At 57.5% G+C, this 110,786-nt stretch carries 117 protein-coding genes and 2 pseudogenes (1 of these 119 running past the window's edge); 64 read left to right on the forward strand and 55 right to left on the reverse strand.

From position 1 onward, the window contains the following. Positions 1-249: 249 nt before the first annotated feature. Positions 250-675, forward strand: a complete 426-nt coding sequence (locus CWM61_RS21255) for a VOC family protein (RefSeq protein WP_100631873.1) — start codon at positions 250-252, stop codon at positions 673-675. Between the two features lie 38 nt (positions 676-713). Here CWM61_RS21255 and CWM61_RS21260 read toward each other — a convergent pair whose 3' ends face one another. Next, positions 714-1,172 carry a VOC family protein gene (locus CWM61_RS21260; protein WP_100631874.1) on the reverse strand — a complete coding sequence of 153 codons (459 nt, stop codon included), beginning with the start codon at positions 1,170-1,172 and terminating at the stop codon, positions 714-716. A gap of 181 nt (positions 1,173-1,353) precedes the next feature. Between CWM61_RS21260 and CWM61_RS21265 the strand changes: the two genes are divergently transcribed. The 5 genes from CWM61_RS21265 (at position 1,354) to CWM61_RS21285 (ending at position 4,860) form a co-directional block, all read left to right on the forward strand. Then, on the forward strand, positions 1,354-2,541 hold the full coding sequence (locus CWM61_RS21265; RefSeq protein WP_100631875.1) for an MFS transporter: 1,188 nt from the start codon (positions 1,354-1,356) through the stop codon (positions 2,539-2,541). Positions 2,542-2,757: 216 nt separating this feature from the next. Further along, positions 2,758-3,048 carry a hypothetical protein gene (locus tag CWM61_RS21270; RefSeq protein WP_008804940.1) on the forward strand — a complete coding sequence of 97 codons (291 nt, stop codon included), beginning with the start codon at positions 2,758-2,760 and terminating at the stop codon, positions 3,046-3,048. Between the two features lie 202 nt (positions 3,049-3,250). Next, complete coding sequence (gene tam / locus CWM61_RS21275; RefSeq protein ID WP_074385896.1) at positions 3,251-4,012, forward strand: trans-aconitate 2-methyltransferase; 762 nt, start codon at positions 3,251-3,253, stop codon at positions 4,010-4,012. A 156-nt stretch (positions 4,013-4,168) separates the two neighbouring features. Continuing rightward, positions 4,169-4,489, forward strand: coding sequence for a carboxymuconolactone decarboxylase family protein (locus CWM61_RS21280; RefSeq protein ID WP_061154637.1), 321 nt, complete (start codon positions 4,169-4,171; stop codon positions 4,487-4,489). Further along, complete coding sequence (locus tag CWM61_RS21285; protein WP_074385897.1) at positions 4,480-4,860, forward strand: tautomerase family protein; 381 nt, start codon at positions 4,480-4,482, stop codon at positions 4,858-4,860. Before CWM61_RS21280 ends, CWM61_RS21285 begins: the two co-directional genes overlap by 10 nt. A 48-nt stretch (positions 4,861-4,908) precedes the next feature. Here CWM61_RS21285 and CWM61_RS21290 read toward each other — a convergent pair whose 3' ends face one another. Genes CWM61_RS21290 through CWM61_RS21300 form a run of 3 tightly spaced genes read right to left on the reverse strand, consistent with a single transcriptional unit; the run spans position 4,909 to position 6,325 of the window. Further along, a complete protein-coding gene (locus tag CWM61_RS21290; protein ID WP_012968258.1) occupies positions 4,909-5,391 on the reverse strand; it encodes an Hcp family type VI secretion system effector in 483 nt (160 codons plus the stop codon). 18 nt (positions 5,392-5,409) lie between these two features. Beyond that, positions 5,410-5,604: a hypothetical protein gene (locus CWM61_RS21295; protein ID WP_004184000.1), complete on the reverse strand. Its 195-nt coding sequence runs from the start codon at positions 5,602-5,604 to the stop codon at positions 5,410-5,412. A 4-nt stretch (positions 5,605-5,608) separates the two neighbouring features. Continuing rightward, positions 5,609-6,325, reverse strand: a complete 717-nt coding sequence (locus CWM61_RS21300; RefSeq protein WP_100631876.1) for a hypothetical protein — start codon at positions 6,323-6,325, stop codon at positions 5,609-5,611. 175 nt (positions 6,326-6,500) lie between these two features. On the opposite strand from CWM61_RS21300, the pseudogene CWM61_RS21305 reads away from it, so the two are divergent. After that, positions 6,501-6,686: pseudogene (locus CWM61_RS21305) on the forward strand (tautomerase family protein); the annotation flags it as partial. Between the two features lie 198 nt (positions 6,687-6,884). Here the strand turns inward: CWM61_RS21305 and CWM61_RS21315 are convergent. From CWM61_RS21315 to sad, 7 genes are all read right to left on the reverse strand, one after another. Continuing rightward, positions 6,885-7,331: a GNAT family N-acetyltransferase gene (locus tag CWM61_RS21315; RefSeq protein ID WP_074385899.1), complete on the reverse strand. Its 447-nt coding sequence runs from the start codon at positions 7,329-7,331 to the stop codon at positions 6,885-6,887. A gap of 255 nt (positions 7,332-7,586) precedes the next feature. After that, complete coding sequence (locus CWM61_RS21320; protein ID WP_100631877.1) at positions 7,587-9,038, reverse strand: tagaturonate reductase; 1,452 nt, start codon at positions 9,036-9,038, stop codon at positions 7,587-7,589. 113 nt (positions 9,039-9,151) lie between these two features. Further along, entirely contained in the window at positions 9,152-9,682 is a 531-nt protein-coding gene (locus CWM61_RS21325) for a GNAT family N-acetyltransferase (protein WP_100631878.1), read from the reverse strand. 77 nt (positions 9,683-9,759) lie between these two features. After that, on the reverse strand, positions 9,760-11,184 hold the full coding sequence (locus tag CWM61_RS21330) for a GGDEF domain-containing protein (RefSeq protein ID WP_008804947.1): 1,425 nt from the start codon (positions 11,182-11,184) through the stop codon (positions 9,760-9,762). 114 nt (positions 11,185-11,298) lie between these two features. After that, entirely contained in the window at positions 11,299-11,667 is a 369-nt protein-coding gene (locus CWM61_RS21335) for a DUF4186 domain-containing protein (RefSeq protein ID WP_008804948.1), read from the reverse strand. Further along, positions 11,667-12,593 (reverse strand): glutaminase B, encoded by a 927-nt coding sequence (glsB, locus tag CWM61_RS21340; RefSeq protein WP_074385903.1) that lies wholly within the window; start codon positions 12,591-12,593, stop codon positions 11,667-11,669. The genes CWM61_RS21335 and glsB overlap by 1 nt, the downstream gene beginning before the upstream one ends. 80 nt (positions 12,594-12,673) lie before the next feature. Continuing rightward, positions 12,674-14,059 (reverse strand): succinate-semialdehyde dehydrogenase, encoded by a 1,386-nt coding sequence (sad, locus tag CWM61_RS21345; RefSeq protein ID WP_100631879.1) that lies wholly within the window; start codon positions 14,057-14,059, stop codon positions 12,674-12,676. Between the two features lie 106 nt (positions 14,060-14,165). On the opposite strand from sad, the gene ptrR reads away from it, so the two are divergent. Continuing rightward, positions 14,166-15,044: a putrescine utilization regulator PtrR gene (gene ptrR, locus CWM61_RS21350; RefSeq protein ID WP_023289635.1), complete on the forward strand. Its 879-nt coding sequence runs from the start codon at positions 14,166-14,168 to the stop codon at positions 15,042-15,044. Here ptrR and CWM61_RS21355 read toward each other — a convergent pair. Next, complete coding sequence (locus tag CWM61_RS21355; protein ID WP_074385904.1) at positions 14,998-15,480, reverse strand: GNAT family N-acetyltransferase; 483 nt, start codon at positions 15,478-15,480, stop codon at positions 14,998-15,000. The two genes, ptrR and CWM61_RS21355, sit on opposite strands and share 47 nt — an antisense overlap. Before the next feature lie 145 nt (positions 15,481-15,625). On the opposite strand from CWM61_RS21355, the gene CWM61_RS21360 reads away from it, so the two are divergent. Next, entirely contained in the window at positions 15,626-16,570 is a 945-nt protein-coding gene (locus CWM61_RS21360; protein ID WP_046619722.1) for an L-lactate dehydrogenase, read from the forward strand. Positions 16,571-16,584: 14 nt separating this feature from the next. Here CWM61_RS21360 and CWM61_RS21365 read toward each other — a convergent pair whose 3' ends face one another. From CWM61_RS21365 to dtnK, 3 genes are read right to left on the reverse strand one after another with little or no spacing between them, the layout of a single operon-like run. After that, positions 16,585-17,346, reverse strand: a complete 762-nt coding sequence (locus tag CWM61_RS21365) for a DeoR/GlpR family DNA-binding transcription regulator (RefSeq protein WP_012968265.1) — start codon at positions 17,344-17,346, stop codon at positions 16,585-16,587. A gap of 1 nt (position 17,347) precedes the next feature. Continuing rightward, the gene (locus CWM61_RS21370) at positions 17,348-18,334 is read right to left on the reverse strand and encodes a D-threonate 4-phosphate dehydrogenase (protein ID WP_100631880.1); all 987 of its coding nucleotides are present in this window, start codon (positions 18,332-18,334) and stop codon (positions 17,348-17,350) included. Next, positions 18,327-19,562: a D-threonate kinase gene (gene dtnK, locus CWM61_RS21375; RefSeq protein WP_100631881.1), complete on the reverse strand. Its 1,236-nt coding sequence runs from the start codon at positions 19,560-19,562 to the stop codon at positions 18,327-18,329. The genes CWM61_RS21370 and dtnK overlap by 8 nt, the downstream gene beginning before the upstream one ends. Before the next feature lie 175 nt (positions 19,563-19,737). On the opposite strand from dtnK, the gene CWM61_RS21380 reads away from it, so the two are divergent. The 6 genes from CWM61_RS21380 (at position 19,738) to CWM61_RS21405 (ending at position 25,584) form a co-directional block, all read left to right on the forward strand. Further along, positions 19,738-20,886, forward strand: coding sequence for an iron-containing alcohol dehydrogenase (locus CWM61_RS21380; RefSeq protein ID WP_100631882.1), 1,149 nt, complete (start codon positions 19,738-19,740; stop codon positions 20,884-20,886). 13 nt (positions 20,887-20,899) lie between these two features. After that, positions 20,900-21,784, forward strand: a complete 885-nt coding sequence (locus tag CWM61_RS21385) for a dihydrodipicolinate synthase family protein (RefSeq protein WP_100631883.1) — start codon at positions 20,900-20,902, stop codon at positions 21,782-21,784. 76 nt (positions 21,785-21,860) lie between these two features. Continuing rightward, complete coding sequence (locus tag CWM61_RS21390) at positions 21,861-23,270, forward strand: sodium:solute symporter family protein (protein WP_100631884.1); 1,410 nt, start codon at positions 21,861-21,863, stop codon at positions 23,268-23,270. Positions 23,271-23,273: 3 nt separating this feature from the next. Continuing rightward, on the forward strand, positions 23,274-24,440 hold the full coding sequence (locus tag CWM61_RS21395; protein ID WP_074385911.1) for a sialidase family protein: 1,167 nt from the start codon (positions 23,274-23,276) through the stop codon (positions 24,438-24,440). After that, entirely contained in the window at positions 24,437-24,910 is a 474-nt protein-coding gene (locus CWM61_RS21400) for a YhcH/YjgK/YiaL family protein (RefSeq protein WP_074385912.1), read from the forward strand. The genes CWM61_RS21395 and CWM61_RS21400 overlap by 4 nt, the downstream gene beginning before the upstream one ends. Next, a complete protein-coding gene (locus tag CWM61_RS21405; RefSeq protein WP_074385913.1) occupies positions 24,907-25,584 on the forward strand; it encodes an SDR family NAD(P)-dependent oxidoreductase in 678 nt (225 codons plus the stop codon). Before CWM61_RS21400 ends, CWM61_RS21405 begins: the two co-directional genes overlap by 4 nt. A gap of 71 nt (positions 25,585-25,655) precedes the next feature. On the opposite strand, the gene CWM61_RS21410 is transcribed toward CWM61_RS21405, so the two are convergent. Next, on the reverse strand, positions 25,656-26,447 hold the full coding sequence (locus CWM61_RS21410; protein ID WP_100631885.1) for a PhzF family phenazine biosynthesis protein: 792 nt from the start codon (positions 26,445-26,447) through the stop codon (positions 25,656-25,658). A 201-nt stretch (positions 26,448-26,648) separates the two neighbouring features. Here CWM61_RS21410 and CWM61_RS21415 point away from each other — a divergent pair, with 201 nt between their 5' ends. Next, positions 26,649-27,848, forward strand: a complete 1,200-nt coding sequence (locus tag CWM61_RS21415; protein ID WP_008804962.1) for a sugar transporter — start codon at positions 26,649-26,651, stop codon at positions 27,846-27,848. Between the two features lie 70 nt (positions 27,849-27,918). Here CWM61_RS21415 and CWM61_RS21420 read toward each other — a convergent pair whose 3' ends face one another. Next, the gene (locus CWM61_RS21420) at positions 27,919-28,587 is read right to left on the reverse strand and encodes a MarC family NAAT transporter (protein ID WP_002904403.1); all 669 of its coding nucleotides are present in this window, start codon (positions 28,585-28,587) and stop codon (positions 27,919-27,921) included. A gap of 261 nt (positions 28,588-28,848) precedes the next feature. On the opposite strand from CWM61_RS21420, the gene marR reads away from it, so the two are divergent. Genes marR through marB form a run of 3 tightly spaced genes read left to right on the forward strand, consistent with a single transcriptional unit; the run spans position 28,849 to position 29,936 of the window. Beyond that, positions 28,849-29,283 carry a multiple antibiotic resistance transcriptional regulator MarR gene (marR, locus tag CWM61_RS21425; RefSeq protein ID WP_008804963.1) on the forward strand — a complete coding sequence of 145 codons (435 nt, stop codon included), beginning with the start codon at positions 28,849-28,851 and terminating at the stop codon, positions 29,281-29,283. A gap of 19 nt (positions 29,284-29,302) precedes the next feature. Next, on the forward strand, positions 29,303-29,677 hold the full coding sequence (gene marA, locus CWM61_RS21430; protein WP_002904397.1) for an MDR efflux pump AcrAB transcriptional activator MarA: 375 nt from the start codon (positions 29,303-29,305) through the stop codon (positions 29,675-29,677). A 40-nt stretch (positions 29,678-29,717) separates the two neighbouring features. Next, positions 29,718-29,936, forward strand: coding sequence for a multiple antibiotic resistance protein MarB (gene marB / locus CWM61_RS21435; RefSeq protein ID WP_038422522.1), 219 nt, complete (start codon positions 29,718-29,720; stop codon positions 29,934-29,936). Positions 29,937-29,983: 47 nt separating this feature from the next. Here marB and eamA read toward each other — a convergent pair whose 3' ends face one another. Then, complete coding sequence (gene eamA, locus CWM61_RS21440) at positions 29,984-30,883, reverse strand: O-acetylserine/cysteine exporter (protein WP_100631886.1); 900 nt, start codon at positions 30,881-30,883, stop codon at positions 29,984-29,986. Between the two features lie 194 nt (positions 30,884-31,077). Between eamA and ydeE the strand changes: the two genes are divergently transcribed. Both ydeE and CWM61_RS21450 read left to right on the forward strand, forming a co-directional pair. Further along, positions 31,078-32,271 carry an efflux MFS transporter YdeE gene (gene ydeE / locus CWM61_RS21445; RefSeq protein WP_100631887.1) on the forward strand — a complete coding sequence of 398 codons (1,194 nt, stop codon included), beginning with the start codon at positions 31,078-31,080 and terminating at the stop codon, positions 32,269-32,271. Between the two features lie 129 nt (positions 32,272-32,400). Then, positions 32,401-32,883 carry a helix-turn-helix domain-containing protein gene (locus CWM61_RS21450; protein ID WP_100631888.1) on the forward strand — a complete coding sequence of 161 codons (483 nt, stop codon included), beginning with the start codon at positions 32,401-32,403 and terminating at the stop codon, positions 32,881-32,883. 35 nt (positions 32,884-32,918) lie between these two features. Here CWM61_RS21450 and urtE read toward each other — a convergent pair whose 3' ends face one another. The 7 genes from urtE to CWM61_RS21485 form a co-directional block, all read right to left on the reverse strand. Beyond that, the gene (gene urtE, locus CWM61_RS21455; RefSeq protein ID WP_016160988.1) at positions 32,919-33,617 is read right to left on the reverse strand and encodes an urea ABC transporter ATP-binding subunit UrtE; all 699 of its coding nucleotides are present in this window, start codon (positions 33,615-33,617) and stop codon (positions 32,919-32,921) included. 9 nt (positions 33,618-33,626) lie between these two features. Next, positions 33,627-34,424, reverse strand: a complete 798-nt coding sequence (gene urtD, locus CWM61_RS21460) for an urea ABC transporter ATP-binding protein UrtD (protein ID WP_002904321.1) — start codon at positions 34,422-34,424, stop codon at positions 33,627-33,629. Beyond that, a complete protein-coding gene (gene urtC, locus CWM61_RS21465) occupies positions 34,424-35,497 on the reverse strand; it encodes an urea ABC transporter permease subunit UrtC (RefSeq protein ID WP_008804969.1) in 1,074 nt (357 codons plus the stop codon). The genes urtD and urtC overlap by 1 nt, the downstream gene beginning before the upstream one ends. Next, on the reverse strand, positions 35,497-37,071 hold the full coding sequence (gene urtB, locus CWM61_RS21470; RefSeq protein WP_061154657.1) for an urea ABC transporter permease subunit UrtB: 1,575 nt from the start codon (positions 37,069-37,071) through the stop codon (positions 35,497-35,499). Before urtB ends, urtC begins: the two co-directional genes overlap by 1 nt. A 61-nt stretch (positions 37,072-37,132) precedes the next feature. Then, the gene (gene urtA, locus CWM61_RS21475) at positions 37,133-38,404 is read right to left on the reverse strand and encodes an urea ABC transporter substrate-binding protein (protein WP_012968272.1); all 1,272 of its coding nucleotides are present in this window, start codon (positions 38,402-38,404) and stop codon (positions 37,133-37,135) included. A 170-nt stretch (positions 38,405-38,574) separates the two neighbouring features. Then, positions 38,575-39,678 (reverse strand): cobalamin-independent methionine synthase II family protein, encoded by a 1,104-nt coding sequence (locus CWM61_RS21480; protein ID WP_074385918.1) that lies wholly within the window; start codon positions 39,676-39,678, stop codon positions 38,575-38,577. A gap of 148 nt (positions 39,679-39,826) precedes the next feature. Then, positions 39,827-40,225: a rhodanese-like domain-containing protein gene (locus CWM61_RS21485; protein WP_074385919.1), complete on the reverse strand. Its 399-nt coding sequence runs from the start codon at positions 40,223-40,225 to the stop codon at positions 39,827-39,829. A gap of 67 nt (positions 40,226-40,292) precedes the next feature. Between CWM61_RS21485 and ftrA the strand changes: the two genes are divergently transcribed. Both ftrA and CWM61_RS21495 read left to right on the forward strand, forming a co-directional pair. Continuing rightward, a complete protein-coding gene (ftrA, locus tag CWM61_RS21490; protein WP_100631889.1) occupies positions 40,293-41,390 on the forward strand; it encodes a transcriptional regulator FtrA in 1,098 nt (365 codons plus the stop codon). After that, positions 41,359-41,574 carry a DUF4177 domain-containing protein gene (locus CWM61_RS21495; protein WP_004205985.1) on the forward strand — a complete coding sequence of 72 codons (216 nt, stop codon included), beginning with the start codon at positions 41,359-41,361 and terminating at the stop codon, positions 41,572-41,574. The genes ftrA and CWM61_RS21495 overlap by 32 nt, the downstream gene beginning before the upstream one ends. Before the next feature lie 52 nt (positions 41,575-41,626). Here the strand turns inward: CWM61_RS21495 and CWM61_RS21500 are convergent, their stop codons facing one another. Beyond that, entirely contained in the window at positions 41,627-42,067 is a 441-nt protein-coding gene (locus CWM61_RS21500) for a GNAT family N-acetyltransferase (protein ID WP_061154661.1), read from the reverse strand. Positions 42,068-42,332: 265 nt separating this feature from the next. Continuing rightward, entirely contained in the window at positions 42,333-43,397 is a 1,065-nt protein-coding gene (locus tag CWM61_RS21505) for a LacI family DNA-binding transcriptional regulator (RefSeq protein ID WP_100631890.1), read from the reverse strand. A 196-nt stretch (positions 43,398-43,593) separates the two neighbouring features. Between CWM61_RS21505 and CWM61_RS21510 the strand changes: the two genes are divergently transcribed. Further along, the gene (locus CWM61_RS21510) at positions 43,594-46,701 is read left to right on the forward strand and encodes a beta-galactosidase (RefSeq protein ID WP_100631891.1); all 3,108 of its coding nucleotides are present in this window, start codon (positions 43,594-43,596) and stop codon (positions 46,699-46,701) included. A 54-nt stretch (positions 46,702-46,755) separates the two neighbouring features. After that, positions 46,756-48,021, forward strand: coding sequence for an MFS transporter (locus CWM61_RS21515; RefSeq protein WP_008804978.1), 1,266 nt, complete (start codon positions 46,756-46,758; stop codon positions 48,019-48,021). Positions 48,022-48,051: 30 nt separating this feature from the next. On the opposite strand, the gene CWM61_RS21520 is transcribed toward CWM61_RS21515, so the two are convergent. Then, complete coding sequence (locus CWM61_RS21520; RefSeq protein ID WP_100631892.1) at positions 48,052-49,140, reverse strand: AAA family ATPase; 1,089 nt, start codon at positions 49,138-49,140, stop codon at positions 48,052-48,054. A gap of 87 nt (positions 49,141-49,227) precedes the next feature. Beyond that, entirely contained in the window at positions 49,228-49,488 is a 261-nt protein-coding gene (locus CWM61_RS21525; protein ID WP_100631893.1) for a hypothetical protein, read from the reverse strand. A gap of 294 nt (positions 49,489-49,782) precedes the next feature. Between CWM61_RS21525 and blaLEN the strand changes: the two genes are divergently transcribed. Next, complete coding sequence (blaLEN, locus tag CWM61_RS21530) at positions 49,783-50,643, forward strand: LEN family class A beta-lactamase (protein WP_100631894.1); 861 nt, start codon at positions 49,783-49,785, stop codon at positions 50,641-50,643. A gap of 18 nt (positions 50,644-50,661) precedes the next feature. Here the strand turns inward: blaLEN and CWM61_RS21535 are convergent, their stop codons facing one another. Beyond that, positions 50,662-51,423: a DeoR/GlpR family DNA-binding transcription regulator gene (locus CWM61_RS21535; protein ID WP_074385925.1), complete on the reverse strand. Its 762-nt coding sequence runs from the start codon at positions 51,421-51,423 to the stop codon at positions 50,662-50,664. Positions 51,424-51,683: 260 nt separating this feature from the next. Between CWM61_RS21535 and ltnD the strand changes: the two genes are divergently transcribed. Genes ltnD through CWM61_RS21560 form a run of 5 tightly spaced genes read left to right on the forward strand, consistent with a single transcriptional unit; the run spans position 51,684 to position 56,685 of the window. Beyond that, positions 51,684-52,586, forward strand: coding sequence for an L-threonate dehydrogenase (gene ltnD, locus CWM61_RS21540; protein ID WP_100631895.1), 903 nt, complete (start codon positions 51,684-51,686; stop codon positions 52,584-52,586). An 11-nt stretch (positions 52,587-52,597) separates the two neighbouring features. After that, entirely contained in the window at positions 52,598-53,863 is a 1,266-nt protein-coding gene (otnK, locus tag CWM61_RS21545) for a 3-oxo-tetronate kinase (protein ID WP_100631896.1), read from the forward strand. After that, positions 53,856-54,476, forward strand: a complete 621-nt coding sequence (locus tag CWM61_RS21550) for an aldolase (protein WP_012541792.1) — start codon at positions 53,856-53,858, stop codon at positions 54,474-54,476. Before otnK ends, CWM61_RS21550 begins: the two co-directional genes overlap by 8 nt. Positions 54,477-54,480: 4 nt before the next feature. Continuing rightward, positions 54,481-55,263, forward strand: a complete 783-nt coding sequence (locus tag CWM61_RS21555; RefSeq protein WP_100631897.1) for an HPr family phosphocarrier protein — start codon at positions 54,481-54,483, stop codon at positions 55,261-55,263. Positions 55,264-55,320: 57 nt separating this feature from the next. Further along, on the forward strand, positions 55,321-56,685 hold the full coding sequence (locus CWM61_RS21560; RefSeq protein WP_100631898.1) for a GntP family transporter: 1,365 nt from the start codon (positions 55,321-55,323) through the stop codon (positions 56,683-56,685). Positions 56,686-56,728: 43 nt separating this feature from the next. Here CWM61_RS21560 and CWM61_RS21565 read toward each other — a convergent pair whose 3' ends face one another. Further along, positions 56,729-57,631: a helix-turn-helix domain-containing protein gene (locus CWM61_RS21565; RefSeq protein WP_074385928.1), complete on the reverse strand. Its 903-nt coding sequence runs from the start codon at positions 57,629-57,631 to the stop codon at positions 56,729-56,731. A 311-nt stretch (positions 57,632-57,942) separates the two neighbouring features. Here CWM61_RS21565 and kbvR point away from each other — a divergent pair, with 311 nt between their 5' ends. Beyond that, positions 57,943-58,554, forward strand: coding sequence for a LuxR family transcriptional regulator KbvR (gene kbvR, locus CWM61_RS21570; RefSeq protein ID WP_100631899.1), 612 nt, complete (start codon positions 57,943-57,945; stop codon positions 58,552-58,554). Positions 58,555-58,582: 28 nt separating this feature from the next. Here kbvR and CWM61_RS29425 read toward each other — a convergent pair whose 3' ends face one another. Next, positions 58,583-58,702, reverse strand: a complete 120-nt coding sequence (locus CWM61_RS29425; protein WP_165785294.1) for a small membrane protein — start codon at positions 58,700-58,702, stop codon at positions 58,583-58,585. 403 nt (positions 58,703-59,105) lie between these two features. On the opposite strand from CWM61_RS29425, the gene CWM61_RS21575 reads away from it, so the two are divergent. Continuing rightward, positions 59,106-60,323 (forward strand): diguanylate phosphodiesterase, encoded by a 1,218-nt coding sequence (locus tag CWM61_RS21575; protein ID WP_074385930.1) that lies wholly within the window; start codon positions 59,106-59,108, stop codon positions 60,321-60,323. 20 nt (positions 60,324-60,343) lie between these two features. Here CWM61_RS21575 and CWM61_RS21580 read toward each other — a convergent pair whose 3' ends face one another. The 3 genes and pseudogenes from CWM61_RS21580 to CWM61_RS29430 all read right to left on the reverse strand — a co-directional run. Further along, a complete protein-coding gene (locus CWM61_RS21580) occupies positions 60,344-60,856 on the reverse strand; it encodes a 2-oxo-tetronate isomerase (RefSeq protein ID WP_100631900.1) in 513 nt (170 codons plus the stop codon). 167 nt (positions 60,857-61,023) lie between these two features. Beyond that, positions 61,024-61,497 carry an Hsp20 family protein gene (locus CWM61_RS21585; RefSeq protein ID WP_100631901.1) on the reverse strand — a complete coding sequence of 158 codons (474 nt, stop codon included), beginning with the start codon at positions 61,495-61,497 and terminating at the stop codon, positions 61,024-61,026. Between the two features lie 444 nt (positions 61,498-61,941). Beyond that, positions 61,942-62,034 (reverse strand): annotated as a pseudogene (locus CWM61_RS29430) (hypothetical protein); the annotation flags it as partial. Between CWM61_RS29430 and CWM61_RS30075 the strand changes: the two are divergent. Both CWM61_RS30075 and CWM61_RS21600 read left to right on the forward strand, forming a co-directional pair. Next, positions 61,994-62,089 carry a YnaM/YnfT family protein gene (locus CWM61_RS30075; protein ID WP_272482055.1) on the forward strand — a complete coding sequence of 32 codons (96 nt, stop codon included), beginning with the start codon at positions 61,994-61,996 and terminating at the stop codon, positions 62,087-62,089. The pseudogene CWM61_RS29430 and the gene CWM61_RS30075 overlap by 41 nt on opposite strands. A gap of 427 nt (positions 62,090-62,516) precedes the next feature. Further along, positions 62,517-63,146 (forward strand): helix-turn-helix transcriptional regulator, encoded by a 630-nt coding sequence (locus CWM61_RS21600; RefSeq protein WP_074385934.1) that lies wholly within the window; start codon positions 62,517-62,519, stop codon positions 63,144-63,146. On the opposite strand, the gene CWM61_RS30215 is transcribed toward CWM61_RS21600, so the two are convergent. Next, complete coding sequence (locus CWM61_RS30215; protein WP_012541799.1) at positions 63,143-63,265, reverse strand: small membrane protein; 123 nt, start codon at positions 63,263-63,265, stop codon at positions 63,143-63,145. The genes CWM61_RS21600 and CWM61_RS30215 overlap by 4 nt on opposite strands. Positions 63,266-63,609: 344 nt before the next feature. Then, positions 63,610-64,149, reverse strand: coding sequence for a GNAT family N-acetyltransferase (locus CWM61_RS21605; RefSeq protein ID WP_074385935.1), 540 nt, complete (start codon positions 64,147-64,149; stop codon positions 63,610-63,612). Between the two features lie 219 nt (positions 64,150-64,368). Here CWM61_RS21605 and CWM61_RS21610 point away from each other — a divergent pair, with 219 nt between their 5' ends. Next, positions 64,369-65,262 carry a LysR family transcriptional regulator gene (locus CWM61_RS21610; RefSeq protein WP_100631902.1) on the forward strand — a complete coding sequence of 298 codons (894 nt, stop codon included), beginning with the start codon at positions 64,369-64,371 and terminating at the stop codon, positions 65,260-65,262. Between the two features lie 4 nt (positions 65,263-65,266). On the opposite strand, the gene CWM61_RS21615 is transcribed toward CWM61_RS21610, so the two are convergent. The 4 genes from CWM61_RS21615 to CWM61_RS21635 all read right to left on the reverse strand — a co-directional run bounded on the left by CWM61_RS21615 (position 65,267) and on the right by CWM61_RS21635 (position 69,300). Next, a complete protein-coding gene (locus CWM61_RS21615; RefSeq protein WP_100631903.1) occupies positions 65,267-65,860 on the reverse strand; it encodes a LysE family translocator in 594 nt (197 codons plus the stop codon). A 145-nt stretch (positions 65,861-66,005) separates the two neighbouring features. Continuing rightward, on the reverse strand, positions 66,006-66,695 hold the full coding sequence (locus CWM61_RS21620; RefSeq protein ID WP_100631904.1) for a VIT family protein: 690 nt from the start codon (positions 66,693-66,695) through the stop codon (positions 66,006-66,008). Between the two features lie 53 nt (positions 66,696-66,748). Then, positions 66,749-67,330 carry a cytochrome b/b6 domain-containing protein gene (locus CWM61_RS21625; RefSeq protein ID WP_100631926.1) on the reverse strand — a complete coding sequence of 194 codons (582 nt, stop codon included), beginning with the start codon at positions 67,328-67,330 and terminating at the stop codon, positions 66,749-66,751. 1,058 nt (positions 67,331-68,388) lie between these two features. Continuing rightward, entirely contained in the window at positions 68,389-69,300 is a 912-nt protein-coding gene (locus CWM61_RS21635; protein WP_100631906.1) for a LysR family transcriptional regulator, read from the reverse strand. A 101-nt stretch (positions 69,301-69,401) separates the two neighbouring features. Between CWM61_RS21635 and CWM61_RS21640 the strand changes: the two genes are divergently transcribed. The 3 genes from CWM61_RS21640 to CWM61_RS21650 all read left to right on the forward strand — a co-directional run bounded on the left by CWM61_RS21640 (position 69,402) and on the right by CWM61_RS21650 (position 71,720). Beyond that, positions 69,402-69,806 carry a carboxymuconolactone decarboxylase family protein gene (locus tag CWM61_RS21640; RefSeq protein ID WP_061154682.1) on the forward strand — a complete coding sequence of 135 codons (405 nt, stop codon included), beginning with the start codon at positions 69,402-69,404 and terminating at the stop codon, positions 69,804-69,806. Between the two features lie 293 nt (positions 69,807-70,099). Further along, positions 70,100-70,732: a histidine phosphatase family protein gene (locus CWM61_RS21645; RefSeq protein ID WP_077268392.1), complete on the forward strand. Its 633-nt coding sequence runs from the start codon at positions 70,100-70,102 to the stop codon at positions 70,730-70,732. Between the two features lie 67 nt (positions 70,733-70,799). Beyond that, positions 70,800-71,720 carry a LysR family transcriptional regulator gene (locus tag CWM61_RS21650; protein ID WP_100631907.1) on the forward strand — a complete coding sequence of 307 codons (921 nt, stop codon included), beginning with the start codon at positions 70,800-70,802 and terminating at the stop codon, positions 71,718-71,720. Here the strand turns inward: CWM61_RS21650 and CWM61_RS21655 are convergent. Next, complete coding sequence (locus CWM61_RS21655; protein WP_100631908.1) at positions 71,717-73,411, reverse strand: thiamine pyrophosphate-binding protein; 1,695 nt, start codon at positions 73,409-73,411, stop codon at positions 71,717-71,719. The two genes, CWM61_RS21650 and CWM61_RS21655, sit on opposite strands and share 4 nt — an antisense overlap. 293 nt (positions 73,412-73,704) lie before the next feature. Between CWM61_RS21655 and CWM61_RS21660 the strand changes: the two genes are divergently transcribed. Next, positions 73,705-74,175 carry a GNAT family N-acetyltransferase gene (locus CWM61_RS21660; RefSeq protein WP_050887873.1) on the forward strand — a complete coding sequence of 157 codons (471 nt, stop codon included), beginning with the start codon at positions 73,705-73,707 and terminating at the stop codon, positions 74,173-74,175. A 155-nt stretch (positions 74,176-74,330) separates the two neighbouring features. On the opposite strand, the gene dcp is transcribed toward CWM61_RS21660, so the two are convergent. Next, positions 74,331-76,376, reverse strand: a complete 2,046-nt coding sequence (gene dcp / locus CWM61_RS21665; protein ID WP_100631909.1) for a peptidyl-dipeptidase Dcp — start codon at positions 76,374-76,376, stop codon at positions 74,331-74,333. A gap of 130 nt (positions 76,377-76,506) precedes the next feature. On the opposite strand from dcp, the gene ydfG reads away from it, so the two are divergent. Both ydfG and CWM61_RS21675 read left to right on the forward strand, forming a co-directional pair. Next, entirely contained in the window at positions 76,507-77,256 is a 750-nt protein-coding gene (gene ydfG / locus CWM61_RS21670; RefSeq protein WP_061154691.1) for a bifunctional NADP-dependent 3-hydroxy acid dehydrogenase/3-hydroxypropionate dehydrogenase YdfG, read from the forward strand. 91 nt (positions 77,257-77,347) lie between these two features. Beyond that, positions 77,348-78,034, forward strand: coding sequence for a GntR family transcriptional regulator (locus CWM61_RS21675; RefSeq protein WP_008805006.1), 687 nt, complete (start codon positions 77,348-77,350; stop codon positions 78,032-78,034). A gap of 51 nt (positions 78,035-78,085) precedes the next feature. Here CWM61_RS21675 and CWM61_RS21680 read toward each other — a convergent pair whose 3' ends face one another. The 4 genes from CWM61_RS21680 to CWM61_RS21695 form a co-directional block, all read right to left on the reverse strand. Continuing rightward, positions 78,086-78,517, reverse strand: a complete 432-nt coding sequence (locus CWM61_RS21680; RefSeq protein WP_008805007.1) for a universal stress protein — start codon at positions 78,515-78,517, stop codon at positions 78,086-78,088. A 268-nt stretch (positions 78,518-78,785) separates the two neighbouring features. Next, positions 78,786-80,249: a mannitol dehydrogenase family protein gene (locus CWM61_RS21685; protein WP_100631910.1), complete on the reverse strand. Its 1,464-nt coding sequence runs from the start codon at positions 80,247-80,249 to the stop codon at positions 78,786-78,788. Between the two features lie 286 nt (positions 80,250-80,535). Beyond that, on the reverse strand, positions 80,536-81,819 hold the full coding sequence (locus tag CWM61_RS21690) for an MFS transporter (RefSeq protein WP_023322553.1): 1,284 nt from the start codon (positions 81,817-81,819) through the stop codon (positions 80,536-80,538). Positions 81,820-81,933: 114 nt separating this feature from the next. Then, on the reverse strand, positions 81,934-82,296 hold the full coding sequence (locus tag CWM61_RS21695) for a YnfA family protein (protein ID WP_162493261.1): 363 nt from the start codon (positions 82,294-82,296) through the stop codon (positions 81,934-81,936). Positions 82,297-82,404: 108 nt separating this feature from the next. On the opposite strand from CWM61_RS21695, the gene CWM61_RS21700 reads away from it, so the two are divergent. Next, positions 82,405-82,746 (forward strand): DUF1283 family protein, encoded by a 342-nt coding sequence (locus tag CWM61_RS21700; RefSeq protein WP_004206035.1) that lies wholly within the window; start codon positions 82,405-82,407, stop codon positions 82,744-82,746. Between the two features lie 78 nt (positions 82,747-82,824). Further along, positions 82,825-83,385, forward strand: a complete 561-nt coding sequence (gene speG / locus CWM61_RS21705; RefSeq protein WP_008805012.1) for a spermidine N1-acetyltransferase — start codon at positions 82,825-82,827, stop codon at positions 83,383-83,385. On the opposite strand, the gene CWM61_RS21710 is transcribed toward speG, so the two are convergent. Further along, a complete protein-coding gene (locus CWM61_RS21710; protein ID WP_049165718.1) occupies positions 83,379-84,089 on the reverse strand; it encodes a YnfC family lipoprotein in 711 nt (236 codons plus the stop codon). The genes speG and CWM61_RS21710 overlap by 7 nt on opposite strands. A gap of 101 nt (positions 84,090-84,190) precedes the next feature. Here CWM61_RS21710 and CWM61_RS21715 point away from each other — a divergent pair, with 101 nt between their 5' ends. From CWM61_RS21715 to clcB, 6 genes are all read left to right on the forward strand, one after another. Next, entirely contained in the window at positions 84,191-84,460 is a 270-nt protein-coding gene (locus CWM61_RS21715) for a DUF1161 domain-containing protein (RefSeq protein WP_008805014.1), read from the forward strand. Positions 84,461-84,610: 150 nt separating this feature from the next. Then, complete coding sequence (gene ynfE, locus CWM61_RS21720; RefSeq protein ID WP_100631911.1) at positions 84,611-87,046, forward strand: selenate/tellurate reductase subunit YnfE; 2,436 nt, start codon at positions 84,611-84,613, stop codon at positions 87,044-87,046. Between the two features lie 10 nt (positions 87,047-87,056). Beyond that, positions 87,057-87,674, forward strand: coding sequence for a DMSO/selenate family reductase complex B subunit (locus CWM61_RS21725; RefSeq protein WP_008805016.1), 618 nt, complete (start codon positions 87,057-87,059; stop codon positions 87,672-87,674). Between the two features lies 1 nt (position 87,675). Then, entirely contained in the window at positions 87,676-88,533 is an 858-nt protein-coding gene (locus CWM61_RS21730) for a dimethyl sulfoxide reductase anchor subunit family protein (RefSeq protein ID WP_074385947.1), read from the forward strand. Positions 88,534-88,574: 41 nt separating this feature from the next. Next, on the forward strand, positions 88,575-89,183 hold the full coding sequence (dmsD, locus tag CWM61_RS21735) for a Tat proofreading chaperone DmsD (RefSeq protein ID WP_074385948.1): 609 nt from the start codon (positions 88,575-88,577) through the stop codon (positions 89,181-89,183). A 133-nt stretch (positions 89,184-89,316) separates the two neighbouring features. After that, positions 89,317-90,612, forward strand: coding sequence for a voltage-gated ClC-type chloride channel ClcB (gene clcB / locus CWM61_RS21740; protein WP_074385949.1), 1,296 nt, complete (start codon positions 89,317-89,319; stop codon positions 90,610-90,612). Here clcB and bioD read toward each other — a convergent pair. From bioD to CWM61_RS21755, 3 genes are all read right to left on the reverse strand, one after another. Next, positions 90,565-91,260, reverse strand: a complete 696-nt coding sequence (bioD, locus tag CWM61_RS21745) for a dethiobiotin synthase (RefSeq protein WP_012541855.1) — start codon at positions 91,258-91,260, stop codon at positions 90,565-90,567. The genes clcB and bioD overlap by 48 nt on opposite strands. Before the next feature lie 127 nt (positions 91,261-91,387). Continuing rightward, the gene (mlc, locus tag CWM61_RS21750) at positions 91,388-92,608 is read right to left on the reverse strand and encodes a sugar metabolism global transcriptional regulator Mlc (protein ID WP_044649713.1); all 1,221 of its coding nucleotides are present in this window, start codon (positions 92,606-92,608) and stop codon (positions 91,388-91,390) included. A 124-nt stretch (positions 92,609-92,732) separates the two neighbouring features. Then, complete coding sequence (locus tag CWM61_RS21755; RefSeq protein WP_100631912.1) at positions 92,733-93,635, reverse strand: LysR family transcriptional regulator; 903 nt, start codon at positions 93,633-93,635, stop codon at positions 92,733-92,735. A 130-nt stretch (positions 93,636-93,765) separates the two neighbouring features. On the opposite strand from CWM61_RS21755, the gene CWM61_RS21760 reads away from it, so the two are divergent. Beyond that, on the forward strand, positions 93,766-95,016 hold the full coding sequence (locus tag CWM61_RS21760; protein ID WP_008805023.1) for an MFS transporter: 1,251 nt from the start codon (positions 93,766-93,768) through the stop codon (positions 95,014-95,016). Positions 95,017-95,046: 30 nt separating this feature from the next. Here CWM61_RS21760 and CWM61_RS29965 read toward each other — a convergent pair whose 3' ends face one another. Further along, positions 95,047-95,139: a KPN_01571 family protein gene (locus CWM61_RS29965; protein ID WP_004206050.1), complete on the reverse strand. Its 93-nt coding sequence runs from the start codon at positions 95,137-95,139 to the stop codon at positions 95,047-95,049. A gap of 226 nt (positions 95,140-95,365) precedes the next feature. Between CWM61_RS29965 and CWM61_RS21765 the strand changes: the two genes are divergently transcribed. The 3 genes from CWM61_RS21765 to CWM61_RS21775 all read left to right on the forward strand — a co-directional run bounded on the left by CWM61_RS21765 (position 95,366) and on the right by CWM61_RS21775 (position 99,199). After that, complete coding sequence (locus tag CWM61_RS21765; protein ID WP_100631913.1) at positions 95,366-96,853, forward strand: carboxypeptidase M32; 1,488 nt, start codon at positions 95,366-95,368, stop codon at positions 96,851-96,853. A gap of 175 nt (positions 96,854-97,028) precedes the next feature. Beyond that, entirely contained in the window at positions 97,029-97,448 is a 420-nt protein-coding gene (gene asr / locus CWM61_RS21770; protein ID WP_043875352.1) for an acid resistance repetitive basic protein Asr, read from the forward strand. Positions 97,449-98,386: 938 nt separating this feature from the next. Beyond that, the gene (locus CWM61_RS21775) at positions 98,387-99,199 is read left to right on the forward strand and encodes a trypsin-like serine peptidase (RefSeq protein ID WP_165785295.1); all 813 of its coding nucleotides are present in this window, start codon (positions 98,387-98,389) and stop codon (positions 99,197-99,199) included. Here the strand turns inward: CWM61_RS21775 and CWM61_RS21780 are convergent, their stop codons facing one another. Next, positions 99,200-101,356, reverse strand: a complete 2,157-nt coding sequence (locus CWM61_RS21780; RefSeq protein WP_100631914.1) for a putative bifunctional diguanylate cyclase/phosphodiesterase — start codon at positions 101,354-101,356, stop codon at positions 99,200-99,202. On the opposite strand from CWM61_RS21780, the gene CWM61_RS30220 reads away from it, so the two are divergent. Further along, on the forward strand, positions 101,316-101,405 hold the full coding sequence (locus tag CWM61_RS30220) for an ArsR family transcriptional regulator (protein ID WP_407028635.1): 90 nt from the start codon (positions 101,316-101,318) through the stop codon (positions 101,403-101,405). The genes CWM61_RS21780 and CWM61_RS30220 overlap by 41 nt on opposite strands. A gap of 56 nt (positions 101,406-101,461) precedes the next feature. Here the strand turns inward: CWM61_RS30220 and kpnF are convergent, their stop codons facing one another. Next, entirely contained in the window at positions 101,462-101,791 is a 330-nt protein-coding gene (kpnF, locus tag CWM61_RS21785) for a multidrug efflux SMR transporter subunit KpnF (protein WP_061154707.1), read from the reverse strand. Further along, on the reverse strand, positions 101,778-102,140 hold the full coding sequence (gene kpnE, locus CWM61_RS21790) for a multidrug efflux SMR transporter subunit KpnE (RefSeq protein ID WP_100631915.1): 363 nt from the start codon (positions 102,138-102,140) through the stop codon (positions 101,778-101,780). Before kpnE ends, kpnF begins: the two co-directional genes overlap by 14 nt. Positions 102,141-102,581: 441 nt before the next feature. On the opposite strand from kpnE, the gene CWM61_RS21795 reads away from it, so the two are divergent. The 9 genes from CWM61_RS21795 to mdcH form a co-directional block, all read left to right on the forward strand. Beyond that, positions 102,582-103,616: an AI-2E family transporter gene (locus CWM61_RS21795; protein ID WP_008805030.1), complete on the forward strand. Its 1,035-nt coding sequence runs from the start codon at positions 102,582-102,584 to the stop codon at positions 103,614-103,616. Between the two features lie 225 nt (positions 103,617-103,841). Continuing rightward, on the forward strand, positions 103,842-105,497 hold the full coding sequence (mdcA, locus tag CWM61_RS21800; protein WP_100631916.1) for a malonate decarboxylase subunit alpha: 1,656 nt from the start codon (positions 103,842-103,844) through the stop codon (positions 105,495-105,497). Then, positions 105,497-106,339, forward strand: coding sequence for a triphosphoribosyl-dephospho-CoA synthase (locus CWM61_RS21805; protein ID WP_100631917.1), 843 nt, complete (start codon positions 105,497-105,499; stop codon positions 106,337-106,339). Before mdcA ends, CWM61_RS21805 begins: the two co-directional genes overlap by 1 nt. Before the next feature lie 17 nt (positions 106,340-106,356). After that, on the forward strand, positions 106,357-106,656 hold the full coding sequence (mdcC, locus tag CWM61_RS21810; RefSeq protein WP_012541865.1) for a malonate decarboxylase acyl carrier protein: 300 nt from the start codon (positions 106,357-106,359) through the stop codon (positions 106,654-106,656). Further along, complete coding sequence (locus tag CWM61_RS21815; protein WP_100631918.1) at positions 106,649-107,482, forward strand: biotin-independent malonate decarboxylase subunit beta; 834 nt, start codon at positions 106,649-106,651, stop codon at positions 107,480-107,482. Before mdcC ends, CWM61_RS21815 begins: the two co-directional genes overlap by 8 nt. Further along, positions 107,482-108,282, forward strand: a complete 801-nt coding sequence (gene mdcE, locus CWM61_RS21820) for a biotin-independent malonate decarboxylase subunit gamma (protein WP_100631919.1) — start codon at positions 107,482-107,484, stop codon at positions 108,280-108,282. The genes CWM61_RS21815 and mdcE overlap by 1 nt, the downstream gene beginning before the upstream one ends. 136 nt (positions 108,283-108,418) lie before the next feature. Next, positions 108,419-109,378, forward strand: a complete 960-nt coding sequence (locus CWM61_RS21825) for an AEC family transporter (RefSeq protein ID WP_012541868.1) — start codon at positions 108,419-108,421, stop codon at positions 109,376-109,378. Between the two features lie 3 nt (positions 109,379-109,381). Beyond that, positions 109,382-109,999, forward strand: coding sequence for a malonate decarboxylase holo-ACP synthase (locus tag CWM61_RS21830; protein ID WP_100631920.1), 618 nt, complete (start codon positions 109,382-109,384; stop codon positions 109,997-109,999). Then, a protein-coding gene (mdcH, locus tag CWM61_RS21835) for a malonate decarboxylase subunit epsilon (protein ID WP_100631921.1) crosses the window boundary here: on the forward strand, positions 109,999-110,786 show its 5' portion. The gene runs 115 nt beyond the window's last position; the window shows 788 of its 903 coding nt (coding positions 1-788); the start codon lies at positions 109,999-110,001; the stop codon falls past the right edge of the window. Before CWM61_RS21830 ends, mdcH begins: the two co-directional genes overlap by 1 nt.

Genomic DNA, 110,786 nt, shown 5'->3' on the forward strand with positions numbered 1-110,786 from the left:
TTCGGTCCGTAGGCCCGCGCAAGCGCAGCGCCGCCGGGCGCCAGGTCGCGGCTATGATGCCGTTTTTTTGCCGGGTGGCGGCTACGCCTGACCCGGCCTACAGGGCTGCGCTTTCAGCGCTAAAGCGATTCTTCGGTCCGTAGGCCCGCGCAAGCGCAGCGCCGCCGGGCGCCAGGTCGCGGCTATGATGCCGCTTTTTTGCCGGGTGGCGGCTACGCCTGACCCGGCCCACGCCTTACGGGAGTCATTATGTCGTTCTGTCATATGCGCATCGCCAGACCGGTCAGTGAACTGGACGCCGCCGCCAGCATGTATTGCGCCGGGCTGGGGCTTCAGCAGCTCGGCAGTTTTACCGATCATGAAGGATTCAGCGGGATAATGCTCGGCGCGCCCGCCGCGGACTGGCATCTGGAATTCACCCACTGTCGCCACCATCCCGTCACTCCCTCGCCAGGAGATGAAGATTTGCTGGTGCTGTATTACCCACAGCAGGCGGAATGGGAAGCACAGTGCGCCGCCATGGACGCCGCCGGATTTCTGCGCGTCACGGCGTTTAACCCTTACTGGGAGGTCAATGGCGTCACTTTCGTCGACCGGGACGGCTATCGCACCGTATTGCAAAACCGCGCCTGGGGAGAAGTGCGAAGCGCTTCCGATCACGAGGAGAATCAATAACCTCTCCTGTGTGTCCTGCGCAGTGCCCGGCGTGGACGTTAACGCTCTTCCGCCCGCAGCCACGGCGTCACCGTGAGCCCGGCCAGCAGCCCTTCCGGACTGAGCAATCGGGTGACCGTCTGTCCCCACGGTTCGTCGCGCGCAGCGACGAGCAGGCGGTATCCTTGCTGCTGTAGCCGCGCCGTCGCCGCAGCCAGGTCGCGGACCTCAAACTCAATCCATGCCTGCGGCACCGGCTCCGTCTCCGGCCACTGGTCCTGACCAAAGCAGGACTGCGCCGCCTGCGCCAGCGGCCACAGCGCGAAATGTTTCACCCCACCGATGGCATCCTGCTCGCTGAGGAGATACGCCTCGTTACCCGGCATCGGCTTCAGCGGCAACCCCAACGCCTGACAATAGAAGTCACGGCTTTGCGACGTGCTGCGGGTGATGGGACCGAAGCCCGCAATGAACAAAACGTCAATATCAGCGAAATTATCAGCGAAATCGTGGGACATGTTCTCTCCTGAACGCGGCGGTAAGATAACGCCATCATGCCCGTACGCAGGCGCCAGCGGCAAACCCTATTAATGGCGGGCGCATGCACGAACATCCGTAACGGATAAAACGCCATCGCGACTCGCCAGCGCCCTCGCGGCGCGCTATGCTAAACATCCCTTGTATTAAACACTTATCCCTATGAGCACTTCCGTCAGCACCACGCAACTCAATTTGCGCATCATTTCGATTGTTGTCTTCACCTGTATCTGCTATCTCTCCATCGGCCTGCCGCTGGCCGTACTGCCGGGGTACATTCACTATCAGCTGGGCTACAGCACCTTTGTTGCCGGGATTGTGATCAGCCTGCAATACATTTCAACGCTGATCAGTCGACCGCACGCCGGGCGCTATACCGATATCTGGGGCCCGAAAAAAGTGGTCAGTCTCGGGATCATCTGCTGTCTGCTGAGCGGCGCATTTACCCTGCTGGCGGTGCTGCTGCAGGCGACGCCGATGATGGCCATCGCCGCGCTGCTGGCGGGCCGGGTGTTTCTTGGCGTCGGGGAGAGCTTTACCGCGACCGGCGCCACGCTCTGGGGGATCAAAACCGTCGGCGCGATCCATACCTCGCGGGTGATCTCCTGGAATGGCGTGGCGACCTATGTCGCCATGGCGATCGGGGCGCCGCTGGGGGTCACCCTTAACCACTATTTCGGCATTAGCGGATTTGCCACGGTGGTGGTGGTGGTGGCCGCCATCGGCCTGCTGTTCGCCCGCACCCGCCAGGATGTCAGCGTGACCGCTGGGGTCAGAGCGCCCTTTCACGCGGTGGTACGAAAAATTTGGCCTTATGGCCTGGGGCTGGCCTTTGGTACCGTTGGCTTCGGCGTTATCGCCACCTTCATCACCCTCTATTTTGCGGCGCACAGCTGGCAGGGCGCGGCGTTTACCCTCTCCCTGTTCAGCGTCGGCTTTATCTGCGTCCGCCTGGTGCTGGGAAATACCATTACCCGCTATGGCGGGGTCCCGGTCTCGCTGGTCTGCTTTGTGATCGAGTGTCTTGGCCTGCAGCTGATCTGGCTGGCGCCGTCAGCCTGGGTGGCCGGCGTCGGCGCCTTTCTCACCGGTTCGGGTTTTTCCCTGGTCTTCCCGGCGTTAGGGGTCGAGGCAGTCAAACAGGTGGAAGAGCAAAACCAGGGAACCGCCCTCGGCACCTACTCGGCGTTTCTTGACCTGGCGCTGGGACTCACCGGGCCGCTGGCCGGATGGGTCGCCGGCTTCTACGACCTTGCCACGCTATATCTGTTGGCGGCGATTGTCGTGGTGTTCGCTTTCCTGCTCATTTTACGCGTCCAGCGACAACAGCGAGCCGTCTCAAGGACGTAATCAGGCCTGGCCCGCGGGTCGCCGCGGGCAAAAAACGAATCGGCAATTGACGACGATTCGGCTTCCGTGCAAACATCCTCCTCAGCGTCTGACAACAGATGCAAGGACGGTAGCGGAGAACAACAGAGATCGCACAACGATCCAGCCCGGCGCCGTAGTCCAATCCGAATCACTGACCCACACGGTGAATTCCTGATTCTGGCGGGAAACACAGACATGCACCAAAGTTTTAATCAGCGCGTTCATTTCTATTACTGCGTCCTGGTCGCGCTGAAGATGCACGGAAAGTCGAAAAAATCGGGCGGTATCAGAGGAAAGAATAACTTTCTGCTGAAATGGCTGCGCAGGGCGCAGGATAACAACATTTTCCCACCCGATATCACCAGCGAAATTGAATGGCTGCGGGGAAAAATCATTCAGGCCGGTTACGACACCGATCTCGAACCGATGCTGGATTTTGTTTACGCCACCGCCAGCCGCGCTGAAGCGCTCAAGAACGCCGAATAAGTCACTGCGCCCGCAACGGGCGCAGTGACTGTCCATCCCACCGCCTCCCTGAGCGTACCGACCAGACGCGAAAACCCCACTGATGTTTATTCTTTTTGTGACACTGTCACGAAATGGGTTACCGCTGGTCACATTCGGCGGCTGACAGTCGGCCTGTGGCGTTCTATGCTTTGCCCAGTCTTCCCTCACACAGGAACGCGCTATGGCTGACTGGAACCCTTCTTTGTATTTGCAATTTGACGCTGAACGTACCCGCCCCGCGGCCGATCTGCTCTCGCGTATTGCCCATCTGCAGGTTGAACACGTCGTCGACCTTGGCTGCGGGCCGGGAAACAGCACCCGCCTGCTGCGCGCCGCCTGGCCGCTGGCGGCAATCACCGGTATCGATAACTCCCCGGCCATGCTGGCGCAGGCGGCACAGGCCTTACCCGACTGTGAGTTCATCGACGCCGATATTGCCCGCTGGCGGCCTGCGCAACCGGTAGACGTGATCTATGCGAACGCCTCTCTGCAGTGGCTGGCGGATCATGAGACGCTGTTTCCGCATCTGGTGGCGCAGCTGGCAGACAACGGAACGCTGGCCGTGCAAATGCCGGATAACTGGCAGGAACCCTCGCATACCCTGATGCGCCAGGTCGCCAACGAACAAGGATTACCGGACCGCGGACGCCAGCCCTTACTCCCGCCGGACGCCTGGTACGATATGCTGACGCGCCAGGGTTGCGAAGTTGATATCTGGCGCACCACCTATTTTCATCCCCTCGCTTCCCATCAGGCGATAAGCGACTGGCTGCAGGGGACCGGATTGCGTCCCTATCTGGCCGGCCTGGACGAGCAGTCCAGAAACGCGTTTCTGACACGCTATGTCGAACTACTGGCTGAACACTATCCGTTACAGTGTAACGGAAAGGTGCTCCTGCGATTCCCCAGACTGTTTATCGTGGCGCGAAAAATAGTCGTCTGAGCGGAATGAGCGCTTAAGCGTGGTAATGGGTATGGAAAACAGGGCGAAAAATCGTCCTGCTTATCAGGATGAAACATCCTGAACATTGCGATATTCAACCTCTTTCCCGGCATGCGACAGTGATTGCCATCTCAACACCCAATAACGGGAGTCACTGTGGAAAATAACGCTGTTAATCGCAACACCCTGGCCGCCATTGCGCCAAAACTGGCCGAACTGACCGAAACGGTACTGTTTGGTGATATCTGGGCACGCCGCGATCTGTCGCCCCGCGAACGGAGCCTGATCACCCTTTCTGCCCTGACGGCGTTGGGTAAAACCCAGCAGCTGCCGTGGCATATCGCTCTCGGCTATCAAAATGGTCTGAGCCAGGCCGAAATCGTCGAGCTGTTTACCCATCTGGCGTTCTATGCCGGCTGGCCGGCGGCGGCCAGCGCCCTGACCTGTCTGAATGAGCAGGAGACACCATGCCCCTGACCCGCATATCGCTTGGCACGGCCTGGCGTCCCACGGAGTTTGCTCAATTGTCGGCGCTCTTTCATGAGTGTCTGGTGGCGGAGTTCGACGTGCCGTCAGCAGATAAATTTCAGTTTATAGAACAGACCGCCGACGAGCAGCGCATTTATGACCGGTACTACCTCAGCGATGGACGCAGCGCCCGCTTCGTGCTGTTTCATATTTTCGCCGGGAAACCGCGCAGCCGGGCGCAGAAACAGGGGCTTTATCGTCGACTCTGTGCGCGGTTAGACGATGAGATGGCGGTCAGCCCGCAGGACGTGATGGTGGTTATCCAGTTTAACCAGCAGGAGGACTGGAGTTTTAGCGCAGGGAAGATGGCGGATGAATAACGCCGGCGGCGCCGCAAGAGGCACCGCGTTTCAGGACTATATCATTTGCTACCAGGCACAACAGCGATCGTTCCATGAATCACGATACATGATGTTCCCTTCTGTGTATCTCCAGGTGATCGTCTCATAACGGAAATCAATGTCTTCAAGGTGAGTACTTGTCATTCCGGCCGGATGTAAATTTGGTGTGATTGCCGTAATCTTAATATTCGCCATCGCTATGTTAAAATATTCAATTTCCAGTCCCGCCTCATTTATTCTGTACATTTTTAGCGTTGCCGATTTTAATGTTCGACCTTCACAAAGAGCCCTAAATAACAAAGGTGTTGTTCTGTCAAACTCTTTTTGAATTTTAACCGGTGTATGAAGACGGGTTCCCGTCAGCTTTCCTGTATTATTATCGGTAGGTAACCAAACATGATGATTCACTGCGCGCAATTCGATGGAACCTGTGCGTGTGGGCATCAGGCAAGAACCTATAATAGGCGAATCATTCTCATCAGTTAACCATAAATATGCTGGATTTGACATTACCCCTCCTCTTTCATATCAGTTTTTAACTTTAAACCAAACAACAACGTGAAACCCAATGATTAATAAAATAAAAAGTCCTATTAAGTTAATGGCAATGTCAGGAAAAAGAGAGACTGCAATCATGCTAAATACAATGATTAATAATACAATACCCCACCCCCATAAAAAAAGAATGAACTCTTCCTTTAACCATCTTTTCAAGAAACCCATTCATTCACCTCATTAATTTAATAAGTAATTCAGCAAGTTCATCATCAGAAATAATCATCGGATTTAAATAAGGAACTCCTGTGAGGACAGGTTCGATGAGAAAGTACATCATCTCCAGATGGTTGACATATAAGGCATTGTAATAAAATGAATTATGCATTTTCAAATTGTCAGCGCTCTTTGCGGCATCCTGAATCAATCCATACACGTTCAATACCACTGCGGTAGCAGTTACACTCCCTTTAAGGACTAATGACCTTGCCCTGTTGATACGCCCATATACAACAGTATTAAACCTGGAAGTCTGGCAAATCATGGTTGCTACTGCCATGATTAAAATCCGATTAGTTAATCCTGCTGATGATATGTAAACTCCCGCCCCGACAAGCTTCTTGAGAATATATTGAGCTTTTTCTTCTTTTTTATTTTGAAAGTAGGTTTCTATATATATTTTAACCATTTGGAAAATGATATCACGGTTTTTAACTAACTGCGCCAGCCCTGCAATAAATCTTGTGTCCTCTTGCTTTAACTTAGAGCAAACATCCTGATAATTATCCATTAAGCAGGAAGTATAATACGAAGCACGGGTTATACCATTTCCCATTTGATTCAGTGTATCAATAACATTCTTTTTCACTCCAGAAAATGCTTCATCAAATTTCATGGCCAGAATACGCTCTGCCTCGATAGAGGTAATAATGAAATCCCTATAATACATAATCAGATCCTTCCTTTATTAGATCATTCATTGTTCCTGCACATATTTCTTATGATCATTTGGCCTTTCAATATACTTATAAAATGATGGCCTTGATAGTATTATTGACTTTACTCTTTTTTGTTTAAATTCACTCGCACCCTGCCCGGTTAAAAATATCTCAGTTAGCTATTACTTCGTGCTGTTTCATATTTTCGCCGGGAAACCGCGCAGCCGGGCGCAGAAACAGGGGCTTTATCGTCGACTCTGTGCGCGGTTAGACGATGAGATGGCGGTCAGCCCGCAGGACGTGATGGTGGTTATCCAGTTTAACCAGCGGGAGGACTGGAGTTTTAGCGCAGGGAAGATGGCGGATGAATAACGCCAGCGGCGCCGCAAGAGGCGCCGCGTTTCAGGCTACCAGGCGAGATGATGCACCAGTGAGAGATCCCAGGCCGTAGCCAATAGTGAAAGAAACATAATCAGATTGACCACTGTGTCGAGACGTTTTTCCATCGTTGCTTCTCCTGAGCCGGTTTCCCCTGTTATAGCGGGAAAAGCTTAACAACCTCTTACCGCTTCAGGACCCAAGCGTGATCCTGTAGCGCACATAATCGTCAGCCGGGGTAAACTCATCATACAGATGACGGGCTGGATTATCATGGCGCGTATGCCAGTACAACCGCGACCAGCCTTTGTCTGCCCCTTCGGTTTGCAGCGACTTAATGATTGTTCTGGCAATGCCTTGTCCACGGAAGGCAGGATCGACAAACAGATCCTCCAGATAGCAGATTGGCGTGGTGACCCAGGTTCCCTCGTGAAGAATGCAGATGGCGAACCCCACCACCGTATCATCGACCACAGCCACCCTGCCCAGCACCGGGGAGTTCATGTCCAGCATTCGCTGCCAGGTGCATTCGGTCACCTCTTCCGGCTGCGGGCTGCCATAGAAGCGGGTATAGCCTTCCCAGAGATTAAGCCATTCGGCTTTGTCGTGCGGCCGTATTTCCCGGATATCGATGACCATGCGAGTTTCCTTACAGATGAATGTATTAGCCTGCGAACATTGGCAGGGAAAATGGGTTCAAACCATTATTTTCCTGTGCAGCCACATGTTCAAGCGGCATAGCGGCAATTCTCTCCTTGCAGGGGGCGATTTGGCACTAAAAGGCTTTTTTGCAGCGGAGTGACCGACCGGCTCGATAGCCGTGATAAAAAAGCATGTTGTAACTAATGAAGGGGCTTTAAAACCCGGCCGCAGCCGGGTCAATGACGTCCGCTATCAGCACAAGGGCTGTACAGCATCACGCATACCGCGGGACAGGATAGCATCGAGGTCGGCAGTCACCTGCTCCACCAGCCCCGGGATCTGGCTCAAGTCCTGTTCCCAGTGAGCCTCTACGCTGAGTACCGCACTCACCAGCTCGCGGGTGCTCATCTGGCGATCCCGATGCCGGGCCCACAGCGTCTGGTATCGCGTCAACCATTCGGCATCATCCTGTACCGGATAGCGTTCACCCTCCCGCTCTCCCCGGTAGAAGGCGATCAGTGCTGCCAGCGCAAAAGTCAGCCGCGGCGGCAGTTGCCCACTCTTTTGCTGCCCTGCCAGCAGCTGCGGCAGAATGCGGGTGCGGTATTTGGTCATACCGTTGAGCGCAATCGAGAGCAGCTGATGTTTAATATACGGGTTACGGAAGCGCCCGGTCACGGCGCTGGCAAATGATTCAAGCTCATCGCGCGGCAGATCCAGCACCGGAATAATCTCGTCATAAATCGCTTTTTCGACAAACGCGCAAATCTCCGCATCGTTCATCGCCTCACCCACGGTGTCGATCCCGGCCTGGAAGGCCACCGGCACCAGCGCGGTATGCGCCCCATTGAGGATCGCCACTTTGCGCTCTTTATACGGCTTGATATCGTCCACAATGCGCACATTCAGCGGCAGTTTATCGAGACGCAGCTCGGCCGCCAGCGAGGCAGGCCCCTGGATCACAAACAGGTAGAAATGCTCGGCGGTATCAAGGAAGGCATCTTTATAGCCAGTCTGTGCCTCAAGGGCCGCCACTTCATCACGCGGATAGCCGGTTACGATGCGATCCACCAGCGTCGAACAGAAGGTGTTCGCTGAGGTCAGCCAGCGGATAAACGCCTGCGGCAGCTGCCAATCGGCAGCATAGCGCAGCACCAGCGCCTGCAGCGCCTCGCCGTTATAATCGATCAGTTCGCAGGGAATAATCACCCATCCCTTGTCGGCCGCACCGGCGAAATGTTGGTAGCGCTCAAACAACAGGCGCGTCAGTTTCGCCGGATAACTGACCGGCGGCGCGTCGTCAAAACGATCCCCTGCATGGTAGCTGATGCCCGCCTCAGTGGTATTGGAGAAGACAAACCGCATCTCCGGGTTATGCGCCAGACGTAAAAAAGCGTCGAAGTCAGCGTAAGCGCTGATCTCCCGGTTGACCGAGCGGATCAGACGCGCGTCGCTCACCGCCTCACCCTTCTCGTTCAGACCGCGAATAATGGTGGTGTAAAGGCCGTCCTGGGTGCTCAGTGAAGGCGGGAAATCCGTCGCAATAGGACGGACGACCACAATGCCCGCATTCAGGTCGGTATGCTCGTTGAGGAGATCTATCTGCCAGTCAACGAATGCGCGCAGGAAGTTGCCTTCACCAAACTGGATGATACGGTCAGGGTACTGCGCGCCGGGGAAATCACGACGGTTTAATGTTTTCACAATGGGTTCCCTCTAATAGTAGTCATACAACCTGAGTAATTGGTCCAATAAGTTATCAGGTTTTTCTACCAGTGAAACCCCGTTTTGATCAAAGCATTCTGCAATAGCGGCCGTCAGGGCAAAAACTTATAGAACAGTGAGGTGGCGGTCATCTCTCCGTCAGGCATCAGCGCATAGCGCGGGATTTCCCCCACTTTTTCCCAGCCACAGCGGACATAGAACTGCTCCGCCCCGCTACCGGTTGCCGTGTCCAGCACCAGCACCGACTTCCCTTGCCGCCGGGCGGTTTGCTCCAGCTCGGCCATCAGCGCGTTGGCAATCCCCTGGCGGCGGGCATTTTGGTGAACCAAAAGTTTGGCGACATCCGCGCGATGGGGCTGGTTTTCCGGTTGGCGGGTGATAAGTTGCACGGTACCGACGGGTCGTTCATCCGCGTCGAGGGCCACCAGTACGATGCGCTCCCCGGCGGCCACGCTGTCGGCGGTGTGTTGCCAGAAAGTGGTGGCCGTCTGCGCGCTAAAGGGCAGCATAAAACTTACCGAGGCGCCGCCGTTGACGCAGCTTGCCAGGATATCGCTTAATGCCGGGAGGTGGTGCAGAATATCGTCACGCGACAGCGTGCGCAGTGAAAAGGATGTGGTCATGGAAGCTCCCTGTAATTGACCACATCACTATGTTTTTAACCAAAAATTAACACAAGCGGATTCCGTATAGGATTTTCTTATGGTGCGCTTTCGGTTAGCGCTGGCATACAGATGCGGTTGCGACCGGTCTGTTTGGCTTTGACCATCTCCTCGTCTGCCGCCATCAGCAATTGGTTAAACAGCTCGGTGATGCGAGCGTGCCCCACCTCGCGCGTCTCCAGCCCCATACTGATGGTCAGATGGATTGGATTCTGCCCGAGGCCGAAGGGTTGCGACTCCACCCCGTGGCGGATTTTTTCCGCCAGTAAATAGCCCTGCTGGGTACTGTCGACAACCGCCGCCACCGCAAACTCTTCACCGCCAATGCGGGCAACCATCCCCTGCTCGTCCACCAGTTGCCGAACCTGTTGGGCAAACTGGGTCAATACGCAATCGCCACCTTCATGGCCCAGAGCATCATTCACCCGTTTGAAGCCATCGATATCCAGCACCATCACCGTCAGCAGCTTATCGGCGGGCAATGCCTGACGCTTCAGCGCCTCGCTCAGTCCGGAACGGGAATACACCCGGGTCTGAAAATCAAAATCAGCGCGCAGGGCCAGCTGTTTCACCAGCGTGTTAATCGCTTCGACACTGGAAGCGACAATCACCGGGCTAATCAGCATAGCGGCAATGCCGAGACGGGTGGAGAACAGCTGCCACGGCTGCATTCGCGCATCCGGCGAAAAGTGAATTAACGAGTTGGCGACCAGCAATATCTCGCTGATACCGGTGAGAAAGGTTAACAGGCAGGTCAGCGGCAGCGGATAACGAACGGCGCACCAGATCAGGGCCGGCAACGGGAAGGTAATGCTGCCGGCGCCGCCCACCGCCACGCCGAGGGCTATCGACAGCACCAGCGCCAGCGCGGGCAGCAGCTGGCGAAAACGAAAACCGCTTAATGCCGAAGGCAACGTCAGGGTCAGAATAAACGGCAGGATCAGCACCGCTGTCGAGAACTGTTCGCTAAACCAGTCTGCCAGTTGGGGAATAAAGGTGGCGCGTTCAACATCCACCGACCCCAGGGCGCCGACGGCGGCGCACAATAAGGCGGCAAACAAGCAAAAACAGAATAAATTAAGCGCATTAATCGGGCCGGGCATGGAGTCGGCGCGTCGCTTATCCCACAGCACCAGCTGCGCCAGCACCACAATAAAGACAATATTGGAGAAATTAATCAGCAATGAGGCAAAGCCCATCCCCCAGCGCGAAGTGAGTCCGTCATAAACCAGCATTGCCGCAAAACAGACGGCATAAAAATAGCTGCGATTAAGCCAGACATAGCGCGCAAAGATCCCGGCCATCACGGCATTGAGCGGCCAGAAGAATGAGAGCTCCTGCACCAGGCGCAGCATAGCCCCCAGAAAATGCAGTAGTAGCGTTAACGTGAATAATACCAGTGCGTCGCGCACGGGCTGCTCTTCACGAAACAGCGTAAATGACCGAATCGACAGTGAAGACATTCAGTAATTATCCGTCTAATTGTTTCAGGCAATTATTATGTTAATAATTAGTTAGCGGATTATCATAACATGAGAATATTTATCAGGCATACTCCGGCGCCGATCAAATGCAGATTACCGCACAGACGGGCCGTTCATCTGCAGCACCAGCCAGTGATGGATCACCTGCACCACATAGCGCTGCTCCTGCTCGCTCAGCGCGCGGCCGTGGGGAATGGCGTGCCATTTTTCCAGACAGCCGCGGCAGCAGGTGGCGGTCGCATGCTGGGCGATAAATACCGGATGGCCGCGCATCGGCGTCTGCTTACCGTCGTTCATCGGTTCGGCGGGCGCCAGCCGCTGGCGGATAAAATCCGCAGCGTGCTGGTCGATGATCTCCGGCCCCTTATCGAGACAGTATTGCCGCTCTTTGACCCCGAGTCGAAAGCGTGAACGAAACGTCGAGCGCGCCAGGCGGGCAAACAACCGATCCTGCTCAACCATCAGAACACCGACCTCCCCATCCGCTGAGTCAGTTTTTCCAGCAGCGCCACGCCGGCCAGCGAGTTCCCGGCGTCGTCAAGCTCCGGGCTCCACACGGCGATCGCCATCTCCTGCGGCACAATCGCCACAACTCCGCCGCCGACGCCCGATTTCGCCGGCAGGCCAACGCGCCAGGCGAATTCACCGGCGTTCTGGTACATGCCACTGGTCATCATCAGGGCATTCACCTGACGGGACTGAATGGGCGCGATAACCGGTGCCTCCAGGTGCGGGGCGATACCGCGATCGGCGAGGAACAGGAAGGTCCGCGCCAGCTCAACGCAGCTCATCTCCAGCGAACAGTAGTGGAAATAGTTCTGCAACACGGTGGCGACGTCGTTATGGAAGTTACCGAAGGATTTCATCAGCCAGGCGATGGCGGCGTTGCGCGCCGAATGCTCGAATTCAGAGCGGGCCACCACCGGATCGTAGGCGATATCGGGCACGCCGCTCAGGCGGCGGACAATCTCCAGCATCCGCTGACGCGGGGCGCTAAGCCGGCTCTGTAGCATGTCGCAGACCACCAGTGCCCCGGCGTTGATAAACGGGTTACGCGGTTTGCCCTGCTCGATCTCCAGCTGCAGAAGGGAGTTAAAGGGCTGGCCGGAGGGATCTTTGCCCACCCGCTGCCAGATCTCCTCTTCCTGATAGTGGTTCATGGCCACCACCAGGCTCAATACCTTGGAGATAGACTGGATGGAAAAACGTTCATGCGCATCGCCGGCGGCAAAATGCTGCCCGTCCACCGTGCTGATCGCGATGCCAAGCTTATCGCCGCTGACGCTGGCCAGCGCCGGAATGTAATCCGCCACTTTACCGCGGCCAATCAGCGGCCTGATTTCTGCCAGAATGGCTTCCAGCATTGCGTTATTGATCACCGCCGCCACATGCAGCTCCTTGCCCACCATCGAAATTTGGTGGGCGAGTATAGCAGAGGTGGGCGACGGTCGTCAGGGGCTAACGTTGATTAGCGACGGTCTTTCCAGACGGTCTGCGCATTACAGAACTCGTGCAGACCAAAATGCGACAGCTCGCGACCAAAACCGCTCTTCTTCACGCCGCCGAAGGCCACGCGGGCGTCGCTGGCGCAGTAGCCGTTGAGAAAGACGCCGCCGCACTCCAGCTCGCGGGCGAAGCGCTGGGCCTGCGCCTCGTCGGTGGTATAGACCGTTGCCGACAGGCCAAACTCGCTGTCGTTGGCGAGGGCCAGCGCATGGTCAGCGTCGCGAGCGGTGGTCAGGGTCGCTACCGGACCAAATAGCTCCTGGCGAAAGCCGGTCATCCCGGCGGTAACATTGCCCAGCACCGTTGGCGCATAGTAGTTGCCCGCCCCTTCGATTTTTTCCGCGCCCAGCAGCAGAGTCGCCCCTTCATCAAGGGTCGCCGTTACCTGCTGGTGCAGTTCATCGCGCAGGTCGAAACGCGCCATCGGCCCGACGTAGTTTTGCTCATCGCGCGGGTCGCCCATCTTCAGCGCCGCGACGGCGTCGACGAATTTGCGGGTGAACGCGTCGGCAATACCGGCTTCGAGGATAAAGCGTTTCGACGCGGCGCACACCTGGCCGCTGTTCTGATAGCGGCCGGTGACGGCGGCCTTCACCGCCTCATCCAGGTCGGCATCGTTGAGTACGATAAAGGGATCGGATCCCCCCAGCTCAAGCACGCATTTCTTCAGCGCCGCGCCCGCCTGGGCGCCAATCGCCTTCCCGGCACGGACGCTGCCGGTGACGGTCACCGCCGCGATGCGATCGTCATTGATGATCTGCGAAACACCGTCATTGGTGGCATTCACCCAACCGAACACGCCATCCGGCAGGCCGGCGGCGGCAAAAATCTCGCCCAGCAGGCGGGCGCTGCCCATCACGTTCGGGGCATGCTTCAGCAGGTAGCTGTTGCCGGCCAGCAGGATCGGCACCGCGCCGCGCAGCACCTGCCAGACCGGGAAGTTCCATGGCATAACCGCCAGAATGGCGCCCAGGGGACGATACTCAATCACCGCCTGATTATTTTCCACCTGGGTGGCTTCCGTCGCCAGCATCGCCGGGCCGTGCTCGGCGTACCAGTCGCAGAGATTGGCGGATTTCGCCACCTCGCCGCGCGCCTGAGCGATCGGCTTGCCCATCTCGAGGGTAATCATCTGGGCCACCTCTTCCCCGCGGGCGCGCAGCGCAGCCCCGATGCGACGCAGCGCATCAGCGCGGTCGGCGAGCGGCGTCTGACGCCACTGGCGATAGCCTGCCGCGGCGAGAGCGATAGCCGCATCGACCTCGCGTTCGCTGGCCCAGGGCAGCGAGGAGACCACCTCACCGGTAGTCGGGTTGACGGAAACCGCGTGCGTTGCAGATAAATTCATCGTTATTCTCTCTCTCGTTGCTTGCGAAGTAACCGTATTCTGGCTTACCTTTCCATTCATTGAAAATGAATAATATTAAGCAACGCATTCACAAAAGAAGAATAGTATGGACCTGACTCAGCTAGAAATGTTTAACGCTGTCGCCAGCACCGGCAGCATTACCCAGGCGGCGCAGAAAGTGCATCGCGTGCCGTCCAACCTCACCACCCGCATCCGCCAGCTGGAGGCAGACCTCGGCGTTGAGCTGTTTATCCGCGAGAACCAGCGCCTGCGCCTCTCGCCTGCGGGACACAGCTTTTTGCGCTACAGCCAGCAGATCCTCGCCCTGGTGGACGAGGCGCGGATGGTGGTGGCGGGCGACGAACCCCAGGGGCTGTTCTCCCTGGGTTCGCTGGAGAGCACCGCGGCGGTACGGATCCCCACCACCCTGGCCCACTTTAATCAGCGCTACCCGAAAATTCACCTGGCGCTCTCCACCGGCCCTTCCGGAACGATGATCGACGGCGTGCTGGAGGGCGCCCTGAGCGCCGCGTTCGTTGACGGCCCGCTAGTGCATCCGGGTCTGGAGGGGCTGCCGGTGTTCCCGGAAGAGATGATGATCGTCGCCCCGTACGGCCACGCGCCCATCGCCCGCGCCAGCGAAGTGAACGGGGCCAACGTTTACGCCTTTCGCGCCAACTGCTCTTACCGCCGGCATTTTGAGAGCTGGTTCCATGCCGACAGAGCGACCCCGGGCAGGATCCACGAGATGGAGTCTTACCACGGGATGCTGGCCTGCGTGATCGCCGGCGCGGGCCTGGCGTTGATCCCGCGCAGTATGCTGGAGAGTATGCCCGGCCATCAGCAGGTTTCCGCCTGGCCGCTGGCCGAAGAGTGGCGCTGGCTAACCACCTGGCTGGTGTGGCGCCGGGGCGCCAAAACCCGCCAGCTGGAGGCGTTTATAGCGCTGCTGAACGAAGATCGGCAAACAGCGGTTTCTCCATAAACACGCTGAGCGGATCGGGCTGATACGGCGCAAACGCGCAGCGGGTCTGGTAGCCGTTGCGCGTGTAGAGGGTGATGGCCGCATGCTGATGGATACCGGTTTCAAGCCGCAGCGTATGACAGTCGCGCTGGCGCGCTTTCGCTTCCAGCGCCGCCAGCAGCTTTTCTCCCAGCTGCTGTCCGCGGTGCTGCGGATCGATATAGACCCGCTTCATCTCGCCGAAACCTTCCTCACTGAGGACGATAGCCCCGCAGCCAACGGCCTCGCCCTGCGGGCTGCGGATGACCAGGGCGATCACCGTCTGCGGCGGCAGCTGGCTGAGGTCCAGCAAATGGTTGCTCTCTGCCGGATAGAGTGTCTCCTGCCAGGCGTCGAGAGCGGCAATCAGGGCGGTAAATGCGGAGTCGGTGGGGGCGATGTCGGTAACGGTATACATAGGTGAACTCCTTTTTTTACGCCACTGTAGCGCGGCCTCGACCCGTTTCCGCCATAGCATTAACTTATATTGCTGCCCACCTCTTGCGCTAACTCACTGAAACACAGTAATTTTATCTCCTGCCGTTCGTACTTGAGATCTGAATATGCACACCAAAGCCCGTAAAGTGATGATTATTGGCGCCGGCAATGTCGGCGCGTCGGCGGCCTACGCCCTGCTCAACCAGAGCATTTGCGAGGAACTGATCCTCGTCGACCTTAACCAACAGCGCGCCGAGGCCCATGCCCAGGATCTCAGCGATGCCGCGGCCTATCTGCCAGGGATGATGACCATCTCCACCCGGGAAGCCAGCGACTGCGCTGATGTCGATATCGCGGTGATCACCGTTTCCGGCGGTGCGCTGCGCCCCGGTCAGAGTCGGCTGGATGAACTGACCACGACGGCGAAGATTGTGAAAAGTATTGTGCCGACGATGATGGCCAACGGGTTTAACGGCATCTTTCTGGTGGCCACCAACCCCTGCGACATCATCACCTGGCAGGTATGGCAGCTCTCCGGCCTGCCGCGCAGTCAGGTGCTGGGCACCGGCGTCTGGCTGGATACCACCCGCCTGCGTCGCCTGCTGGCGCAGGAACTGGATATTGGCGCCCAAAGCATCGACGCCTTTATCCTCGGCGAGCATGGCGATACCCAGTTTCCGGTATGGTCACACTCCTCGGTGTATGGCTCACCGATCGCCGACCTCTATCAGCAACGTACCGGCCGGCCGCTCGACCGCGAGGCAATGGCCGAAAAAGTACGAAAACTGGGGTTTGAGATCTACGCGGGCAAAGGCTGCACCGAATATGGCGTGGCAGGCACCATCGCCGAGATCTGCCGCAATATCTTCACCGGCAGCCACCGTGCGCTGGCAGTCTCCTGCATTCTTGACGGTGAGTACGGCGTCAGCGGCGCGGCGGCTGGGGTGCCGGCGGTGCTGGCCCAGGGTGGCGTGGAGCAGATTATTGAACTGCAGCTGGCCGCCGAGGAGCAGGCGAAGTTCAGCCAGTCGATGGCGGTGATTAAGGCCAATATCGCCCGTCTGCCCTGATGGCAGCCTGCGAGTCAGTCGGCAATGATCAGCTGCGGGGAAAGGGTCACCAGTGCCTCGCGGGTCGCCTCCGGCAGATGGGCGTCGGTGACGATATCGGTCAACGACTCCAGCGGGGCAATATTGAACAGTGACCAGGCGCCGTATTTGGAGCTGTCCGCCAGCAGGATGCGCCGCCGGGCATTAGCCATCAGATCACGTTTCAGGGCAGCCTTCTCCTCCGTCGGGGCGGTGATCCCCTTCTCGAGGTCCCAGCCGTTGCAACTGACGAAGGCAAGGTCCGGCCAGATGGTCTGCAGCAGGCGGCGGCCGTGATCGCCGATGCACGACTGGCTGCTGTCATCGATGCGCCCACCGATAATCGTCACTTCTATCTGCTTAAATTCCGACAAAAACAGCGCGATATGTAAATCGCTGGTGATCACCCGCAGCGGCAGATGGGTGATCTGCCGCGCCAGCTCAATCATGGTGGTGCCGGCGTCAAGCACAATCGCGTCGCCGGCTTTCACCAGCGCGGCCGCCGCGCTGGCGATAGCCTGCTTTTCCAGCGGACTGCGCTGGGCTTTCTCCAGCGTCGTCGGCTGGGAAGGAATAAACCGGTTCAGCGTCACCCCGCCGTGCGTGCGGCTGATCACCCCTTCCTGATCGAGTTTGATCAGGTCGCGGCGAATGGTGGCCGGCGAGGCGTTGGTCGCCGCCACCAGCTGGTCGACTGTCACCAGATTATGGCTTTTCAGGAAGTCCATAATCTGCTCTAACCGGTTATATCCCTTCATGTTATTCCTGCGCGATGTGCATGGCGAGCTCAATGGAGGTTGCCATGCTCTCAGACTTCGCTTTACCTGTCCAGGCAATATCAAACGCGGTGCCATGATCCGCTGAGGTGCGGATAAACGGCAGCCCGGCGGTAATATTCACCCCATCATAGAACCCGAGCAGCTTCAGCGGAATATGCCCCTGATCGTGATACATCGCCACCACCATGTCGTACATGCCTTCGTGACACTGCATAAATACGGTGTCCGGCGGACAGGGGCCGGTGACCTCCACTCCCTGCGCGCGCATGGCGGCGACCGCGGGGGCGACGATGCGGATCTCTTCATCGCCAAACAGGCCGTTCTCCCCAGCGTGCGGATTAACACCGGCAACCGCAATGCGCGGACGTTGATAGCCGACCCGGCGCAAAAACCGATCCGCCACGCCAATCACCGTCTCGATTCGCGGCTGGTTGAGGGTATCGAGGAACTGGCGCAGGGCGATATGGGTGGTGATATGGATAACCTTGAGCTTCTCGGTATAGAGCACCATGGCGTAATCGGTGGTCTGCGTCAGGTGGGCCAGCAGTTCGGTATGGCCGGGGAAAGCGTGCCCGGCGAGATGCAGCGCCTCTTTATTTAGCGGTGCGGTCGCGATGGCCGCGACCGCGCCGTCCAGCGCCAGCGCGGTCGCCCGCCTGATGCAGCGAAACGCGAGGTCCCCCGCCTGGGCCTGAACTTCGCCAGGGCGCAGTCCCTGCGGGTCGCTGAGCGGTTCATCAATGACGTTGATGGTCGCTGGGGAAAAACGCGCCTCGGCGGGATGGTCAATGATGCGCAGCTCCGCCCGCGGCGTAATATTCAGCGCCAGGATCCGCCGCAGCGTCTGCGCGCAGCCCACCACCACCACCGGCGCGCCGCTCAGCGCCCCTTCGGCGAGGGATTTGATAATAATCTCCGGACCAATCCCTGCCGGGTCGCCCATTGTCACTGCAATCATGTTAGACACTCAGTTTCTCCTCAATAAAATTCACAACATTTAACAGCGTAGTGTCGGTGCCGAATCCCCCTGCTTTGGTCATCACCGGTCGCGACCAGCGACCGCCGAGAAAGTGCCCGTAAGGCACACACTGCGCCACCCGCCCACGGATCTGAAATCCGGTGGCGCCGAGCGCGTGCGCGACGGCGATGGCCACATCGCCGCCAGAGAGGTACAGGGCGCCCGGTGGGCACAGCGCCACCGCCTGCACCGTGACGTCGGCAAGCCAGGCGCAGATGTGCTCCCCGTAGGCCGCACGGCTGAGGCCATGTTCGCGACACTGGGCTTCAATCCCGTGCCGGGCGGCGTTATTCGGGCGAGTTGTCACCACGCAGTGATGACCCTCACGCAGCACCTCGGCGATCCGCGAGGCTTCCTCCTTCGGCGATCCGCTAAAGGCCTGTTCGACATCAATTTCAATCTTCATCACCCGGGAATGCGCCTGCAGCGCAGCGACCTGGCGCTGCGCCATCTCGCTCATCGAACCAACCAGCGCCAGTAGCGGCCCCTGCTCGCTGCGGCGCAGGCGGCGCGCCAGCGCCTCGCAAAGTCCCGCCGAGCCGACCAGCAGGGTCTCCCGCGCATGGGGCGCGACGGCGTCGATCACCTGGTCCAGATGGCGGTCTTCCCAGGCGTCGACAATCAACACTCGCTTCTCCTCGCCCGCCGTCGCTAATGCCGCCGGAAGCTGGGCAGCGCTCAACGTCAGACAGGGAAGATGGCTCTGCATGGCGATAATTTCGCTAATCTCCGCCCGGCTCACGGGCGTTTTCGGATCGCTGGCAAATTCGGTCTGATCGAGGGCCACCCCATGCACATAGCAGCGCCCGTCCCGGGTATGCCTTCCTGCCGCCGGATACGCCGGGGCCACCACCGCCAGCCGGCAGCCTTGCGCCGCCATCATTGCCTCCAGTTCGCCGCCGGGGTTGCCGCGTAGCGTGGAGTCAATCTTCTTTACCTGCCAGTGCGGGACGAATCTTGCCGCGCCGCGCAGCAGACCGGTGACCTTGTCCGCGGCGGCGGCGGCGCTCATTGCCCGGCTGTCGCTGTTGAGAATTAGCGCCCGAGCGGTTGATGGCTGCCCGGCGCTGAAGGCCACTTCCACCGACATGCCCGCCTCCGCCAGGCTGACGCCGGCGTCATTGGCTCCCGTAAAGTCATCTGCCAGCACCAGCACCTGGTTATTACCGTCGTTCATTGTTCTGCCTTGTGGTCGATGAAAACCTGAAACTGATTATATTCAATCATATTTGATTAAATGTGAGCAAGCTCAAGTTATTAAACTGCCGTATAAATTATAACTTTTCCCCACCAGACGAGTGACTAGATTCATGAATGATTGAATTCAATCAATTACTACCAAGGAGAAACGCGTGGCGACGATACACAGCACAATCATTAGCGGGGCGGGCGCCTCAACGGCCCTGCTCCCGCTGTTGTCAGGTAAAACCCGCATCCTGCTGGTGACCGACCAGAACGTTGGCGCGCTGGAAGCGACCCAGGCGATCCATCGCCTGCTGGCGGCCGAAGGGCGTCAGGTTGAGGTCATTGACACGGTACCGGCAGAGCCCAGCCATCACGATGTGGCACAGATTGTCAGCCAGCTGGGTGCCAGCCAGCCCCAGATGATCGTGGGCATCGGCGGGGGAAGCGTGCTGGATGTGGCGAAACTGCTCTCGGTGCTCCTGCATCCTGAGGCGCCCTCTCTGACGGCCCTGCTGGCAGGCGAGTTGCCGCAACGACGGATTAGCTCATTGTTGATCCCGGCCACCGCCGGCACCGGCTCCGAAGCGACGCCGAACGCCATTCTGGCGATCCCCGAGCAGCAGACCAAAGTGGGGATCATCTCCCCGGTGCTGCTGCCGGACTATGTCGCCCTGCTGCCCGAGCTGACCACCAGCATGCCGGCCAGCATCGCGGCGTCGACCGGCATCGATGCCCTGTGTCATCTGCTGGAATGCTTTACCTCCACCGTCGCCAACCCGGTAAGCGACAACGCGGCGTTAATCGGTTTACACAAGCTGGTGCGGCATATCGAACGTTCGGTGGATCAGCCGCAGGATCTGACGGCGAAGCTGGAGATGCTCTGGGCCTCGTGGTACGGCGGCGCGGCGATCAACCATGCCGGCACCCATCTGGTGCATGCGCTCTCCTATCCGCTTGGCGGTACCTGGCACCTGCCGCACGGGGTGGCTAATGCCATTCTGCTGGCGCCCTGCATGCGGGTGGTCCGCCCCCACGCGGTGGCAAAATTCGCTCAGGTCTGGGATCTGATCCCCGATGCAGATCGCACGCTCAGCGAGGAAGAGAAATCCCATGCGCTGGTCGCGTGGCTGGCGGCGCTGGTGAAACGACTGCCTCTGCCGGACAACCTTGGCGCGCTCGGCGTGCCCAGGGAGAGCATCCCTGCTCTCAGCGCAGCGGCGCAAAACGTCAAGCGCCTGATGAATAACGCCCCCTGCAGCGTCAGCCGCGAAGAGATTGCGGCTATCTATCAAACGCTGTTTCCAGAACATGCATAACAGGAGAAAGAAAATGAGGAGAGCTATTAGCGGCGTACTCACCGCCATCGTCACCCCCTTTACCGCCGAGGGAGCCCTTGACCTGCCAGCGCTACGCCAGCAGGTGCAGCGTCAGCTCGCCGCGGGCAACGGTATTTTCTGCGGCGGCACCAACGGCGAGTTTTTTGTCCTCAATGAGGAAGAGAAGATCGCCGTCGCCAGAACCTGCGTGGAAGAAGCCGCCGGACGCGCGCCGGTGGTGGCGCATATCGGGGAGATATCCACCCGCGAGACTCGCCGGCTGGGCCAGCAGATCGCCCGACTCGGGGTTGACGCAGTATCGGCCATTACCCCGTGGTTCGTACCCTTGAAGCAGGAGGAGCTGATTAACCACTATACGGCGATCGCCGACGCGCTGAGCGTCCCGCTCTTTCTTTACAACATTCCCGCCCGCACCGGGAACACCATTGCCCCGGAGACGGCGCGCCAGCTGGCTCGGCACGAGAATATCGTCGGCATTAAGGACAGCGCCGGCAGCTACGACAGCCTGAAAGGCTTTCTTGACGCCGTGCGCGACATTGACGGTTTCGACGTGCTGAACGGGCCGGACTCGCTTATCCATCAGGGGTATGTCGATGGCTGCTCGGCCTGCATTTCAGGGCTTGCCAACGTCGCCCCCGCGGAAATCAACGCGATCTGGTCGCTGTTTCACGCCGGGGATATCGCCGGATCGCGCCAGGCGCAGGAGCGCGTGACGGGCCTGCGCACTGACCTTTACAACGTCGCGTTCTCACCCGCGGCAGTGAAAAAAGCCCTGCAGCTGATGGGCCATGAGGTGGGCGATAGCCGCTACGCGGTGCAGTTTAGCGACGAACAGCTGCAGCAGATACGCGACATCATTGCCCGTTATTTAGCGTAATACCCACTGCGCTTGGTTAATAAAACGGACCGGGTACAGCCGTACCCAGGATTCGTATGCCCAGAGAGAGGCTAAGATGAATCATTTTACCGCTGAAGATACCTTTATTATTGTCGGCATCGTCATTGCTTATATTCTGTTTACCACCTGGCTGACATTTCGCATTCGTAGTAAAAATTCCGGGGATTTTATGGAAGGCTCGCGCGCCATGCCGGCCTTTATTGTCGGTATATTACTGATGTCAGAATATATCGGCGCCAAATCGACCATCGGTACCGCTCAGGCCGCCTTTGAAAGCGGGATTGCCGCCTCGTGGTCCGTGCTGGGGGCAGCCATCGGCTTTCCGCTGTTCGGTTTAATCCTGGTGAAACGCATCTATAACACCGGAAAAATCACCATTTCCGGCGCCATCGCTGAAAAATATGGCACCAGTACCAAAAATATTATCTCCCTGATTATGATTTATGCGCTGCTGCTGGTTAACGTGGGCAATTACGTCAGCGGTGCCGCAGCCATCTCCACCGTATTAAAGGTGAATTTACCGGTAGCCGCCTTTATTACCGCTATCGTCAGCACTTTTTATTTCGCCTTCGGCGGCATGAAGGGTGTCGCCTGGGTCACCATGTTACACAGCGCGTTAAAATATGTGGGTCTGCTGATCATTCTGGGTTTTGCGCTGTCCAAAACCGGCGGCTTCTCGCCGATGATTGAGAAGATGCCGGATTATTACTGGACGTGGGATGGTAACATTGGCGCTGGCACCATCTTTGCGTGGCTCATCGGTACCGTCGGCTCTATTTTTTGCACCCAGTTTGTCATTCAGGCCATTAGCTCAACCAAAAACGTCCAGTCCGCGAAACGCTCCACCTGGATCGCCTTCTTTTTCTGCCTGCCTATCGCCTTTGCCATCGCCATTATCGGCGTCGCGGCGAAATACCTGCATCCGGAAATCAATAGTTTGTACGCCCTGCCGGTGTTTCTGCAGGACATGAACCCGTGGCTGGCAGGTCTGGTGACAACGTCACTTGTTGCATCGATTTTCGTCAGCGTAAGTACCGTGGCCCTGGCCATTGCCTCGCTGGTAGTGAAGGATTTTTACGTACCATGGCGCAACCCAACCCCGGACCAGGAGTTCAGAGCCACGCGCTGGGCGTCGCTCATTATCGGCTTCCTGCCGCTGATTTTTGTGCTGCTGGTACCGGAGGTGCTGAAACTCTCCTTCTTTACTCGCGCCATTCGCCTTTCGATTACCGTGGTGGCGATCATTGCCTTCTACGCGCCCTTCTTCAAAAGCACCCGTGGCGCGAATGCAGGTCTGATCGGCGCCTGTGTGGTGACGTCCGCCTGGTATTTACTCGGCGACCCGTTCGGTATCAACAACATGTATGTCGCCCTGGCGACCCCGGCCATCATCATGGTGATTGACCGCCTGATCCCAAATAAATCACAACCATCCCCCGCCCCAGTTGAGCAACGTGGAGTATAAAATATGACCGTAATTCCTCCTTTTGACGGCGTCATTCGCCAGCACCAGCAAGATGAACACATCGCATGGGCAATGCTCCCCAGCGCCTGCCCGCAAAATCATGCCGCCAATCTGCTGCCGCTGGATGATGGCAGTCTGATGTGCGTCTGGTTCGGCGGCTCCCAGGAGGGAAAAGCCGATATTTCTATCTGGGGATCGCGGTTAGCCCCCGGCAGTGATCGCTGGAGTGAGGCGGTTAAGCTATCTGATGACCCAGACCGCTCGGAACAAAACCCGGTGCTGTTTCAGGCGCCCGATAACGTGCTGTGGCTGTTGTGGACAGCGCAATTTGCCGGAAACCAGGATACCGCCATTGTGCGTTACCGCCTCTCCCACGATGGCGGACGAAGCTGGGGGCCCATCGATACGCTGCTGGATCAGCCGGGTACTTTTATTCGCCAGCCGATAAGCGTTATGCCTGACGGCAACTGGCTGCTGCCGGTCTTTTACTGCCGAACCGAACCCGGCGAGAAATGGGTGGGTAACAATGACGTCAGCGCGGTGAAGATCTCTTCAGACTGCGGCAAAAGCTGGCGTGACGTGGCGGTCCCGGAGAGTCTGGGCTGTGTCCATATGAGTATCACTCCGCTTCCCGACGGCAGACTGGCGGCCTTCTTTCGCAGCCGCTGGGCGGACCATATCTGGTTCAGCCAGTCCAGCGACCAGGGAGAGAGCTGGTCGGCGCCGGTACCGACGACGCTTCCGAACAATAACTCATCAATCCAGGCAACCACTCTGGACAATGGCGAACTGGCGCTGGTGTTCAATAATATGAGCGCCGCCGGCGCCACGGAACGCCGCGCCTCGCTGTATGATGAAATTGCTGACGAGGATGGCCGTAAGGAGCCGGAAGCAACCGAGAAAAGCGCCTTCTGGGGCGCACCGCGCGCGCCGATGACCGTCGCTATATCAGCCGATGGCGGTGTCACCTGGCCGTGGCTGCGCAATCTCGATGAGGGCGATGGTTACTGTATGACCAACAATTCTGAGCAGAAGCTGAATCGGGAGTTCTCCTACCCCAGTATCAAACAGGGAGAAGACGGTAATTTGCATATCGCCTACACCTGGTACCGCCAGGCGATCAAGTATGTTCGCGTCTCGCCGCAGTGGGTAAAAGGAGAAAACGCATGATTATCGGTAATCTGCAGGCGCTGCAGCAGGCTGGTCTGCCGCCGGCGTTAAAGCAGCTATTGAGCAGCGAGGCCTGTTCGCTGGCCGCGCTCAGCGCCAGAGAGGATGGCCGCTTCCAGCCCGACGGCGCGTCGTGGTTCTGCACCCTCAGTGTGGCGCAAACGCAGCCTGCGGCCGAGCGGCACACGGAATATCATCGCCAGTGGGCGGATATTCAGGTCATCCTGGCTGGCGAGGAGCGGATCCAGGCGGGCATGGCTCCCGCGATGCGGCCAGAAGATAATGAGCTTAAGCCCGACCTCTATATATGTCAGCCGGCCCCGGAGAGTGTTTCTATTCTGCTGCGTCCCGGCGACTTCGCGGTCTTTTACCCCGGCGAACCGCACCAGGCGCTGTGTGCGGTTTCGACGCCAGCGCCAGTCAGAAAGGCGGTATTCAAGATCCCGGCAGCGATGCTGGAGGCGCAATGAAGCGGGCAATGGTGACCGGGGCCAGTTCCGGGATCGGCGCCGCGGTGGTGAGGCAGTTGCTGGCGGACGGCTGGCAGGTTGTCGGTCTGAGCCGTTCGCTGCCGCCCTTTTCACAGCCGAACTTTCGCCATCTGATGGTCGACGTCAGCCAACGCAGCGCGCTGCTGGCGGCGCTGGAGCAGATTGAGCCTCCTCAGGCCATCATCCACGCCGCGGGTTCAATGGCGGCAGCCACCCTGGGCAATCTGGACCCTCAGCGCAGCGAGTCGCTGTGGCGTTTACACGTCGATGCGGCTCAGACATTGGTCAATCACTTCGCCCCGACCATGGGATCGGGCGGGAGGATCGTTCTGCTGGGAAGCCGTACGTCACGAGGCGCCGCTGGTCGATCTCAGTATGCGGCCACCAAAGCCGCGCTGGTCGCTCTCGCCAGGAGCTGGGCGGCAGAACTGGCGCCTGCCGGGGTGACGGTCAACGTCGTGGCCCCCGGGGCAACCGATACACCGATGCTCCATCAGCCAGGCAGAGAAAGTTCCCCGCCGCGGCTTCCGCCGCTTGGGCGACTCATTACCCCGCAGGAAGTGGTCTCTCTGGTGAGCTGGTTACTGAGCGAGGGCGCATCGGCGATGACCGGACAGGAGTTGGTGATGTGTGGCGGCGCATCGCTGGGCTGATGGCTGAGGCTATGTCGCACCCGGGGAGCGGAAGTAGATTACCGCTCCCCGGGGCGATGCGGTGGCGATGATTAACGCAGGTAAACCGTTCCGCGCAAATAAGTGGTGGCCTGGCCGCCAATCAGCACCCTGTCGCCCTGCCACTGGCAGCGCAGGTCGCCGCCGCGGGCGGAGACCTGGCGCGCCATCATGGTGGTTTTCCCCAGCTTTTCGCCCCACCAGGGGATCAGCATGCTGTGGGCGGAGCCGGTGACCGGATCCTCTGGCACCCCTTCTCCCGGGCAGAAGAAGCGGCTGACAAAGTCATACTCCTCATCCGGCGCGCTGACACAGATCATTTTGCCGAGCTTCTGCAGACGTGCCATATCGGTCTGCACCGCTTCAACCTGCTGGCGATCCGCCAGCACGACCAGATAATCACGCCCTTCCCGCACCTCGACGGCGGACTCAAGCCCCAGTCCGGCCAGCAGGTCCGCCGGCGGGTTGTCCACCGGGGTGGTCGACCACGCCGGGAAGTCGAGCGTCAGCCAGTCGCCGCTGCGGGTCACCCGCAGTTCACCGACAAAACGGGTGCTGAAGGTAATCGTCGCCGAGGGATGGTCAAGATACTCGAAAATAACATGCGCCGTCGCCAGGGTGGCGTGGCCGCAGAGGTTGATCTCGCCCAGCGTGGTAAACCAGCGCAGCTCATAGCCCTCGTCGGTGTGGACGAAAAACGCCGTTTCGGACTGGTTATGCTGTTGGGCCATTTTCAGCAATACATCGTCCGCTAACCACTCGCTGAGCGGGCAAACGGCCGCGGCATTACCGCCAAAGTTTTTATCGCTGAAGGCATCGACCAGATAAAATTGAATTTCCTGCATACACTGTCCTTACTTTTTTTACTTTCCTTCAACATGACATAAAAGCGCTCCCCTGACACTATCCATAGCAAAATTAATTGCTTAACCGCTGCCAGCCACTTGCAGCGAAATGAGATGAAGATCACAAAATGATTGTCTTTTCGCCAGTAATCGTTTTAAGATCACCGTCACATCTTCCCTTGAATCACCCATCCAGAGCTTATGACTACGAATACGGTCTCACGCAAGGTAGCGTGGCTACGTGTCGTGACGTTGGCCATCGCCGCGTTTATTTTTAACACCACAGAATTCGCCCCTGTCGGTCTGCTGTCCGATATTGCCGGCAGCTTCGGCATGGAAACCGCCCAGGTGGGTATGATGCTCACCATTTATGCATGGGTGGTGGCGCTGATGTCGCTGCCGTTTATGCTGCTGACCAGCAAAATGGAGCGCCGGCGTCTGCTCATCGGCCTGTTTATTCTGTTTATCGCCAGCCACGTTCTGTCGTTTTTTGCGTGGAGTTTTGACGTCCTGGTAATTAGTCGCATTGGCATCGCTTTTGCGCATGCGGTTTTCTGGTCGATTACCTCAGCGCTGGCCATCCGCATGGCGCCGCCTGGTAAACGGGCACAGGCGCTGAGCCTGATCGCCACCGGTACAGCCCTGGCGATGGTGTTCGGTATTCCGATTGGCCGCATCATCGGACAGTATTTTGGCTGGCGAATGACCTTCCTGGCGATTGGCCTGGGCGCGTTAGCCACCCTTGCCTGTCTGGTGAAACTGCTGCCGACGCTACCGAGCGAACATTCTGGCTCGCTGAAAAGCCTGCCGGTGCTGTTCCGCCGTCCGGCGCTGGTCAGTGTTTATATTCTGACCGTGGTGGTGGTGACCGCCCACTATACCGCCTACAGCTATATCGAGCCCTTTGTCCAGACGGTGGCGGGCCTGAGCGGCAACTTTGCTACCGTGCTGCTGTTGATCCTCGGCGGGGCCGGTATTATCGGCAGCATTCTGTTCGGTAAGCTCGGCAACCAGCACGCTTCCGGGCTGATTAGCATCGCTATCGGCCTGCTGCTGGCCTGCCTGCTGTTGCTCCTGCCTGCCTCGGACAATGCACATCATCTGATGCTGCTCAGTATCTTCTGGGGCGTGGCGATCATGATTATCGGTCTCGGTATGCAGGTAAAAGTGCTGGCTTCCGCGCCGGATGCCACCGACGTCGCCATGTCCCTGTTCTCGGGCATCTTTAATATTGGTATTGGCGCCGGCGCGCTGGTAGGCAGCCAGGTGAGTCTGCATCTGTCGATGGCCTCCATCGGTTACATCGGTGCCATCCCGGCGCTGGCCGCGCTGGTATGGTCTCTGATGATCTTCCGCCGCTGGCCGGTATCGCTGGAAGACCATCAACCGCACCACTCCTGAGTTACCGCGATAAAAAAGCCTGCCGGCATGGCTACCGGCAGGCTGTTGTCTCTCATCCCATCCGGGGCGATCAGGGGTGCCAGGTCGAAATGATCTCCAGCACACCATTAATAATAAACTGCACGCCCATACAAACCAGCAGGAAGCCCATCAGTCGTGAAATGGCCTCAATGCCGCCTTTGCCTACCAGACGCATAATCGCGCCGGAACTGCGCAGACAAGCCCACAGAATCACCCCTAACAGCAAAAAGATGATCGGCGGCGCCGCCAGTACCACCCACTCCGGAAAGTCCACGCCGTGCTTAACGGTCGAGGCGGAGCTAATAATCATCGCGATGGTGCCCGGACCGGCGGTGCTTGGCATCGCCAGCGGCACAAAGGCGATATTGGCGGTCGGTTCATCCTGCAGTTCTTCCGATTTGATCTTCGCTTCCATCGAATCGTGGGCTTTTTGCTGGGGGAACAGCATGCGGAAACCGATAAAGGCCACAATCAATCCCCCGGCGATACGCAACCCAGGTATTGATATGCCGAATGTATTCATCACCACCTGACCGGCATACCACGACACCATTAGAATGGCGAACACATACACCGATGCCATCAACGCCTGCTTGTTCCGCTCGGCGTTGTTCATATTGCCCGCCAGGCCGAGGAACAGCGCCACGGTTGTGAGTGGGTTTGCCAGCGGTAAAAGCACCGCCAGGCCAAGCCCTATTGCTTTAAACAAATCGAACATAGTTAATTAAAGTCCCGTTAATATTCATTTTTTAAGTATTGTTTCGTTCCGTGAGTATACCGGCTTCGACACTTTCGCCGCCAGCCTGCTGATAAACCACTTCCGCTAAAAATTAACAAGCGTTAGAAAAACCATAAACAGTGACCCACGTCGGATTTTTTTATTTTAGCAAATCGTGGCATCGGCCAATTCATAATGTTGACTTATGATTGCCTGGGCAATAGTATCACTTGCAACTAATTAATTGCCTGGGCAATCATCATGAAAAGTACCAGCGACCTGTTTAATGAAATGATCCCGTTGGGCCGCTTGATCCAGATGGTTAACCAGAAAAAAGATCGCCTGCTCAACGACTACCTCTCACCCATGGATATTACCGCGACCCAGTTTCGCGTGCTCTGTTCCATTCGTTGCGAGGTATGTATTACCCCCGTTGAGCTGAAAACCGTGCTTTCCGTCGACCCGGGCGCGATGACGCGTATGCTCGACCGCCTGGCGTGCAAAGGCTGGATTGAACGGTTACCCAACCCCGCTGACAAGCGCGGCGTGCTGGTGCAGTTGACACCGGACGGCGCAGCCCTTTGCGAGCAGTGTCATCAGGTTGTGGGTCAGAAGTTACACCAGGAGTTAACAAAAAATCTGTCGGCGGACGAAGTCGTCGCGCTTGAGCAACTACTCAAGAAGGTCCTGCCGTAAAATAAGAAGAGGTAAGATGATGTCCAGACGTAATAATGACGCCATCACTATCCATAGTATTTTGTCGTGGATCGAGGATAACCTGGAATCGCCCCTGTCGCTGGAAAAAGTGTCTGAGCGTTCAGGTTACTCCAAGTGGCACCTGCAACGAATGTTTAAGAAAGAGACCGGCCATTCCCTCGGCCAGTACATCCGCAGCCGCAAGCTGACGGAGATTGCGCAAAAGCTCAAGCAGAGCAATGAGCCCATTTTGTACCTGGCGGAACGCTACGGTTTCGAGTCGCAGCAGACCCTGACGCGAACGTTTAAGAACTATTTCGATGTTCCGCCCCACAAGTATCGCATAACGAATGTACCTGGCGAATCCCGCTATCTGCATCCGCTAAATAACTGATGTTAATCGCCTGTATTATCAAAGACGTATTGAGGAAATCATGAAATTATTCGCTACCGCAGCTATCGTACTCCTGTCGCTGGTCTCCAGCCTCAGCTATGCGGAGCAAAACACCACGCCGGTGCGTCAAAACCAGCGTGATACAATGATTATCCCTTCGGAACATAACGATTCGCCATTTGATTTCAATCATATGGCGGCTGGCAGTGATAAATCCGACGAACTGGGCGTGCCGTACTACCAGCAGCACGACCTGTGATGCCATTACACGCATAATTGTGTAGCCCCTTCTTCGGGGCTTTTTTTTTATCCGCGCGCTATACCCGGCCGCACCAGACGTAAGCCGAAGACGTTAATATAGAGCCCGGCCATAATCAGTACCGCCCCGGTGAGCTGCAGCCCGCTCAGCGTCTCCCCCAGAAGCAGCGCAGCGCTGGCCATCCCCACCACCGGCACCAGCAGCGACAGCGGCGCCACCCGCCAGGTCTCATAGCGCCCCAGCAGCGATCCCCAGATACCATAGCCGACGATAGTGGCGATAAACGCCAGATAGAGCAGCGACAGTATCGTCAGCAGATCGATGTGTTGCAGACTCGCCAGCATGGTCTGCGGGCCATCAATCAGCCATGAGGCCAGCATAAACGGCAGCACCGGGATCAACGCGCTCCACACCACCAGCGACATAATGGGCGGCCGGGCGGCATGCGACATGATTTTCTTGTTGAAGATATTACCGCAGGCCCAGCTGAGCGCTGCCGCCAGGGTCAGCATAAAGCCCACCAGCGGCACATGCTCCCCGCCGAGGCTGCCCTCCACCAGCACCAGCACGCCAAAGATCGCCAGCGCGATCCCCGCCAGCTGCTTGCCCAGCAGACGTTCGCCAAAGACGAAGGCGCCGAGAATAATGGTAAAGAAGGCTTGCGCCTGCAGTACCAGCGAAGCCAGCCCGGCAGGCATACCCAGGCCAATAGCGCAGAACAGAAAGGCAAACTGACCAAAGCTAATGGTCAGGCCATAACCCAGCAGCAGGCGTAGCGGGATGGCAGGCCGGGACACAAACAGCAGCGCCGGGAAGGCGACCAACATAAAGCGCAGCCCCGCCAGCATCAGCGGCGGCATATTGTGTAATCCCAGCTTAATCACCACAAAGTTAAGCCCCCACACCACCACTACCAGCAGCGCCAGCAGTCCATCTTTCCTCGTCATACCCTGCCTCTGTCGTTATTAGAATTTTTGTGAACAAAATCAAAGTAACCAAAAAGCGGCCGCCAGGATAGATCATTATTTTTGGCAGGCCAGGAAGTGCGCCCGGCGACCGGGCTGACCTGTACAAGGCGTAATGAGCATGTTATTTGTGATCGAAGACATAAAATTATAACAACATGACAGGCAAGGAAATCATGATCACCACTCTCAGGCGCTCCACCATCGCGCTGCTGGCATCGTCGTTACTGCTAACTATTGGCCGCGGGGCCACACTGCCGTTTATGACTATCTACCTCACCCGACGTTATCAGCTGGATGTCGATGTGATTGGCTACGCGTTGTCGCTGGCGCTGGTGGTCGGCGTGCTGTTCAGTATGGGCTTTGGCATCCTCGCGGATAAGTTCGACAAAAAGCGCTATATGGTGTGGTCAGTGCTGGTGTTTATTCTGGGATTTAGCGCGATACCGCTGGTCAATAACGCTATCCTGGTGGTGATCTTTTTTGCGTTGATCAACTGCGCCTACTCGGTGTTTTCCACCGTGCTAAAAGCCTGGTTCGCCGACCGGCTGACGCCGGAGAAAAAAGCGCGTATCTTCTCGCTGAACTATACCATCCTCAATATCGGCTGGACCGTCGGGCCGCCCATCGGCACACTGCTGGTGATGCACAGCATCAATTTGCCGTTCTGGCTGGCGGCCGCCTGCGCCGCCTTTCCATTGGTGTTTATTCAGCTGTTTCTCCAGCGGGATGTGGCCGTGGCCCAGCCGGGTGCTGCCGCCTGGTCTCCCTCAGTGTTGCTGCATGACCGGGCGCTGCTGTGGTTTACCTGCTCCGGGCTGCTGGCCTCCTTCGTCAGCGGCGCTTTCGCCTCCTGTCTCTCGCAGTATGTACTGGTGGTCGCCAGCAGTGACTTCGCCGAGAAAGTGGTGGCCGTCGTGCTGCCGGTTAACGCCGCGGTGGTGGTCGCTTTGCAGTACGCGGTTGGCCGACGACTGAGCGCCAGAAATATTCGCCCGCTGATGACCTTCGGCACCGTCTGCTTTGTTATCGGCCTCGTGGGCTTTATGTTCTCTGGCGCCAACCTGTGGGCATGGGGGATCTCGGCGGCGATCTTCACCCTCGGGGAAGTGATTTATGCCCCCGGGGAGTATATGCTGATTGACCATATTGCCCCGTCGGGGATGAAGGCCAGTTACTTCTCCGCCCAGTCGCTGGGGTGGCTGGGCGCGGCATTCAACCCGATGTTCACCGGGATGATCCTCACCCATCTGCCGCAATGGTCGCTTTTTGTCATTCTTATCGTGGCGATTGTCGCCGCCTGGCTGATGATTTTCCGCGGGATGAATGCCCGTCCCTGGCAGCCGGATTGTCCGCTGGCTAATGCCTGACGCCAGCTGGCATGCGGCTGTCGGGTTGATGTCGGGCCGCTGTCGGGTCGCTGTCGTGGTGGCTGGCGGCCCGGTTCACCATACTCCATCACAGGTTTACATCCGCAGAACGTCATGGAGCATACGAATATGAACAGCAACAATCAGGTCAAACAATTACGGCTACAGCGCGCCTGGTCCCAGGAGCAGCTGGCCGAAATGGCGGGTCTCAGCGTCCGCACGATCCAGCGTATTGAGAATGGCGAACGCCCGGGGCTGGAGACTCTCAGCGCCCTCGCCGCGGTCTTTGAGGTCACGGTGGCCGAGATCGGCGACGAAGCCTCGCGGGAGGGCGCGCCGGGCCCGGAAGCCTCGCTGGATCTGCGCATAGAGGAAGCCAAAGCGCGGGTGCATCAGGAGAGCCGCTTTTTCCGTTCGCTGTCGGTGGCGCTGGTGGTTTGCGTGCTGCTGGCGGTGCTCAACCGCTTCACTAATCCACAGGACTACTGGTCCGGCTGGGTCGCCCTGATCTGGGGCGCCCTGCTGGTGGTGAGAGGATTACGCCTGTTCGTGTTCGGCGAATGGATCAAAAACTGGCGCCAGGCGCGCCTGCAGCGGCTGTTGCGCAAATAGCCCGCAAACCGGCGGCGCGCACGCCGCCGGCCTGGTCAGATGGTCACCATGGCGCGCACGCCGTCGCGCTCCATATCACCGCCCTTGCCCTGCTGGACGATGGCGCCGCGCGACATCACCAGGTAGTGGTCCGCCAGCCCGGCGGCAAAGTCATAGAACTGTTCCACCAGCAGGATCGCCATATCCCCGCGGCTCGCCAGCTGGCGGATCACCTCGCCAATCTCTTTGATAACCGAAGGCTGGATCCCCTCGGTGGGTTCATCAAGGATCAGCAGCTGCGGACGGCTGGCCAGCGCGCGGCCGATCGCCAGCTGCTGCTGCTGCCCGCCGGATAAGTCACCGCCTCGCCGCTGCTTCATGGTCTTGAGCACCGGGAAAAGCTGGTAGATCTCCTCCGGCACCTGCTGCGCTTCGCGGGCGGGAAAGCGCGACAGCCCCATCAGCAGGTTTTCTTCCACCGTCAGGCGCGGAAATATCTCGCGCCCCTGGGGGACGTAGGCGACCCCGGCCTGCACCCGCTGGTGCGGTTTGCGATGGGTGATGTTCTGATCCTGCCAGCGTACCTCACCGCTGCGCGCCGGGATCAGCCCCATCAGGCATTTCAGCAGCGTGGTCTTACCGACGCCATTGCGCCCCAGCAGGCAGGTGACTTCGCCCTGGCGGGCGGAAAAATCCACCCCACGCAAAATATGGCTGCCGCCGTAGTATTGATGTAGCTGACTCACCTGTAACATTGGCGCTCCTTAACGTCCCAGATAAACTTCAATGACCTGCTCATTGGCCTGCACCTCCCGCAGCGATCCCTCCGCCAGCACCTGGCCCTGATGCAGAACCGTCACCCGGTCGGCGATGGTCTCGACAAATCCCATGTCGTGCTCCACCACCATCAGAGAGTGCTGTCCAGCCAGGGTACGAAACAGCTCCGCCGTATACTCCGTCTCCGCATCGGTCATGCCGGCCGCCGGCTCATCAAGCAGCAGCAAATGCGGCTCCTGCACCAGCAGCATGCCGATCTCAAGAAACTGTTTCTGGCCATGGGACAGCAGACCGGCCTGGCGGTAGCGCTCACCATCGAGACGCAGCAGGCGCAGCACCTCATTCAGCCGATCGTCCTGTTCGCTGCTCAGCCGGGCGCGCAGGCTGGCCCACACCGATTTATCTCCCTTCATCGCCAGGGCGAGATTTTCCGCCACCGTCAGCGCTTCGAAGACCGTCGGCTTCTGAAACTTGCGCCCGATGCCCTGGCGGGCGATGGCCACCGGGTCAAGGGTGGTCAGATCCACCGACTGGTCATAGAGCGCTTTGCCGCTTTGCGGCCGGGTCTTGCCGGTGATCACGTCCATCAGGGTAGTCTTGCCCGCCCCGTTGGGGCCGATCACACAGCGCAGTTCGCCGACGCCTATCGCCAGCGACAGATCCGTCAGCGCCCGGAAACCGTCAAAGCTGACGTTGATGTTCTCCAGCTGCAGCACCGGATCGGTTTGTTCGCGAAAACGATCGCCGGGCAGCTGACGGGTAAACAGTCCTTCATCCGGTTGCATTAGCGGTCTCCTCGACGCAGCAGGCCCATCACCCCGCGGGGTAAAAACAGGGTCACAATGATGAAGATGAGGCCCAGAAACAGCTGCCAGTACTCTGGCATCGCCACGGTGAAAATGCTTTTCGCGCCGTTGACCAGCCCGGCGCCAAGCACCGGGCCGATCAGCGTGCCGCGCCCGCCGAGCGCCACCCAGATGGCGGCCTCGATGGAGTTGGTCGGCGACATTTCGCTGGGGTTGATGATCCCGACCTGCGGGACATATAACGCCCCCGCCAGACCGCAGAGCACCGCCGACAGCGTCCATACCAGCAGCTTGAAGCCGCGCGGGTCGTACCCGCAGAACATCAGCCGGTTTTCGGCGTCACGTACCGCGGTGAGGATCCGGCCAAACTTACTCTGCGCCAGCGCCGAGCCCAGCCACAGGGTCAGTAACAGCAGCAAAACCGTAGCCATAAACAGGGTGGCGCGGGTGCCGGTGGCGGTGACCGGAAAACCCAGCAGCGTGGTAAAACCGGTGAAGCCGTTGTTGCCGCCAAACCCGGTCTCGTTGCGAAAGAACAGCAGCATACCGGCATAGGTCAGGGCCTGGGTCATGATCGAGAAATAGACCCCTTTGATCTTCGAGCGAAAGGCAAACCAGCCGAAAACCAGAGCCAGCAGACCAGGAACCAGCACCACCAGCGCCATCGCCCAGGCGAAATGCTGCGTGCCCCACCAGAACCAGGGCAGCTCGCTCCAGGAGAGAAAAGACATAAACGCCGGCAGACCGTCGCCCGCCGCCTGGCGCATCAGGTACATCCCCATGGCGTACCCGCCGAGGGCAAAGAAAATGCCGTGCCCCAGCGACAGCATGCCCGCATAGCCCCAGACCAGATCCAGCGCCACCGCCACAATGGCGTAGCAGAGGATTTTGCCGCTCAGCGTCAGCAGCCAGCTCGGCACCGCCAGCGGATGCGAGGCCGGCAGCAGCGCCAGAAATGGCATACTCAGCAGCCCCAGCACCAGCAGGATCCCCAGCCAGCGCAGAGGCCGCGGCGCGCGCTGCGCCAGCGTTAAGGTGATTGGTTGGCTCATCAGTCAATAACCCTCCCTTTCAGCGCGAACAGACCCTGCGGGCGTTTCTGAATAAACAGAATAATCATCACCAGGATCAGGATCTTGCCCAGCACCGCGCCCATCTGGGGTTCGAGAATTTTGTTGAAAATGCCCAGCCCAAAGGCCGCCGCCACGCTGCCGGCCAGCTGGCCGACGCCGCCCAGCACCACCACCAGAAACGAGTCGATAATGTATCCCTGACCCAGCTCAGGCCCGACGTTGCCAAGCTGCGACAGCGCCACGCCGCCCAGCCCGGCAATACCGGAGCCGAGGCCAAAAGCCAGCATATCCACCCGCCCGGTAGGCACGCCGCAGCAGGCGGCCATCGCCCGGTTCTGCGTCACGGCGCGGACGTTCATCCCCAGACGGGTGCGGTTCAGGATGAGCCAGGTAAAGGACAGTACCAGCAGGACGAACGCCAGCACCGCCAGTCGGTTCCACGGCAGGATCAGGTTCGGCAGGACCTGCACGCCGCCGGAGAGCCAGGCCGGGTTTGCCACCTCCACGTTCTGCGCGCCAAACAGCATCCTCACCAGCTGGATAAGCATCAGGCTGATCCCCCAGGTGGCGAGCAGCGTTTCCAGCGGCCGACCATACAGATGACGAATAATGGTGCGCTCCAGCGCCATGCCGATCCCGGCGGTCACCAGAAACGCCACCGGCAGCGCGACTAACGGATAAAAGGCCAGCCATTGCGGCGCGAGCTGCGCCAGCGCCTGCTGTACCAGCCAGCAGCTGTAGGCGCCGATCATTAACATCTCGCCGTGGGCCATGTTAATCACCCCCAGCAGGCCATAGGTGATCGCCAGCCCCAGCGCGGCCAGCAGCAGCACCGATCCCAGCGACAGCCCCATAAAGGCCTGGCCCAGCAGATCGCCGAGCAGCAAACGATGTTTGATCTTTTGCAGGCTGTCGCTGGCCGCCTCGCGCACCGCCGCATCCGGCTCATGCTGGGCATCGGTAAAGGGGATCAGCAGCGCCTGGGTCTCCGGGTCCGCCGAATGGCCGAGCAGCGTCACGGCGGCCAGTCGCGCGCTGGCCTCAGGCTGAGTGAGCTGCAGGCGCGCCAGCGCCACCTCCAGCAGGCCCCGCACATTTTCATCGGTTTCCGCCTGCAGCCGCTGTTGCAGCAGCGCGGCCATGGCCGGGGTCGCTTCCCGCTGAAGCGTGCGCGCGGCAGAAGCCCTCTCCGTGACGTTGTCACTTAAAATAAGGTGGCTGGCCAGCGCACCAGCAGCCAGATTGCGTAGCCGGTTGGTCAGACGGACCGGTCGGGTTTCGCCCTGCGGCGCAGCGGCAGCGCCCAAGGGCTGTAATCCGCCCTGTCGGGTACGGAAAGCATGTTTTCCGTCGTCCATCACCAGGCTCTCGGTGGTCAACGCCCGCAGCAGCGGCAGACGATCCGCCTGTGGTGCTGCCGCCCACTGGGTCAACAGCTGCGCCTGCTGGCTGCGGCTGGCGGCAACGAAGTCGTCCGCCTCCGCGGCCTGCGCCCGCCACGGCAGCAGGATCAGCAGTAGCGCCAACACACTCATGAGACGCAATGCGTTCATGTCGTTCTCCTCTGGTCAGCGGCCGACGGGCGCTATGCTCCAGCCCCGCCGGCCCTGGCGCTTACTGGCTGACAGTTTTCACCGGATGGTCAGGTTTCTTATCGTTACCGGGGATCCACGGACTCCACGGCTGCGCGCGGACGGGTTTATCGGTCTGCCAGACCACGTTGAACTGACCGTTACCTTCAATTTCACCGATCATCACCGGCTTATGCAGATGATGGTTGGTGGCATCCATGGTCAGGGTAAAACCGGACGGCGCGTTGAAGGTCTGCCCGGCCATCGCCTCGCGTACTTTGTCAACATCGGTGGTGCCCGCTTTGGTCACCGCCTGCGCCCACATATGCAGGCCCACCCAGGTCGCTTCCATCGGATCGTTGGTCACGACCGTATCGGCATTCGGCAGCTTGTGCGCTTTGGCGTACGCGCGATAGTCGGCGACGAAGGCTTTGTTGGTCGGATTATCGACGGACTCAAAGTAGTTCCATGCCGCGAGGTTGCCGACCAGCGGTTTAGTATCGATGCCGCGCAGCTCCTCTTCCCCTACCGAGAAGGCCACCACCGGCACATCGGTCGCTTTCAGACCCTGGTTAGCCAGCTCTTTGTAGAACGGCACGTTGGAATCGCCATTGATGGTGGAGACCACTGCCGTTTTGCCACCGGCGGAGAATTTTTTGATATTGGCGACGATAGTCTGGTAATCGCTGTAGCCGAACGGGGTGTAGACCTCCTCGATATCTTTGTCCTGGATCCCTTTGGCATGCAGGAAGGCGCGGAGGATCTTGTTGGTGGTGCGCGGATAGACGTAGTCCGTCCCCAGCAGGAAGAAACGTTTGGCGCCGCCGCCATCCTCACTTAGCAGGTATTCCACCGCCGGGATAGCCTGCTGGTTAGGCGCCGCGCCGGTATAGAAGACGTTGGGGGACATCTCTTCCCCTTCATACTGCACCGGGTAGAACAGCAGGCCGTTCAGCTCCTCAAACACCGGCAGCACCGATTTACGTGAGACCGATGTCCAGCAGCCAAACACCACCGCCACTTTATCCTGGGCCAGCAGCTGGCGCGCCTTCTCGGCAAACAGCGGCCAGTTGGAGGCCGGGTCGACCACCACCGGCTCCAGCTTCTTGCCCAGTACCCCGCCTTTGGCGTTGATGTCGTCGATGGCCATCAGCGCGACGTCCTTCAGCGGCGTTTCGGAAATCGCCATCGTCCCGGAGAGCGAATGCATGATCCCGACTTTGATGGTGTCGGCGGCATAGGCCTGGAATGAGAGCCCCATAGCCATAACAGAGGCGGAGAGTGCAAAAGCTTTTAATAACGTTCTACGTTGCATGATTCACTCCTGAGTAGCGCAAAAATAAAGAATTAACAGCTAACCAGAGGTGATAAGGCAAAAACGGTGCCAGGTTGTGAAAACAGCAGGATGCGGGACAGGTGGGCGGCGTCGACGGGAGGGACGGCAGCGTTGCCTCATCACGGTGCAACGCTGCGCTAAGAAAGTCATTACCAGACGTCGGCGGCGATCGACGTCACCAGACGGACTTTTTGCCACTGCTGGTCTTCGCTGAGGGCATTGCCCTCTTCAGTGGAGGCAAAACCGCACTGCGGGCTCAGGCAGATCTGCTCGAGCGGCACGTACTGCGCCGCCTCGGCGAGACGCGCTTTTACCCCCTGCGGATTTTCCAGCTCGCCATTTTTGGTGGTGATCAGCCCGAGGACCACCTGCTGATGGCCGGGACGAATAAAGCGCAGCGGCGCGAAATCCCCGGAGCGGTCGTTGTCGTACTCCAGGAAGAAGGCATCGACATTGACGCCGCCAAACAGCACCTCGGCAACCGGCTCGTAACCACCTTCCGAGATCCAGGTTGAACGGAAGTTACCCCGGCAGACGTGCAGGCCCACCGTCAGATCGGCCGGCTTACCTTCCAGCGCCTGGTTCAGCACCCGGGCATAAATGTGCGCCAGCGCATCCGGATCGTCGCCGCGTTCGCGTACCTGCTGACGCTGGGCATCGGAGCACAGATAGGCCCACACGGTATCGTCCAGCTGCAGATAGCGGCAGCCGGCGTCATAAAACGCGCGGATCGCGTCGCGCCAGGTGGTGGCCAGATCGTCGAAGTAGTCGCTAAGATCCGGGTAGACTGTGGCATCAATATCTTTCCGCCCGCCGCGGAAGTGCAGCACGCTCGGGCTGGGAATGGTCATCTTCGGCTGCGCGTCGCCGCTGATGCTTTTCAGATAGCGGAAGTCTTCCAGCATCGGGTGATCGCCGAAGGCCAGCTTGCCGGTGACGCGAACGCCGTGCGCTTTGGTCTGCACGCCGTTGAACTGGATCCCCTGTTCGGCATCGTAACGTTCAACGCCCTGCAGGCCATCGAAGAAATCGAAATGCCACCATGCGCGACGAAACTCACCGTCGGTGACCACATGCAGGCCGCAGTCGCACTGCTGCTGGACCAGATGACGGATCGCGTTATTCTCAATCTCGCGTAGCTGACCGGCGTCGATAATCCCCTCAGCCAGCTGCTGACGCGCCTGTTTAATGCTGTCCGGGCGTAAAAAACTGCCGACGATGTCTGCGCGGAACGGGGCCTGTTGACGTTGCATGCTGTCTCCTTAGCGGTGGGCGCGTTAGTTGCCCACCGTGATAGTTCATTATTTGAATTTTTAGACTTCTGGATGGCTATATGTCCAGATACTGGCATGCAGGTTGGCGGGTCGCAAACGAGAATATTTCATGGTACATGAAAAAAATTCATTCAGCGTCGGCGAACGCAAATCCTTCATCCTCCCAGCCGGTGAGCCCGCCGAGCATCATTTTCACCGGCCGTCCCAGCTCGGCCAGCTTCAGCGCGGCCATATCGGCGCCGTTGCAGTGCGGCCCGGCACAGTAGACCACAAACACGGTATCTGTCGGCCAGGCCGCCATTCTCCCGGCGGTGATCTCCCGGTGCGGGAGATGCAGCGCGCCAGGCAGGTGACGCCTGGCGAAGGCTTCCTCGCTGCCAACCACGTGCAGCAGGACAAAGTCGACCTCGCCGGCACGCTGAGCGCTGTGCACATCGGCGCAGTCGGTTTCAAGATGCAGCTTATGGCGAAACCAGCGGATAGCCTCAGCGGAAGCGGCGGGGGTAAATTGGGTTACTACACTCATGGCGTCTTCTCCTTGTCTGTGATAACACTACTTTACTGACGCCCTTCACCCTGATCTGCCGGCAACCATGACAGAAAACGCTAACATCCTGACAACCCCTTCTGTGACACCGTCACGTCATCAGGTGATCGCCCTCGCCTACGATGGACTCTGCACCTTTGAGTTTGGCGTAGCCGTGGAGATCTTCGGCCTGCCGCGCCCGGAAATGGGCGGCAACTGGTACCAGTTCGCGGTCGGCGCCGTCGATGAAGGTCCGCTGCGCGCCACCGGCGGCATCCGCCTGATGACTGACGGCGGCCCTGAACTTCTCGCCCAGGCGGATACGATTGTGGTCCCCGGCTGGCGCGGCATCGACGCCCCGGTCCCGGAGGCGCTGTGCGCCGCCCTGGCTGCCGCCCACGCCCGCGGATGCCGGATTATTTCCATCTGTTCCGGGGTGTTCGTTCTCGCCGCCGCCGGGCTGCTCAATGGCCGCCAGGCAACCACCCACTGGCGCTACACCGCGGCGCTGCAGTCCCGTTTTCCACAGATCCAGGTGGTGGAAGATGTGCTTTACGTGGGCGATGATTTGTTGATGACGTCCGCGGGCAGCGCGGCGGGGATCGACCTCTGTCTGCACCTGGTACGCAAGGATTTCGGCAGCGAAGCAGCCAACGTCGTCGCCCGCCGCCTGGTGGTCTCTCCCCATCGCGACGGCGGTCAGGCGCAGCAGGTCCTGCGCCCGGTTGCCCGCAGCCGGGAGAGCCTGCGCCTTGGGCAGCTGTTTGACTATCTGCACCAGCATCTTGCCGCCAGCCATACCGTCGCTTCCCTCGCCCAGCGCGCCGGCATGGGACCACGCACTTTCCTGCGCCGCTTTGAGGAGGCCACCGGTAAAACGCCCGCCCGCTGGCTGCTGGACGAGCGGCTGCTGCGCGCCCGCCAGCATCTGACGGAGAGCACGATGTCCATCGATGAGATCGCTGAGCGCTGCGGGTTTGCCAGCGCCGGCACCCTGCGCCACCATTTTCGCCAACAGTTTGCGCTCAGTCCGCTGCAGTACCGAAAACAGTTTGCTACTTCTCCGATTGCAAAATCATCGCGGCAACGGACAATAGACGGCCACAGTAAACGGGTCGCCAGGAGGGTCGATGATGAAGAAAGAGTGTCGGGTAGTGATCTATAAAGAGGGGCTGCTGGGCAGCCTGTTTTTTGGCGAAGCCAAGGCTGACCCTGACAAAATGAGCCAGTTTCTCAGCAGCTATACCCGTGAAGGATGGGAAGTGAAAACCATGTCGGTGGAGCGCCGCCGCACCGCTTTGTTCTGGTCGCGGGAAGCGTATCTTTTCGTGCTCGAACGCCCCCTCTGACAGCCTGCGCCTGGTTTACACGTTTAAGCCAGGCGTTTCTAAGCGCCTGCTTTCAGGGCTGACGGATATAGCCCTGCTCCTGCATGTTGTGCATGCCCTCCTCGCTGGCGCAGACCATGCCGGTGGTCAGCATGGCAAAACCAAAGCGCTGATAAAACGTAATTTTATCGGCGACCGCATAGATAAAAATTTTGCCAAAGGGAAGCAACTGCTCCCGGATGGCCAGCATCAACTGTTGTCCGTAACCCTGCCCCTGACGGGCGGGGACGATCGCCACATCCGCCAGATAGCTGCTCCAGGTACAGTCGCTGATGGCTCGCGCCACGGCAATCAACTGGCCGTTCTCATAGCCAAACCAGCAGAAGGTGCTCTGGCGGAACGCCTGCTCCAGTTGCTGAACATCGCGCTCATTCAATCCGGCCTCGGCGATAATGGTTCGCACCCGCTGCCAGTCCACCCGCGCGATCGCCTCTTTACCCTCTATCACCATCATAACCTTGCCTCCCGTCGTCTCCCGAATGGAGCCCCGGAAGCAAGATCTAGCATGCCGCGGCAGGATATGCCAGGCGGAAAGGCGAACGGAAGAAAACGATAGAGGCAGGCGACGGCAAAAAAAAACCGCCATATGACTGGCGGTAAATCAATGCTTGCATGGATAGATTGTGTTTTGCATTTTTCGCAGACAGATAATCCTGACCTCTCTACGTTTGATGCCGAGGATAACAGAGTCAACCTCAATAAAGCCTAAACGGCCTGCGCTAAAGTTTTTCCACCAGCGCTTTCAGTTGCGCGAGGGTCTGCTGCTGGTCCTCCACGACGGCGGCAGGCCAGGCCGACTGGCGCACGATAAGCCGGGTCGGCAGCAGCTCGCGGATCCGCAGCTGCGGCGCCGCCATCAGGGCGATCAGCCGTTCCACCGCCCGCTTGCCCAGCAGATCGAAGTCCTGCGCCACCGTAGTGAGTGGCGGCTGGAAATAGAGGCTGTCGGCGGTGTCGTCATAGCCGGTCACCGATACCGCCCGGCTACCGCTGCGATTAAGCTGGGCCAGCGCGCTGAGCACGCCGAGCGCCATTTGATCGTTCGCCACCACAATCGCGCTGATCCGCGGCTGCAGATGCAGCAGCTCGAACGTTTTTTGCCAGCCGCTGGCGGCGCTCCAGTCGCCGAACACTGTTGTTGAGCGAGCGATATTCAGACTGTGCAGCGCCTCGCGCCAGCTGGCGAGGCGCAGACGGGCGGAAACCGAACTTTCCGGGCCCGCCAGCAGGCCGAATTCGCGATGCCCCACCTCCCACAGGTGGCGCACGCAGGCTCCGCAGCCGTCGCGGTGGTCGAAGCGCACACAGCAGACATCGGCCTCCGGAGAGACATCAAGAAACAGGCAGGCCATATCCGGGTTCTCTTGCACCAGCCGCTCGGCGGTGGCGCTCTCCAGGGGCAGACTGACGATCACCCCGCGAATATGCTGGGCGCGCAGCTCATCCAGCCGCGCCTGCAGCGCGACAAAATCGGCCTGCGCCGGCATCGCTATCGCCACTTCCAGCTGATGCAGGCTGGCATGGCTTTTTATCGCGGCGGCGATCTGCGAGGGAGCATGCAGCGTCAGCGAGGCGGTAATCAGCCCGATGGAGGGCGCCGCCTTGCCGGCAAGCAGCTGCGCCGAGCGGTTAGGCACGTAGTGCAGCGTCTGCATCGCGCGGATCACCTGCTCCCGGGTGCGGGCTGACACCACCTCAGGACGGTTCAGCACCCGGGAGACGGTCTGTTGGGAGACCCCCGCCGCGCGGGCGACGTCCTCCAGGGTTGCGGTACGACGCGGCATCTTTTCTCCTCAGTGATAACAATGTCGTGCGCTAACATTTTATGTTTAACGCGCGACAAAAAACAGCGTTTTGCCCCCGCTTTCGTGATCGTCTGTTCATTTCATTTTCAGCGTGATTGCTGGAAAAAACAAATTACCCGATAACGTTAATCATCCTGTTTAGCGAACGACATTTTCTGATTCACCGGGGATTAAAATGCAAATTAGCGATACCGGCCACAGCCATATGCCCGACTTTCACGCCGTCCTCGCCCGTGAAGACTGGCAGAACCAAACCATTACCCACCTTAACCGCCTGCCGGCGCATCCCGCTTTCGCCAGCTGGCGCGATGAGCTTGCCGCCCGGGATAACCATCCCTCCACACGCCGCCGTCAGCTGGACGGCGAGTGGCAGTTCGCTTACGCCCGCAGCCCGTTCGCCGTCGATGCGCAGTGGCTGACGCAGGATCTGCCGGACAGCCGCGGCACGCCAGTGCCCTCCAACTGGCAGATGGAGGGCTATGACGCGCCGATCTACACCAACGTCCGCTATCCCATCGATACCACGCCACCGCGGGTACCAGAGGATAACCCGACCGGCTGTTATTCCCTGCACGTTGAGCTCGAAGAAGCCTGGCGCGCGGATGGACAGACGCAGATTATTTTCGATGGCGTCAACTCGGCGTTTCATCTGTGGTGCAATGGCGTCTGGGTCGGCTATTCGCAGGACAGTCGCCTGCCGGCAGCGTTCGATCTCAGCCCCTTCCTGCGCCCGGGCTCCAACCGCCTGTGTGTGATGGTCATGCGCTGGAGCGCCGGCAGCTGGCTGGAAGACCAGGATATGTGGCGGATGAGCGGCATTTTCCGCTCGGTGTGGCTGTTGAATAAGCCGCAGCAACGGCTATGCGACGTGCAGTTGACGCCAGCCCTCGACGCCCTCTACCGCGATGGCACTCTGCAGGTCCAGGCGACCGTCGAAGCGACAGAGGCGGCCCTTGCCGGGCTCAGCGTCGGGGTTAGCCTGTGGCGCGGCGAGGAGCAGGTCGCCGCCGGGCGGCAGCCGTTAGGCACCCCGACGGTGGATGAACGCGGCCACTACGCGGAACGGGTCGATTTCTCCCTGGCGGTGGCGACGCCGGCGCACTGGAGCGCGGAAACCCCGAACTGTTATCGCGCCGTGGTCACCCTGTGGCGCGGCGACGAACTGCTGGAGGCCGAAGCATGGGACATCGGTTTTCGCCGCATCGAGATTGTCGATGGCCTGCTGCGTCTCAACGGCAAACCGCTGCTGATCCGCGGCGTTAACCGCCATGAGCATCATCATTTGCGCGGTCAGGTGGTCACCGAGGCGGATATGGTGCAGGACATTCTGTTGATGAAGCAGAACAACTTTAACGCCGTGCGCTGCTCTCACTACCCCAACGCGCCGCGCTGGTATGAACTCTGCAACCGCTACGGTCTGTATGTGGTCGATGAAGCCAATATTGAAACCCACGGGATGGTGCCGATGAATCGGCTGTCCGACGATCCGGCGTGGCTGCCAGCCTTCAGCGCCCGCGTCACCCGGATGGTACAGAGCAACCGCAACCATCCGTGCATTATCATCTGGTCGCTGGGCAACGAATCCGGCGGCGGCGGTAACCACGAAGCGCTGTACCACTGGCTGAAACGCAACGACCCGAGCCGTCCGGTGCAGTACGAGGGCGGCGGCGCGGATACCACCGCCACCGATATTATCTGTCCGATGTACGCCCGCGTCGAACGCGACCAGCCGATCCCGGCGGTCCCCAAATGGGGGATCAAAAAATGGATCAGCCTGCCCGGCGAGCAGCGGCCGCTGATCCTTTGCGAATATGCCCACGCGATGGGCAACAGCCTCGGCAACTTCGCCGATTACTGGCAGGCCTTCCGCGAGTATCCGCGGTTGCAGGGCGGGTTTATCTGGGACTGGGCCGATCAGGCGATCCGCAAAATCTTTGACGACGGCAGCGTCGGCTGGGCCTATGGCGGTGACTTTGGCGATAAGCCTAACGATCGCCAGTTCTGTATGAATGGTCTGGTGTTTCCCGATCGCACGCCGCATCCGTCGCTGGTGGAGGCGAAGCACGCCCAGCAGTATTTTCAGTTCACGCTGCTGTCGACCTCGCCGCTGCGGGTGCGCATCACCAGCGAATACCTGTTCCGCCCAACCGATAACGAAGTGGTGCGCTGGCAGGTGCAGTCGGCCGGTGAAACCCTGTATCACGGCAACCTGACCCTGGCGCTGCCCCCTGAGGGCAGCGACGAGATAACGCTGCTCGACAGCCTGATCCTGCCTGAAGGCGCCCGCGCGGTGTGGCTGACACTGGAGGTGACCCAGCCCCGGGCGACCGCCTGGTCAGAAGCGGAACACCGCGTCGCCTGGCAACAGTTTCCCCTGCCCGCCCCGCTGGTGCTGCCGGCGCCCACGGTGCCTGCCGGCGCTCCGGATCTTATCGTCAGCGACGAGGTCTGGCAGATCCGCGCCGGTTCGCAATGCTGGACCATCGATCGCCGGACGGGTCTGCTGAGCCGCTGGTCGGTTGGCGGTCAGGAGCAGCTGTTGACCCCCCTGCGTGACCAGTTTATTCGCGCGCCGCTCGACAACGACATCGGGGTCAGCGAAGTAGAGCGCATCGACCCCAACGCCTGGGTGGAGCGCTGGAAAAGCGCCGGCCTGTACGATCTTGAGGCGCACTGCGTCCAGTGCGATGCGCAGCGCCTGGCAAATGAAACCCTCGTCGACTGCCGCTGGCACTATCTGCGCGGCGAAGAGGTAGTGATTGTCAGCCACTGGCGCATGCACTTCACCGCGGACGGTACGCTGCGGCTGGCGGTGGACGGCGAACGAGCAGAAACCCTGCCGCCGCTGCCGCGGGTCGGGCTGCACTTCCAGGTGGCGGATCAGCAGGCGCCGGTGAGCTGGCTGGGCCTGGGCCCACATGAGAACTACCCCGACCGGCGGAGCAGCGCCTGCTTCGCCCGCTGGGAGCTGCCGCTGGCGGCGATGACGACGCCCTACATCTTCCCGACGGAAAACGGCCTGCGCTGTGATACCCAGGCGCTGGACTGGGGACGCTGGCACGTCAGCGGTCATTTCCACTTCTCCGTTCAGCCATGGAGCACCCGTCAACTGATGGAGACCGACCACTGGCACAAGATGCAGGCCGAAGACGGCGTGTGGATCACCCTCGACGGCCTGCATATGGGGGTGGGCGGCGATGACTCCTGGACCCCCAGCGTGCTACCGCAGTGGCTCCTGAGCCAAACGCGCTGGCAGTACGAGGTCTCATTGCGTTGCCTTTAATCCGTGGGGGCGACAGCCCCCACCCTACAAACAGAATAACAAGGGATCATGGTGATGAAATTCTCTGAACTGGCGCCACGAGAACGGCATAATTTTGTCTATTTCCTGCTGTTCTTTTTCTTTTACTATTTCATTATGTCGGCCTACTTTCCGTTTTTTCCGGTGTGGCTGGCGGACGTTAACCATTTAACCAAAACGGAAACCGGGATCGTTTTCTCGTCTATTTCGTTATTCGCCATTATTTTTCAGCCGGTGTTTGGCCTGATGTCGGATAAGCTCGGCCTGCGCAAACATCTGCTGTGGACTATTACGGTGCTGTTAATTCTGTTCGCACCGTTCTTTATTTTTGTTTTTTCACCGCTGCTGCAAATGAATATTATCGCCGGGGCGCTGGCGGGCGGGATCTATCTGGGGATTGTTTTCTCCAGCGGCTCCGGGGCGGTGGAAGCCTATATCGAACGCGTCAGCCGGGCCAACCGCTTTGAATATGGCAAAGTGCGGGTCGCAGGCTGCGTCGGCTGGGCGCTGTGCGCCTCGATAACCGGCGTGCTGTTCGGCATCGATCCCAACATCACCTTCTGGATCGCCTCCGGTTTTGCGCTGGTGCTCGGTCTGCTGCTCTGGTTGTCGCGACCGGAAAGCAGCAACAGCGCCGAGGTTATCGAGGCGCTGGGCGCCAATCGCCAGGCCTTTTCGCTGCGCACGGCGGCAGAGCTGCTGCGTATGCCGCGCTTCTGGGGCTTTATCGTCTATGTGATCGGCGTCGCCAGCGTCTATGACGTGTTTGACCAGCAGTTCGCCAACTTTTTCAAAAGCTTTTTCGCCAGCCCGCAGCGCGGGACCGAAGTGTTTGGCTTTGTTACCACCGGCGGCGAGCTGCTCAACGCGCTAATTATGTTCTGCGCCCCGGCCATCGTTAACCGCATCGGCGCCAAAAACGCCCTGCTGACCGCGGGGATGATCATGTCGGTGCGTATTCTCGGGTCGTCTTTTGCCTCATCGGCGGTGGAGGTGGTGATCCTCAAGATGCTGCATATGTTTGAGATCCCCTTCCTGCTGGTCGGGACCTTTAAATATATCTCCTCCGCCTTTAACCCGCGGCTCTCGGCCACCCTGTTTCTGATCGGCTTTAACCTGTCGAAACAGCTTTCCGGGGTGGTGCTTTCCGCCTGGGTCGGCCGGATGTACGACACCGTCGGCTTCCATCAGGCCTATCTGATCCTCGGGTGTATCACCCTGAGCTTCACCCTGCTCTCGTTCTTTACCTTACGGGGTGGGAAAAATCTGCTGCCTGCAGCGGGGACGCAGACCCCCGCCTGACTCCGGCGCCCCCGTCAGGGACGACGGGACTCACTCGACAATCCGCGTCTCACCGCCGCGATTCTCCAGGGCATAGCGCTGACAAGGCGCCCCGGCGGCAATCAGCTCCGCCAACTCTGCCGAGTGGCTGGTCAGCCAGATCTGGCTGTAGCGCGAGGCCTCGATAATCAGCCGGGCCAGCGCGGGCAACATGTCGCGATGCAGGCTGTTCTCCGGTTCATTGATCGCCAGAAAGGCCGGCGGGCGCGGGCTGAGCAGCGCAACGGCGAGGCACAGAAAGCGCAGCGTACCGTCAGACATCTCCGCCGCCAGCAGCGGGCGGCGGATCCCCTCGCGACGCATTTTCAGGGCGAAACGTGACTGCTCGTTTTCACAGTAAAACTGGCAGCCAGGAAAGGCGTCGGCGAGGATCTCGTGCAAAATCTCTTCCGCGCCAATTTCGACAATGGTCTGAAAGGCTGCCGCCAGATTATGGCCGTCGCTGTTGAGCACTGGCGAACGGTATCCCACGGCCGGCTGACGCAGCGGCGAATGGCGGCCGATAGCGAATTCATGATAAAACCGCCAGCGGCGCAGGGTCTCCCGCACCCGCGACACCTCGGGAAAACGATGCGGTTCGCCGAGCTGACCGAACACCGACTCGTTTTCATAGATGCTCTCAGTGAACGTACTTTTCTCCCCCGTCACATCGACGAGAAACGCCGCCTGATTCTTACGCTGCAGTACGCGGGAGGAAGGCCGGCGGGAGTAGCCGGCCAGCCAGATGTTCTCTTCTTTAACGATGGGATCGAGCATGAACTGCGTCGGATAGGGCAATTTTTCCGGGAAGCCTATCTGCAGCTCATAATCGAAGCTGTCGGTCCGGCAGGCGATTTGCAGACGGCGGGGATGACGATCAACGGGCGAACGCTCCCCGGACCACATCATATTCTCCAGACCGCCCTCTTCGCTGATAAACCCCGACAGCTTGCCGTCAGCGGCGGCGGTCAGCAGGTGGATAGCGTTATAAATATTGGATTTGCCGCAGCCGTTGGGGCCGAAGACAATGTTCAGCGGCCCGAGCTCCAGCGCGATATCCCTGACCGAGCGAAAGTTTTGAATACGGATGTACTGAATCATCATAGGTCCTGCCCTGGAAATAGAAGGCTGCCACAGTAGCATAGCGGCGCCAGGGTTACCTTCTCATGCTCCCTTTTCGGGCATGGCTTAACAGAACATTTTTTTCATTCCACGGGTCAATGCCACCCGCGTCAGCTTGTCGTTATCCTGATGGGCTTCACTGAAGACGCCAAAATAATAGCGTTCATTGTCAATGGTTTGACTGACAATACGATAGCTCAGCGGTTGCCCGGATGGGGCACCGTACTGCGCAGGCGTCACCGAGACCTCGGTCGCGTCATCGGCGACGCTGACCAACAGCCCGTCGGCCTTACCTCCCACCAGCATGACCTTAATTATCGGGTGCACCAGTTCCTCCCGGGATGGCGTATATCATTGGCGAACCGCGGAGTCCGGCGGGCATTGTCGTCAACAAACGGCGCCAGCCTGAGTGCGGCATTACGTACTTTCTTATAGTTCATCGCGGCCTTGAGTCAAAAAATAGCGTGCTGAGGCTGGGCTAAATATTGATTATTCGAAATAAAAGATGACAAATGATGAAGGAAAAAAGAGGAATTGTGAATCAGCAAAACGCCGGGTTATTCTTATTTGTCGCTCCTTTGCTCGCCTTTATCGGCCCTCACTCAAGGAAGTATTGCGGTTATGCGTTATGTTCGCCTGTGTGTTATCTCCCTGTTAGCCACCCTGCCACTGGCGGTAGACGCCGGTCCACAGCCGCTTGAGCAGATTAAACAAAGCGAAAGCCAGCTGTCGGGCCGCGTGGGGATGGTGGAAATGGATCTGGCCAGCGGCCGCACGCTGGCGGCCTGGCGCGCCGATGAACGCTTTCCCATGGTGAGCACCTTTAAAGTGCTGCTGTGCGGCGCGGTGCTGGCGCGGGTGGATGCCGGGGTCGAACAACTGGATCGGCGGATCCACTACCGCCAGCAGGATCTGGTGGACTACTCCCCGGTCAGCGACAAACACCTTGTCGACGGGATGACGATCGGCGAACTCTGCGCCGCCGCCATCACCATGAGCGATAACAGCGCCGGCAATCTGCTGCTGGCCACCGTCGGTGGCCCCGTGGGATTGACCGCCTTTCTGCGCCAGATCGGTGACAACGTCACCCGCCTTGACCGCTGGGAAACGGCACTGAATGAGGCGCTTCCCGGCGACGCGCGCGATACCACTACCCCGGCCAGCATGGCCGCCACGCTGCGCAAACTACTGACCGCGCAGCATCTGAGCGCCCGTTCGCAACAGCAGCTCCTGCAGTGGATGGTGGACGATCGGGTTGCCGGCCCGCTGATCCGCGCCGTGCTGCCGGCGGGCTGGTTTATCGCCGACAAAACCGGGGCTGGCGAACGGGGTGCGCGCGGCATTGTCGCCCTGCTCGGCCCGGACGGCAACGCGGAGCGCATTGTGGTGATCTATCTGCGGGATACCCCGGCGAGTATGGCCGAGCGTAATCAACATATCGCCGGGATCGGCGCAGCGCTGATCGAGCACTGGCAACGCTAACCCGGCGGTAGGCACGCGTTATCCGGCCCGCAGCACCTCGCAGGCGTGCCGGGCGATATGACTGGCGGCGGCATCGGACAGATTCCGGTCAGTAATGATGGTGGTGAACCGGGTCAAGGGTAACGCCATAAACGTGGCCACCTGATTGTATTTCGAACTGTCGCACAACAGGATACTTCTTGCGCTGACCTGGCTGACGGTCTCCTTGACGGTAACCTTGTTCTCATCAGGGGTGAAAATACCGCGACTGTCCCAGCCGCTGGCGGAGATGAAGGCCGTATCGATAGCCAGGTGGCGTAACGTTCGCGCCGCCGATTCGCCCACGCAGGAGCGGTTCTCCCGGCACAGGGTACCGCCGGTGTGGATCACGCCGCACTGGCTGGCATCGATCAACAGTTGGGTTATCTCAAAATCATTGGTCACCACCTGCAGATCATCCCGGTCGAGGATCGCCCGCGCCAGCGCCAGGGTGGTGGTCCCGGCATCCAGATAGATGCAGCTGTTTTTGGCGATATGACTTGCCGCCAACGCGCCAATCGCCTGTTTCTCCTCGCTCTGCAGCGTACTTTTCACCAGATGACTGGGTTCTGTGGCCAGCCGGCTGACGGCGCGAACACCGCCCGAGACGCTGACCAGCAGCCCCTGTTCCTCCAGTTTACTGACGTCCCGACGGATGGTCATATGGGACACGCCGAGGATCTCCGTCAGCTCATTGATGCTTACCGCCCCACGCTGCTCCACCAGGGCTAAAATACGCTGATGTCGTTCTATTGGAATCACCGCTCTCCCCTTACCATTTTTTCACACCAGGCGTCACCACTCGGGCTGCGGACCTGGCGACACCCTGTGTTGTTATCGCGCTTTGCCGCTGTTTTTACGCTATTTTAGGGCAAGAATCGCCGTTGTGCAGCCTCTTTCCGCCTGTGAATTTTTTATATTCATGTGGGTTATTCGTGATAGCTCTCACATAAATTCACATGATAACGCTTTACTCTATCATTAAATCACATTAATTAACGAATATTCACAAGGAGACCATCATGGCTGCACACACTAACGTCTGCGTGATTGGACTGGGTTCAATGGGCATGGGCGCCGCCCGTGCCTGCCTGCAGGCGGGCCTGAACACCTGGGGCGTTGACATCAACCCCGACAACTGTCGCGCACTGCTGGAGGCGGGCGCTAAAGGCGCGGGACCCAGCGCGGTGCCTTTCGCCGCTGAACTGGATGCGGTCGTGCTGTTGGTGGTCAATGCCGCCCAGGTGCGGGGGATCCTGTTCGGCGAAACCGGCCTCGCCGCCCACCTGAAGCCGGGCACCGTCGTGATGGTGTCGTCCACTATCGCCTCCGCCGATGCCCAGGCGATAGCCGTGGCGCTGGCGGAATACCAGCTATTGATGCTTGACGCGCCGGTATCGGGCGGCGCAGTGAAAGCGGCCGCCGGCGACATGACGGTGATGGCCTCCGGAAGCGATGCCGCCTTTGCCCGCCTCGCGCCGGTGCTGGACGCCGTGGCTGGCAAAGTCTATCGCATCGGGAGCGACATTGGCCTTGGCTCGACGGTAAAGATTATTCATCAGCTGCTGGCCGGGGTGCATATCGCCGTTGCCGCCGAAGCGATGGCGCTTGCCGCCCGCGCCGGGATCCCGCTGGAGACGATGTACGACGTGGTGACGCACGCGGCGGGTAATTCCTGGATGTTTGAGAATCGCATGCAGCACGTGCTGGATGGCGATTACTCGCCAAAATCCGCCGTCGATATTTTTGTTAAAGATCTCGGTCTGGTGAATGACACCGCCCGGGCGCTGACCTTCCCGCTGCCGCTCGCCACCACCGCGCTAAATATGTTCACCTCCGCCAGCAATGCCGGATTCGGCCGGGAAGATGACAGCGCGGTGATCAAGATTTTCAACGGCATCACTCTGCCGGGCCACAAACAGTGAGGAGAGATAACATGCAGCTTGGTGTCATTGCCGATGACTTCACCGGCGCCACGGATATCGCCAGCTTCCTCGTGCGCAACGGCATGCCGACGGTGCAATTGAATGGCGTGCCGACCCGCGATCTTCCGCTGACCAGCGAGGCGGTGGTCATCAGCCTGAAAACCCGCTCCTGCGCGGTGGAAATGGCCGTCAGCCAGTCGCTGGCCGCGCTGCGCTGGCTGCAGGCCCAGGGCTGTCAGCAATTCTACTTCAAGTACTGTTCCACGTTCGACAGCACCGCGCAGGGCAACATTGGCCCGGTGCTGGATGCCCTGCTGGCCGAGCTGGGCGAGACGCGGACGGTGATTTCCCCGGCGTTGCCGGTGAACGGCCGCACGGTCTATCAGGGGTATCTGTTTGTCGGCGAGCAACTGCTGAATGAATCCGGGATGCGCCACCATCCGGTGACGCCGATGGAGGATGCGCACCTGGGCCGCTTAATTGAGCGCCAGGGGCGCGGAAAAGCCGCGCTGATTGCCTGGCCGATTGTCGACCGGGGACCGGAGGCGGTCGCCGCCGCGCTGGCGACAATCAGCGATCCGGCGGTGCGCTATGTGGTGCTCGACGCCATCAGTGAACAGGATTTGCTCACCCAGGGCGTGGCGCTGCGAGAGATGAAGCTGGTCTCCGGCGGTTCCGGTCTCGCCATCGGCCTCACCCGCGACTGGGCACAGCGCCATGGCGCCAGGGGTGAAAGCGCTCAGGCGGGCATGCCGCTGGCCGGCCCGGCGGTGGTGCTCTCGGGCTCCTGCTCGGTGATGACCAACAGCCAGGTGGCAGCCTATCGTGAACAGGCCCCCGCCCGCGCCGTCGACTTAAGCGCCTGCTTTACCGATCTGGAGAGCTACGTCAGGACGCTGACTGACTGGGTGGACGCGCAGCGCGATGCGCCGCTGGCGCCGATGATCTATGCCACCACCGAGCCGCAAACGCTGCAGCGGATCCAGGCGCAGTATGGCGACAAGGCCAGCAGCGAACGGGTGGAACAGCTGTTTGCCGCCCTTGCCGCCGCCCTGAAGGCGAAAGGATTTACCCGGTTTATTGTGGCCGGAGGGGAAACATCGAGCATTGTGGCGCAGACGCTGGGAGTCGAGGCGTTCCATATTGGGCCGACCATCTCCCCCGGCGTGCCCTGGGTGCGTGACACCCGCCAGCCGCTCTCCCTGGCGCTGAAGTCAGGTAACTTCGGCGATATCCAGTTCTTTGCCCGTGCCCAGCAGGAGTTTCGTCATGACTGAGCAACAACTGCGAGATGAAATGGTGCAGATTGGCGCCTCGTTGTTTAGCCGCGGCTATGCCACTGGCTCCGCCGGCAATCTGTCGCTGCTGCTGCCGGACGGCAACCTGCTGGCGACGCCGACCGGCTCCTGCCTCGGCGAACTCCAGGCACAGCGGTTGTCGGTGGTGACGCTGCAAGGTGAATGGATCTCCGGCGACAAACCGTCGAAAGAGGTCACTTTTCACCGGGCGGTCTATTTGCACAACCCGGCCTGTAAGGCGATCGTCCACTTGCACAGCCACTATCTGACCGCGCTCTCCTGCCTGCAGGGGCTCGATCCGCACAACTGTATTCGTCCCTTTACCCCCTACGTGGTGATGCGTGTCGGCGACGTCCCGGTGGTTCCCTACTACCGACCGGGTGATGACCGTATTGCCCAGGCGCTGGCCGGGCTGGCGCCGCGCTATAACGCCTTTTTACTGGCCAACCACGGTCCGGTGGTCACCGGCTCATCGCTGCGCGAAGCCACCAACAATACCGAAGAGCTGGAAGAGACCGCGCGGCTGATATTTACCCTCGGCAACCGTGAGATCCGCTACCTGACCACTGACGAAGTGGATGAACTGAGATAAAACCATGCCAAAATTTGCTGCTAATTTAACCATGCTGTTTACCGAACTGCCGTTCCTGGGCCGGTTCGCCGCCGCTGCCCGCGCGGGTTTTGAGGCCGTGGAGTTTCTGTTTCCCTATGAGTATGACACCGGGGAAATTAAACAGCGCCTGCAGGAGAACCAGCTGCAGCTGGTGCTGTTCAATACCCCACCCGGCGACGTCAACGCCGGTGAATGGGGGCTCGCCGCGGTGCCAGGCAGAAGCGCCGAGGCCCGCCAGCAGATCCAGCTGGCGCTGGAGTATGCCTGCCAGTTGGATTGCCCGCAGGTGCATATCATGGCCGGCGTGGTACAGCCGGGGATGGATCGCGCAGCCTGCGAGGCCGTGCTTATCGATAACTTGCGCTACGCGGCGGAGTGCTTTGCCCGCCACGACAAGCGGATACTCATCGAAGCGCTGAATCCTCAGACCAAACCGGGCTATCTCTACCACAGCCAATATCAAACGCTGGAGATGGTGAAACGGGTCGACAGGCCGAACGTCGCGGTGCAGTTAGATCTGTTTCACGCGCAGAAGGTAGACGGCAATTTAAGCCATCTCATTACCGAATATGCCGGCCAGTATCGCCATATTCAGATTGCCTCCCTGCCCGACCGTCATGAACCGGATGAGGGCGAAATAAACTATCCGTGGCTCTATGCGCTACTGGATAAAACCGGTTATGACGGCTGGATCGGCTGCGAATATATCCCCCGAGCAGACACGTTTTCCGGGCTGGGGTGGTTCTCGCCCTACCGGAAAAAATAAACGCCGTTTTCTAAAAAAATAACTCTCTGTATACCTGTTAATACCCGAGGCAAACCTATGTCGACATCGGCGCTGTTACTTATTGCGTTAGCCAGCGTAGTGCTGTTGCTCCTGTTGGTGATCAAAGCGAAAGCACATCCTTTTGTAGCGCTCCTGATCGTCAGCCTGCTGGTGGCATTCGCCACCGGCATTCCGGCAGATAAAATTATTACCACCATTGAAAAAGGCATGGGCGGCCTGCTTGGTCACATCGCCAGCATTATTATTCTGGGGTCTATGCTGGGGGTGCTGATTGAAATGTCCGGCGGCGCCGAATCGCTGGCGAAAACGTTGACCGGCGTACTGGGTGCAAAACGGACCATTGCCGCCTTAACCATCGTGGCTTTTATTCTCGGCACGCCGGTCTTTTTTGAAGTCGGCTTTATCATCATCATTCCGTTAATTTACGGCTTCAGCAAAGTCGCCCACGTATCGCCGCTGAAGTTTGGCCTGCCGATGGCCGGAGTGATGTTAACCGTGCACGTCGCGCTGCCCACCCATCCTGGCGCGGCAGCGGCGGCAGGCATTCTGCATAGCGATGTCGGTTGGCTGATGCTGGCGGGAATCGGGGTATCGATAGTCGTCGGTATCGTGGGTTATTTTGTCGCCCGGTTTATCAATCGGCGCCATTATCATCTGTCGATTAACGTGCTGGAGCAGCAGCAAACGGCTGAAGTGCCGGACCTCTCCGTTAACGCGCAGCAGACCCGTCTGCCGCCGCCGAATGCGCTGGTTATCGGTGGGCTGATCGTGGTGCCCATCATGCTGATTGTTTCCGGGACGCTGTGTCAGGCGCTGCTGCTGCCGGAAAATGCGGTTCGCCAGCTGATGACCGTCATTGGTACCCCGCCGGTCGCCCTCCTGATCTCGCTGGGATTGGCCAGCTGGACGCTGGGCATCCGTCGGCGGATGAGCCTGAAAAAGCTGGGCGAAGTCACTGGCAGCGCGATCCCCTCTTCGGCGGATGTGATCCTCGTCGCCGGCGCCGGCGGTGCCTTTGGCGGCGTACTGGTCGCCTCAGGCATCGGCAATGCCTTAGCCGAGGCGCTGGAGACCATTCATCTGCCGCTGATGCCCGCCGCCTTCCTGCTCTCGCTGGTACTCCGGGCCTCGCAGGGATCGGCCACCGTGGCGATCCTCACCACCTCCGGTCTGCTGTCTCAGGCGGTTATCGGGCTGGAGCCGATTCAGCTGGTGCTGGTGACGCTGGCGACCTGCTTCGGCTCGCTTGGGTTATCGCACGTCAACGATGCCGGGTTCTGGGTCGTCACGCGCTATCTCGGGCTCTCGGTGCCGGATGGGTTAAAAACCTGGACCGTGCTGACGACCATCATGGGAGTGACGGGCTTTCTGATCACCTGGCTGCTGTGGTTTGTACTGTGATATTCGCGAAGGTGGCCGCCAGGCCACCTTTATTTGTCATTTGTCAGTTACCGGGACGCTGGCAGGCTGTCACCTCACCAGACAGCGTCACCGGGATAAAATAGCGTACGCGATAGCGCCTTTCCGCCGCTGGCCCACCTTCCGTATGACGCTCGAGAAAGCATTCAATGTCGACCCCCTCCCGGCGGCTTGCTCCCAGCGCTGGCAGCAACTCCATATACAGATCGCTGGATAAACGGGCGTAACGCGCCCAATTGCCATAGAATTCAACGCCAACATACAGCCCGGGCCTTGTCGTCAACGTGCTGTTCGCCGTCAGCGCGGGCAGCGCCCCTCGCTTCCGATGACAACCGACAAAAGCGTTAACCTCGACGTTAAGCTCATTGTTCCTCGCCGCATAATAATCGGATAACACAGAGAGACGGCCACCGCCGGCGGTAAAAAAACGGTCAACCTTTTGTCTGATAGCCGTCTTGGACGTGCTTTGCAACACCATATCCGACAGGCGCAGCTCATACTTCATTGGAGAGCCACGATAGACCCTCTCGGGCAGCGAACAGAAACGGGCCTGAGGCAGACTCTCACCCTCCGGGTCGAATTTCTTTAACAGCAAAGCCGTGTCCCAGTGTACGGCGCAACGGTATTCCCGCGGCGAGAGCGAGAAGCGCTTCTTAAACTCCCGGGAAAAGGTCTGCGGCGAGTCATAGCTCAACTGCCAGGCAATGGCGGCGATCGGTTGCCGTGTTAATCGCAGACTCACCGCCGCGATGGTCAACCGCCGCAGCCGGATATACTGCCCGATGGGTAACTGACCATACTGATAAAACACCTCATAGACAAACCGGCGCGAATACCCCATATACTGCGCCAGGTAATCGATAGACGGGTTACAGTAGATATTATCTTCCAGCCACGCCAGCATTTTTAAATAGAGCATCTGCTTCATAGATACCGCATACTTCCTGTAGTCTTATCCTCCTCTAATTTTAACAACAGGCGGCGGACAGCACTAAGCTTTTTATGCACGGCAAAAATAAAAAAAATAATTATCAGTTAAAAAACCTAACAGACATATGTTTAACGTTTTGTTTATTAGGAACTTTCGCATGCTCACCTGCCGTTATCCCACTTTCTCCAGCAAATATTGCATTAGTGTAAAACATCCCTTAGATTATCTCGTCTAAAAATAATCGGCGCATTGCCATTATATGTTTTAATTTATCCTGATTTCATTTTAATGCTCAACAGGGAAGTTATATGACAAATTTTTTGTTCAATATAAAAAATCACTATCTGCGGGTCGCGATTGCCGAACTGGTTAATGAAACGATGCAGGCGTGCGAGCGATCGCATTATCAGTTTTCTCAGCAATGGAAGCCGGCGTCGATTGCACAAGCCGATGTCATATTCACTGAAATGGTGACGGGAGAATGGTACTTATGCCATGAACTTTTACAGCACGCTACAGAGAATTATCAACTTTTTATTTTCCTGAATGATGAAGAGGTTACCGTCATCGATCACTTACCCAACTGTTTTAAGCATGCGGTGTTTATACACCCGCACACCGCCGTTCATCTTCTTAAGGAGGCGATAGGTCACGTAATCCAACGCCCCTTAACGGAACAGCATGGCTCTCCCTTTAATCGTCTGCGTCGCTGCATAAATTGCCCCTGTAAGTCATTGAGCGACGCGCAAACCAAAGTCATCTACGCGTTCAGCACTGGCCTGAGCCCGCATGAAGTGGCCACTGTACTAAAAATTAGTCACAAAACGATCCATTCGCATAAAAAGAACATTATGAATAAGTTCCATTTAAAGAGTCGACAGCAATTCAACAATCTTGTCCAGATACTCGCCAGACGTTAACCTCATAAAATATTATTATGCTAACTCATTATCTTCTGGAACGGAAGACATAACGTCTTTTGCGCCTCTTTTTAATATAGGAGATACCGCTCCACAAAGAAATAACGGGGCAAAAAATCAAACATAAAACAATAAGCAAATCACCCATGACAACCTCGAAAAAATAAGAAGAATTTGATTGGCATAGATAATATTGACCTCATATTATCCATGCAAGCTCATTTCTTCTTTTCCAGAACACGTCATAGAGTGGTAGGATAATTCCTGACAGCCATTTTTTAATCGCTAAGTTAAGTCTCCGCCCCCGATTTTTAAAAAAAATGTATGGTCTGTTATTGTCTTTTAGCAACGATATTGAGAAAAAGATAGCTAAACATCCGATTCCCTGTAGAGTGGAGGGAATCACCATGTGAATCTCCCGTTCCGCGTAGCGGACATCACGGTTGGTTGAATGTCAGAAAATGCTGGCCTCCTCCTTGAGGGTATGGCCCAACCTCCCTATTTTCGATCTGTACAGGCCATCGGGCTCTGTTACAGAGAACGGAATGACTATGCTAACCACCTTGATTTACCGCAGCCAGGTTGATCCTGCCTGGCCACTGATCGATCTTGACGCCCTTATTCATCGCGCCAGCGGGAAAAATATGCCCCTCGGGATAACCGGCATTCTGCTGTTTAATGGCCAGCAGTTCTTCCAGGTGCTGGAAGGAAATGAGGAAATCCTCGAATCGTTATTCAGCGCAATACAATGCGACCCCCGCCATCGTGACGTGGTGGAGCTGATGCGCGACTACTCGGCCTTTCGCCGCTTCCGGGATGTCGGGATGCGCATGCTGGATCTCCGCCATTATGAGGGCGACGCCGCGGTAGAAGCGATACTGCGTTTCAGCACCTTCGGTGAAACCGAGCCGATCAACGACCGCATGTTCAGGCTGATTAGCGCCTTTATCGCCGACGGCGGACGCTATTGCCTGCCCGAGTCTCTGCAACCCTCTCGCTGGACGATGACTCCCGCAATGGGCAACGCCTCGCCGCGCAACCTCGCGGACCAGCCCTGCCAGTTCGCCCTGCAGGCCATCGTCGAGCCGGCTAAAAGGCGGGTCTCTTCCTTTGAAGCCTTGATCCGCAGCCCGACCGGCGGCTCACCCGTGGAAATGTTTGCCGCCATTGCGGCGGAAGATCGCTACCGTTTCGACCTCGAGAGCAAAGCGTTCGCCTTCTCTCTTGCCGCCCGCCTTTCGCTCGGCAAACAGCAGCTGGCGATCAACCTGCTGCCGGGTTCGCTGTATAACCATCCTGACGCCGTAGGCTGGCTGATGGACAATCTGCTGGCGGCAGGTCTCAGGCCAGAACAGGTCTTGATCGAGGTGACTGAGACGGAGGTTATCTCCTGTTTCGACCAGTTCCGCAAAGTTCTCAAAGCGCTGCGCGTGGCCGGCATGAAGCTGGCCATCGACGATTTTGGCGCCGGTTACTCCGGTCTGTCGCTCCTGACCCGCTTTCAGCCTGATAAAATCAAAGTGGATGCAGAGCTGGTGCGCGATATTCATATTAGCGGCACCAAACAGGCGATTGTCGCCTCGGTCGTCCGCTGCTGTGAAGATCTCGGCATCACCGTTGTCGCCGAGGGCGTCGAAACCATTGAGGAGTGGTGCTGGCTGCAGTCGGTAGGCATTCGTCTGTTTCAGGGGTTTCTCTTTTCCCGACCGTGCCTTAACGGCATTGGGGAGATCTGCTGGCCGGTAGCACGCCAGGCAACGGACCTGTAGGGCCACGCACCCGGGCATCGTCACTGCCAGTGGGCAAGCTTTTCGCTCAACGCCGCCAGGGCATATCGTACCGCTTTCGCCACCACGGTCTCACAGTCGCCGGCAAAACACATCCGTTTGGTTTCGGTTTGGCCGCGAAAATTCCAGGCAAACCATACCGTGCCGGCGGGGGTACCATCTTCCCCGCCCTCCGGTCCCGCGTAGCCGCTGATGGCGATGGCGATATCGGCGTCAGCCATTGCCAGAATACCGGCCGACATCTCCTGGACGCACGCTTCGCTGACGGCGCTATGTACCGCCAGGGTTTCCGCACCAACCTGCAGCACGTTTCGTTTGGCTTCATCGCTGAAAGTAACGACGCCAGTATCATAAAACGCCGCGGTATCCGCCTGAGCACAGAGCGCCGCCGCCAGATTGCCCCCGGTGCAGGACTCTGCCGTGGTTAGCCGCCAGCCACGCGCAACCAGCATCTGAGCCACTTCAGCCGTTAGCGCTGAGGTCGGTTTTGCATCGTAACTCATCTCGTCTGTCATTCAGACCCCTCACAAAATATCAAAGGAATAACAGCAGCATCGCGCCAGTTAAAAGAATAGCATATCGATTTCTCTCGTCGGCCGTAGGCCGATTGCGTCAGTTCGGGTGGAAAAATAAAGGCCCGCAGCACGGGCCTTAACGAATACTCGTCTGAACTGTCGCCGAATCAGACCTTGTGTTCAATCACCCGGCCGTGACTCTCAATGGCAATTTTGCGCGGTTTTTCGCTTTCCGGGATCTCCTGATGGATAGTCACCTTTAAGATCCCACTATCCAGCTGTGCCTGATTAATCTGGGCATGTTCAGGAAGCGAGAAACTCAGCTGGAAATCAGCGCGGCGGATGCCTTTATATATCCAGCGCTGGCTACCGTCGGTCCCGGCATCAGTTTCTGCACGTTTGCCGGTAATATGCAGATTACCGCCGACGGTCTCTATTTCCAGTTCCTCATCTTTCCAGCCGGGCACGCTGACGCTGAGCAGGAAATTACTGTCATCTATTTTCTGCAAATCATAGGCCGGCAAGGCGCCCACCGGCGTATCGCCAGTTAACTGGCTGAAAAGACGGTCAATGCGGTTGAAACGATCGGCAAAAAGAGAATCAGCGAAAACGGGGAGTGCTGACAAGGTTTTGAGTGCCATAATTAACCTCCTGAATATCCATTCAAAAGCTCAACATAAAGGCAAGCATGGCTTGTCCGCTATATAAAATAATATCTGCAGCGCATTTTTCAAGAGCGGAAATAAAATTTTTTATCACTCGCCACCAAAAAAAAATAACCAGGCCGGGTGGCAGAATGACTCCCACCCGACGGCGGGGGCCGTGGCGCTTCTGAGTCCCATAACTGATGTTGTTTAACATGCAATAAACAGAAGCGACGTGTATATATAAGTTGCTCAGAGGAATGTCAACGCCAGGACCGCTCCACCTCACCTGTCAACAGTTACCCCTTGCGACAGCGTGGGGACGAGCGCATACATCACCTCCCGCGCGAGGCGCGCTGACAAGACATTAACCTTGCTGGCACCAGCCGAAAAGCCACTGACGGAAATATACTCAGCCCGGCAAGGAACCTTTCTCGCAGCCCCGTGCCTAATAGATTGCATACGCACTTTCTGAGGCATCACCATGACCGGCATTTTTATCTCCACCACCTTGTTCGCCCTCTTCGCGTCGATGTTGATCGGCCTGGGGATGGTCTGGAAAGGCATTTCCAACAACCCTGATAACTGATCCTTTTGTACGCCGTTGCTGTTCACCCTCCGCAGCGGCGCGTCTATACCCAGCGCCCTTCTCGTCAATGACAACCACAGCCCTCGTTCTGGTGACATTTAACCGTGGATCAGCGCCTGCGCACCGTATTTTTTGAAATAGCAATTCACACTGTGAATAAGTAACTTTAATTAATATATTTAAGTCCAGAATTAACGCATGCGTTATAAGCAATTTAAGCAGTTTGTGCCAAATTGCTGACAGCGCACACGCGATTAATATTTGTAACTCACTGATTTTAAAACTTTTATATCGACAGCAACCCAAAAAGTCCAATTTTGGACTTGTTGCTTTTATTGGTTATTAGAAATATCCTAAGCCCATATTCGCAAAAAAATTTTCTTTAAATATTCTATCAACCTTTATCCATTTCGTGTTCACCATTACTATGACTGATTTTTTAATTAACACTGAAAATATTTATCTGAAGCGGGGAATTTGCGAGTTACTTCTCGAGATCGCCATCGAAGAAAATATCCGTACGCCCTTTTCTCTTCACGAATATTCACCTGAGATCATTAGTCAGACTGATGTGCTTTTTACAGAAATGGAAACCGGTGAACATTACCTGTGCCACCCGTGCTTCAAAAAGGTACCGCAGCAGACACCTATTTTTGTTTTTGTCCCCAGCGATAGCGGCGCGCGGGTTGACCGCTTGCCGCTTTGTCTGCGTGATGCCACTTTTATCAGTATTAACGCCGATCTGCGCAGTATAAAAAATCAAATCGCAAACCGTCTGACAGCGTTAAGCAAACCCGTTGCTGGGGGGCCGGAGAAAGGCAGCAAACGGTGTCTTAAATGCCCACGATTAACATTGACCAAGTCGCAGCTTTATATTATCGATGCGATAAAAACGGGAATGAACAATCAGCAGATAGCGCAAGAGCTGGGCATCAGCCATAAGACGGTTTTTTCTCACAAAATCAACATCATGAAAAAATTCCAGATTGATACAAAGCAAGAGCTGGCGCGATTCTCGGCCATCGCTCTTGCACTATCCTCAAGAGCGATCAATTAACGCCGGGTTTTGTTAAAACGCATCTTAAGTTTCCTTCTGTCTTTAACATATGACAGACCACAAAATAATGATGTTAACAATAACACCACCGCCAGGGCTAATAGCAGAAAATTACTCATACACGACCTTTTCAGAGATAAAGATGATTATCAAATAATACGGGGTATAAGTTTTCGAAAACAACCATCCAACAGCCATTTCAGATTAAGGTAATACCTTGTGCGATAATTCTGAAAATGAATAATGCTGAAGACCTCATTTTTATTATTATGTGCGCATTTTGATAATAAAAGCGAGCGGTTACACCGGATAAAGCCAGGCGTGACGGTCTGCGGTTAATCACGGTAAATTTAAGGTCTGAAGCCAAAGAGTAACGTCGTGGGCAGGCCTGCGTGTTTTGCCGGAAAGGCCCCCAAAGCAACGGTGTCATTATCCGTTGCGAGGGTTAAGCAGAACGTTTGGTTCAGTCAGTAGACTGGTTTAACCACTCGTTTAACATCAATGAATAAAGCAGGCTCGGCGGCGCATCTTTTACATCAGCAATATCGTTGATGTACCTCATCCCTGCTTTCTCGAGGACTTTCTGCGAAGCCAGATGGTTAGCCCTGACAACCGCTGACATCTCTGCAAGCTTAATCTCCTCGAAGCCATATTTTATCGCGCCAATCGCAAACTCGGTGGCCAATCCTTTTCCCCATGCCTCTGTGGAAAACCGATATCCCAGATTGTTAATGATGACATCGTTATAGCTACGAAGACTGACGCCGCCAAAGCCAATGATGTGTTCTGGGGTAGAGCGCGGTGCTATTGCCCAGTTTCCGAAGCCGTAAGTTTGCCAATGCGCGAGCCAGCGCCTCAAAACGACTTCCGCATGGTCAACATTCGGGTATGGCCCGGCGGGGTTAAAGGTATTGGTCGCGGGATCGCCATAAATTCGGTACAGATCGTCGACATCAGAAGCCATGACCGGGCGAAGATGCAAACGATGGGTATCAATGTGCAAACTTACCTCCTGACGGGAAGTATTACCGAGGATGCTTCGAGGATTTATGCCTGCTCATTTAAGCACAAATTTACATACCCGGGAACCGATTAGCCCGCGTTGTGAAGCGCTTGAAAAAATATGCTGCCGATGATGAAAATAAGATATGTTAATTCTATGATGGATTGAAGCTTTTGCTGGCTCTACGCACAGCATGACTGAGTGAACACAGGACTGTAAATGATCGATGACATCCGCTACCTGATAGTATTTGCCAAAATTGTAGAACGAGGTTCAATCTCAGGTGGCGCCGCAGCGTTAGGCCTGACGACCGCCACGGCAAGCACACATTTATCCAGACTTGAGAAAAACCTCAATAGCGCCTTGCTGTACAGAAATACGCGGAAGATTTCACTAACCCAGGATGGCATCAGTTTGCTGGAGACCGCCAGATCGATGCTGGAGTTGTATGAAAAGGGCGTCATTGAATTTAAACAACGCTCTATTTCTACCGTCGGCAAGCTGCGCATTTCCCTCCCTGCTGTTTTTTTAAACGGCCCATTCACCCGCCATCTCGCGAATTTTATTAAAGAAAACCCGGATATTTCCCTGAGTATTTCTTATAGTGATCTGCGTGAGGACATCATCGCCGATAGCATTGATGTCGCCTTCCGTATTGGCGAACTTCCCGACAGTTCACTCAAAGCAAGGCATCTATTTGTTCTGCCACGACAACTGGTGGCGTCAAAGGGCTTGCTCATGCAGCACAAGCCCATTAACCATCCCGTTGAGCTGGGATCCCTGCCGTGGATTGGGTTAACAATGAGAGAAAACATTCGAGAGTTCAGGCACAAAAACGGCGAACTGGCGGTCATTAAGTATGCTCCTATGGTATGCGTTGATAACATTGAAGCTGCCTATGTTCTTGCCAAACAAAACATAGGATTTGCCGTACCTCCCCGTTTCCTCTGCGAAAATGATGTTAAACTCGGGGAGATGCATGAAGTACTTCCTGACTGGTCATTAGAGCCGCTAAAAGTTTATGCCATTTGGCCTGCCAATATATCAACCAGCAGTGCTGCCTATAAATTAATCAATTACATTTATAACTCCATGGAACAACATAAGCTTTGAACAGTTAAAATAATTGTGGATAAAGCATATAGAATGCGATAACGCATAAAAAACCGCCCATCAATAAATTAAAGATGCGGATTTGTGTCCTTCCCTGAAGAAATATTGACATTTTATCACCAAACATTGCCCAAATGGATAATGAGATATAACAGATAAAAAAGTAAATAATAATAAAAAGTATTAGCGGCAGACTGGTTGATGGCTCAGAAAACAAGGTCGTTCCAGAGGTACAGGCAGCCCAGGCTTTTGGGTTGAGCCATTGCATTAACACTCCCTGAACAAATCCGGGGGCATTTTCTTTTTTTAATGACCAATCAGGGTGTGATGTAGCAATTTTATATCCCTGATACAGTATAAAAATCGAGCCGAGAACATTCAGGTATTTGAAAAATTGTGGATGCGTGGCAATGACTGTGTATACCCCAAAACTAACAAAGATAAGTAACAAGGTGAAACCAAGCGTCGCACCGGATACGAAGGCGAATGTTTTTCTAAAGCCATGTATAACACCGGAAGAGATAATGACCATATTGACCGGGCCAGGCGAAAACGACAGAGCCAGAGAGTACAGAAACATAGTAGCAATCAAAACCATTTTTTCATCCACTTTTTCAATAAAAGATATCGGTGTAGCGAAACTTATATAACAAGTTATTTCGCTATATTTAAAGACTACCCCGATATGGACGTTAGATTAAATGGCTCTTTCTCTAAAGGTGTGTTTGATAATTTAGCGATTTTTACAACAGTACCTGCCCGGCTATACGCCCAATCCCCATCGAAAAAAGCATGGCCAGCGTGCTCCAGAACGTAATTCTGCTGATAGCTCTGACAGGCGGTGCGTTACTCACCATGGAAGAGAGATAGCCAAGAGCCGCCAGTGAAAAGAGAGTGGAAAGGAAAATAGCGATAAAAATCAGTTTTGCTGGCGAAAGCACTGCAACGATCAAGGGCAACCCCGCCCCGGCTGAAAAACTCATGGCCGAAAAGAGGGCCGCCTGCAAAGGTCGCGCAGAATGAGTGTCCGTTAGTCCCAGCTCTTCGCGGGCATGAGCCTCCAGGGCGTCTTTGGCCATGAGCTGCTCTGCAACCTGGCGGGCAAGCGCAGGCTCAAGTCCGCGCTGGATATAAAGGGACGTCAGTTCCCGTACCTCTCCCTGATAATCTGCGTCCAGCTCACTTTTTTCCTCGGCAAGCGCGGCGGTTTCCGTATCCGCCTGGGATGATACCGAAACATATTCCCCTGTTGCCATCGACATGGCTCCAGCAACCAGCCCGGCGACACCGGCCAGCAACACACCCGAAGGGCTGGTATTTGCAGACGCCACGCCGAGCACCAGGCTGGCGGTAGAGACAATCCCGTCATTCGCCCCGAGTACCGCCGCCCTTAACCAACCGACTTTTTCAATGCTGTGTCGTTCAAGATGCATGCCTTTTTCCTTTTAATACGCATCCTCATCGGGATTAGCGAGAGAGCACAAGATTACTCCACAACGGGATGTTTCCTTTGACTGCGAAAGGTGAGGAAGATATGCAGCAATCCCATCGCACCATGTGCCCAGAAATAGGTTTCAATGAACACCGTCAGAAATTTATGCAAATGCAGGACCGCTTCTGCCAGCGCCGATGACGCCCCTGGCGCAATGTCCAGTACAAACCAGAGCCCTCCACAGAGTGCGACCGCCAGCAAAGCAAGTACGCCAAGCCCCTGGATCATCGCCGCTATGCCACCGGCATGTGCTTCAGGAAGACGAAATGTCATTAGCATTTTAATGTCATCAACTACACCGCGAAAATCAAGGGACAACCAGGCAAAATAGTAACGAAACCCACGTTGTTTAAGCATCCATACCAGCATCACTACACCAAGAACAATCAGCGCTAATCCCGAGATAACATGGAACCATGTCACGACCCCGGTCAGAGATACGTCGCGAAGCGCCTCACTTTCGGTGAGATTAGAGCTAATGATCTGCAATAGAATCAGGGTGGCGACAATAATATGCAGCAGGCGGAAAAAAGGGATGTCTTTGTGCGGTAGCGCATTGCGTAGTTTTTCGTTCATCATTTGGCCATTTTATGAGGGGATCGGCCACATCAGTATTGCGTCTGTTTGTTAACGCAACCTTAACGCCTTGATATTGAAATGCACTGAATGATGTGTGAATAAAAGGCAAACCATACCATCTATCTCAGCAGCTAATAGCATCCATGGACTTACTCGTGAAACTGATGCACCTGTCTCCTCCGCCTTATTTCCTCGTGGAGGCCGCTGCCTCAATGCTGGCCAAAGGGGTAAACATTATCGTGGTTCGTTTGGCACTGGCTCATGTTGATCCTTGTGCTCCAGGCAAAGCTACCCAGACTTAGCCAGGTTGGTTACCGGATGGACCTGGTTTGCCAGAAGACTTACGTAATATGAATAAAGGCTAAACAGACCATTTTCAACCAAAAGACTTAGCCTTCAACACACGAATTAATAATCGTCCTGTTGAAGGGTCCCTCCTGTGAACGCGCATAGCGTGTGCTTTAAAAACAGGCATATAGCTTTTCCTGAATAAAGGGAGAAACACAAGCAACAGAATCCCTGCGCCAAATGCAGCCAAACCATGTAACCAGTCAATCATAGTCAACGGTATGAGGAATAGGCAGTAGTGCAAAACACAGAATACCGTCGTGCATGTCTTCGCCCATCCAGGGACTAAAACATTTGGATCCGCTTCGTAAAATTTACTCTTTCTGAGAATGCCCTCAGAGGCTATCCGCATGCCTACGAACCAGAACAAAGGGAGGTACGTCGCTGAAAATAGAGACAGCACAATAATATTCCAATCAGACACTCGCGCACTTCCTTATTCATTGCTTCCCTGGATAAAAATCATTAGCGCGAATATATCCTTTGAACGATATAATCCACGCTCAGACGGCTTTATTTCATCTGGCATAATACACTACGATGAGAAACATACCGAGCAATCTTATGCAAAGTCAAGATTAAAAAGTGACGCGCGCTCGGGAGTGTTCAGGAACAGAGGCGAATTATTACGTCTTATCAACGTCAGATGGTGCCTCTCTGCCACCGACGCGGCATTCGGTCAACCGTAGCCGCGTACAATTCATTATTTATTCAAGGTTCAATGCGTAGAGTGATGCACTGAAATTTTTCAATAAAAAATCAACGTATAAACGGATTTTTGGTAACTGTTGACGGTTTGCAAAGGTCAATATATGCACTGGCTTAGCTAATGGTTGAAATTCAGACATCAGAGGCAGCAGTCGGCCATTTTGCAAATCTTCAGCCAACAGGATCTCGGGTTGCATAATAATTCCCAATCCATTCAATGCTGCCCTTCGCAATGCTTCCCCATTGTTACAGGTCATCGTGATGTTTACCGGAGATCTGACAGGTTTGCCTTCCCTCTGAAGTGTCCATTCATTCGCTGCAATGGGATGGGCAAACCCAAGACATCGATGATGGCATAATTCTTCAGGTGTTATGGGTTCCCCTGCCCGTTTTATATAGGCCGGAGAGGCACACATGACTGACCGGTATGGCGCTATCGGACGGGCAACAAGTGTATTAACATGCAGGAGCTCACCAATCTTAATCATGACATCTAAACCTTCATCTGCCATATCCATTGATTTATCGCTCAGTACCAGGTCTACTGCCATATCAGTCCATTCAGTAAGAAACTGAGCAGTAACAGGCGAAAGCGCATGGACACCAAAGGAGACTGGGCAACCTACTCTCAGTTTTCCACGTGGCTTCTGGTGAAGAGCAAATGCCTGTGACTCGCTATCTTCAATATCAGCTAATATCCGGCGGCAACTCTGATAATAAACCTGACCAAAATCGGTCAGACTTTGCCGACGCGTTGTGCGATTAAGTAAGCGAACGCCGAGATGTTCCTCTAACGCTTTGATATGCAGCCCAACCATGGTTCCGCTGATTCGCATCTCTTCAGCAACAGCGCTAAAGCTGCCTCTGTCCACGACGCGGACAAACACCGCCATACTTTCCAGTTTATTCATTATTATCAAGCCTGGCTTGTTAAAGATAAAAACATAACGCTGTTTATCAAATTTCACCAGCAGGTTTTAATCTGTTTTCACTTAGTGCGGGAGGGTTAAAAATGATGACCAATACAGAGCTCCGTGAGCGAGGAATGAGATTGTTTAATGAGCTGTATGGAAATGGTGCGGGAGAAGAACTACGAAAGGACATGGCCGATTTGTGCCCTGATTTTACTGATATCTCGATCGAATGGGCTATGGGAGGCATCCTTGCACGCCCGGGGCTGGACGCTAAAACGCGGGAGCTGGTTGTCATTGCTTCCTGTGTCACTCTGGGTCATACGGTTCCACAATTGAGGGCGCACGCTCAGGCAGCGCTAAATGCAGGGGCAACCAGGGAAGAAATCATCGAGGTTGTCCTGCAATTACTGTTTTATGCAGGAGGCGCCGCGGTGCGCAATGCACTCGTCAATATACGCGATATTTTAAATGCTGAATTAAACGTCGAAGCGAAAATGTCCTGAAGAAAATTGCTGTTTGCCATTCTAGCCATCCCATTTGACAAGCGTGCTGGCTCGGATCATTGTCTGGCGCGTTTTTTTGGATTGTCTGCATCACATTCCGAACCGGGCGTCACTGATTAAGGGAATGGGATGGCTCACTCGATTTCAGAGACGGTATCTCATCACGACATACTGTCAGATACAAGGAAAGCGGGGAGGCAGAATCTGTCTTCGTTCAGTGCTAAAAATCCCACTCTATTAAAGGGATTTGTCTAAACTGTAGCAGTTAAATCAACACCATACATGGCCATTTAATGATGCAAGTGATACTTGTTCGACACGCGGAAACAGAGTGGAATATAAAAGGAATGATTCAGGGACAGAGTGATAGTGCGTTAACCCCTCGGGGGGAGCGCCAAACATTAGCTTTACTTGCCGCGTTTGCAGCGAGTGATTACCGGGTAGACTGCGTTTACACGTCTCCGCTTGGTCGTGCCTGGCAAATGGGACAGCGCCTGGCTGACCGTTTTCGTTGCCCATTGATAGCTGAGCCGGCCCTCAAAGAACAGGCCTTTGGCCAGTTCGAAGGTATGTTAACGTCACAACTCATGCAACAACGTCCCCACGATGCGCATGCGTTATTCACTCATGATGCCGAGTATTGCCCGCCAGAGGGAGAGTCATTAGCACAAGCAACCCGACGAGTGACAGGTTTCATACAAAACCTACAAGAAACCACAGAACATCAGCGCGTCTGTATTGTCACGCATGGGCAAGTCAGCCAGGGCGTGCTGGCGGTGCTTAAAGAAGGAACTATTGAAAACTTTTCGCGGTACGCTCACCCTAATGCAAGTTACTCGGTGTTCGATTTCCGGGATGGGAAATGCATAGCAATCAGATGGGGAGTGGCCACACACCTGCTTCAACTTGAACGCCAGAACGCTTAATTTCATATGCCTCTCTGCGGCAAACAAGTGATACCCTGGAAGGTATGAACCTGCTTCAGGAATGCTTATGAAACCGACCCTTAATCAGTTGATTAACTTTTGCACTGTTGCTGAAACCGGAAACATTGGCAAAGCCGCCAGTAAACTTAATATTTCGCAGCCTCCCTTAAGCCGGCAAATAGCCCAGCTGGAAACTATCCTCGGTGCAAAGCTATTTAACCGGGCCGCTAAAGGGGTCAGTTTAACCCTTGCCGGTGAGCAATTTCTGCTGGACTGTCGCGCAATGCTGGCAATGCTGGAGCAGGCCTGTAATAACGTACGAGCAATAGAATCAGGGCAGAAAGGGGTTCTGAAATTAGGCGCAACAATGTATGCCAGCTATAGCGTTGTGCCGCATGTTGCGATGCAGCACAGGAATACCTGTTCCGACGTGGAATTGCATTTTCAGGAGAGGGTCCCCTCTGATTTACATGCCGCATTACAGGATGGCAGATTGGACGCGGCAATTAGCTTCTCCGAGACGGCCACGCCGGGAATTCATTCACTGGTGCTCTTGCGTGAGCCGCTCATCGCCGCCCTTCCTGCCAACCACTCTCAGGCTCAACGCGAGCATTTCAGACTTGAATCACTCTGTGATGACCCGTTCATCACGGTTCCGCGCCAGAGCGCGCCGATGCTCTATGATTCCATCCTTCATCAGTGCCTCAAAGCTGGATTTAGTCCGCAAATAGGTCTGGAAGCCTCCGTGCAGCAGACTGTGATGAATTTTGTGGCCCATGGTGTTGGTGTCGCGCTTATTCCTGCCAGTATGGAGAATGCTCAATTACGCGGTGTGGTTTACCGGAGGCTGGAAAATCCGAATATGGTGGAGAATATGCTGATGTGGTCGGCAAAGAACACGAATCCGGCTTTACCGGGTTTTGTGAACCTGTGCCGCAGTATCAGGGATAAACTGGATGCGGCACAGTCCGGACGGATTAACGATTAACTTTTACTGATGATGATTTCGATCACGTTAGGCTTGCCACTCGCCAGCGCGGCCTCAACGGCCGGGGCGATATCGCCGGCACGGATAACTTTTCGGGTCTCCAGCCCCATCGATGCACCCAGTGCCTGATAATCCACTGCCGGATTAACCAAATCCATTGCGATGAAGCGATCTGTTTGGGCCGACGTATAATCTGCCTGAGAACGCATGAAGTTTTTCAATACGTTATATTCCGTATTATTCATGACAATAAAGGTGACTGGCAGTTTTTCATGTGCGGCCGTCCAGAGAGCCTGAGGGGAGTACATCGCCGCGCCATCTCCCACAAAGCACACCACAGGCGCTTTTCCCAAACCGAGTGAATAGCCGACAGCCGCGGGCATTCCCCATCCCAGGCCACCGCCGCGTAAAAAGGCATATTGATCCGCACGGTGACTGTTGAGAGATTTGCGAAGCGAGCCGCTGGTGGCAATCGCCTCGTCAACAATGGCCACATCTGGTCCGATCGCCCTTGCTGCCTCAAATGCCGCCACCAACGGCGTAATTACCGTAGCAGATTGTTGTTCCTGAACCTGTCCGAGCAGACGTTCTTTGCTTAATTCAAACTCATTAACCGCCTTTTCAAAACGGCGTTGATAATCACGGCGATGGTTTGCCGTGGCTTTCTCCAGTTCAGGTAGCAGTGACATTAACGATGATTTAATATCGCCAACCACGGAGAGTTCACTACTGTAGGTGCGTCCCAGGTCGCCTGCATCAGCTGATAACTGGAACACTTTACACTGGTCCGGCACTGCCTGACCTTCGGTATAAAGAATAGTGATAAGCGACTTACCGCCAAGGGCAAAAATAGCATCGTACTGGCTTAATGCTCGGTTAATTTCCGTCGCTTTCGTGGACAGATTGCCCCGCCAGAGAGGGTGTGCTGTTGGATAGGGGATCCGGTTCGGCCATGTTGAACCGTACACGTCAGCGGCAAGCATCTCAGCAAGAGCAACAACCTCATTGGCCGCTTCACTTTGATAGATTTCGTCGCCGGCAATCAGTGCGACGTTACCCGGAGTAAATGCCGCCAGCTTACTCGCCAACAAAGGTAACGAACCCGCGACTGCATTGCGGTCGATAGTAGAAGGCGCGCCGATGCCGATAGCACTCATCGCCTCCATCACATCCATCGGAAGCGACAGGAAAACGGAGCCTTTCGGTGCAGCGTCAGAATCGTGAAAGGCCCGGCGAACTAATACCGGTAGCTGATCAACGTGGGTAACCTCCTGTGACCATTTCGCGAACGTTTTACCCATACCGACCAGATCACCCAACAATAATGGGTCGGTTGTCGTGTGGCGTGAATCCTGCTGCCCCGCCGTCACCACCAGTGGTGTCTGTGAGCATTTTGCATTCAACAGATTTCCCATGCCGTGGCCTAAACCACCGGCGGTATGCAGATTCAGAAAGCCTGGTTTTTTTGCTGCCTGCGCATAACCGTCCGCCATGGCGACTGCACTCGCTTCCTGCAGAGCTAACACGTACTGAATTGACGGTTTTCTTAACAGCGCATCCATAAACGGCAGTTCGGTTGTCCCCGGATTACCAAATACATATTCCACCCCTTCACTTTCCAGAACTTCTAACAATACATCACCGCCACGGCGTGCATTGGCGTTCTGGACTTTAGTTATTGCGTTACTCATAGAATGATCACCTCTGTCTGGGTATTCGTTCGCCCTGTCTGGCGGGTGATTCAATCTTAATCACGGGTCTAACCCCCTTTCCAATACTATATTGATGCCCAGCTATACCCTTTTAGGTATGGGAAGTCATGCGCTGTCCGCCAGGAGATGGAAAGTGTTCTGCGTCGAAGCGCTGGCTCCACGCTCCGTCTGCACAGGACCAGGCGCGGACTTTACTCTTTTGCCAAACAGAGTTGAAACGAACCCGTTTCATGATAAATCTATAAAGATAATAAGACGAAAAGGAAGAACAAATGAAAATCAGACTTGCTGTACCAGAAGAGGCAGAGGAATGTTGGAATATAAGGAACCTTTCTATCCGGGAAGGATGTAAGCCAAGTTATAGCGCCAAGGTACTTGAAGCCTGGACACCCGAAGCGATGCCTGAACATTACAGGGAGGTAATTACGGAAAATCCTTTCTTTGTTGTCGAGCTGCCAGATACAGGATTGGTGGCAACGGGGTATCTGGATCTTACCGAGGGTAGCGTAGAAGCTATTTTTACATTGCCGGATTTTTTTGGTAAAGGTTTTGCTAGCCTGATTATTGAAACGATTAAAGAAGAGGCGATGACAAGAGGGCTGAAACAGCTAACCCTGACCTCAACACCAAACGCGCAAACTTTCTACGAAAAGCATGGCTTTATGTTTATCAAGGAAACGACATCCCCATCAAGACTTGCCCAAACAGATCTCCGTTGCATGGATATGTCCATCACACTATAAATTTGAGCTACGTGAAAAAATGGGGCTCTATCCTCCTGCAAATTTTACCTGGTTTAAGGATTCATTTTCGGAAAGACTTTTGCAGCGGTTTTGCCGAAAAAATTGGATAAAAAACCGGGCATCGCGCCCGGTTATCGTGCCAGCCCGAAATGGCCCTACGCATTCAACCCGCGATTTTTCAGCATCGGCTCAATCTGTGGATCGTGCCCGCGCCACTGGCGATAAAGTTCAGCTAAATCAGTGCTATTGCCGCGCGACAGAATCGCTTCCCGGAAGCGCTGACCGTTCTCACGGGTCAAACCGCCGTGCTCCACAAACCACTGATAGCCGTCGTCGGCCAGCATCTGGGTCCACAGATAGGCGTAATAGCCTGCCGCATAACCGCCGCCGAAGATATGGGAGAAATAGCTGCTGCGATAGCGCGGCGGAACGGCCGCCAGATCCAGGTGTTCTTCCTGCAATATCTTCTGCTCAAACCCATCCACGTCCGCCGGTATTGCCGAGGTCGACAGGCTATGCCAGCGCATATCAAGCAACGCAGCAGCCAACAACTCGCTCATGTCGTACCCTTTATTGAAGGTTGCCGCACGCAACATATTGTCGCGTAGCGCTTCCGGCATCGGCTCCCCGGACTGGTAGTGCTTCGCGTAGTGGGCAAACACCTGCGGCTGGCTGGCCCAGTGTTCGAAGATCTGCGAAGGAAATTCGACAAAATCGCGCGGGGTATTGGTTCCGGAGAGACTGGCGTAACGCTGGCTGGCGAACAGCCCATGCAGGGTATGGCCAAACTCATGGAACAGAGTGATCACCTCATCCCACGACAACAGCGCGCTCTGCCCTGCCTGCGGCCGGGCGTAGTTGCAGACATTGTAGATAACCGGTCGCTGCTCCCGCAGGGTAGACTGTTCGACAAACACATCCATCCAGGCGCCGCCGCTCTTTGAGTCGCGAGCGTAGTAGTCACCGTAAAACAGCGCCATCCCTTCGCCGTTGTGATCGAAGATCTCCCAGACCCGAACATCCGGGTGATAGACGGGGATATCGAAGCGCTCGACAAAGCGGAGGCCAAAGAGCTGCGTGGCCGTCCAGAAGACGCCATCCTGCAGCACGCGCTCGAGAGCAAAATAGGGTTTAAGCTGCGCATCATCAATGGCAAAGGCAGCTCGCCGCACCTGTTCGCTGTAATAGAGCCAGTCCCATGCCGCGGCGCGAAACGCCCCGCCCTCGTTGTCAATCACCTGCTGGATGTCAGCCAGCTCTCGTTCCGCCCGCGCCCGCGCTGCCGGCGCGATCCGGCGCATAAAAGTTAATGCCTCCGCCGGAGAGGCCGCCATTTGATCGGTCAGCGCCCAGCTGGCGTAATCGGCCGCGCCCAGCAGCTCCGCCTGCTGCGCGCGGATCGCCGCCAGTCGCAGCACCAGGCGACGTGTATCATGCTCATCGCCCTGCTGATTGCGCGTCCAGCCAGCGGCAAAGAGATTCTCCCGCGTCTGTCGGTCGCGCAAAGAGAGCAGCGGCGGCTGCTGGGTGGTATTGGTCAGCGTCAGCAGCCAGCGGTCACTGAGCCCTTTTTCCTGCGCCGCATCGGCCGCCGCCGCTATCTCCTCATCCGCCAGGCCATCCAGTTGATGTCGGTAATCAACCACCAGGCCACCGCTTTTGGCCGCCCCCAGCAGCCGCTGCTGAAACTGACTTTGCAGGGTCGCCGCTTCGGTGTTCAGCGTGCGCAGCACCGCCTTCTGCGCCGGCGCCAGGGTCGCCCCGGCATGAACAAAACGTTGCCAGGTGAGGGTCAGGAGACGATGAGATTCGCTGTCTAACGCCAGCGCGTCACGCTGCTCATAGACGCTGTTCACTCGCTGAAACAAGGCCTCGTTAAGCCAGATGTCATTCCCCAGCTCGGCGAGCTCAGCGGAAAATTCTTCATCCAGAGACTGAATGAACGGGTTGGTGTGGGCGCCAGCCATGGCGAAAAAGACCCGCGTCACTCGCGCCAGCAGCTGTCCGCTCTGTTCAAGGGCCTCAAGAGTGTTGGCAAAATTCGCCGGCTCCGGGCTGTCGATTATCGCGCGGATCTCCGCGCGCTGCTGCCGGACACCCTCATCAAACGCCGGGCGGTAGTGGCAGTCCTGGATGAGATCAAACGGGGGTGCCTGGTAAGGCAGCAAACTGACGCTAAAAAAGGGATTTTGTTCAGACATCTTTCTCTCCTGCACAGGCTAATCCTGTAAGATTAGGCTTCTCCTTAAGGGGTCGCAATGATTTCCGTTACCGGTCGCCGTCTGTGCGTGCTATGGTATGAAAACACAAAAAGCGTTGAGGAACAGTAAGATGATTATCATGGTTACCGGTGCCACTGCCGGTTTTGGTGAAAGTATTACTCGCCGTTTCGTCGCTAACGGCCATAAAGTGATTGCCACCGGACGTCGTGAAGAGCGCCTGAAGACGCTGAAAGACGACCTCGGTGATAACCTTTATATCGCCCAGCTTGACGTCCGTAACCGCGCCGCCATTGAGACGCTGATTGCCGATCTGCCCGCTGAGTGGCAGGCGATTGACGTCCTGGTGAATAACGCCGGTCTGGCGCTGGGTCTGGAGCCGGCTCACCGCGCCAGCGTGGAAGACTGGGAAGATATGATCGACACCAATAATAAAGGGCTGGTGTACATGACCCGCGCGGTCCTGCCGGGTATGGTGGAGCGCAATCGCGGGCATATCATTAACATTGGCTCCACGGCAGGCAGCTGGCCTTATGCCGGGGGCAACGTCTATGGGGCGACCAAAGCCTTCGTCCGTCAGTTCAGCCTGAATCTTCGTACCGACCTGCACGGCACCGCGGTGCGCGTCACCGACATCGAGCCGGGTCTGGTGGGAGGCACCGAGTTCTCCAACGTCCGCTTTAAAGGTGATGACGCCAAAGCCGGGAAAACTTATGAGAACACCGAAGCCCTGACGCCGGAAGATGTGACCGAGGCGGTCTGGTGGGTGGCCACCCTGCCGAAGCACGTCAACATCAACACCCTGGAGATGATGCCGGTGAGCCAGAGCTTTGCCGGACTCAGTATTCACCGTCAGGGCTAACCGTCAGCCACCCGGCCTGCGGGCCGGGTATGGGCGGAACCGCAAAAAACGCGTAAAATAGTGCGCATAATCCCTTAAAAAGTAACCATCAATGGCCGCAGAATCGCAACTGAATCCGACGCAACCCGTCAATCAGCAAATTTATCGCATCCTCCGCCGGGATATCGTTCACTGCCTGATCCCGCCTGGCACACCGCTGTCCGAGAAAGAAGTCTCCGTGCGTTTCGATGTGTCGCGTCAGCCGGTGCGCGAGGCCTTCATCAAGCTGGCGGAAAATGGGCTTATCCAGATACGTCCCCAGCGCGGCAGCTACGTCAATAAAATTTCCTTGTCGCAGGTGCGCAATGGTTGCTTTGTCCGCCAGGCGATTGAGTGCGCGGTGGTCCGCCGCGCCGCCGGCATGATTAACGATGAGCAGGTTTATCAGCTGGAGCAGAATCTCCATCAGCAGCGTATTGCCGTCGACAGACAACAATCAAACGACTTTTTCCTGCTTGATGATGAGTTTCACCAGAAGCTGTCGATCATTGCCGATTGTCAGCTGGCATGGGATACGGTGGAAAATATTAAAGCCGCCATCGACCGCGTGCGCTACATGAGCCTGGACCATATCACCTCACCGGAGATGCTCCTGCGTCAGCACCATGAGATTTTCACCGCGCTGGAAAAACGCGACGCGGAGGCAGTAGAGCAGGCAATGAATGTCCATCTGCATGAAATCAGCGAGTCCGTGTTACTGATCCGCCAGGAGAACCGCGACTGGTTTAGCGAAGATTAATGGTCAGACGGCTGCCCAGCGTGGCTGACGCAGCCGTCGTGATTGAGGGGATTAACGGACGACCAGCACCGGCGTTTTGGCGTAGCGCAGAATCGACTCGGCGTTGGAGCCCAGCAGATGGGTGGAGATGCCCGGTTTGCGGGAGCCAACCACTATCACATCGAACTCTTCGTTATTACTGATAGCCAGAATTTCGTCGCGCACGTTACCAAAGACCACCCGGGTATGGATACGCGACATCGGGATGTCGAACAGTCGCGCCACCTCGCGCATCTTTTTCTCCGACTCTTCTTTCATATAGGCTTCAAATTTACGAATATCCGCCGTAAAGCCGCGTAATAGTGAACGACTGCTGTTCGGCAGAACGTTGAGCAATGTGATTTCACCGTTTTCTGCAGTGGCGAGGAATTCCGCGTGACGCACAGCTTTATCGCTTAAATCCATTTCAAAGACATCAACAGGCAATAAAATTTTTTTATACATGGCCCGTACTCCTTTTCCAGAGAAAGTTCTTTTTCAATGACTTAACTATGCCATTATGGCAGTAAATTACCAGCCATTATTCGGAAAAATAACAGCTAATTATCTTTAGTAAATCAGGGAAATATAGAGTTATGTATAGACATTGCGTTCGATCATCTTTTCAGCGCGCCAAAACCGATCGACAGCCAAAAAAAAGGAAATATCAGCGGAAGGTAGCAGAGATGACAAAATAGCCGGTGTCGACGACGAGGCCGACACCGGAAGCAGATTATTGCTCGGCAGCCCACGCGGCGACGGTGGCTTTAGCCCCCTGCCGCTGCAGCGCCAGATAGGCGCGGGTCACCGCCGAGACGAAACGGGGCTCCTGCGGCAACGCCAGGCCGAAGATCGCCTCAATACCCAGCAGCGCTTTCACCCGCGCTTCACCCTCGGCGCTGGCCGCCACCGCCTGTTGGATAACCGGCAACAGCGGATCGCAAATCTCAATCGGCTGGCCGGCATCGTCAACGCCACCGACATAGCGCATCCAGCCCGCCACACCGAGCGCCAGCAGCGTGAAATCTTGCTGGTGCGCCAGATGCCAGCGTACGGAGTCCAGCATGCGCTGCGGCAACTTCTGGCTGCCGTCCATCGCTATCTGCCAGGTACGGTGCTTCAACGCCGGATTGCAGTAGCGGTCAATCAGCAGACTGGCGTAGCGCGGTAGATCCACCCCCTGCACTTTCAGCGTCGGCGCCTGTTCGTCCAGCATCAGCGCCAGCGCCGCGCGGCGGTAGCTGTCGTCCTGCATACAGTCATTGATGTGCTGATAACCGGCCAGATAGCCCAGATAAGCAAGGAACGAGTGGCTGCCGTTAAGCATCCTCAGCTTCATCTCTTCAAAAGGCACCACATCGGCGACCAGTTCCGCTCCCGCTTTTTCCCACTGCGGACGTCCGGCAACAAAGTTATCCTCAATCACCCACTGACGGAAAGGTTCGCAGGCCACCCCGGCCGGGTCGCGCACGCCAGTCAGTTGCTCAATTTTATCGAGGGTTTCCGCGGTAACGGCCGGGACAATGCGGTCCACCATGGTCGATGGGAAGGTGACGTTCTGTTCAATCCAGGCCGCTAGCTCCGCGTCCAGCGCCCGGGCGTAGGCGCAGACGACATTGCGCATGACGTGACCGTTTTCCGGCATGTTGTCGCAGGACATCACGGTAAAAGCCGGCAAGCCTGCCGCCCGACGGCGGGCCAGAGCCTCCACCACCACGCCTGGCGCCGATTTTGGCTGGTGCGGGTTGTGCAGATCGGCGACGATCAGCGGGTGCTCGAGCTGCAGCTCGCCGCTGGCCGGCGAATGACAATAACCTTTCTCGGTAATGGTCAGGGAGACAATGGCTACCTGAGGCTCACACATCGCCGCCAGCACCGCTTCGAGGCCATCAACCTGGGCGTGCAGCGCCTGCTTCACCACCCCAACCACGCGTGCGGTCCAGGCGTCGGCGGACATTTCGGCCACAGTGTACAGCCGATCCTGCTGGCGGAGGTCGGCGATCTGCTGCTCGCCGCCGATAAGATTGACTTCGGTATAGCCCCAGTCGCTGCCATGTTCACTGGCAAGAATATCGGCATATACCGCCTGATGGGCGCGGTGGAATGCGCCAAAACCAAGGTGCACGATACGGGGGATCAGCGCGCTGCGATCGTAGCCTGGCAGCATGGCGTTGGCGGTTAAAAGGGTGTTTTCCATGATGACTCTCGTTGTTATGTGTCTCATCAACCATTCTCGGGGAGAACTCTCGAGGAGAATGCCTTTGTGTCTCAACCATCGCACGCAATTGGTATAACATCTTTGATTTCTGTCAACTACCATACAAGAAGAGGCAGCCGGTTCGCTGCCGGGAGTGAACCGTCACAGAATCATCGCTGATGGAATGGGAAACAGTCGCCGCGAGGAAATATAAGAAGTCGACGAAAGACACACCGGCCACGCGTCCCTGCGGGCCTGTCACTTAGCCGGGAGTCCGGTCTGGCGGTTAGTCGATACGGGTTTTAACGATAAAGAAGTAACACAACGCCCCGGTGAAGGTCACGCCGGCGGCGATCACCAGCGCCAGATTAAAAGAATGGGTGGTATCCACCACCCAGCCGGTGACGATCGGCGCAAAGGAGGCAAACACAAAGCTGCCAAAGTTCTGGATCGCTGCCACCGAAGCCACTTTATGCTCCGCCACCAATACCTGCACCAGCCCCCAGGCCGACGTCCCGGCAAAATGGACGCAAAACAGCGCCATGGAGATAAAAGCCACCGCCTGGGTCGGCGTGGAGGATTGTACCACCAGCAGGGTGCCCAGGGCCGACAGCACCAGACCGATCACGATCGCCGTTTTGCGGGTTTTCGCCAGATCGTAACCTCTGCGCGCCAGGGCATCGACCACCAGGCCATTGACCCACATCCCCACCGCCGCGGCAAGGAACGGGATCGCCGCCACCCAGCCGGTACGGGCCAGGCTTAACCCTTGCTGCGCCTGCAAATAGCCGGGCAACCAGGCGATATACAGCCAGCCGGTGTAGTTCACACCGGAAAAGCCCAGAATCATTCCCCAGGTGGTGCGCCGTTTAAACAGAGCCAGCCATTCGCTAAATTTCAGCGCCGGGCGGGCCACCTCCTCGCTGGCCAGATACTGCTGCTCCTCTTCCTGAAGGGTGAAGTGCCGGCGATTTCGATAGCCCACATACCAGCACAGACCGACCACGATACCGGCTAAGCCAATCACCACAAACATCGTTCGCCAGCCCCAGGCCAGTTGCATAATAACCAGAGCCGGTGGCGCAATGGCCTGCCCCAGCACCGTCGAGGAGTTAAATATCCCCACCGCCGTACCGCGCTCTCTTTGCGCATACCAGTCATTGATTGATTTCACACCGGCGGGCATAAATGGCGCTTCACCAATCCCGAGTCCAATGCGCAGCAGAATAAAATGCGAGAACGAATTGACCATCCCGGTCAGGGCCTGCATTGCGGACCAGAAAATCAGTCCGGCGCCGAGCACAATGCGCGGTCCAACGCGATCCAGCAATATTCCCGACGGCAATTGTGCGAAGCCGTAGGAGAGCGAAAAGGCGGAGAGCAGCACCCCAAACTCGGTGGCGCTGAGTCCCAGGTCGGCGCGTATCGCCTCCCCGGCGACGCTCAGCGAAGAGCGGTCAAGAAAGTTGACGATACCGGCGATAAACAGCAGCGTCAGGGTGATCTTCTGCACCCGACGGATACGCAGCGGCGTCGCCCCCGTCCGGGCGGCAAGTGTCTCGATAGCCATCGTTGTTCCTTACAGAGTCATAACAAAAGAGAATGTCTGATAAGTAAGGCAACAGGTCGACTACCATACAAGAATTAAGGTTTAAAAAAGTGGCAGCGATCACACAAGGCGAGCTCAGGCCCGCCCCCAGCCCGCCACGATGATCAGCATGCCGCACAAGGCGATGATCGCCCCGGCCCAGTCGTAATGGCTGAGCTTGACGCCATCCACGACCCGCAACCAGAGCAAGGCGGTACAGACGTACACCCCACCGTAGGCGGCATAGACCCGCCCGCTGGCGGCAGGATGGAGCGTCAGGAGCCAGACGAACAGCGCCAGCGCCAGGCCGGTGGGGATCAACAGCAGCGGCGTGGCCCCGCGCTTTAACCATAGCCACGGCAGATAGCAGCCGATGATTTCGCACAGGGCGGTGGCAAAGAACAGGAGCGTTGTTTTGAGCATTAAAAGATTCGTAAATGAGACAAAGCGTTGAACCATTCTACGCGATAATGGCTTCTGCCCCACGCTGTTTTGTCGGCTATGCCCGGCAAAAGAGCTGTAGTAAACTTAACCTGAGGGTTAACCCATCACTTAAAGGAAATCGTGATGAACATGACACTGAACAAACGCTGGTGCCTGACCGCCATTCTGGCGTTGAGCGCCGTGGTCTATACCTCCAGCTCCTTCGCCGCCACCGACCGGCTGGTGATTGAATCTGGCGACAGCGCGCAAAGCCGTCAGCAGGCGTCGATGGAAAAAGAGCAATGGAACGACACCCGCAGCCTGCGCCAGAAGGTCAATAAGCGGGCGGAAAAAGAGTGGGACAAAACCGATGTCGCCTTCGACGCGCAGGATAACTGCCAGAAAAGCGCCAACGTCAACGCCTACTGGGAGCCGAACACCCTGCGCTGCCTTGACCGCCGCACCGGCCGGGCAATCAATCCCTGATCCGCTTCCTGTCAACGCTGGCGCCTGCGGGCGCCGCCTTTCATAACGCGCTGTTCAGCTTTAACCACAGGATTACCCATGACCGACGCGCTACACGTCAAACTCCGCCCCCTCGAACGGGAAGATTTGCGCTTTGTCCACCAGCTCGATAACAACGCCAGCGTCATGCGCTACTGGTTTGAAGAGCCGTACGAGGCCTTCGTTGAGCTCTCCGATCTGTACGACAAACATATCCACGATCAAAGCGAGCGTCGCTTTGTCATCGAATGCAATGGCGATAAAGCCGGGCTGGTAGAGCTGGTTGAAATCAACCATGTTCATCGGCGGGCCGAGTTCCAGATCATTATCTCACCGGACTTCCAGGGAAAAGGCCTTGCCACTCGCGCGGCGCGGCTGGCCATGGACTACGGTTTTACGGTTCTTAATCTGTATAAGCTGTATTTGATTGTCGATAAAGAGAATGAAAAAGCGATCCATATTTACCGCAAGCTCGGCTTTATCGTCGAGGGTGAACTCATCCATGAGTTTTTCATTAACGGCGAGTACCGCAACACCATTCGCATGTGTCTGTTCCAGCACCAGTATCTGGCCGAACACAAAACCCCAGGACCGGCCCTGCTGAAGCCGACGGCTCAGTAATAATCAATGCGGTTCTTGATGGTGTAATGGCGTGTCAGCGGCGGCTGCACGCTTTCATCAATCACCTGCAGCTCACAGCTCAGCGGATTGTCGTGGCGATCGTAGTCGCAGGTCTGGCGTACCGTGCCCAGCGTGCGTTCGTTGAAGGTGCTGATGGCGGTATAGTCCATTTTCTTGCGCGGATCCTTCGACGGCGTGGAGGCGACGGTAAATTGCTCTTCTTTGGCGGTGGTGGTTTTTCCCAGCGGATAGCCATCGCTGTCATAGCGGTAGGTGGCGGTGGTCTCTTTGCCGCGGGCACTGATAATAAAACCGTTATCATCCGTCTCCCAGCTCACCCCGGTGGCAGGCATCTCTGCCAGCTGACACTTGCCCTGCAGGCGCAGTCGCTTCTCGTGGGTGCGCCCATCGACGTAATAGTTGGCATCCAGCAGCAGCGTGGCGCCGGTATTGTTCTCCACATCTTCCAGGGTCAGCAGATCAAAACATCCCTCTTTTGACAGCTGAGCGCTCACCTTTTTGACCACCACATCGTGTTCATCCAATAGCGTCTGGCTAAAATCTTTCACCGGCCCGCGCAGCGGATCGAACTCAAACTCATTGGAAAAACTCGCCATCTCGGGGGTGAAGGCTTCCGGGGCGCTTTTGCGGTCGCACGCCGTCAGCAGCAGCGCTGCCGGGATCAGCCAATACAATCTTTTCACAGGCGATTCCTTTTGTGTACATCAGATCATATTAGCAAATACAATTGTTTACACCAGTTCTGCTATGCTTAATTCTGGATAACATCGATAAGGAGTGTAAGATGAAACTATCCCTCTGGACAGGCGCCGCGCTACTGCTGTGCTCCACGACCGTGCTGGCGGCCCCAGACTCTTGTGAACGGGTTAAAAGTGACATCCAGCAGAAGATCATCAACAATGGCGTACCGGAAACTGCCTTCAGCCTGGCCATTGTGCCAAACGATCAGGCAGACCAGCCCGGTGTTCAGGTGGTCGGCCATTGCGCCAATGACACCTTCAAAATCACCTATACGCGTAACAGCGACAGTCCCGCCGAAAACGACGCTCAGTAAGCCCTCTTCGGTTTCAAATGAAAGATCTTATCCCTGCATTGACCAGGGATAAGATCGGCTGGCTACCCATAATGTATTATCGCTCACCCCTGCGTCTGTTAATGACGTGGCGGCCCTTCTCCGCACAGCATAACTATCATGGAGTGAGCAATGTCGAATCAGGAATCCCCCGGCGGCGTCACCCGACGCGCGCTACTCAAATCCACAGCCCTCAGCTCTCTGGCGCTGGCCGCCGGCGGGCTTACCCTGCCCTTTACACTGCGTAGCGCCGCGGCAGCAGTACAACAGGCTACCGGCGACAACACCCGCGTCGTCTGGGGCGCCTGTTCGGTCAACTGTGGCAGCCGCTGCGCCCTGCGGCTGCACGTGCGGGATGATGAAGTGGTTTACGTCGAAACGGATAACACCGGCGACGACCGCTACGGCGACCACCAGGTCCGCGCCTGCCTGCGCGGGCGCTCGATTCGTCGGCGCATCAATCACCCGGATCGCCTTAACTATCCCATGAAGCGCGTCGGCAAACGCGGGGAAGGCAAATTTGAACGCATCAGCTGGCAGGAGGCGCTGGATATCCTCGCTGACCGCCTGAAAAGCACCGTTGCCCAGTATGGCAATGAAGCCGTGTACATTAACTACTCTTCGGGGATCGTCGGCGGCAACATCACCCGTTCGTCGCCTTCAGCGTCGCCGGTAGCGCGGCTGATGAACTGCTACGGCGGCTCGCTTAACCAGTACGGTACCTACAGCACCGCACAGATTGCCTGCGCGATGCCCTATACCTACGGCAGCAACGACGGCAACAGTACTTCGGATATTGAAAACAGCAAGCTGGTGGTGATGTTCGGCAATAACCCAGCGGAAACCCGGATGAGCGGCGGCGGCATTACCTGGTATCTGGAGCAGGCTCGCGAGCGCTCTAACGCGCGGATGATCGTTATCGACCCGCGCTACACCGATACCGCCGCCGGACGGGAAGATGAGTGGATCCCTATTCGTCCCGGCACGGACGCCGCGCTGGTCGCCGGTATCGCCTGGGTGCTGATAAACGAGGATCTCGTCGACCAGCCATTCCTCGACAAATACTGCGTTGGCTACGATGAGAAAACGCTGCCGGTCGGGGCGCCGGCAAACGGTCACTACAAAGCGTATATTCTTGGCGAGGGCGACGACGGCGTCGCCAAAACACCGCAGTGGGCCTCGCGTATTACCGGCATCCCCGCCGATCGCATCATTAAGCTGGCGCGCGAAATCGGCATGAGTAAACCGGCTTATATTTGCCAGGGCTGGGGACCGCAGCGCCAGGCCAACGGCGAACTCTCCGCCCGCGCGATCGCCATGCTGCCGATCTTAACCGGCAACGTCGGCATCAACGGCGGCAACAGCGGCGCCCGCGAATCAACCTACACCATCACTATCGAACGTCTGCCGGTGCTGGAAAATCCGGTAAAGACCGCCATCTCCTGCTTCACCTGGACCGACGCCATCGCTCGAGGCCCGGAGATGACCGCCACCCGCGACGGCGTGCGCGGCAAAGAGAAGCTGGATGTGCCGATCAAGTTCCTGTGGAACTACGCGGGCAACACCATCATCAACCAGCACTCCGACATCAATAAGACCCACGAGATCCTGCAGGACGAAAGCAAGTGCGAGACCATTGTGGTTATCGACAACTTTATGACCTCGTCGGCGAAATACGCCGACCTGCTGCTGCCCGATCTGATGACCGTTGAGCAGGAAGATATTATTCCCAACGACTATGCCGGCAATATGGGCTATCTCATTTTTATCCAGCCTGCTACCTCGGCGAAGTTCGAACGCAAACCGATTTACTGGATCTTAAGTGAAGTCGCGAAACGGCTCGGCGACGACGTGCATCAACGTTTTACCGAGGGGCGCACGCAGGCGCAGTGGCTGCAGCATCTGTATGCCAAAATGGTGGCGAAAGACCCCGCGCTACCTGGCTACGACGACCTGAAGCAGATGGGCATCTACAAGCGTAAAGATCCGAACGGCCACTTCGTCGCCTATCGCGACTTCCGCCGCGATCCTGAAGCGCATCCGCTCAAAACCCCGTCCGGCAAAATTGAAATCTACTCCAGCCGGCTCGCCGAGATTGCCGCCCACTGGCAGCTGGAGAAAGACGAAGTTATCAGCCCGTTGCCGGTCTACGCCTCCACATTTGAAGGTTGGGACGATCCGCTGCGCAGTCAGTATCCGCTGCAGCTGTTTGGTTTCCACTATAAAGCGCGCACCCACTCCAGCTATGGCAACGTCGATGTATTACAAGCGGCCTGTCGCCAGGAGGTGTGGCTCAATCCGCTTGACGCGGAAAAACGCGGGATTAAAAACGGCGATATGGTGCGCGTCTTTAATCAGCGCGGCGAAGTCCGTCTTCCGGCGAAAGTGACGCCACGCATCATGCCGGGCGTGTCGGCGATGGGCCAGGGCGCCTGGCACGACGCGAATATGGACGGAGACCGGATCGACCATGGCGCCTGCATGAATACGCTGACCACCCACCGCCCGTCGCCGCTGGCGAAGGGGAATCCACAGCATACCAACCTGGTCGACATAGAGAAGGTTTAAGGAGTAAACCATGAGCACGCAATATGGATTCTTTATCGATTCCGCTCGCTGTACCGGGTGTAAAACCTGCGAACTGGCCTGTAAGGACTACAAGAATCTCACCCCGGAGGTCAGCTTCCGTCGCATCTATGAGTATGCCGGCGGCGACTGGCAGGAGGACAACGGCGTCTGGCAGCAGAATGTGTTCGCCTACTACCTCTCCATCGCCTGTAACCACTGCGAAGATCCGGCCTGCACCAAGGTCTGCCCGAGTGGGGCGATGCACAAGCGCGACGATGGTTTTGTGGTGGTCAACGAAGCGGTGTGCATTGGCTGCCGCTACTGCCATATGGCCTGCCCGTACGGCGCCCCGCAGTACAACGCTGACAAAGGCCATATGACCAAGTGCGACGGCTGTCACGAGCGCGTCGCCGAGGGGAAAAAGCCGATCTGCGTCGAGTCCTGCCCGCTGCGGGCACTCGATTTCGGACCGATTGCCGAGCTGCGCGCCAAGCACGGCCAGCTGGCCGCGGTGGCCCCGCTGCCGTCGGCGCACTTTACCAGGCCGAGCATCGTTATCAAACCGAACGCCAATGCCCGGCCGTGTGGTGATACCACCGGTTATCTGGCAAATCCAAAGGAGGTGTGAGATGGGAAGCGGATGGCATGAATGGCCGCTGGTACTGTTTACGGTACTGGGGCAATGCGTGGTCGGCGCGACTATCGTCAGCGGGCTGGGCTGGCTATCGCTGACAGACCAGCGCGAAGCGCAGCAGCGGCTGGTGCGCAGCATGTTTTTTATCTGGCTGCTGATGGGCATCGGTTTTCTTGCTTCAGTGATGCATCTCGGTTCGCCGCTGCGGGCGTTTAACTCGCTGAACCGCGTCGGCGCCTCGGCGCTGAGCAATGAAATCGCCAGCGGCGCCTTGTTCTTCGCCGTGGGAGGATTCTGGTGGCTGCTGGCGGTAGTAGGCAAAATGCCGGCGGCGCTGGGTAAAATCTGGCTGGTGTTCACCATGCTGTTGGGGCTGCTGTTTGTTCTGGCGATGACCCGGGTTTACCAAATCGATACTGTGCCAACATGGTACAATGGCTACACTACCAGCGCGTTCTTCCTGACGGTGCTCCTCAGCGGGCCGCTGTTCGCCGCCCTGCTGCTGCGGCTGGCGAAAGTTGACTTTAACGGCTGGTTTTTTGCCGGGCTTAGCGTGGCCGCGCTGGCGATCAGCGCCGCCGTTATCATCATGCAAAGCGCCGGGCTCAGCACCATTCACAGTTCAGTCCAGCAGGCAGCCACCCTGCTGCCAGATTACGGCACACTCCAGGCGTTACGCCTGATACTGCTGGCTCTCGGTCTTGGCTGCTGGCTGTGTCCGCTGATCCGCCGCCAACCGCCGCGCGCTACGGGGCTGCTGATCGGCCTGCTGCTGGTCCTGATCGCGGAATGTATTGGCCGCGGCCTGTTTTATGGTCTGCATATGACCGTCGGTATGGCGGTTGCCGGTTAATGAGACGGCGCGCTGGCGCGCGCCGCAGAAAGGAATAAAAAATGATGCCGATCCCAAACCGCGACGCTGTCGCGTTAAGCGCCCGCACCCTGGGCGCGCTGTTCTCTTATGCGCCGAATAGCGCGCACATTGCGCCGCTGGTCGCCGCCTTCCAGGACGGCAGCTGGCAGCAACAGTGGCCCTTCCCGGTAGCCGCCCCGCTGGCGTCAGCCTTTGCCGCGTCGACGGAAGAGTCATTACCGGAAGCCTGGCAGCGCCTGTTTATCGGCCCGTGGGCCCTGCCGGCGCCGCCATGGGGATCCGTCTGGCTGGATAAAGAGTCGGTGCTGTTTGGCGATTCCACGCTGGCCCTGCGCGAGTGGATGCGCACGAACGGCATCGCACTGGACGCCGAGCGTAACGAACCGGAAGATCATTTCGGCACCCTGCTGCTGCTGGCGGCGTGGCTGTGCGAAACGGAGCAGGATGCGTTGTTTTCCCAGCTGCTGGCCTGGCACCTGCTGCCGTGGTCCGGGCGCTTCCTGAGCGTCTTTGTCGACCACGCCGCCCACCCCTTCTACGAGGCGCTGGGTCAGCTGGCGCAGGCAACGCTGGCGCAGTGGCAGGAGAATCTGCCGATCGCCGTGGCGGAAAAAGCGCTCTATCGTTAACCCTTCACCGCGCCGGTATCCGGCGCGGTTTTATTTCGCCGCTTCCCAGCCCCTCTCCCGCACTTATCGCTTTTGCATCTAAGGTTATTCCCTATCACAATAAGGCCATGTTTTCCGAACCTCACCGTAACTGATGCACCGTCTTCATCCCTATCCTGATGTGCAGGTGATGTTCCGCCGCCTGTTGATCGCCACGCTGATTGGCCTTCTCGCCGCCCTGGCGGTGGCGCTGTTTCGCCATGCGATGGTGGTGCTGGAAACGCTGTTTCTTGGCAATGACAGCGGAAGCCTGGTCAACGCGGCGCAGTCGCTGCCGGCGTGGCGGCGGCTGATTACCCCGGCGCTGGGCGGCCTGGCGGCAGGGACACTTCTCTGGCTGTGGCAGCGACGCAGCATCGCGCGCCCGCATGCTGCCACCGATTATATGGAAGCCCTGGAGACCGGCGACGGTTGCTTCGATACTCCGGCAAGCCTGGTGAAATCGCTGGCGTCATTGCTGGTCGTGGTCACCGGCAGCGCGATTGGCCGGGAAGGCGCCATGATCCTGCTGGCCGCGCTGGCGGCGTCGCTGTTCGCCCGCCGCTTTACCCCGCAGACTGAATGGAAACTGTGGGTCGCCTGCGGCGCCGCTGCCGGGATGGCCAGCGCCTATCATGCCCCGCTGGCCGGCAGCCTGTTTATTGCTGAAATTCTCTTTGGCACGCTGATGCTGGCCTCGCTCGGGCCGGTCGTTATCTCGGCGGTGATCGCCCTGCTGTTGACGCAGTTTCTCAACGGCGGCGCCGCGCCGCTGTACCACGTCGTCCTGCAGCAGAACCTCAGCGCGCTGCACTATGGTTTAATGCTGGCGACTGGCCTGCTGGCCGGGCTGTGCGGCCCGCTGTTTATCTGGCTGATGGACTACAGCCACCGCGGGTTCGTCAAACTGAAACTGACGCCGCCGTGGCAGCTGGCGCTGGGTGGGCTGATTGTCGGCGGCTTATCGCTCATCACCCCGGCGGTGTGGGGTAACGGCTACAGCGTGGTGCAAAGCTATTTGCGGGTGCCGCCGTCTGGCCTACTGCTGGCCGGCATTTTCCTGTGCAAACTGCTGGCGGTGCTGGCCAGCAGCGGCTCCGGCGCGCCGGGCGGGGTCTTTACCCCCACGCTGTTTGTCGGCCTGGCGATGGGCATGCTGTTTGCCAGCGTCAGCGGGCTATGGCTACCGGGGAATGAAGAGATGGCTATGATGATCGGTCTGACCGGCATGGCGGCGTTTCTGGCTGCCACCACCCATGCGCCAATCATGTCGACCCTGATGATATGTGAGATGACCGGGCAGTATGCGCTGCTGCCCGGCCTGCTGATCACCTGCGTGGTGGCGTCGGTGCTGTCGCGGACGTTACGCCGGGATTCGATCTATCGCCATCACGTTGCCGAGCATGTCTAAGTCGACGTAGCGGCTCAGCTCACGCTGTTCGGCGCGCGGCAGGTATGGCAGCTCGCCAATCAGCGGCGCCGGCAGCTTCTTGCTGAGGACATCGATGATTTCGGCGTAGTGCGCCAGACCGGGGTTGATGCGGTTGGCCACCCAGCCGATCAGCGGCAGTCCGTCATTGGCGATCGCCTGGGCCGTCAGCAGCGCATGGTTGATACACCCCTCCTGGATCCCCACCACCATCAGCACCGGGAGCTGCTCCTGTACCACCCATTCGGAGAGCGGTCGCAGGTCGTTCATCAGGCTGCGCCAGCCGCCGGTGCCTTCAACCACCACGTGATCGACCTGACCGGCCAGTCGCTGCAAACCATCCGACAGCAAACCGTAGTTGATCGGGCAGCTGTGCGCCACGCTGCTTTCGTCTTCACTTAACGCTATGGGATTGACAGCCTCATACGGCAACGCCAGCGTGGAGACGCTCTGCAGCACCAGCGCGTCTTTGTTACGCAAACCGTCTGGCGTCTCTTTGCTGCCCTTCGCCACAGGCTTGTACCCGGCCACGCTTTTGCCTCTGGCAGCAAGTGCCTGCAACAGCGCACGGGAAACCACTGTCTTCCCGACAGAGGTGTCTGTACCTGTAATAAAGAAACGCTTAAACATCACTAACCCCACAGTTTTGTCGATGAAATATACGGGAGAGAAATAATCAACAGTGGGCAAAGTCTACGTGATGCCGCCAGAGGTCGGCTTGAGATAGCGCAATTTTTGGTGTGACTATGAAAAAATGTTAACCCTGTAACAGTCGTATGAGTAAGGATCCGTTATAGAGCGCATCCTTGACCAGCGCCGCGCCAGCCATCGTACCACGATTGGAAAACTGGGTGCTTTCAACCGCGATATGCTGGCTGTAGGCCGGGAGCGATTGTTGCCGAATGCAGCTGGAAATTGCCGGAAAAAGGATATCTGCCGCCAGATTAAACGGCGAGCCAATCAGAATTTTCTGCGGGTTAAACAGATTGACCATAATCGCCAGAATCCGCCCGACGTGGTTACCCACGCCGCTGATAATGTCTCTGGCCAGCAGATCGCCCTGCAGCGCGGCCTGGCACAGCCACTCCACGCTCAGCGGACGCTGGTGCAGCAGCGAGCTCATCGACTGGGCCATGCGCATCTGCGCCAGCTCCAGCACGCTCTCTACGCTGGCAATGGTTTCCAGACAGCCATGGTTGCCGCAGTAGCAGCGCTTGCCGTAGGGATCGACCTGAGTATGGCCGATCTCCACCAGGCTGCTGCTGCCGGCATGCAGCAGGCGCCCGTCGGTGATAACCCCGGCGCCGACGTTATGATCGATAACCACCTGGATGACGTCCCGGGCGCCGCGCGAGGCGCCGAACAACGATTCCGCCATAGTCCAGGCGCTGATGTCATGCTGAATGTAGACCGGCACCCCGGTATGGTTGGCCAGCACATCGCCCAGCGGCACATCTTTGACATCCTCATAAAACGGCATGCGATGAATAATGCCATTTTCGGTATCAATAATACCCGGCATCGTCATGGCGATGGAGGTGAGGCGTTCCAGCTTCTTCTGGTGACGAATAAAGAACCGATCGATGTGGTCAATAATGCGCGTCAGAAACGGCGTGCTGTCGGTGAGGGCCAGCTCCAGCTGATCCTCCACCACCAGCTGACTGCTTAAATCACGCAGCGAAAGGTGGATCTCGCCGCGGCTGACGCGCACCGCGAGATAGTGCCAGGCCTCGGTTTCCACCATCAACCCTACCGCCGGGCGGCCACGGCTGCCGGGCTCCTGGATCTCCGTCTCCTGTACCAGATGCGCTTCCAGCATCTCGCGGACAATCTTGGTGATGCTGGCGGGAGCCAGTTGCGCAAATCGGGAGAGGTCGATACGCGATACCGGGCCGAGCTGATCAATCAGGCGATACACAGCGCCCGCATTGGTCTGCTTAATTTGATCGATATGGCCTGGTTGACTATCCGCTACCACCATTGACTCCCTTTATTTTCGCGCTTCGAAATAAACTTTCGGCTATGGTGAAGCACTTCGATGGTGAACGTCAAATTTTTACTTAGCCTTGTGATTTACCGCACATTTCCAGCCCCTTTTCGCCTCAATTGTGCTCGGTTTTCCAGGCCAGCAGCGACTCGCGAAAGCGTTTTGCCAGCGCCCCCTGTTCATGATGTTTCGACCACACCAGCCACATCTCCGAGACTGCATCCTGTTCGTCGATCGGCAGCCAGCGCATTTCACTGAGCTGTACGCGCTGAAAGGAGGCCGGCAGGATAGACACCCCCAGTCCGGCGGCCACCAGACCAATAATGGTCATCGCCTCCCCCACCTCCTGGGCAATCACCGGCGTATGGCCGTAACGACGCAGCAAGCCAAGGATATCGTCATACAGGCCGGTACCCACGTGCGGGTCGAAAAAGACGAAGGGTTCGCGCGCCAGCGCCGCCAGACTGACCGAGGGCTGGCGGGCCAGCGGATGGTCGGCCGGGACCATCGCCAGCAACGGCTCGCGCAGCACCCGCTCCCACGCCAGGGTGTCCGGCAGTTGGGTATTGCGCAGCAGTCCCAGATCGAGAGCCCCCTCGCTCAGCGGCACAATCTGTTCGCGGGTGTTGGTCTCGCGGGTCAAAATATGCACATCCGGGTAGCGCTGACGAAACATCGACAACGTATCGGATACCGCCTTGATAAAGGGGGCCGAGGAGGTAAAGCCGATACGCAGTTCGCCAGTTTCACCGTGATGCAGACGCGCAGCGCGGGCGGCCGCGTCATCCACCTGGGCAAGAATTTGTCGGCTATCGGCGAGAAACTGCTTTCCAGCCGCCGTCAGGCTGACGCTGCGATTGGTGCGCGCGAACAGGCGGGCGCCGGTCTGCTGCTCGAGGCTCTGAATTTGCTGGCTTAACGGCGGTTGAGAAATATTCAGTCGCGCTGCGGCGCGGCCAAAATGTAATTCCTCGGCGACGGCGACAAAGTAGCGCAGATGACGCAACTCGATATTCATATTTAAAACGTCTTATTTGAGATTATTAATATATTAGACAGAATATTTACATTTTCATACCCTAAAAATGTGAGCTGAATGGTCACAACATTCTGTTGGTAAGCAGCAACTTCTACGCAAGGAATTCTCTGTGAGTCGTACAACAACCGTTGACACCGTGCCGGCGGGCGAGGTCAGCGTCGCTGGTGCATCCCGCCCGGATCAGTTTATTAAGCGCGGCACCCCGCAATTTATGCGCGTCACCCTCGCGCTGTTCTCCGCCGGTCTGGCCACCTTTGCTCTGCTCTACTGCGTGCAACCGATCCTGCCGGTGCTGTCGAACGAGTTCGGCGTATCGCCGGCCAGCAGCAGTATTTCACTCTCCATTTCCACGGCGATGCTGGCGGTGGGCCTGTTGTTTACCGGCCCGCTGTCCGACGCCATCGGGCGCAAGCCGGTAATGGTCACCGCCCTGCTGCTGGCCGCCTGCTGCTCGCTGCTGTCGACCATGATGACCAGCTGGCACGGCATCCTCATTATGCGCGCCCTGATCGGCCTGTCGCTGAGCGGCGTGGCGGCGGTCGGCATGACCTACCTGAGTGAGGAGATCCACCCCAGCTTCGTCGCCTTTTCGATGGGCTTATATATCAGCGGCAACTCTATCGGCGGCATGAGCGGCCGCTTGCTGACCGGGGTCTTTACCGATTTCTTCGGCTGGCGCGTGGCGCTGGCGGTGATCAGTGGCTTCGCGCTGGCCGCGGCCATCATGTTCTGGCGCATTCTGCCCGAGTCGCGCCATTTCCGCTCGACCTCGCTGCGACCGAAAAACTTGCTGATCAACTTCCGTCTGCACTGGCGCGACCGCGGTCTGCCGCTGCTGTTCGTCGAAGGTTTTCTGCTGATGGGCGCTTTTGTCACCCTGTTTAACTATATTGGCTACCGGCTGATGATGTCGCCGTGGTCGCTAAGCCAGGCGGTGGTAGGCCTGTTGTCGGTAGCTTATCTCACCGGGACCTGGAGTTCACCGAAGGCGGGCGCCATGACCGTACGCTTTGGCCGCGGACCGGTGATGCTCGGCTTTACCGCTGTCATGCTCTGCGGCCTGCTGCTGACGCTCTTTTCTTCCCTGTGGCTTATTTTCATCGGCATGCTGCTGTTTTCCGCTGGCTTCTTCGCCGCGCATTCTGTCGCCAGCAGCTGGATTGGCCCACGCGCCCGCCGCGCCCGCGGTCAGGCGTCATCGCTGTATCTGTTCAGCTATTATTTGGGTTCAAGTCTTGCCGGGACGTTAGGCGGAGTGTTCTGGCATCACTACGGCTGGAATGGCGTCGGTGGGTTTATCGCGCTGCTGCTCCTTGCCGCGCTGTTGACCGGCACCTGCTTACATCAACGACTGAAATAGTCGCGTGTGACGTGGCCTGCGGGCCACGTTTCACCACATGCCCATAATGGAAGACAAGCCCATCAGCTCTCTGACGGCATCAACGGACAGTAGTGCAATGAACAGCCAGGTGAACGGATTCATAAACCACCCCCGAACCTCCAGACCTGCGTTATAGATCACAGTTTAGTTCCGATATGTTACCGTTTTCTGCAATATTGCTCACAGAGTCACTTTTTTTTCTTTCCCGCTCGGGGCTGACGTTTTTCCGCTCCTCCAGCGCACAATGCTCGACCCGCCAGGCGTATCAGGATAGTGTAGAAGCATACCGATAATCTGTTCATTCACCTGTCACGGACCGAACGCCACTATGACTGAAAATACGCCTTATCAGCAGCTTACCCGTACCTTTCAGCGCCTGTCGCGCTTTTCGCATCTCTCCGCCATCGCTGGCTGGGATATGTTTGCGATGATGCCTCCGGGTGGCAGCGCCGCCCGGGGCGAAGCGCTGGCGGAGCTCGGCGTGCTGCAGCATCAGATCCTGACCGATAAAAAAGTGGGCCAATGGCTGCAGGAAGCCCGCCAGCAGGACCTCAACGACGTCGAGCAGGTCAACCTGCGTGAAATGCAGCGTCAGTACGATCAGGCCGCGCTGCTGCCGGAGAGCCTGGTGGAGGCAAAATCCCTTGCCGGCAGCCGCTGTGAGCATGCCTGGCGCAGCCAGCGTCCCGCTAACGACTGGGCGGGCTTTGCCGACAATCTTCGCGAGGTGGTCAAGCTGAGCCGTCAGGAAGCGCAGATCCGCGCCGATGCCAGAGGCGGCTCACGCTACGACGCGCTGCTCGATATTTTCGAACCAGATATGACCAGCGCCCGGCTGGATAGTCTGTTTGCCGACCTCAAGTCCTGGCTGCCTTCCCTGCTGCGGCAAGCGGTCGATAAGCAAGCGACGCAAACATTACTCGCCCCGCAGGGGCCTTTCCCGATTGCCGATCAGCGCGAGCTGGGCCTGCAGGCCATGCGCATCCTCGGCTTTGACTTCGACGGCGGGCGCCTCGACATCAGCGCCCACCCGTTCTGCGGCGGCGTCCCCCAGGATGTGCGCATCACCACCCGCTACAACGAAAACGACCTGCTCAGCGCCCTGTTCGGCGTGATCCACGAAACCGGCCATGCCCGCTATGAGCAGAATCTGCCTCGCCCGTGGGTCGACCAGCCGGTAGGACTCGCTCGCTCCACCGCTATCCACGAGTCGCAGAGTCTGTTTTTTGAAATGCAGCTGGGACGTAGCGAGCCTTTCCTTAACCGCCTGTTACCGGCGGTGCGCGAGCGCTTTGGCGATCAACCGGCCTTTAGCCGCGACAACTTTGTCGCCTGGAATCAGCGGGTGAAACCGGGCTTTATTCGCGTCGATGCCGATGAGGTCAGCTACCCGGCGCATGTGATCCTGCGTTATGAAATTGAACGCGCGCTGATTGACGGCGAGATTGAAGTAGATGATATCCCGGCGCTGTGGGACGAGAAGATGCAGCACTGGCTGGGGCTGTCGACCACCGGCAACTACCGGGACGGCTGTATGCAGGATATTCACTGGACCGACGGCGGATTCGGCTATTTCCCTTCCTATACGCTGGGCGCGATGTATGCCGCCCAGCTGATGGCCGCCGCCCGGCGCGCGCTGCCGACGTTAGACCGCGATATTGCGGAGGGAGATTTCAGCGCCCTGTTCGACTGGCTGCGACAGAATATCTGGCAGCATGGCAGCCGCTTCTCCACCTCGCAGCTGATCCAGCAGGCCACCGGCGAGGATCTTAACAGCCGCTACTTCCGCGAACACCTTACCGCCCGCTATCTGTGATCGTGCGCGCCGGGCTGCCCGGCGCGTCCTTCCACTCCCCACGGCCAGGCGTGTTGTACATTCGGTTACACGCCGATACCAAACACTCACGGAAAGCTCGAAAAGACAAGCATATAGTGATTTCACCGGCCCCGCAGTGGGGTTGAAATTAAGAAAACTTTTCGAGGATATCAGAATGAAAAAAGTATTAGCTCTGGTCGTTGCCGCTGCTATGGGTCTCTCTTCCGCCGCTTTCGCTGCTGACGCAGTAAGCACCACTCAGGCACCGGCTGCTACCCACAGCACTGCTGCCAAGACCACCCATCATAAAAAACACCACAAAGCCGCGGCAAAACCAGCTGCAGAGCAGAAAGCTCAGGCTGCCAAAAAACACAAAAAAGCAGAAGCTAAACCAGCCGCTGCCCAGAAAGCGCAGGCCGCTAAAAAACACAAAAAAGTAGAAGCTAAACCCGCTGCTCCGCAGAAAGCTCAGGCGGCTAAAAAGCACCACAAAGCTGCGGCTAAACCGGTAGCACAGAAAGCGCAGGCTGCGAAAAAACACCACAAAACCACTAAACACCAGGCCGCTAAACCTGCTGCACAGCCGGCAGCATAATTCCTCCCGGTGAACTAACCTTCTTAATAATCGGCGCTGTTTCAGCGCCGTTTTTTTCTGGAGAGCACTATGCTGCGGCGCTATCGTTTTGAGCTCATCCTGATCCTGTTAATCATTTGCGCAGTGGTTGCTACCCGCTTTTTCCTCTATTAATCATTTCCACCACGCTCTCATTTACTGCTTCTGCCGCCTTTGCAGAAAAATAAATACCGTACGGCGATCGCTGACGACACCTTCCCGCTTCTCATTACCCTGAATTTCCTGCGGCACAAAAAATGCCCGGCGCCCGAAGACGCCAGACACTGTAGTCATAAACTAGCGCGCGCCGGCCACCTCGCGGTGACCAGACGCTTCACAGTACGCGCACCGCTTCCATCACCAGATAACCGGTCGCGCCCCAGATAGCGACTGAGACCAGGGAAACATAAACCAGTGCGCGAATACCTTTTTTAGACATATACCCTCCCAACGTCGGGGAAATAGAATTCAGGCTATCATCGCCGGTATTACCTCTCTATTTACTCAACGGCGGAGTGACGGTAACAACGTTTTCGGTGAGAAAATGTTTCGCATTGAAAATAATTACGAGAGGCGTAAAGAAGTGCGAATTCTGGTGAAGTTTTGGCGGGCAAGCGCGTTATTTTTCAGCGAATCGCTGACAAACCAGGAATAATCCTAATGCCCGGTTGGTGAATTATTCACCGGGTTCAGTACGTTCTGATACACGAATTTTGTTGCGTCGGACGTCGCTTTCTGCGGAAATAGCTAAAGCAATCAGCTGGCATTAACCGTTTGAAATCAGACGGTTTTGCCAGCGGCAGCGTCAGCCCGCCTCGCCTGATGGCAGCGGTTTGGTCTGATTAGAATTATTGTTTACTTTCAAAAACTTAAATCTCCTGCTACTGTCAATAGACATCATAGCCTCCCCAGAGAGTGATATGCGTAGAGACGTTCTGTTATTGCTGTGTTCATTTTATCTGTTACCTCTGGGCGCACATGCCGATGATAGCGGACTGAGCGCCAAAGATATTAAGACGCTGTTCTTCGGCCATGATGACCGAAAAGCGGTCAGTCACCCCGAGGAAAGCCCGTGGGATGCGATCGGTCAGCTGGAAACCGCCAGCGGCAATCTGTGCACAGCGACGCTTATCTCCCCGCACCTGGCACTGACCGCAGGCCACTGTCTATTGACGCCTCCGCGCGGCAAACCGGACAAAGCGGTTGCTCTGCGCTTTATTTCGCGCAAGGGCGGCTGGGTATATGAAATTCACGGCATTGAAGGGCGAGTGGATCCGGCCTTAGGTAAGCGCCTGAAGGCCGATGGCGATGGCTGGATCGTGCCCTCCGCCGCGGCGCCGTCAGATTTTGGTTTGATCGTACTGCGCTATGCTCCCTCGGGCATCACGCCGATCCCGCTCTTCCCGGGTAGCAAGGCCGATCTCACCGCTGCGCTGAAGGCGGCGGACCGGAAAGTGACCCAATCGGGATACCCGGAGGATCATCTGGATAATCTGTACAGCCATCAGGATTGCATCGTGACCGGCTGGGCGCAAAACAGCGTGCTGTCGCATCAGTGCAATACGCTGCCTGGTGACAGCGGGTCGCCGCTGCTGTTGAAAACGGAGGACGGCTGGCAAGTGATTGCCGTGCAAAGCTCCGCTCCCGGCCCGCAGGATCGCTGGCGGGCTGACAACCGCGCCATTTCGGTTACCGGCTTTCGCGATAAGCTGGAAGCGCTGGCCGGAGAGTAATCACCCCTGCGGCTGACGCCGCTGCAGCAGGTCGGCGATCGGCATCGGTTTACTGAAATAGTACCCCTGAAGCCGGTCGCAGCCGGCCCGCCGCAGCAGCGCCAGCTGTTGCGGATCCTCGACCCCTTCCGCGACCACCGTCATTCCCAGCGCGCGGGCTATCCGCACCGTCCCGCGCACCATTTCTGCCGCCTGCTCATCACGCTCCACTCGCCCGGCAAGAGATTTATCGATTTTAAGACTGTCGAAGCGAAAGCGGCGTAAATAGCCAATGCTCGAATAGCCGGTACCGAAATCGTCCAGCGCCACGGCGATGCCCTGGGCCTTCAGATTTTCTACCACCGCCAGCGAACGTTCCGGATTTTCCAGCACATAGCTCTCCGTCACCTCCACCTGCAGGCGCGACGGCGGAAAGCGGCAGGCAGCGACGGTCTTCATTACCCGGTTTTCAAAGGCCGGGTCGCGAAATTGCGCCGGCGAGATATTCACCGACAGGAGGAGATCGTCCATCGGTTGCAGATCGCTGCAGGCGCGTTGCAGGACAAACTGCCCGAGGGCATCGATCAGGCCGCTGCTCTCGGCAATACTAATAAATGCGTCCGGCGCCAGCGCCCCCTGCGGGCGTCGCGGCCAGCGCAGCAGCGCCTCCACGCCAATCATCGCCAGGGTATCGGCATCAACCACCGGCTGATACCAGACCTCAAATTCATCCTCCTCCAGCCCCTGACGGATGCCATTCTCAATCGTCATCTGATGGCGGCGCACGGCATCCAGCGCATCGTCATACCAGGCCGTACGACCTTTGCCGCTCTTCTTGGCATGGTACATAGCGATGTCCGCCCGGCGAAACAGCTCGGTACTGGAGCATTCCGCCGGAGCGCCGCTGGCGATGCCAATGCTGGCGCCGATATAAATTTTGCGTTTGCTGAGCGTCACCGGCGCTTTCAGCAGCTCCAGCGCTGCCCAGGCGAACGCCGCCGCCCGGTCAATCGCTTTTGCGCCGCTCACCGCCATGGCGAACTCATCCCCGCCCATTCGAGCCAGCATGGCCCCCGCCGGTACCCGCGTCTGTAGGGCGCTGGCAATATGGCGGATCAGGGCGTCGCCGACATCATGACCATAGTTATCATTGACGTCCTTAAAACCATCCAGATCGATAAACACCACGCACTGAATGTCGTGTTTCCCCGTCTCGCATACCTGGCTTAACCGCAGCAGAAGCGCTCGCCGGTTAGGCAGACGGCTCAGCCAGTCAATCATGGCTATCTCCCGCGCCTGACGTTCGCCGCGCGCCAGCTTATACATGCCCAGACTGCTAAAAAGGATAAACAGCAGGATCAGGCTGGCCGCAACACCAGCGATCAGTCGCATACTGCCTGACGAGGCCTGCGCCGCTTCGGCTCCGGGCAGGCGTGGCTGCCAGGCCAGGTATCCCAGTACCTCACCCGCCTGCGTTCGCAGCGGAATACGGTAGGCGCCGGGGCCCTCGGCGAGATGCAGATGGCTTATCTGGAAGGTGTCGCCCAGGCGTTCCAGCAGTTGGGGGTTGATATGCCGGGTAATCACCAGATAGCGCCGCGTCGCATCAAATACCTGAAGCCGAGCTGTCGTCGGGCGTATCAGGCCGATACCGACAAAGGCGATCCCGGCCTCCGTGCGGGTGATACCGGCAAAGGCGTTTTTTCCCTCACGCAATGCCTGCGCATGAGTGTGGATCAGACTGGTCAGGCCAGCCCCAAGAAATGAGAGGTCGGTCCGGGGCATGACCTGGCTCTGAAAGGCGCCCCACAGGATGCGATAGTGTTCGTCCAGGACAAAGGTACCATCGTACAGATTATTGATTTTAAAGCCTGACCCCCACGAGTCGTACAGCCATTTCTGATCCAGCGAGGGCGCGTAAGTCTGCGTGACCGCATCGTCCCAGATGGCATTATCCAGCACCAGCGACAGCACCCGATTGACCGAGGTCTGCACGGCCCCTTCCACCGAGAGGACTGACCGCTGCTGGTCAATTTCATTGGATTTACTGGCAATGAGGTGTTGCGAGAGATAAAGCAGGGAAATGACCGACGCGGTGAGTCCGAGGCCGGCGAGAAAAATCATTATCGACAACGTCCTGGCGGAAGGAATTTTCCGCCAGCCGAAAGCATTGAACATGCGCAGTCCTCATCGTCACCGGACACAAACTCAGCGGGGCCGGTCTTGAGATAAGCATACTACAGAGGACCTGTTTTGCCGCCTGGCTTTGCAGGCGGCGAGACGTCAGGCGAGTTTAATTAACACCATGCCGGCCACCAGCAGGATGAGCCCCGCCCAGCCTTTGTTATTCAGGCGCTGACCAAACAGCACCCAACCGGCGGCAATGGTCGCCGCGATACCAAAGCCGCCCCACAGCGCATAGGCGACCGACAGATCGATACCTTTGACCGCCTGCGACAGGGCGCTGAATGCGCCCAGCACCGCCGCCAGCGACAGGATACCGTAGACCTTGCGGCGGAAGCCGTCGGAAAACTTCAAAAAGACGTTGGCAATGATTTCAAGCACGATGGCGATCGCCAGCCAGGCGGCATGGATCCACTCAAACTGCTGCATGGGCCACCTCCTGCTTTGACGACGCTTTTTTCTGGGTGCCGGATTTAATTAAGACGATCCCCACCACCAGGGTGGTCAGGCCGGCGATCTTCAGCGGCGACAGGCTTTCATCAAACAACAGCACGCTGAACAGGGTAATCAGCAAAATGCCGATCCCTTCCCATAGCGCGTAGGCCACACCCAGGGCAATTTTTTTAACCGCAAAGGCAAGAAAAATATATGACAGAGCAATCATGGCCAGCATTAAAATAAAGCCGGTGTGCCCGCCACTCACGCTTGCCCATTTCATCGACAAGGTGCCGGTAATTTCAGCAACAATAGCTAAAGCTAATAAAATCCAATAAAACATGATCCCTTCTCCTGCTTGAGAATATAATCCATTACCGTTTACGCGAGGCGTAAACAGGAAAATTTCTGACGTAGATTTCGCTGTGCGCTTGGCGCCAGCTCAGGCAGAGAAAAGGTGACTATAGCGCCGAATGCCAGTGCTGCTCGCCGGCAAAACGGGAAAAAGAGAGAGAGACTGCGGGGTGGTTTAAAATATACATCCTGAACTGATTGTCCATAAAATTACAATTATCCGCGGTGTTGCTTCTCGTCCGTTGCGGATGAAAATTGTCCTCAGTAGTTATACACAGGTAAATTTGTAGCATAGTGCTACATTTAATTCAAAGAATTTGCAGTTCTTTACGCCGCCGTTTTGCTTAAATGCGTTTTTTCTGCAAAAAAACGTCATTATGCTAATGTAACGCAACCTGTTAATAGGCAAGGAAGATTGAGGTCGGGACCTATGGCTAAACCCATTATTACACTTAACGGATTAAAGATGGTCATCATGCTGGGCATGCTGGTGATCATCCTTACCGGCATTCGCTTTGCGGCGGACATTATTGTCCCCTTTATTCTCGCCCTCTTTCTGGCGGTGATCATTAATCCGCTGGTACAACTGCTGGTCCGCTGCCGGGTCCCGCGCGTGCTGGCGATCTCGATGCTGATTGGCCTCATCGTCATGCTGGCCATTGTGCTGCTGGCCTCGCTGGGGACCTCGCTTAACGAACTGGCGCGTACCTTACCGCAGTATCGCAACTATCTCTACGAGCCGATGCAAACCATCGCCCCCTGGCTGCAGCGCATGGGGTTCACCGTCTCGGTGGTGGAGCTGAATAAATACATCGACCCTAACGCAGTGATGACGCTGGTCACCAGCCTGCTCACTCAGCTGTCGAACGCGATGTCCTCGATTTTTCTGCTGCTACTGACGGTGGTATTTATGCTGCTGGAGGTCCCCCAGCTTCCCGCCAAGCTGCAACAGCTGATGTCCCGTCCGGTTGAAGGAATGGGCGCCATTCAGCGCGCCATCGACAGCGTGTCGCATTATCTGGTGCTGAAAACCGCGATTAGCCTGGTGACCGGCCTGGTGGTCTGGGGCATGCTGGTCCTGCTGGACGTGCGCTTCGCCTTTATGTGGGGACTGCTGGCCTTCGCGCTCAACTATATTCCCAATATTGGCTCCGTGCTGGCGGCCATCCCGCCGATCCTGCAGGTACTGGTGTTTGGCGGGCTGTACGAGGCGCTGGTGGTCCTGGCCGGCTACCTGATCGTCAACCTGGTGTTCGGCAACATTCTGGAGCCACGGGTGATGGGACGTGGCCTGGGGCTCTCCACGCTGGTGGTGTTTCTGTCCTTGATCTTCTGGGGCTGGCTATTGGGCCCGGTCGGCATGCTGCTGTCGGTGCCACTGACGATTATCGCCAAAATTGCCCTCGAGCAGACCAGCGGCGGTCAGAGTATTGCTTTCTTATTAAGTGATGTCAGTAAAGAGTAACCCCTTCCCACGGCCGGCCGTGTACCGGCCGGCTTCCTCACCTGCGCTCTCCCCGTAGACCACTACGCCTTTCGTATTATTGATCCCTATCACAAACGGTAAGACCCAATCGTTACTCTAAAGCTAACAATCAGCCGCCGTGCTTAATTGATGCGCAGCGCCACGCATCGCACACTAACTTCCACCAGGACAAACGAAACGATTTGTCGAATCAGGAGGTTAACAATGAATGCTGAACAAACGACGGCGCGGGTCTGGAACCGTCGCCGGACGGAAAAACAGCGGCGGCTGGCCGAAGCGAAGATCGCCGGCAAAGTCATCCCCACTGACCAGCTGGTCAGCGTACTGGAAAAGCTGCTCGCCCCGGGCGATCGGGTGGTACTGGAAGGCAACAACCAGAAACAGGCTGATTTCCTCTCCCGCATGCTCGCCGAGGTCAATCCACAAAAAATTCACGACCTGCATATGATTATGCCCAGCGTCGGACGCAGCGAGCATCTGGACCTGTTTGAAAAAGGCATTGCCCGTAAACTGGATTTCTCTTTCTCCGGCACCCAGAGCCTGCGCATTTCGCAGCTACTGGAAGATGGCCTGCTCGAAATCGGCGCCATCCACACCTATATCGAGCTCTACTCCCGCCTGTACGTTGACCTGTCGCCAAACGTCGCGCTGATCGCTGGCTATAAAGCAGACCGTAAAGGCAACCTGTATACCGGGCCAAGTACCGAAGATACCCCGGCGCTGGTCGAAGCCGCCGCCTTCCACGACGGCATTGTGATAGCCCAGGTCAACGAACTGGTGGACGACGAATGCGATCTGCCGCGGGTCGATATTCCCGGCTCGTGGATCGATTACGTGGTGGTCGCCGATAAACCGTTCTTTATTGAGCCACTGTTCACCCGCGATCCGCGCCTGATTAAGCAAGAACACATTCTGATGGCGATGATGGCGATCAAAGGCATCTACGCGGAACACCAGGTGCAGTCGCTCAACCACGGTATCGGCTTTAATACCGCCGCCATCGAGCTGCTGCTGCCCACTTACGGCGAGCAGCTCGGCCTGAAAGGCAAAATCTGTAAACACTGGACGCTGAACCCGCATCCGACCTTAATCCCGGCCATCGAGAGCGGCTGGGTGGAGAGCGTGCACTGCTTCGGTGGCGAACTGGGGATGGAAGAGTACATCCGCGCCCGCCCGGATATCTTCTTTACCGGCCCGGATGGCTCGATGCGCTCTAACCGCGCCTTCTGCCAGCTGGCAGGTCAGTACGCGGTAGATATGTTTATCGGTTCGACCCTGCAGGTTGATGGCCTGGCGAACTCCTCCACCGTCACCCGCGGCCGCCTTTCCGGCTTCGGCGGCGCGCCGAATATGGGCCATGACCCGCACGGTCGCCGCCACGCCACCCCGGCCTGGCTCAATATGATCACTGAACCAGACCCGATGCAGCGCGGGAAAAAACTGGTGGTACAGATGGTCGAAACCTTCCAGGCCGGCGTGAAACCGACCTTCGTTGAAACCCTCGACGCGGTTGAGGTGGCGAAAGCTTCCGGCATGCCGCTGGCACCGGTGATGATTTATGGCGATGACGTGACCCACGTGCTGACCGAAGAAGGTATCGCTTACCTGTACCGCGCGGAGAGTCTTGAAGAGCGCCGGGCGATGGTCGCCGCGGTGGCCGGGATCACCGATATTGGCCTCGGGGTGGACGCCAAACGTGTCACCGCCCTGCGCCAGAGCGGCAAAGTGGTCTACCCGGAAGATATCGGCATTCGCCGCAGCGATGCCACCCGCTCGCTACTGGCGGCCGGCAGCGTCGCCGACCTGGTGGAATGGTCCGACGGACTGTACAACCCACCGGCAAAATTCCGGAGCTGGTAATGAAAAATCTCTCTCCCCAACTCGCAGAAAGCCGCGTCAGCTGGCTGGCGCATACCGCCAGCGCGTGTCTGATTGACGAAGCCCGTCTGAGCCCGAAACCGGGTCTGGTCGATAGTCGCGGCAACGGCGCGCATCAGGATCTCAATCTGGACCTGATGGAACGCTCCGCCCGCAGCCTGCAGCCGACCTTTCACGCGCTGGCGCAGCAAAGCTGGCAGCGTCCGGCGGATATCGCCCTGCGCGAAACCGTCGGCCGCCTCGGTCGCGAAGGTGAAGCGCAGATGATGATGGCGACGGGTGGGGTTAACACCCACCGCGGCGCCATCTGGGCGCTGGGCCTGCTGGTCAGCGCGGTGGCGATGTTGGGTGGAGAGGGTCAATCACAGGCGATCGCCGGGACCGCCGCCGCCCTCGCCCGTCTGCCTGACGGCTTCGCGCCGAAAAGCTTTAGTAAGGGGCTGCGCGCCAGCCGCCGCTGGCAGGTGCCGGGCGCACGCGAGGAAGCGCAGCGCGGATTTCCGCATGTTACCACCCTGGCGCTGCCGCAACTGCAGCAAAGCCGGGCGCGAGGCGCCAGCGAGTCGCAGGCGCGCCTTGATGCGCTGATGGCCATCATGACCTCGCTGAGCGATACCTGCGTGCTGTCACGTGCAGGCATGAACGGCCTGCACGCTATGCAGCAAGGCGCTCGCGAGGTTCTGGCGGCTGGCGGTTGCGCCAGCGTCGCCGGTCGCGCCGCGCTGGCGCGCCTTGATGCGCAGATGCTGGCGCAAAACGCCTCGCCGGGTGGCGCGGCCGATCTCCTTGCCGCCACCCTGTTTCTCGACCGGGTTTCCGGCTAACGCATTCAGAGGATGTTATGGAACAGATTACATTGTCATTTCCTGCCAACCGCGCCCTCAGCGGCAAAGCATTGGCAGGGGTCGTAGGTTCAGGCGATATGGAAGTGCTTTATACCGCCGCACAGAGCGCCACGCTCAACGTACAGATCACCACCTCCGTGGATAACAGCCAGGCGCGCTGGCAGGCGCTGTTCGACAGGTTGAACCTGATCAACGGTCTGCCCGCCGGGCAGTTGATTATCCACGACTTCGGCGCCACGCCGGGCGTCGCTCGTATTCGTATTGAACAAGTCTTTGAGGAGGCCGCTCATGCGTAACGATCGCAGCTTTATCGAACTGCGCGCTCGCGAACGCGCCCACGCCCTGCTGGACGACGGCAGCTACCGCGAACTGCTGGATCCGTTTGAAGGCACTATGTCGCCGTGGCTCGGCGCACAGGGCATCGTCCCGCAGTCCGACGACGGTATGGTGGTCGCCAAAGGCACTATCAACGGCCAACCTGCGGTGGTGATTGCCATCGAAGGCACCTTCCAGGGCGGCAGCATGGGCGAAGTCTCCGGCGCCAAAATGGCCGCCGCGCTGGAGCTGGCGGCGGAAGATAACCGCAACGGTATCCCGACCCAGGCGGTACTGTGCCTCGAAACCGGCGGCGTACGTCTGCAGGAGGCCAACCTTGGTCTGGCCGCCATCGCCGATATTCACGCCGCGATTGTCGACCTGCGCCGCTACACCCCGGTCGTCGGCATTATCACCGGTACCGTCGGCTGCTTCGGCGGCATGTCCATCGCCGCGGCGCTGTGCAGCTACCTTATCGTCACCCGTGAAGCCCGTCTTGGCCTCAACGGCCCGCAGGTTATCGAGCAGGAAGCCGGCATTGAAGAGTACGACTCCCGCAACCGGCCGTTTATCTGGAGCATGACCGGGGGTGAAATTCGCGCCGCCAGCGGGCTGGTCGACGCACTGGTTAACGATGGCGTTAATGCCGTTAAAACCGCAATGAATGAGGCAATCGCCAAAGGCGTACCGGCCCAGCACCGCAGCGACAACTATGACGATTATCTGCGTCGCTTGAGCCAGTTCGATACCCGCCAGCAGGCGGATACCGCGCAGATTAAACAGCTTTTTGCCCGGGAGGATAAATAATGAGTCAGTTCCCAAACCGCGCCGCGCTGTGGCTGAATAAACTGGCGCCTGACGCGCCGCTGATGAGCGGGCTGTGCCCGTCGGTACAGGTCGCAGATGGCCAGATTGATGGCGAAAGCGTCCGCTTTATCGCCGTGGTGCCTGACGCCAACAACCACTACCCGCGCGCGGCCGGCGGCGAAGTCGGCCTGCTGGAAGGCTGGACGCTGGCGAAAGTGGTCAACGAAACCATCGCTGCCGACGCCGACCAGCCTGTCAAACGGCCAATCGTGGCAGTGATTGATGTCCCGAGCCAGGCCTATGGCCGCCGCGAAGAAGCTTTCGGCATCCACCAGGCACTGGCCGGAGCCGCGGGCGCCTACGCCAAAGCCCGTCTTGCCGGCCACCCGGTGATTGGTCTGATTGTCGGAAAAGCGATGTCCGGGGCGTTTCTGGCCCATGGCTACCAGGCCAACCGCCTGATCGCCTTTAACGATAGCGGCGTGCTGGTTCACGCCATGGGTAAAGCATCGGCGGCGCGCATTACGCTGCGTACCGTAGAAGCGTTGGAGAAATTAGCGGCAACCATTCCGCCAATGGCCTACGACGTTAGCAACTATGCGACGCTCGGCCTGCTCTCCGCCCTTCTGGATATTAATAATCCGGATGCCCCTGACGACCACGATCTGTCGTTGGTCAGCAACACGCTGCGCGACGCCATCGCTGACGCGCGCAAAGATACCTCGCTGAAGTGCCGCCTGGGCGCGGAAAACCGCCGCAGCTCACAACGGGTTCGCGATCGCATGCGCGCCAGCTGGTAAGACGTTCGTACGTAAGTAGTAGAAGAAAACCTGCCGGAAGTCGTCCCCCGGAGCGCGGAATAAACCCTCCGGGAAGGGACGGCTTTTAGAAAAAATAACAATCGCGCCAGTACTCTATTTTATTTACAGGTGATTTATGACTTATGTGATTATTCATGCTCTCGCGCCCATTTTCGTTATCATGCTGCTGGGTTTCTGGGCCGGAAAGGCCGGGATGGTAGATAACAAAAACGTCTCGCTGCTTAATATTTTTGTAATGGATTTTGCCTTACCCGCCACGCTGTTTAGCGCGACGGTACAAACGCCGTGGGCCGGTATCGTCGCCCAGTCGCCGCTGGTGCTGGTGCTGACCGGCGCGATGTGGATCACCTATGCCGCGATCTACTTCCTCGCCACCAGCGTGTTCAAACGCACGCCACAGGATGCCGCGGTGCTGACCCTCACCGTCGCCCTGCCAAACTATGCCGCGCTGGGTCTGCCGATCCTCGGCAGCGTGCTGGGTGAAGGCGCGTCAACCTCGCTGTCGGTAGCGGTCTCTATCGCCTGCGGCTCGGTACTGATGACCCCGTTCTGCCTGCTGATTCTGGAACGTGAGAAAGCCCGCGCCGCGGGTGAAAACAGCGGTTCTACGCTGGCGATGCTGCCAGTGCTGATGTGGCGCTCGGTGAAAAAACCGATCGTCTGGGGCCCGCTGCTTGGGGTGGTGCTTTCCGCTATCGGCATTAAAATGCCGGAAATGCTGCTGGCCTCCATCAAACCGCTGGGCCTGGCCGCCACCGCTGCCGCGCTGTTCCTCACCGGGGTGATCCTGTCGGCACGTAAACTGCAGCTCAATGCGCTGATCGCCACCTCCACCATCGTGAAACTGCTGGTGCAGCCGTTTATTGCCTGGGGTCTGGTGATGCTGCTGGGTCTGCACGGATCCATCGCCATTACCGCGATCCTGATGATTGCCCTGGCCGCCGGTTTCTTCGGCGTGGTCTTCGGCAACCGTTTCGGCGTCCAGTCTCCGGATGCTGAAGCCGTGCTGCTGTTGAGCTCGGTTCTGTGTATCCTGTCGCTACCGCTGTTTATCTCTTTGACTTCAGGACTGTAAACCATGTCATCAACGCCGCGTCCCCACGATTTAATCTGGTTAAACCACGCCAGCGCCCTGGAGGCTATTGCCGAGCCGTGGGTGGCTCAGCAGTGGCGGGACGCGCTGCCGGTGGTGGTGAGACGCGACGTTGATGACCTCTCCCGCATCCCGGTTGGGGTGCGGGGCATGAAGCGCGAGCAGCGCGCCGCCGGTTGGGTACAGGCGCACAATATCGTGCGCAGCGTCACCCCGGAGATGCTTGTTGATCGTGAGGTCTTACTCCATTCGCCTTTTGTTTCGCAGCCGCCGGTCCAGGCGGCTATCGCCCTTACCTTGCACAACTGGCCCTGGCGCTGGGGCGTCACCGGTAGCACCGGCTACGCGCTGGCAACCGAAATCCCGGTACTGCATGGGGCAAGCGATCTGGATCTGCTGATCCGCGCGCCGCAGCCGCTGGACCGCGAGGCATTGCTGGAATGGCAGGCCCGTGTGGCCCAACTACCGTGCCGCGCCGATACCCAGATAGAAACACCGTATGGCGCCTTCGCCCTTAATGAGTGGCTGCGCGATGGCCGTGCGCTGCTGAAAACATCCCATGGCGCACGCTTAACCGCGACGCCGTGGCACAGGGAGGAATGATGAAAATTTTGTTTACTTTTCCCGGTCAGGGCGGCCAGCGGCCAGCCATGCTGGCGGCCATCCCCGACCGCGAAAATATCTTCGCGCAGGCGCGCGAAGTGCTGGGAGATGAAGTCGATAGCCTCGATAGCGCCGCAGCGCTAAAACACACCCGTGCGGTACAGCTCTGTCTGCTGATCGCCGGTGTCGCCTGGGCGCGCGAGCTACAGCGCCAGGGCGTTAATCCGCAAATGGTCAGCGGCTTGTCAATCGGCGCCTTTCCCGCCGCGGTGATCGCCGGCGCGCTCGATTTCGCCAGCGCGCTGCGCCTGGTGGCGCTGCGCGGTGATTTAATGGAGCAGGCGTATCCTGAAGGTTACGGACTGACGGCGATTATGGGCCTGACCCGCCCGCGGGTTGAGGCGCTGATGCAGGGCCACGAGGTTTATCTCGCCAACCTCAACGCCGAAACGCAGATCGTGATCGCCGGGCGCGATGAGGCGATGGCCGAGGTGGCGCAGCTGGCGCTGCGGGCTGGCGCCAGTAAAGCCCAGCGGCTGGCGGTCAGCGTGCCGTCGCACTGCGCACTGCTGGATAAACCCGCCGTAGCGCTGGCAAAAGCCTTTGCCGATGTCACACTGACGCGGCCTAAGTGCGCCTATTTAAGCGGCTCCACGGCGCGCGTGCTGTGGGATCCACAGCGGATCGCCGACGATCTGGCGATGAACATGGCGCGTACCGTACACTGGCAGGAGGCGATGATCGCCGCCGATGAACGCGACGCCAGGCTGGCAATCGAGATGCCGCC

The organism is Klebsiella sp. K-Nf6, assembly GCF_002806655.1.
In the GTDB taxonomy this organism is placed as follows: Bacteria; Pseudomonadota; Gammaproteobacteria; order Enterobacterales; family Enterobacteriaceae; genus Klebsiella; species Klebsiella variicola.

What these genes read in the sequence shown, in the direction of transcription:
- CWM61_RS21555 (WP_100631897.1), top strand. Translation starts at nt 54,481, where the DNA reads ATGCCAAAATTTGCTGCTAATTTAACCATGCTGTTTACCGAACTGCCG.
- CWM61_RS21315 (WP_074385899.1), bottom strand. Translation starts at nt 7,331, where the DNA reads ATGGTCATCGATATCCGGGAAATACGGCCGCACGACAAAGCCGAATGG.
- CWM61_RS21255 (WP_100631873.1), top strand. Translation starts at nt 250, where the DNA reads ATGTCGTTCTGTCATATGCGCATCGCCAGACCGGTCAGTGAACTGGAC.
- CWM61_RS21830 (WP_100631920.1), top strand. Translation starts at nt 109,382, where the DNA reads ATGTCATCAACGCCGCGTCCCCACGATTTAATCTGGTTAAACCACGCC.
- CWM61_RS21815 (WP_100631918.1), top strand. Translation starts at nt 106,649, where the DNA reads ATGCGTAACGATCGCAGCTTTATCGAACTGCGCGCTCGCGAACGCGCC.
- dcp (WP_100631909.1), bottom strand. Translation starts at nt 76,376, where the DNA reads ATGTCTGAACAAAATCCCTTTTTTAGCGTCAGTTTGCTGCCTTACCAG.
- CWM61_RS21415 (WP_008804962.1), top strand. Translation starts at nt 26,649, where the DNA reads ATGACTACGAATACGGTCTCACGCAAGGTAGCGTGGCTACGTGTCGTG.
- CWM61_RS21520 (WP_100631892.1), bottom strand. Translation starts at nt 49,140, where the DNA reads ATGATTCAGTACATCCGTATTCAAAACTTTCGCTCGGTCAGGGATATC.
- ynfE (WP_100631911.1), top strand. Translation starts at nt 84,611, where the DNA reads ATGTCGAATCAGGAATCCCCCGGCGGCGTCACCCGACGCGCGCTACTC.
- CWM61_RS21625 (WP_100631926.1), bottom strand. Translation starts at nt 67,330, where the DNA reads ATGAACGAAAAACTACGCAATGCGCTACCGCACAAAGACATCCCTTTT.
- CWM61_RS21550 (WP_012541792.1), top strand. Translation starts at nt 53,856, where the DNA reads ATGACTGAGCAACAACTGCGAGATGAAATGGTGCAGATTGGCGCCTCG.
- CWM61_RS21585 (WP_100631901.1), bottom strand. Translation starts at nt 61,497, where the DNA reads ATGGCACTCAAAACCTTGTCAGCACTCCCCGTTTTCGCTGATTCTCTT.
- blaLEN (WP_100631894.1), top strand. Translation starts at nt 49,783, where the DNA reads ATGCGTTATGTTCGCCTGTGTGTTATCTCCCTGTTAGCCACCCTGCCA.
- CWM61_RS21360 (WP_046619722.1), top strand. Translation starts at nt 15,626, where the DNA reads ATGCACACCAAAGCCCGTAAAGTGATGATTATTGGCGCCGGCAATGTC.
- CWM61_RS29965 (WP_004206050.1), bottom strand. Translation starts at nt 95,139, where the DNA reads ATGAATCCGTTCACCTGGCTGTTCATTGCACTACTGTCCGTTGATGCC.
- CWM61_RS21270 (WP_008804940.1), top strand. Translation starts at nt 2,758, where the DNA reads ATGCACCAAAGTTTTAATCAGCGCGTTCATTTCTATTACTGCGTCCTG.
- ydfG (WP_061154691.1), top strand. Translation starts at nt 76,507, where the DNA reads ATGATTATCATGGTTACCGGTGCCACTGCCGGTTTTGGTGAAAGTATT.
- CWM61_RS21795 (WP_008805030.1), top strand. Translation starts at nt 102,582, where the DNA reads ATGGCTAAACCCATTATTACACTTAACGGATTAAAGATGGTCATCATG.
- CWM61_RS21780 (WP_100631914.1), bottom strand. Translation starts at nt 101,356, where the DNA reads ATGTTCAATGCTTTCGGCTGGCGGAAAATTCCTTCCGCCAGGACGTTG.
- CWM61_RS21725 (WP_008805016.1), top strand. Translation starts at nt 87,057, where the DNA reads ATGAGCACGCAATATGGATTCTTTATCGATTCCGCTCGCTGTACCGGG.
- kpnF (WP_061154707.1), bottom strand. Translation starts at nt 101,791, where the DNA reads ATGCAGCAGTTTGAGTGGATCCATGCCGCCTGGCTGGCGATCGCCATC.
- CWM61_RS21700 (WP_004206035.1), top strand. Translation starts at nt 82,405, where the DNA reads ATGAACATGACACTGAACAAACGCTGGTGCCTGACCGCCATTCTGGCG.
- CWM61_RS21295 (WP_004184000.1), bottom strand. Translation starts at nt 5,604, where the DNA reads ATGGGTTTCTTGAAAAGATGGTTAAAGGAAGAGTTCATTCTTTTTTTA.
- CWM61_RS21610 (WP_100631902.1), top strand. Translation starts at nt 64,369, where the DNA reads ATGATCGATGACATCCGCTACCTGATAGTATTTGCCAAAATTGTAGAA.
- CWM61_RS21330 (WP_008804947.1), bottom strand. Translation starts at nt 11,184, where the DNA reads ATGTCTTCACTGTCGATTCGGTCATTTACGCTGTTTCGTGAAGAGCAG.
- CWM61_RS21690 (WP_023322553.1), bottom strand. Translation starts at nt 81,819, where the DNA reads ATGGCTATCGAGACACTTGCCGCCCGGACGGGGGCGACGCCGCTGCGT.
- bioD (WP_012541855.1), bottom strand. Translation starts at nt 91,260, where the DNA reads ATGTTTAAGCGTTTCTTTATTACAGGTACAGACACCTCTGTCGGGAAG.
- CWM61_RS21650 (WP_100631907.1), top strand. Translation starts at nt 70,800, where the DNA reads ATGAAACCGACCCTTAATCAGTTGATTAACTTTTGCACTGTTGCTGAA.
- CWM61_RS21825 (WP_012541868.1), top strand. Translation starts at nt 108,419, where the DNA reads ATGACTTATGTGATTATTCATGCTCTCGCGCCCATTTTCGTTATCATG.
- CWM61_RS21410 (WP_100631885.1), bottom strand. Translation starts at nt 26,447, where the DNA reads ATGCAGGAAATTCAATTTTATCTGGTCGATGCCTTCAGCGATAAAAAC.
- CWM61_RS21260 (WP_100631874.1), bottom strand. Translation starts at nt 1,172, where the DNA reads ATGTCCCACGATTTCGCTGATAATTTCGCTGATATTGACGTTTTGTTC.
- dmsD (WP_074385948.1), top strand. Translation starts at nt 88,575, where the DNA reads ATGATGCCGATCCCAAACCGCGACGCTGTCGCGTTAAGCGCCCGCACC.
- ltnD (WP_100631895.1), top strand. Translation starts at nt 51,684, where the DNA reads ATGGCTGCACACACTAACGTCTGCGTGATTGGACTGGGTTCAATGGGC.
- clcB (WP_074385949.1), top strand. Translation starts at nt 89,317, where the DNA reads ATGCACCGTCTTCATCCCTATCCTGATGTGCAGGTGATGTTCCGCCGC.
- eamA (WP_100631886.1), bottom strand. Translation starts at nt 30,883, where the DNA reads ATGACGAGGAAAGATGGACTGCTGGCGCTGCTGGTAGTGGTGGTGTGG.
- urtB (WP_061154657.1), bottom strand. Translation starts at nt 37,071, where the DNA reads ATGAACGCATTGCGTCTCATGAGTGTGTTGGCGCTACTGCTGATCCTG.
- CWM61_RS21390 (WP_100631884.1), top strand. Translation starts at nt 21,861, where the DNA reads ATGAATCATTTTACCGCTGAAGATACCTTTATTATTGTCGGCATCGTC.
- sad (WP_100631879.1), bottom strand. Translation starts at nt 14,059, where the DNA reads ATGAATTTATCTGCAACGCACGCGGTTTCCGTCAACCCGACTACCGGT.
- CWM61_RS21495 (WP_004205985.1), top strand. Translation starts at nt 41,359, where the DNA reads ATGAAGAAAGAGTGTCGGGTAGTGATCTATAAAGAGGGGCTGCTGGGC.
- CWM61_RS21620 (WP_100631904.1), bottom strand. Translation starts at nt 66,695, where the DNA reads ATGCATCTTGAACGACACAGCATTGAAAAAGTCGGTTGGTTAAGGGCG.
- CWM61_RS21515 (WP_008804978.1), top strand. Translation starts at nt 46,756, where the DNA reads ATGAAATTCTCTGAACTGGCGCCACGAGAACGGCATAATTTTGTCTAT.
- CWM61_RS21660 (WP_050887873.1), top strand. Translation starts at nt 73,705, where the DNA reads ATGAAAATCAGACTTGCTGTACCAGAAGAGGCAGAGGAATGTTGGAAT.
- otnK (WP_100631896.1), top strand. Translation starts at nt 52,598, where the DNA reads ATGCAGCTTGGTGTCATTGCCGATGACTTCACCGGCGCCACGGATATC.
- marB (WP_038422522.1), top strand. Translation starts at nt 29,718, where the DNA reads ATGAAATTATTCGCTACCGCAGCTATCGTACTCCTGTCGCTGGTCTCC.
- kbvR (WP_100631899.1), top strand. Translation starts at nt 57,943, where the DNA reads ATGACAAATTTTTTGTTCAATATAAAAAATCACTATCTGCGGGTCGCG.
- CWM61_RS21805 (WP_100631917.1), top strand. Translation starts at nt 105,497, where the DNA reads ATGAAAAATCTCTCTCCCCAACTCGCAGAAAGCCGCGTCAGCTGGCTG.
- CWM61_RS21575 (WP_074385930.1), top strand. Translation starts at nt 59,106, where the DNA reads ATGCTAACCACCTTGATTTACCGCAGCCAGGTTGATCCTGCCTGGCCA.
- CWM61_RS21510 (WP_100631891.1), top strand. Translation starts at nt 43,594, where the DNA reads ATGCAAATTAGCGATACCGGCCACAGCCATATGCCCGACTTTCACGCC.
- CWM61_RS21775 (WP_165785295.1), top strand. Translation starts at nt 98,387, where the DNA reads ATGCGTAGAGACGTTCTGTTATTGCTGTGTTCATTTTATCTGTTACCT.
- CWM61_RS21420 (WP_002904403.1), bottom strand. Translation starts at nt 28,587, where the DNA reads ATGTTCGATTTGTTTAAAGCAATAGGGCTTGGCCTGGCGGTGCTTTTA.
- CWM61_RS21485 (WP_074385919.1), bottom strand. Translation starts at nt 40,225, where the DNA reads ATGAGTGTAGTAACCCAATTTACCCCCGCCGCTTCCGCTGAGGCTATC.
- CWM61_RS21715 (WP_008805014.1), top strand. Translation starts at nt 84,191, where the DNA reads ATGAAACTATCCCTCTGGACAGGCGCCGCGCTACTGCTGTGCTCCACG.
- mdcE (WP_100631919.1), top strand. Translation starts at nt 107,482, where the DNA reads ATGAGTCAGTTCCCAAACCGCGCCGCGCTGTGGCTGAATAAACTGGCG.
- CWM61_RS21755 (WP_100631912.1), bottom strand. Translation starts at nt 93,635, where the DNA reads ATGAATATCGAGTTGCGTCATCTGCGCTACTTTGTCGCCGTCGCCGAG.
- CWM61_RS21580 (WP_100631900.1), bottom strand. Translation starts at nt 60,856, where the DNA reads ATGACAGACGAGATGAGTTACGATGCAAAACCGACCTCAGCGCTAACG.
- CWM61_RS21765 (WP_100631913.1), top strand. Translation starts at nt 95,366, where the DNA reads ATGACTGAAAATACGCCTTATCAGCAGCTTACCCGTACCTTTCAGCGC.
- speG (WP_008805012.1), top strand. Translation starts at nt 82,825, where the DNA reads ATGACCGACGCGCTACACGTCAAACTCCGCCCCCTCGAACGGGAAGAT.
- CWM61_RS21505 (WP_100631890.1), bottom strand. Translation starts at nt 43,397, where the DNA reads ATGCCGCGTCGTACCGCAACCCTGGAGGACGTCGCCCGCGCGGCGGGG.
- CWM61_RS21600 (WP_074385934.1), top strand. Translation starts at nt 62,517, where the DNA reads ATGACTGATTTTTTAATTAACACTGAAAATATTTATCTGAAGCGGGGA.
- CWM61_RS21655 (WP_100631908.1), bottom strand. Translation starts at nt 73,411, where the DNA reads ATGAGTAACGCAATAACTAAAGTCCAGAACGCCAATGCACGCCGTGGC.
- ptrR (WP_023289635.1), top strand. Translation starts at nt 14,166, where the DNA reads ATGGACCTGACTCAGCTAGAAATGTTTAACGCTGTCGCCAGCACCGGC.
- CWM61_RS29425 (WP_165785294.1), bottom strand. Translation starts at nt 58,702, where the DNA reads ATGGGTGATTTGCTTATTGTTTTATGTTTGATTTTTTGCCCCGTTATT.
- CWM61_RS21285 (WP_074385897.1), top strand. Translation starts at nt 4,480, where the DNA reads ATGCCCCTGACCCGCATATCGCTTGGCACGGCCTGGCGTCCCACGGAG.
- tam (WP_074385896.1), top strand. Translation starts at nt 3,251, where the DNA reads ATGGCTGACTGGAACCCTTCTTTGTATTTGCAATTTGACGCTGAACGT.
- mdcC (WP_012541865.1), top strand. Translation starts at nt 106,357, where the DNA reads ATGGAACAGATTACATTGTCATTTCCTGCCAACCGCGCCCTCAGCGGC.
- CWM61_RS21645 (WP_077268392.1), top strand. Translation starts at nt 70,100, where the DNA reads ATGATGCAAGTGATACTTGTTCGACACGCGGAAACAGAGTGGAATATA.
- ftrA (WP_100631889.1), top strand. Translation starts at nt 40,293, where the DNA reads ATGACAGAAAACGCTAACATCCTGACAACCCCTTCTGTGACACCGTCA.
- marA (WP_002904397.1), top strand. Translation starts at nt 29,303, where the DNA reads ATGTCCAGACGTAATAATGACGCCATCACTATCCATAGTATTTTGTCG.
- CWM61_RS21560 (WP_100631898.1), top strand. Translation starts at nt 55,321, where the DNA reads ATGTCGACATCGGCGCTGTTACTTATTGCGTTAGCCAGCGTAGTGCTG.
- CWM61_RS21335 (WP_008804948.1), bottom strand. Translation starts at nt 11,667, where the DNA reads ATGGTTGAGCAGGATCGGTTGTTTGCCCGCCTGGCGCGCTCGACGTTT.
- CWM61_RS21395 (WP_074385911.1), top strand. Translation starts at nt 23,274, where the DNA reads ATGACCGTAATTCCTCCTTTTGACGGCGTCATTCGCCAGCACCAGCAA.
- CWM61_RS21500 (WP_061154661.1), bottom strand. Translation starts at nt 42,067, where the DNA reads ATGATGGTGATAGAGGGTAAAGAGGCGATCGCGCGGGTGGACTGGCAG.
- CWM61_RS21400 (WP_074385912.1), top strand. Translation starts at nt 24,437, where the DNA reads ATGATTATCGGTAATCTGCAGGCGCTGCAGCAGGCTGGTCTGCCGCCG.
- kpnE (WP_100631915.1), bottom strand. Translation starts at nt 102,140, where the DNA reads ATGTTTTATTGGATTTTATTAGCTTTAGCTATTGTTGCTGAAATTACC.
- CWM61_RS21635 (WP_100631906.1), bottom strand. Translation starts at nt 69,300, where the DNA reads ATGAATAAACTGGAAAGTATGGCGGTGTTTGTCCGCGTCGTGGACAGA.
- CWM61_RS21290 (WP_012968258.1), bottom strand. Translation starts at nt 5,391, where the DNA reads ATGTCAAATCCAGCATATTTATGGTTAACTGATGAGAATGATTCGCCT.
- CWM61_RS21385 (WP_100631883.1), top strand. Translation starts at nt 20,900, where the DNA reads ATGAGGAGAGCTATTAGCGGCGTACTCACCGCCATCGTCACCCCCTTT.
- CWM61_RS21325 (WP_100631878.1), bottom strand. Translation starts at nt 9,682, where the DNA reads ATGACCACATCCTTTTCACTGCGCACGCTGTCGCGTGACGATATTCTG.
- mdcA (WP_100631916.1), top strand. Translation starts at nt 103,842, where the DNA reads ATGAATGCTGAACAAACGACGGCGCGGGTCTGGAACCGTCGCCGGACG.
- CWM61_RS21365 (WP_012968265.1), bottom strand. Translation starts at nt 17,346, where the DNA reads ATGAAGGGATATAACCGGTTAGAGCAGATTATGGACTTCCTGAAAAGC.
- CWM61_RS21695 (WP_162493261.1), bottom strand. Translation starts at nt 82,296, where the DNA reads ATGGTTCAACGCTTTGTCTCATTTACGAATCTTTTAATGCTCAAAACA.
- CWM61_RS21265 (WP_100631875.1), top strand. Translation starts at nt 1,354, where the DNA reads ATGAGCACTTCCGTCAGCACCACGCAACTCAATTTGCGCATCATTTCG.
- CWM61_RS21450 (WP_100631888.1), top strand. Translation starts at nt 32,401, where the DNA reads ATGAACAGCAACAATCAGGTCAAACAATTACGGCTACAGCGCGCCTGG.
- CWM61_RS21355 (WP_074385904.1), bottom strand. Translation starts at nt 15,480, where the DNA reads ATGTATACCGTTACCGACATCGCCCCCACCGACTCCGCATTTACCGCC.
- urtC (WP_008804969.1), bottom strand. Translation starts at nt 35,497, where the DNA reads ATGAGCCAACCAATCACCTTAACGCTGGCGCAGCGCGCGCCGCGGCCT.
- CWM61_RS21300 (WP_100631876.1), bottom strand. Translation starts at nt 6,325, where the DNA reads ATGTATTATAGGGATTTCATTATTACCTCTATCGAGGCAGAGCGTATT.
- CWM61_RS21405 (WP_074385913.1), top strand. Translation starts at nt 24,907, where the DNA reads ATGAAGCGGGCAATGGTGACCGGGGCCAGTTCCGGGATCGGCGCCGCG.
- CWM61_RS21680 (WP_008805007.1), bottom strand. Translation starts at nt 78,517, where the DNA reads ATGTATAAAAAAATTTTATTGCCTGTTGATGTCTTTGAAATGGATTTA.
- CWM61_RS21615 (WP_100631903.1), bottom strand. Translation starts at nt 65,860, where the DNA reads ATGGTTTTGATTGCTACTATGTTTCTGTACTCTCTGGCTCTGTCGTTT.
- urtA (WP_012968272.1), bottom strand. Translation starts at nt 38,404, where the DNA reads ATGCAACGTAGAACGTTATTAAAAGCTTTTGCACTCTCCGCCTCTGTT.
- marR (WP_008804963.1), top strand. Translation starts at nt 28,849, where the DNA reads ATGAAAAGTACCAGCGACCTGTTTAATGAAATGATCCCGTTGGGCCGC.
- CWM61_RS21480 (WP_074385918.1), bottom strand. Translation starts at nt 39,678, where the DNA reads ATGCAACGTCAACAGGCCCCGTTCCGCGCAGACATCGTCGGCAGTTTT.
- urtD (WP_002904321.1), bottom strand. Translation starts at nt 34,424, where the DNA reads ATGCAACCGGATGAAGGACTGTTTACCCGTCAGCTGCCCGGCGATCGT.
- dtnK (WP_100631881.1), bottom strand. Translation starts at nt 19,562, where the DNA reads ATGAACGACGGTAATAACCAGGTGCTGGTGCTGGCAGATGACTTTACG.
- ydeE (WP_100631887.1), top strand. Translation starts at nt 31,078, where the DNA reads ATGATCACCACTCTCAGGCGCTCCACCATCGCGCTGCTGGCATCGTCG.
- CWM61_RS21730 (WP_074385947.1), top strand. Translation starts at nt 87,676, where the DNA reads ATGGGAAGCGGATGGCATGAATGGCCGCTGGTACTGTTTACGGTACTG.
- asr (WP_043875352.1), top strand. Translation starts at nt 97,029, where the DNA reads ATGAAAAAAGTATTAGCTCTGGTCGTTGCCGCTGCTATGGGTCTCTCT.
- CWM61_RS21675 (WP_008805006.1), top strand. Translation starts at nt 77,348, where the DNA reads ATGGCCGCAGAATCGCAACTGAATCCGACGCAACCCGTCAATCAGCAA.
- CWM61_RS21565 (WP_074385928.1), bottom strand. Translation starts at nt 57,631, where the DNA reads ATGAAGCAGATGCTCTATTTAAAAATGCTGGCGTGGCTGGAAGATAAT.
- CWM61_RS21685 (WP_100631910.1), bottom strand. Translation starts at nt 80,249, where the DNA reads ATGGAAAACACCCTTTTAACCGCCAACGCCATGCTGCCAGGCTACGAT.
- CWM61_RS21640 (WP_061154682.1), top strand. Translation starts at nt 69,402, where the DNA reads ATGATGACCAATACAGAGCTCCGTGAGCGAGGAATGAGATTGTTTAAT.
- CWM61_RS30215 (WP_012541799.1), bottom strand. Translation starts at nt 63,265, where the DNA reads ATGAGTAATTTTCTGCTATTAGCCCTGGCGGTGGTGTTATTGTTAACA.
- urtE (WP_016160988.1), bottom strand. Translation starts at nt 33,617, where the DNA reads ATGTTACAGGTGAGTCAGCTACATCAATACTACGGCGGCAGCCATATT.